The sequence below is a fragment of the Bradyrhizobium algeriense genome (genome assembly GCF_036924595.1).
Lineage (GTDB): Bacteria > Pseudomonadota > Alphaproteobacteria > Rhizobiales > Xanthobacteraceae > Bradyrhizobium > Bradyrhizobium algeriense.
The window spans coordinates 5561778-5677120 of record NZ_JAZHRV010000001.1 but is presented as its reverse complement, the minus strand read 5'-3'; the positions used below and the strand labels follow the sequence as shown (position 1 = coordinate 5677120).

Below are 115343 nucleotides of genomic sequence, written 5' to 3'. Positions count from 1 at the left end.
TTCAGCGAGAAGCTCTTCGAAAGCCGAGACGACCGCAGACCGCGAAACACCGAGCTGAACAGAGAGTTCGCGCGTCGACGGCAGCTTCGCTCCGGGACGAAGCATTCCTGAAAGGATTGCTGATCGCAGCTGCAGATAAATCTGGCGGAACACCGGCGTGTCTGCGGCGCGGTCCACCTCAAATGCATAAAGCTCTGCCCAGCTCTGTCTGCTCTTCACAAAAATCCTCTCGAAAACGACCGGCGGTCGGTTTGACCAAGTGGTATGCTTCATGGGTGTCGCGTGGCCCTTTGCGTAGGACCACCATTTTCCTATCCTGTTTCGCACAACATAGGAATTCGAAAATGCACGTTCGCCCGAATGGCGACGCGGAGTGCGCGTCCTCATGAGTTCACCGCAAGTCCGCCGCGCAGACAGAATGATGTCGGATGAACATGCGCTGGAAACGCTGGCACGCGGCTTCAGTGGCCGTCTTGCGAGCGTGAGCGAAGACGGTTTCCCCTATTGCATCCCGCTGCTCTATCTTTGGATGGACGGAGAATTGTACCTGCACACCACGAGTGCACGCGGACATCTGCGCGCAAACATCGAGAAGGAGCGGCGCGTTTGTTTCGAGGTCGATGAGCAGGAAGGCGTCTTTGATTATGGCCGATTTGAATGCGATTCAGGTCTGGCCTATCGAAGCGTGTGCCTCTTCGGCCGGATACGAGTCGTCGAAGACCGGGACATCAAGCAGCGGTTCTGCGAAGCGCTGATGGCAAAATACGGCAAGCCCGAGACTCTTCGACCCAAGGGCTTCTTCCCTCGGATCGATGTCATCACCGTGTATGCCATTATGGCTGAGCGCATCAGCGGCAAGGAAACGGCGTTGCCGCCTCTTTCCGAGCAGTGGCCTGCTAAAGACAGGACGAAGACGCCAAATGCTTCATTGTGCTCGGACGGTCTCTAATTGTCGGAACGGACGGACACGCATGACCGAGCGCCACAACGTTAGGAAAGCAATAGCGGAGGAATTGGTCACGTGAACGCGTTGCATTCGTCTGCACTTGGCCAGCCTCAGTGAGAGGCCCAAACTCAGCCATGCCTGACATCAAGACTGACGTGATCGTTCTTGGTGCCGGGATGGTCGGCGTTTCGGCGGCGCTGCACCTGCAGCAGCGCGGGCGCGATGTGGTGCTGATCGACCGCGGCGTCGCCGCTGGCGAGACATCCTACGGCAACGCGGGTCTGATCCAGCGCGATGGCGTTGTGCCGTATGCCTTCCCTCACGATCCCTGGAAGATCGGGCAATACGCACTCAACATGCTGCCCGAGGCGAACCTGCACTGGAGCGCGTTACCGAAGATGGCGCCCTGGTTGTTCCGCTACTGGCGGGCTTCGACGCCTGAGGGCATCGCGCGCATGTCAGCGGCCCTCAAGCCGCTGATCGAGCGATGCATCGCCGAGCATGACGCGCTTATGGGCGAAGCGGACATCGCGGCCACGATGCGGCGCACTGGCTATCTGCGGCTCTATCGCACCCAAGGAGCCTTTGATGTGGCAATCGCAAAAAAGAAGATCGATCGTGATCAGTTTGGTGTAAATTTTGATGTGGTTGACGGCGCCAAGGTCGCCGAGATGGAGCCGCACTTGCAGACGGGCCTCGCGGGCGCGCTGTTCATGACTCAGGCGGCGAGTGTGGCCAATCCGGGCATGGTCGGGCGCGCCTACGCCGACTTTTCGTGCGTCGCGGTGGTAAGTTCTTGCGCGGCGAAGCCCGCACACTTGAGGCCGCGACGAACAGCGACGGCTGGCAGGTGTGCGCTGCCAATGGTCTGATCGCGGGGCGCGAGGCGGTGGTCGCGCTCGGCCCCTGGGCGGGCGACGCAATGGCGGCGCTCGGTCGGCCGGTGCCGATGGGTGTCAAGCGTGGCTATCACATGCACTACAAGACGCGCGGCAACGCGGTGCTGAACCGACCGGTGATCGATAGCGAAATCGGCTACGCGCTCGCGCCCATGACCCAGGGCATTCGCTTGATGACGGGCGCCGAATTCGCCCTTCGCGATTCGGCGCCGACGCCGGTGCAACTCGACCGCGTTGAGCCCGCCGCACAGGGCCTGTTTCCGCTCGCCGAGCGCGCGAAGGCGGAACCCTGGCTCGGCCGCCGCCCGTGCATGCCGGACATGCTGCCAGTGATTGGACCTGTCGCAGGTTTGAAGGGACTGTGGGTCGATTTTGGTCACCATCATCTGGGCTTCACACTCGGTCCCGTGACTGGCCGTCTGCTCGCCGAAATGATGATCGGCGAAACACCGTTCACCGATCCAATGCCCTACCGCATCGAGCGGTTTTTGAGAGGAGGGCGGGGAAGCGGATACAGATCAGTGGGAATGGAGAAGAAAAACTTTTCTCTGATTAAATCTGCTCTGATCTGCTTTTTCACGTGGGCGGCGACAACCACCCAAATCATACGTGCCTGTGCACATCGCGAAATTCTGCTGCAATGCAAAACTCAGTCGCTATCGGCGATGGCGGACATCGAGCAAGCCGCGCTAGTCAGGTTCGATTTGATGAGTAAGCGCCCTAGTAATTTGCCGAGGATTGGTTAGCCTCTCATTCGTCGATGGCCCAAAGCCGAATGCGCTGCAGTGAATTTCGCTCGTGTCCCATCGATGATGGTAGCCTGATCGATCAAGTCACCTGCCGGGATGGCGAGAGCACGCAGTTTGCCCGCTGATCAGCCCACGCCGCCGTAATTCTTAATGAACCCTAATTTAAGGACGTCCTGGGGGATGCCTGTGCCCGCATCCGCATCCTGGTCTGCCACCAGTTCGACCCGAAGGCCGCCGATCATCGGAAGGCCTTGCAGGCGTCGCCGCTCTGGAACGTTCCGCTGGGGCAGGGGCGACCCTCGATCTTCGGATAGGCGCGCGGAGTGTTGCGGTCGAATGCCAGCGCCAGCGTCTAGTTGCCGAAGAAGCCGAAGCCACCGCTTCGTCGGGTCTTGTCGTACCAGCGCCGCATGTGGACCAGCAGACGGTCCGGCAGCGGCACGGTGGGCTGACGCTTGTTCGTAGCGCGCCGGCCGATCGCCAGACGGTGATAGAAGCCGCTCAAGAGGCACGTGATAGCTTGCCCGCAACCAATGCATCAAGTCCGGCAGCGGGCTCTGTCGGGAAACCAAGCAAAATCAGCGGTTCTTGATCGAGGTCATGCACGTTTGTACAGGTTTTGCCTGCAATCGCGCCGAAGAGCCTGCTGCTGGGTGGGGCCATGAGCGTTTAACGAATTGCGCGACGATGCAATAGTGCCGCTGATCTGCCGGACGTGTCAAAATGTTTTCGCGGGGTAAGGCATCCGTGCCAGCGACCACCTGCTACTTTGCATGGGGTTGTTTTCAATATTTTAGTTGGGAGCGCAGCGCGGTCCGCCCCTCGCCGCTCCAGTCCGTCTTCGCTTTCGCTTTGGTCAAGCTACGCCGGACACCACGCTTCACCCTTCGGCCCCGCGTGGCCGCGCCACGCGTAGCCCGCCGAATGTCGGGACCAACCAAAAGCGAGTCGCCGAACTCATTGAGTTCCCGTGGGCTGCCAAAAAATCGTGAGTCGAAAAAGCAAAGAATCTTGAGTCGATTTCCGCCAAAACCCAAAATTCGTGAGTCGGCTTGACAAGTGTACACGATGTTGCGGCTGCTCACAGCGCGATGGCGCGATGCACTAACTATCGAGGTTTCGTTTGTATGCGTTTGAGGGGCCCGTCGCCCTTGAGCCGGCCCATCAGCCATGTGGCGAAAATCCAACGCTACGTGCCACGGTGTTTTGATGCTGGATGGCCGCAACTCCGCACGGGGACCGGTGTGGTGCCAGGATCGACGGTGACCCGCGTCAAGCAGGTCCCGCCGTCGCCCTCGTAATCGCGGCATCCGCATCGGCCGTGCCCATCTTCGTGTGCGAAGCACGGACTCCTGAACCCGAAGCCGTCTTCAGGCAGTTCTACCCCTGCCCGCCGCAGCATCGCCGCCGCCTCTTTCCGTGCGCTAATGATCAAGAACGAGCCCTTTTCCAGGGCATCCGATTGTTCGCGGTTGAGATTTTCCAGAGATGGATACTTTGACACTCGTCACTCCTTGCTGGATTCGTCAAAAGCTATCGTTGTTGTTCACAAACCGGCCTGCAATCAACGAAACCATCGGGCCAGCCCTGACAATCCCATGGGCAGCTCCATACCGGATTGTCACCGAAGTCTGACAGTTTGTAGCGCGCGGAGGCCTTTGGATATTTCCTCAAGGTGTTTTCGAATTCTGTCACGAAGGCCTTGTGCTCTTCCAGGACCGGCCTTCTGACAGATCTATTGGTGTCCACAACTTTGCTGGCGTCCTGCGCAAGAGACGCCGTCACGACCGTCTGCATAACCAAGGCGAGGATCAAAGAACTGGCACGCATCAACGTGTCTCCTTCTGTTCCCACAACCAAGGATAAACTGCACGGGTGGGCGAAGCAAGGAGTAGTGGCGACTTCATTGACCAGTTTCCGCGGTGCCGCCCGACAGTCACCTGACGACATAAGGGTGGCCGGTTAAATGAGGCCATGCGTCATGCCGCGCGCTCGCGAATGCGAGCACAGCCCGTCGCCGGATCCAGTGACGGGCACCAATCAACAGCACAGCTCAACAGCGCCGTGGGCTACTGAGTGATTTGACCGTAAACCTGCGTGGGCCGACCCTCAATCCCCATGTACGCTATCGTAGAGCAAGGCGTTCCTAACGGAGCCGGCTGAGCCCATTGCCATCCTCCGCCTGGGATCGAGCAACGATTGCCAAATACAGCCGCGGGCGGGGGTTGAGTTGCAGCTGCCGGTGGAGGTTGAGTCGTAGCTGCGGTCCCGCTCTGTTGATTCCATGCCGCCACAAATCGCGCCTGCACTTCGTAAGCTGGGTTTTCGACGCTGTTCCAGCTTCTCATGTACTGGACGGCAAACGAGTGCACACCCCACTCAGCGTACTGCTGAATATGTTTCATCTCGTGAGCCCAGACCGCAAAGTTGGAAGCGGTCTCATTGTCCCTTAAATACTATGGTATCGATAAGCGTGATGGCTTCGGCCGTCCCGTATTTCAAGCTGGCATTTGCTAGATTGACGGCCCCACCGTCTCCGATTTTCCATCGCACGTCGTTGAACAACTCGTCGGGATACCATCCGCGCAGGACATCGCGTACTTCCTGTGGAACGGGTTGAGCGTTCCTCCGGGCCGTGTCGCGGGACTCCCGGATCCACTGCTCAAGTGCAGGTCCTGTGAAAACCTCGCTCTGGAACTTGAGGCGCAGTGCGTCGAAATCACGACCCATCTGAGTGATACGAGGATCGATACGATTTAATCCATTGCTAAGATCAGTCCTGGCCTGATTCCAGGTGCGTTCAGCGTTCTTTCCTGCCTGACCGAGTTTGTGGCCGGGCGCCTTAACCGTTTCACGTATCTCGCATCCAATATCCCACTTGCCGCACGCAACTGCTGCGCTGGACGATACGGCGATAAAGCTAACGGTTAAGGCGGCAATAAGTGGGCACGCATTGGAATAGGGCATTGGAGCCTCCAATCGATGACTGCACACGCCATTCAGTTAGTCCGATAGAGGATCAAAAAGTTCACGCTGCAGGATCTGCGACGAATTAACCGGCAGCATCGCTGACAAATAAACCACTCGGGCGCACGGGGGCTGCCCGGCCAACAGACCCCAAAGCCGCAAGGCGCACGCATAAGCCCATCGCGTCCCGACGACTGGTCACTTCGTCGCGTGAAGAAATCGGGCTGAGGAACGTCATTCATACGTCGGTGAGCGCGCGGGCGTGGACTGGTCTCCAAAGCCAAGCTCTGAGGGTTCGACTCCCTACACCGGTCCCAAACTCAAACGGGACTGAAACCATGTGGACTGCCATCATCGGCTTCCTCGGTGGGCCGGTAATTCGCGGTCTGCTGGATGCCTACAACGCCTAGCTCAAGGCTGGAAACGTCGATAACAAGATCGCGTCCGATCGGGCTGCTGGAGAGATCGTGGCTCAGACCGCGGAGATCCAGGCTCAGACGCAGTACCGAATCGCGTCCTTCGGCCACTGGTACGAACCCGACAAGCTGATGGGTTTCGCCGTCGCCATCTAAGCTGCTGATCTGGGGCAAGGTGAGGGGAGCGCATTGGTGCGAACGGAAAGCTGGAGGAAGCTGTCGAGGGTCTCGACCGGTTCTTGCCAAGCACACGAGCGGCCTGCGGATGCGACCTACTACCTGAGAAGGGGATTGTCGCTCTTACTTAGCAGGGCAGCTTCTGACCGACATCGTCAGCTGCCAAGCATCGGCGCGGCGCCATTTTCTCCAGGAGTCCGTTGAGGGCGGAATAAGGTCGAGATGTTTTCCTGAAACGCATCGCCCTCGTGCGTCCGCAACGCGCATGCGGAGATCGCGACGAATTCATAGTCGCCGATTCGACCCCGAACATTCAGAGTTTAGTCTAACAATTTCTCGGCGTGAAGGAGATGTCTAGGCCTTCAGTCCGGCACTCGCGCACAATATATTTCTACAAACATAACGATTGCTAGAATAAAACTTGGAATGAAAGAAGGTCGACAGGATTTGGGTCTCGCCTCAAACAAATACGCCGTTGCTTGCAACATACCAAAAGTTGATTATTCTATTCAATCAACTGAACATTGCTTTCAGCTTCTATGTATGGAAGTATGCTTCTCACTGACTATCGACAGTGCGTTGGACGCCCTGCTCAAACATAGGTCTGTAGTGTGGAGGCCGACGCGCATGCATCGTAGTGGCGCAACAACTGCGATCTCGCCTGACGTCAGTTTTAGCTATGAAGATCTATCCCCTTCAGTAGAAAACTTTTTGCGCGGCCAGGCAGATCGTATTCGCCGGCAATGCGCAAATTCGATTATTCAGATCGGTAAGGCGCTCACCGAATCGAAGCGGCACTTATCTCACGGGGTTTTTCTCCGGTGGGTGGAAGCTGAAATTGGCTTTCCCGCGCGCACAGCCCAGGCATATATGCGCGTGGCTCATTGGGCATCCGGCAAAAGCGCAGCAGTTGCGCATTTGCCGCCCTCGGCGCTGTATGTGCTTTCGTCCAGCGGCGTTCCTGAAGAATTTGTTCTTGAGGTGCTCGAGCGCGTTGAGGCCGGCGAGAAAATTGCAGCCTCAGCCGTGCGTCAAGAGCTGAGAACCCTCCAACAGAAGAGGGCTGCAAAATCCTCCGCGAATGACGTCGATGCGCAGCCGGTCCTTGATAAGACAACCGAGCAGCCGACCTACGATAGAGCCCTGTCTTGTCCCACGCCTATAGCTGAGCTTGCAGGGCTGCTGGCGCGAAAGCTGGCGGCGGTCGATTTTGCTAGGGTTTGCGAGATATTAACTAGCGAGATGCTCCTTTCCGATCCCGACCTAGCGGAAAATCTTGCACAACAGTTTCGTTGTGCGGCGGAAAGTTCCTTAGTATTTGCGTAGCATCGCAACCTTTTTCCCTCGCCTTGGTGAAGGCCACATTTGTCCCGTCGTTACGAGACGGCATTTCTGACACACATCAATTAGTTCGCCGCTGCGCCAGCGCATTCATGAGCGCGAACACGAGCACAACATCGCAACATCATCACCGGCTTTACAGCGGGCGCCTGATTCAATCCTCGCTCGGATATTCTTGCGCTAGATGTCGCGGCCGATTGATCGGGATAAACAAGTGACGCAAGAGTCAGAACATCATCACTGCCTCGTGTGCATTTCACGCCAGCAACTTCGACCAGGCGCTTTTCTGACATCGCTCGTGCGGGCCGTGCAAGATGCTGATCGTGATTGGCCTCGGGTCAACGCTATCGCGCACGGCGCCTCGGGCGTCTTGTTTCATCGAAATGAGTGGTCCTCGTTGGCGGCGGCACCGACAATCAGTGCCGCGTCGACACTCGACCGTTTTCGTGCTAAACGAAGCATGACACAATAACGCAACGTAAAGACGCGACGCTTGTGTTCTGATGATGAAATCGGTTCAATCGTGGGAGTGTACGGTGGGGTCTCAAACAATCTTTGAACAACACGAATCGCAAGTTCGCTCTTATTCTCGCGACATTCCTATCGTATTTCGGACTGCGTCGGGTCATTTGCTAACAGACGAAAACGGCCACTCTTATATCGACTTTCTTGCCGGTGCAGGCGCTCTCAATTATGGGCACAACAATCCCGCACTGAAACAGGCCGTTATCGAATATATGCAAGCGGATGGAGTCCTACATTCGCTAGATCTCTACACTGACGCGAAGCGGAATTTCATCCGCGAGTTTCAGGAGACGATTCTTGCGCCACGCGGCCTTGATTATCGCATGCAGTTCACTGGTCCGACCGGAACGAACGCCATCGAGGCGGCGCTCAAGCTCGCGCGGCGCGTAACCTCCCGAACCAATGTTGTCAGCTTCACCAATAGCTTTCACGGCATGTCGCTCGGCGCGCTCGCCGTTTCTAGCGCGCGACGCAAGCGGAGCGGCGCCGGCATGCCTTTCGTCGGGGTGGACAGATTTCCTTTCGATGGCTATCTCGGCCCGAGCGTCGACACGCTCGCCTACCTCGACCAAGCGCTGAATGATCCCGGCAGCGGTTTCGATGCGCCTGCCGCCTTTATCGTGGAAACGCTTCAGGCCGAGGGCGGGCTGAATGAAGCACGCGTCGAGTGGCTTCGTGGTTTGCAGGATCTTGCGCGGCGGCACAACGCGCTCTTGATCGTCGACGAAATTCAAACAGGTTGCGGACGAACCGGCCCCTTCTTCAGCTTCGAGCGAGCCGACCTATATCCCGACATCGTCTGCCTTGCTAAATCAATCGGCGGGTTGGGCCTCCCGATGGCTCTCGTGCTGATGCGTCCAGAACACGATGTCTGGGAGCCAGGACAACACAACGGAACGTTCCGTGGCAACAATCTAGCGTTTGTGGCGGGCGCGGAGGCTTTGTCCCAATGGCGCGATGCTTCGCTTGAGCAATCGATCGAGAGCAAGGGCAAGCTGATGTGCGAGCGGCTGCGAGAGATCGCGCAAGCGACGGGAGGTGCGGTTCGCGGCGTCGGGATGCTTCAGGGCGTCGCATGGCAGGATCGTAGCTTTGCCCGAGCCGTTGCGCGTCGGGCACTTGCTGCTGGTGTTATCGTCGAAACATGCGGTCCATGGGACGAAGTCTTGAAGATCATGCCCCCGCTGACGATACCGGAGCCAGCCCTTAGCGACGGCTTGGAGAGGGTCAGGTGCGCTGCATTGGATGAAATCGTTTCCACTCGACTCGAAGTCGCAGTCTGAAACGCTCGTTTTCTCAATTTCGTCTCCTGTCCGACGAAGCCCGTCGTCAGGCCCCAGCTTGCACTGAATAATCGTCGCCGGCCCGCCCGAGACGAGTAAATCCTCTCCTTCCGGCGGCCATCCCATGTCGCACGGTAACCAAGAGCTGAGTCAGCATCAATGACACAAGCTGCATTCGACATTGTCGGCATCGGATTCGGGCCCGCAAATATTGCTCTCTCGGCCGCGCTGGAGGAGCGTCGCACGCGTCGCTCGGTCGCATTTCTTGAAATGATGGACGCTCCTGCTTGGCAGCCCGCGATGTTGTTGAGCGGTTCGGACATTCAAAACAACCCGCTGCGGGATCTAGTCACGCCGCGCAACCCCCTGAGCCGATACTCGTTCACGAACTTCCTCCACAAGCATGGTCGCTTGTTCGAGTATCTCAATCTCGGAGTCGAGTTCCCGCTGCGCAAGGAGTATGCGCAATATGTGACATGGGTTGCGCGGCATTTCGACCGCTGGGTTCACTATGGCCGCACCGTGACTGACATCAAGATCGAGAGCAGATGCGGCGAAGCGCAATATGTGATCTCGACCTCAAGTGGCGAGGTCTATCGGGCGCGTAGCCTTGTCGTCGCGCCGGGGCGAACGCCGCTCGTGCCGCCAGCGTTCGAAGGGTTGGAAAGCGAGCGCGTATTTCATCTCACACGCTATCTTCCGGCGCTTGAAAAGTACCGGCGACATCATGGCGTGCCGGGAACCATTTGCGTTGTTGGCGGCAGCCAGAGTGCGGTGGAGTTGATCCTCGATCTATCGGCCCGATTCCCAGAAGCGGACATCGTCAGCGTTCAGCGTAGCTTTGGCTTTGCGCTCAAGGACACCAGCCCGTTCAGCGATCGTGTCTACTTCCCGGGCCATGTGGACTATTATTTCGAAGCGTCGCCCGCAAGCAAGGCCCTGATTGACGAGCAGCTGAAGCGGACTAACTATTCCTCGGCGGATAGTGACGTCATTCGAAAATTGTATCTTACGATCTACGAACAGAAGCTGGACGGCGTAGAGAGAGTTCGGATCCTGACTAATACCACGATCGTGTCGGCTGGTGACGTCATAAGTGGTTTGCGGCTTAGTCTTGAGGAGGTCCACCGGCATGAGCAGAGCGAGCTGCATGCCGACATCGTGATCCTTGCGACCGGCTTCCGCAATCTCGGACCGGGAGCGGCGCAAGAACGTTTTCCGCCCATCCTAGCCTCCCTTGCTGGCCGCCTGCTGACCGATCATGCCGGTGTGCTGCAGGTCGCGCGCGACTACCGACTGCACCCGAAGCGCTCCGATCCTCCGGTTCCTCCCGTCTTTCTCAACGGATTGTGCGAAACGAGCCACGGCATGGGTGACGCCGGCTCCTTCAGCCTTCTGTCGCTGCGAAGCGACTTGATTGCCGCGTCGCTCGAAGCCGCGCTAGAAAATCAATCATCGCTCCCGCAAGCCTCTTAGGGTCAGCCATGTATCACTATCCGAACTATCGCGAGGACGATCCTGAACGCGTGATCCCCGTTATTAAGGCATATCCGCTCGGGCTCATTGTCAGCCGTGCTGACGGGCAATTCCGCGCAAGCCATATTCCGTTCGTGGTCGAGCAAGGGGTTGGCGGAAGCTGGCGGCTGCGTGGTCACATGGACCGCAACAACCCCCAGCTTGCCGACCTCGACGGAGCTTCGGTCTACGTCGTCTTTCAGGCGCCCAACGCGTACATCTCTCCGAGCGTCTATGTGACGCGCCAGTTGCCGACCTGGAATTACGTCGCAGTGCATGTGGAGGGGCGCTGCCAAGTTGAGATACCAGGATTGGGCATCTTGGACGACATTGCGCGCCTAGCGCAGGAGTCGGAGCGCCACGAAGATGGCTGGGTGCTCGACAAGGAGGATTCGCGTGTTCGCACGCTTGCCCCTCTCATCGGCCGGATTCTCGTCGAGATCGAGCAAATGGAAGGTCGCTTCAAGCTCTCCCAAGAAAAGAGTCCTGCCGATCGCGACGCCGCCACGGCGCATCTGGTGGAGCGGGTAGGCCTTTCGGCGCGACCATTGGTGGAAGACTTGTCATTCGGCCGGAAGCCGAAGGTGGACGAAGCGCTGCCGCCCACGGCGTACGGGTCGGCGATGACCAGTACTGAGGACGTCGGTAGTACCAATCCCGACACCGCGGTGGCTGGATTCGACGTTTCACAAGGGCTCGATCGGTAGCATGCGTACGCGGCTGGGCCTCTGCGGAGTCGCGCCATACACGGGCAAGGGCTGTACTGAGCCGCTTTGGCAGACCGTGACGCCGGCGGGGGTCGATTTCCCGCAATTGGTCGGCACAATAAAGACTGATGTGCTTATCATAGGAGCTGGATTCACCGGGTTATCTGCCGCCATGATGCTGCGTCAGCAAGGCGTCGAGGCGACGATCCTAGAGGCCCAAGAACCTGGTGCAGGCGCCTCGGGCCGTAACAGTGGGCTCGTCATTCCGACGCTAACGCGACCTGATCCTGACGACATCATTCGTAACTATGGGGCGAGCGGTGAACGTTTCGTGGCCTTGTTGCGCGATTGTGCCGACGGCCTGTTCGAAATAGCCAGCACCTTCGGGCTCGACCGCCAAGCCGAGCAGAGCGGTTGGCTTCAGCCTGCGCACACTCCTGGCCGCATGGTCCTCATCGAGCGGCGCGCCGCGCAATGGCGAAAATGGGGTGCCCGGGTCGAGGTGTTGGACCGCGGGCAGACGAGGCATGCAATCGGATCGGAAATGTGGTTCGGCGGGCTTCTCAACAACAGCGGCGGTATCGTCAATCCGCTTGCGCTCGTGCGCGCGATGGCTAAAGCCACGTCAGATGCCGGCGGTCGCATATATGCGCAAACCCCGGCGTTGTCCCTCGACCGTGAGGCCGATTGCTGGCACGTGACAACAACTCGCGGGGAAGTTCGGGCGAAAAGCCTCATCGTCGCGACCAACGCCTACACCGATGCCATCTCAAAAACGCTGCTGCCGGACGTCGCACGCGAGATCGTTCCCGTGACTTCCTGGCTGGCCGCAACCGAGCCGCTGCCCGAAACGGTCCGCCGCTCCATTCTTCCCACCCGTCTGGCAATGTCAGACACTCGCGGGGACCTTCACTTCGCGAGATACGACGCGGACCACCGTTTGATCAGCGGCGGCGCGGTGGTCAACCCGGTCGACCGGCCGTCGCGCCTGAAACTGCTGATCTCGTCCCGGCTGGAAAGGATGTGGCCCCAGACGCGCGGACTGAAGATCGAGTTTGTCTGGAACGGCCGGATCGGAATGACTCCAGATCGCTTTCCGCGATTCCACTCGATCGGGCCCAACGCATTTGCCTGGGCCGGTTGCAATGGCCGGGCGGTGGCGCTTTCTATAGCCGTAGGCCGGGAACTGGCGAAGGCTTCGATCGGTGTGCCCCTTGAAAAGATCGCGTTGCCCTTCTCCTCGCCGGCTCCCCTTCTAGCCCAGACCTTCATTCGCTGGGTTTCACCTCTCGCCTTGCTGCATTACCGCCGGATCGACGCCAAGGAGTATGAGAGATCATCGTGAAGTCGCTTTTGCAAGAATGGTTGATTATGGCAATCTTACATGCTCTCGCTGTTGAGAAGCTGCTCAGTGTCCGGCTCGTCGGGCCGAGGCCAAGCCTCCACTTGCAACGTAGACACCGCCCGAAATCAAAAGTATCGCGATCCAGTCACTCGTTGCTGGCCATTCGCCGAGGAGCGGGATAGACACGATTGCCGTCATGGCCGGGCTCAGGGCCGCAAACGCCGAACCGCTCGACGCGCCAAGAATGCTGACCGCGCGTCCGTAAAGCCAGTACGAGATAATGGGCGTGAGAAATCCTTGAACAAGGGCTTGCAAAGCAATGTCGCGCCAGGGCGCGTTGAACAGACTGACCCCGGAAATGATGGCGTACGCTGGTACGAAAGTTATCAATGATCCGACCGCCGCAATAGCCGCAGCGTGAAGTCCTTCCAATCTCGCTTTCCGCATGGCGACGGTATAGCAGGCCCACAACATGGCTGCACTGATGAACAGGGCGTGGCCAATGTTCTGCGGCGATCCGATCGTGCCGCCTGCGCCACCGACGATGACAAAGGCACCAATAACGATCAAGGCAAGCCCTATCTGCTTTGCAACGGTGAAGCTCTCGCCAAGCACGACAGCGGCCAAGATTGCAACAAGTAGCGGTATGAGGGCGGTAAATAGCGATGCTGCGTGGGCCGCCGGCGCGAATTGTAGGCCCGCGTAGGAAACCAACACCATCGGTGCCCCGCCGCCCAGCACGATCGCCGCGAGCCCCAATCCTCCCAGTCGTCTAGCGGGAACGCCCACCTTAAGCAGAAACGGCAGCAAGATCAGGCCGGAGACGCCGCAACGAATGGCCGTGATGTCCCAGGCGGTGAGGCTTGTCCTGAGCCCCAGCCGTGCGGCCACGATCCATGATACCCAGATGCTCACGGTCGCAAGGCCGTACAGCGAGCCACGCACGTATTCGGAGGTTGATGGTGTCGACAAGGAATTGACTCTCTATGCCATGCGTCGCCAGGTTAGACCCGATAGACAATGGCGGCCACATGCGAGTTGCCACGGTTCGGGGTGAGGCACTGTCATCGTCAAGCAGGCTAATCATGGCATCGCGAAGCTCGAAAGAGGATACTTTGCAGCTTTGCCGGCGCGGGCAATCTGCAAATAATAATCTGGTCTATTCGGCCAATCTGTCCGCCTGCCCTGTAAACCTTATCCCGGCGTGTGGCTCGTAAGCGCTGCGTTGGGTCGAACTTGATCGCCGTCACGTGCAAAGTGAAGATCGCTCCGTATCTCAGAGATCGCGATCTGCGGTGTCATGACCTCGGTCGGACAAATTCAGGCAGCTTCCCAGTGGCGGCAAGCCATGAGCGGCCCGACTTCACTTGTTGGGTCAATACAAGATGCTGATCGTGAATGTCCTGTGGCTCAATTGCGATCAGGTACAGTGGTTGAAGCGCGTTTTCGGGCATCGAAATATTGACCTCACGTTGACTGCGCTCGCGACCACAAGGCCGCGTGGACTTTCCACCATTTTCGTGTTAAACGGTTTCTGACACAATACGGCAACTTAAGGATGCCACCCTTGTTTCGCTGATGAAGTTCGTCCAATCGATGGAGTGTGCAGTGGCATCCGAGTCATTTGTGAATGGTCCGACGACGACTGAGCCGACGCCGATCGCGCCTATGGCTGTACGACGCCGGATGATAGAAGAGCGCTCCCTCGGCGCAGGTAACTTCCTGGATTGGGCCGTTCGGCTCAACCCGAACCATAGTGTGCCGTTGATCTTCAAGCATAGCTTCGACGCACATGGCCACGTGATTCTGACGGCCTATAGTCTCGACGACCTTGTCGCGATACGCGACCGGTACGCGGCGTGGTATCACGCCAACGGCGTCGGGAAAGGCGACGTCGTCGGCATATATGTGAGCGAGGGCGTTGAACCAATGTTTCAGTTCCTCGCGCTTTCGGCCCTGGGCGCGATCGCCGCCTTAATCAACAATGGCATGGCAGTCGCCCCGGCGTGCGGCTATCTCCAACTCGTGGGCGCGGTCGGGCTTGTGTGTGACGACCCAACCGCCTTCAAAGCCACCTTCCGCAACAATCCAAATTATCGTCCTCGATTCATTTCGGCAGTGTCGGAGCTGCACGCCTATCAGGGCGGAGAAAGGGTGCTTCCGTCACCGTTTCCCGTGTCTCACGCGGACGATGATATCGTTGCACTCGTTCACTCGTCGGGGACCACGGGCATCCCGAAGCCAACCATGGCCGGGCACAAGCAGTTCTGGATCGGGAAGGAGCAGCGCCTGATCCGGTTGCCCGCCGAGCCCTACGATCGTCTTATGTCTGTGGTACCGCATACTCACGCGGGCGGTTTGAGCTACTTCCTGACCGCGGTGCTCATGGGACTGCCAATGATCGCCATGTCCGACTGGCGCCGTACGGTCGTTGAGCCCGTCATGAAGGTTTTCAAGCCGACGATGGTCCTGTCATTTCCTCGCACGTTCGTTGAGTTGTCGACTGATCCACTGCCGACCGAGGCCTGTTCATCAGTCCATACCTGGATCAATATGGGTGACAGCGCACACTACGGTCATATCCGTCGTCTCGTTACGATGGGGCGAAGGCCCTCCGGACTGATCAGGCCAGCCTTGCTGGCTGACGGCGAGGCTTCGGCAGCCGTGCAGCCGGGCTCGCAATTCATCGACGGCTTCGGCTCCTCTGAATTGGGGATGTCGCTCTTCGGTGGGTACTTCACCATGGAAACTGAGCGGAACGATCGATGTATCGGGTCGCCGATCGGCGTGGTCGAACATGCCATCATTGTCAACGAAGCGGGCGAAGAGCAGCCTGTCGGAACGCCAGGCTTGTTAGCACTCAAGGCGCCAACCATTACGCCTGGCTATTGGAACGACCCCGAGATGAGCAAGAGGTTCAGGCTCTCGGGCTACTGGTTGACGGGGGATGTAGCTCGGCGAGACGAGGACGGTCGCTTCTACCATCTTGATCGCACGGTAGATGTTATCGATGGCCCGTTCGGTGCGGTTTACAGCCTGCCGATCGAGGAAATGCTGCTGGCCGATTTCGCAGCGATCGTGCTCGACTGTTCTGTCGTAGGAGTGCCGAGCCACAATAGGTTTGGGCAAAGGCCGATTGCCATCATCCGTCCCCAGCGCGACGCGACGATCCCGACGGAAGGCCAATTGCTCACGCTCTTCAATGAGCACTTGTCGAAAGTCGGTCTTGAGCAGTTGGCGGCGGTGCAAGTGGCGCGGCGTCCGGAGGATTTCCCCGTGGGAGTCACTGGGAAGGTGCTCAAGCGCGAACTGCGCACTAGGTTCGCAACGCTGCTAGAGCCGGCTACGATCTGACATTTGCAAGGGTCCAAGTTGCCTCGCGCGATCTCGTGGATTCGAGGCGGGAAGAGGATTCAAGCCGAGGATGCCGCGCGAGTCGCGGCCGCCGCCGTACGTCGAAATCGGCCAGAGCAGGACCCGAAAGGTGCGAAGCGGCTTTCCGAAAAGATCATGCAAAGCGCGATGACGATTCATCCGAGCTTCATCGCGCGTTAGTGAATCAAGAATGCAATGGGGGCGCGGAGATGGCCAATAGGACAATCGAAGATCGAGTTCGGCTGACAGTCGCCGAAGCGCGCAACTGCTGTGAGGCGGCGCTGCGCGGCATTGGATATGACAATGATGATGCGCGTATCATGACGGACCACATGCTGGACGCCGCGCTGTGCGGTTACGAATATGCGGGCCTTCCGAAGGTCTTGAACGTCGTCGACGCGCCTCAATTCCGACAACCCCGGCGGCCCATCGCGGTGTCGCGGGAGACCCAGCTTACGGCGATGATCGACGGCGGCAACAATACTGGGATGCTCGTGGCCCACCGCGCCGCCGAGGACGCGATTGAGCGGGCGGAGGCAAATGGCCTCGCCATCATATGTTTCACCAATACCTGGATGACCGGGCGTAGCGCCTATTATTGCGAAATGATTGCCCGAGCTGGGTTCGTGGTGATTCACACGGTCTCCATACCGCCGCTCGTGGCTCCTTTCGGCGGCACGCGCGCGGCACTAGGCACGAACCCCATCGCCTTTGGCTTTCCAACCGCAAGCGATCCTCTTGTCATTGACATGGGCACCTCAGCGTTTATGTGGACCGACCTGCAGTTAAGGGGCCGTCTCGGCGCGACCATCCCGGAGGGGGTTGCCCTCGGGCCAAGTGGCCAGCCGACAACGGATGCCAATACTGCCCTACAAGGCACGCTGCTGCCGTTCGGCGGGCTTGAGGGAGGCTATAAGGGCTTTGGTCTCGCCTTGGCCATGGATGCGCTTGGTGCGCTGGCCGCGGCCACGAGGCCCGCAGACGACATTAGTGGCTTTATGTTCATCGTGTTCAAACCCGAAGTCTTTCTGCCTACCGAAGCCTACCGGCGAGAGGTGACCCGCCGGATCAACGTGATCAAAGCGACGCCGCGTCAAATGGGCGTGGAGGAAATCCGCATTCCGGGAGAGCGCAGCTACAGGACGCGCGCGCGTCTCGTCCAAGACGGGATCGAAATCGATCGCAAGGTACGCAGCGCTCTTGCCCGTCTTGCTGAGGGGGATCTCGATCACGGCGGTTGACCCCGTGGTGAGCAGTGTTGACGGCAGCCTGTTCGCGTCGGTGATGAGTCCGCGTGGTCACTCCGGTTGCGGGTCGCCCGGCATCGCATGCGCCATCACGAAGTCAGCCAAAGCGCGGTTGTCTGACAGCGGCACGCAAGGCACCGGCGCCGTCACCGGCCCCTCAGACGTAACCGCCAGTACCATCGGGTCATTCGGCGCCAACTGCGCTAAGCTCTGCCTGGATGGGACAACCTCGACCTTGGGAGAGCAGCTTCGCCGGAACCCATCCAGCAGCACGATATCAACCGGCGCCATCCGCGCCAGCAGGGTACCCAAATCGGGTTCCCGCGTATCCTTTGGCATCTCGCGCAGCAGCGCGAAGCGGCTGGCGCTGGCGATCATCACTTCTTCCGCCCCAGCGGCACGATGCTTCCAGGTTCCGCTGCCGGGCCGCTCGAGGTCCAAGGCGTCCGATACGCGCTTGATTGTGGACACACGCAGACCTCGTCCTGTCAGCTCCACGACCAGGCGCCGCACGAGCTCCGATTTCTCTCGGCGCTCACCGACCAAACTAAAGGCTCTCATGACCATCATCCTCTTCTTCGCCGCTGACGCCGCCGCTCAGCCGCGGCAGCAAACGCTCTGGCGGCGCCTGCATCCACAAAGTGCATCAGCGCGAAATCGGAGTAAGCCCGGCGGCGGCAGGAAAACGTCATCTACAGTGTCTGTCAGACGACACGAACGCTACGAATGGATATGAGCCGGACCGTTCGTTACGAAATGCTTGAGCGTCCAACCGGTCAACGCATCCCTAGATGTGGAGTCTTCAGATCTCAGCGACATGAAGAGGACAAGAACAACGGAGCCACATGTCTATCGTATCAACGAGACCCATCAATCTCGTGATTAAGTTTCGCCGCGCCGTAGCTCGAGATGGGACCGTCAGGCCTTCGCTTTTGCGCCCGCGACCGTTTGAACCGGAAGGCCCTTGCCGTGACCTGTAGTTGCTTTTATCTTCCGACACGTGAAAGGGCTTACCGTCCGTCGACACATTGCGCTTGAGCGGCAAACGTGATCGGTGCCGTGTCTCGACGACCGTCAACAGGAGGCGTCTGCGTATCGCTAATCCAACTATGCTCGCGGCTCAACAAAATGTTGTCCGACCTCGTCGAGCGCGGTGCTCTGCTTTCGAAATTTGCATGCAAGAGGAACGTCCAGTGATGGCCCACACTATTCGGGATTACGCCGCACCGCTCATTGGGAAGCACAGAATAGACTGCGGGCCCATTTCGGTTGAGGTCATTGAACGCTATCTTTCGAAAGAAAGATCTAAATTGCAATTTCGGTCGCCCCAACATGCGCTGTTCGTCGAGTTGACGGGTGGCTGTTCTTACGAGCGAAGTGTCAATGGTGGGCCGGCATTGCAGGTGCACACGTTGCCAAAAATGATTTCTTTCCGACCTGCGAATATAGAAGTTTCCGGTTGGTCCGAAGGCGTGGGAAAGGTGAATTACGCAGCACTGCTATTCGATCCGGAAACGTTGGCCGATCTCTGGAAGATGCATGAATTACCGCGCCAATGGTCGTCACCAACATGCATTCACGATACTGAACTGTGGGCGGAAGTTGAGCCGTTACTACGGCTTTGCCAGGAGCCAGAAATGTATCGTCATCCAATATCCGATTTTTACATTCAGGGGCGAACGTTAGCACTGTTCGCTATGATCCTGGAGAGGTACGGACGAGAATGCCATATACCGCCGGCCAATTCGACCGACCAAAGACTTAAGCGCGTGCTGCAATTTCTCAAGGAGAATCCTTTCGGCAACTATACTCTAAGCGATTTGGCGGCCATGGCTTGCGTAAGCCCGCCACATCTCGTGCGCTTGTTCAAGAAGATGCACGGAATTACGCCGATGGCATATGCGAACTGGCGGCGCATATCTGAGGCGCGCCGCCTGTTGATTGAGAGCGATACTCCCATCGCCGAACTCGCCGCTCAATTCGGATATAACGATCAAAGTCACTTCACGCGACACTTCAAGACCGTGGTCGGCTTCACGCCAGCTCGTTTCCGCGTGAATTCCGGTCGGTCCAAGGCTTGCTATGCATTTGGGCGTAACTTGAAACAGCGGGTATCCGGTCGATCGACAGCGGTTACTGCCATAGGAAGTACATATGACGATTAGCGTTGGAACATGGTTGATCACCGGTGCGGCACGCGGTCTCGGTTTCGAGATAGCGAGGGAAGTGCTGCGGCGCGGCGGCCGTGTCGCAGGCGCTGTGCGAAATCCCATGGCGAGCGATGCACTTAAAGGGGTAGCGCGCGGTCCTGATCAGCTGTTCGTGGTCCCGCTCTCGAGCACGAATAGCGCCGTCGAGCGCGCAAGAGCGCATTTTGGCGGTTTGGATGTCCTCGTCAACAATGCCGGCTACGGTTTTCTGGGCGCGGTTGAGGAAGCGGCCGATGAAGAAGTTGAGGCCGTATTCCGGGTCAATGTATTCGCCCACATCGGCCGGGAGCTTTCCGCACCGGTTTCCTGACCGACGGCTCAATGCGCCGGGCTCGGCTCACGATCGACCACTACGCGGCAACTGTGGGACGCACACGTACCGTCGCGGCGCAGCGCAACGGCCAGCAGCGCGGTGATCTGGTAGCCGCCGCTCGTGTGATCGTAGATGCAACTCTTTCGGCCGAACCTCCCCTCAGGTTGGTGCTGGGGGCTGACGCGATCGAACGCGTCGAGACCAAATTGGAGAGCGTCCGGCGTGACGTCGAGGCTTGGCGGACGCGATCGATTGCGACGGGTTACCCGAGCTAATGTCGTCTTCCCCATTTTTGTTCGAAGCGTCTGGTCTCCCGCCTGTCGCAAGACGCTCTCGCGTGGAATGATGGGAAGTCGTGAGCACATATGAGGGCGAACTGCGGGACAAGTTTGGCGGCAACGGCGATCGGTGCGATCAGCCGGCGGGCTTCCGGTTCCAGGGCAGGCGCGCATTGATCCGGATGGCCGGCGAACCGGCCGAACAGGTAGGCCTCCGGGTCAGCCGCCAAAGACAAACCAAGTTAGCGCGGACATCATGCCGACGCGCAAAGCAGTACGCCAAGGAGCTGGAACGAGCCGCCTCACGTGGCCATCGGCGGCAGGGTGGCGCGGTGGCGATTACATCGGAACAAGCTCCGCTACGTGCTCGAAGAAATCGATCGGCCAAATCCGCAGCTGCCGCCCGACAATGGTTTACGAAGGGACTAGGACTCCGCTTCTACTTTTTCCACTTTAACTGGCCCGCAATTAACCGCCGAGTGGCAGGCGGCCACAATGCTCAAAATGCAGAGGCCGAACATTGTCGCCATGCTCCAGAACGGCTCTGACGCTTCGTTCATCCGTGACAAAACAACCGTAAGTACCATGGTGCTTAACGCTTGCAGCAAGCCGATTGTCGCTGAGGCCGTCCCCGCGATGCTGCGAAATTCTGCCATGATCTTGGCGGAGCCGATCGCCAGGGTAATTCCGTTCCCAATCACAACGAGGCAGAATCCGAATATGAGAGTTGCAGCTGTCTGCGTGGCCCTGGCCACGCAAAACAAGACAATGATCGTTCCGCCTGCTGCAAACAAGCAAGTGCCGAGTATCAGTAGATATTCCGATGATCGGCTTTCGCGCAGGTTCCTCGCAAGCCGGCTTCCTGCGAAGAAGCCTGCCGCTACGGGAATGTAGAACAATGAGAAGACCTCGGGTCGGAAGCCGAGCGCCGTAAACAGCAATGGAGATTGTGCGATATAGAGAAAGTAAGCCGAGTAGGCCGTGCAGACCAGCCAGATCAGCCGCCAGAAGGATGGCGAGAGGGCGAGCCTTTGGTATGATGATCGAACTTTCGCGAGAATATGTTCCCGCACTTTGTGCTGGAGGCTTTCATCAAAAGTCAACAGCGTGACAAAGAGAGCGCCAACTGAAATAGCCGCGAGTACACCGAAGATGCTCCGCCAACCGAAACTCACCAGTAGAAAGCCACCAAGAACCGGCGCGATTGCCGGCGATACGACAATCGCGGGAAGCACAGTCGCGATCATTCGAAACGCTGCCGGCTCGTCCAGCAAATCGAAGGCAATGGACCTCCAGAGAACGATCGCGACACCACAGCCAACTCCTTGAACAAACCGACCCAGCAGCATCATCGAAAATGTCGGCGCTACCGCAGCGATCAGCGCTCCTACCGACATTAAGATGAGCGCCCCAACCAGCACTGGACGTCGTCCATAGTGATCCGAAAGAGGTCCACAACAAAACTGTGCCACCGCAACACCGATGAAATAGGCGGGAAACACTTCCTGTATTCTGGCCGCCGGGAGGCCAAAGGCATCGGCCATTGCTGGCACAGCCGGAAGGAAGATATCGATCGGCACCATCCCAAGTACGCTGATGAGGATAAGATAGGCGGTCAGACCGCTTCGTTCCCTGCTACCTCCACCATCATCTCCCGGCATCGACTTATTCTCGCTAACGGATTGGGAAAAACTCAGAGGCGACTGCGTTCAAACTGTGCCCTGGTGCGAGACGCAGGGGAGCCGGTCCTGGCTTTACGGGGGCGTACTTGCCGGCACGAGGGTAGAGCTATTGGGCGACATGACGTCGAACCTATGCGACGACGCCGAACCGACGCCGACGTTTTTCTGAGATTCAACGATAACGCCGGCTCTGTCCTTCGCAATTCGTATGGCGCTCATTAAACCGTCAGGATCTTCCGCCAGAATCAGCTGGCGCCAGTCACCAAGGACTTCTTCAAATCTGCCAAGCCATTTAAGAAGTTCCTCCTTGTTGTCTCGAAAAATGTCTTTCCACATAACCGGATGAGCGTGTCCGATCCGAATGGTATCGACCAACCCTTTGCCGACGAAGGGAGTCAGGGCAGTTGATAGTCCGACTTCCGCGCCGACGACCTCACTAAGTGCAAAAACGAGCAGATGCGGCAGGTGGGAGGTGAGACCGACTATCCGGTCGTGAGCTGTGGCGGAAATCAGGTGTGTCTCCGCCCCAATGCTTCGCCAAAACGAGGAAGCCGCCGCAATAGCTCTTTGGGGAGCTGAAGGCGCTGGCGTCAGGAGGCAGGGCCGCCCCTCAAACAGCAGGGCGTTGCTGCTGCCAGGCCCCGACCTCTCGGATCCCGCCATCGGGTGACCCGGAATAAACGGAAAATCTTGCCGAACGACACTAAAGACGTCAGCAACTATTTGACCTTTCGTAGAGGCCACATCTGTGATGATTGAATCGGTCGAGATAACGCCCGCAAGCCCGACGACAATCCGGGCGACATCACGTGGGGGGGCGCAAACCACAATGAGGTCGGCCGAAGCCATTTCGTCGATCTGAGTGCATATGCGGCTGGCCCAGCCATTCTCCCGGACAACTGCGAGAGCTTGTTCGTCTGTATCGAAGGCAATGGTGGTCCATCCCAGAGATCTTGTTTCGACCGCCCGTAGAATCGATGCGCCAATGAGACCGGTGCCAACCACGCCCAGTGTTTTCCCCTCCATCTCCCAAGCTCCATCAACCGGCATCGACACGGAGGGAATGAGTGGCCTATTCGCGCCACAAGACTGGAAAGAATTCCGGATCCTGATAGTCTGGATCGCCGTTCGGCTGCTTGGCGCACAATTGGGCAGTGTGGTGACCTGCCAGCTTGCCCGATTCCAAGACGTGACGCCGATATTGGTTCGTTGCATCCTGGAAGTGTAACGAGATCGTCTGTCGCGGCCGGCTATTCTGTGTAGGAAGGCTGCCGTGATAGGTGAGGCTGTTATGAAAGCTAATCTGTCCCTTCTTGAGCCGTATAGGAACCTTCCTGACAACAGCGTTGTTGGCCGCGGCTTCGCTGTGCAGGCGGCGCTCTAGATCATCAACATCGCGCTGAGCGAAATGGAGGGCCGTGGTGTCGTCGGCGCGCGCCGCTTCACGCCAGTTGTTGCTTCCATCGATCATGATAATCGTTCCGTCTTCCTCGAAACAGTCATGCAATGGGATGAAGGCTGTAAGCATGGCATCGGACGTGAACATCTGCCAATAGTGCCGATCAATATGCCAGCCGATTGTCGTTTCCTTCGCTTGGCCTTGCGCCTTATAGCGAAGAACATCGATGAACAATCGTGTTTCTCGTGTCTCAGCAAGTCGGGCAGCGATGGCACCAATCAGCGGCTTCAGCAGAATAGAGCGCATCACATTCGATTCATAAGTGATGTAGTTGCTTTGTCGAAGTTTCGTTTTGCTTTCGGGCGTCCAGTAGGTGGCCCCGGCGGGAACGAACGGAAGGCGCCGATCTCGATGACCCGCATAGTAGGCGTTCGCAGCCTCGAGGAGATGATCGATCTCTTGCTCCGAGAGGACGGTGCCGGAAACGTAGTAGCCATGTTCTTTGTAGAATAGAACATCTTCCGGCGTGGGCAGCAGTTTCAGCTCGTGCTGGTGGAGCGCGAACAACTTGGTACGATCGTCCATAACGAGGTCTCCGGATAACACGTTTCCTTTAGATTGTCTTACGCAAGAAGCTTCCGCGCATATTGGAGACCTTGAACCGCGTTTGGCATTTTGTAATCATTTTTGGGATTGCGGTCGACCACCCTGCGAGTTTCGGGAGCGAACGCTGCGCCTTTCGCTGATCCGCGATGGCGAATACAACGTTGCATATCCACACTGGGTCCGTAACCGCAAGTGATTGTTCATGTGCTGAACCGCGCCAAGCATAAAGCGTAACCATCAGGCGAGTACCGCGGGGCAATTGAACTTGCGATGTTCAAAAGGGATGGAACAATCCTTCGGTCGTTAGCGTGTCAATCGCTTAGGCGAGGGTAAGGCCGCGATTCAGGCAGAACCGTTCTCCGGTGTGGCGATGCCACTGGAGGTCGAAGCGGTTGCGGCTGACCCAGTCGAGACGGGCGAAGGGCGCGTCAAACTCTTCGCCGAGATTCTCCGGGAAACCGGAGCGGTAGCGTTGAATGAAGCGATACTTGGTGCCGTGCCACTTGCCGAGGATGTCGACGGGATAGTTGAACTGCGTCGGCCGGATGGTGGGGCTGGAAGCGGGGGCTTCAGGAAGTCGTCGATCAGGAGCTGGCAGGCGGCGGTCATGGCCGATTTTTCTGCTGCGGAAAAACCGCTCAATCTCATGTGTCCTCTTTGGCTCACGCCGCTTCGGCCAGGCTTGCGGGTCGACATCTGAGTTTGGCGGTCATGATTAAGGTCGCCATGACGGCAGCACGCTCGGCACCGCGATCTGATCCGGCGAACAGCCAGGACTTGCGGCCCAAAGCCGCGCAGGGCTCGTTCGGCTGCGTTGTTGGTCACGCAAATCCGGCCATCGTCGATGAAGCGGGCGAACCGGTCCCAACGCTTGAGCATATAGTCGATCGGCTCGGCGACCGAGGCCGAGCGCGATAGGCGGCCATGCTGCTCGCGCAGGCTTCCAGAGCCTCCAGTAGCGTCGCGCTTTGCTCCTTACGGATGCGCGTCAGCTCAGCAGCAGCAACGCCGTTGATGCCGCGCTCGATCTCGAACAGGACGTCAATACGCCCGACCGCCTCCAGCGCGATCGGCGAGATCGCTCCCGCATTCTTGCCTCGCCTTGCATTGGCGGCGATGCCCGCCAGTTCGAAGAACTGCCGCCTGGCACGGGCCCAACACAACGCCGACGTGATCGGCCGCTCCGCGCGCGAGAGATCGTACAACTCGTTGTAGCCGTTGTAGGCATCGGCCTGCAGGATGCCGCTGAAGGCCTTCAGATGCTGCACGGGATGCTCGTGCCGCCTGTCGCGTCAGGCGTAATACAACCGCCGCAAAGTGCACCTCGTCCTCCTGCCGGGGCGCCTGCCCGGCGCCCAAAGCACCCGTTCGGGCTGCCGCCGCCAAACCGTCAGCATTGGGATGCACGTCATGCCGGTGTGCCACTTCGATAACGCTGGTCTCCGGCAAGGGCCAAGTTAATTTTCTACCAAATACTGCAAACGTTATCCAAGAGTGTTAGCGCAGGCCGTCCTATTTTCCCGGAGGATCATTGACTGAAACGGCCAAGTCGTCGGCGTAGCGATTGGTATGTAGGTTTCCTGATCGCATGGATGGTCTTCGATGAATGGGGCAGAACTTCTCGTGCGTGCATGGCTTGCCGGCGGTGTCGATACGTGTTTGGCCAAGCCGGCCACATCCGAGATGCACTTTGCGGCGGCACTCAATCACCTCCCAAGCATGCGGTGCGTACTTGGTCTTTTTAAAGGTATCGTGACGGGTACAGCAGATGGCTACGGCCGATGCAGGCAGAAGCGCTTTATCCCGGGGCTACTGCTGTTTGGGCTTGGCACGGTCTGCTTGTGGTGCCGCTTTTCAACATCATGCTCGCTGACATTCGGACCGGCATCGGACATGCGGTCAGTAGAAGGCGCCTTCAGTGTCGCTCTGATCTGCATCCTGTTTGCGACGGTGCTTAATCCATGCCGGGGAAGCCTGCTCCTATGCCCGTACCTTCGCAGAGGTCAGCGGCTACACTGGATTAATGGGTTTGGTTATCCTTGCGCCCCCTTAAGCCTATAGGCTGGATGCAGGCGCATAGCGCGAGTCATAGCGAGAACAAGTAAATGTCGTCGTTGCCGCATACCTATGTAGTTGTCGGGCACAGCCCATCGCAATTGTTGCTGTACAGGTTGCCAAACATCACGCCCTGTCGGAGCTCCATATGGGAAAACTGACCGTCTCCACCGCTCCGGCGAATCAGGCTCGGTTGTGGCTTAACCTTTCCGTGGTGTTGGTTGGCCCCTTCATGACCGTGATGGACATGATGATTGTGAATGTCGCCATACCCGATATTCGACGGGAGTTCGGGGCGACCTTTGGTGAAGCCCAACTGGTGGTCGCCGGTTATGGCTTGGCCTATGCCGTGATGCTGATTACAGGCGGCCGGGTAGGTGACCTGTTCGGTCGGCGGAGAATGTTTATTCTTGGGCTCGCCGGCTTCACCGTCACGTCGGCACTTTGCGGCCTGGCACCGACCACAATGACACTTATCTTGGCCCGATTGCTGCAAGGTCTCACCGCGGCGGTGTTATTCCCGCAGGCGCTGGCACTGATCAACATTGCGTTCACAGAGGCTGGCACACGTGCCAAAGCCTTTGCTGCGCTTGGGATGATATTAGGACTGGCTGCCGGGGTGGGCCTGGTGCTGGGTGGCATCTTGGTCAGCGCCGACTTTTGGGGGTTGGCTTGGCGACCGATCTTCCTTGTGAACATCCCGATAGGTCTGCTGGCGATCCTGGCAGCGCTCTGGCTAATCCCGGTGGATGCAGTGTCGACCGGCCAGCGGCTAGATGTCACCGGAGTTGTCTTGAGCTCTATCGGCCTCGGACTTTTGCTCTACCCGTTGGTCGAAGGGCCGGACACCGGGTGGCCGGTCTGGTCGTTGGCCATGCTTGGCGTTGCTGTCCCGATCCTGGCCGCTTTCGCTTGGCACCAACATGGCAAGTCGTCTCGGCAGGACTCGCCGCTGCTGCAGACTAACTTGTTCCGAAATCCATCTTTCACAATTGGTGTCGTATTAGCACTCGTCTACTATTCTACCCATAGTTCCTTCTTTCTTGCCTACGTCTTCTTGGTGCAAGATGGGCTTGGTCGATCGCCGTTGGCCGCTGCTGTGATTCTTTCCGTTGTACCCGCCGCCTTTATGATTGGCTCGATAATCGCCGGGCGAGCAGCAGCCGAGAAGCGGAGAGAAGTGCTCGCGGCCGGTGCGGCCCTTGTCGTGATCGGTAGTGGCACCGCCGCCGGTACGGCGCTGCTTGGGGCGCCAATGCAAGCAGAGGCGCTTATTCCTGGTCTGCTGCTGCTCGGATTTGGCCGGGGTCTGCTTGTGACGCCGCTTTTCAACACCATTCTCGCCGATATCCCTCATGGCAACATCGGATCGGCATCGGGTATGCTCAGTACCACACAGCAAGTGGGGGGCACCTTCGGCGTAGCTCTGGTCGGCATCCTGTTTACGACGGTGCTCATCCATGCCCGTGCGGCCGGCGCCGCCGACGCGGAAGCCTATGGCCGCGCCTTCGCCGCGGCCAGTGGTTACGCCGCGTTGATGGGTCTGTTCGTCCTCGCGCTGCTCTTTTGCCTCCCGCCCAGCCACGCAGCTGGCTCGGGTGCATCCCGGGCTGCCGCGCAATGGCAGAAACGCTGGCGCCCGGCATCAGCGTCGCCGGAATCGGCTGCCCCTTCTCCATCGTCGTCCAGTGCGGAGGATCAATGTCAATAATATTGGGAACTGCGGTAACCGGAGCTAAGTTTACGCCACACAACCATCTCCAAACTGGGGATCCGATATTCGATCGTATTTGTCGAGGCGATGACATCCCTGTTAGCGAGAACGATCTTACCCAAGAAGCATGCTCGCTCTACTTCGCTGGATGCCGCTATTTCCATTATCACGCTCGCAATTTTGAGACACGAGAGCAAACCACTCGCAATTCAGTCTATTCTCGTATCAGTAACTTAGTCCGCCTCATGTGCCCCGATATGCTGATTAGCTTTGGTGCCAGCCGTAATGGAGCTGAGGTTTTACACAACATCGCAAACCGGGGCGAGTGGGAAAGGGTTAGTCAGGCAGAGCTACCTCTCCAGTACGGGGGAGCCCACTTCGTAACAACCCAGGCGGCCATCGAATTACAAGTCATTTGCCAACTAGAGCGCAAGCTTGGCCGCAAGATTGATTCAGAATATGCAAAAAGCGCCGAGTTTCTAGCTAACATCCATGCCTATTATCCATCGACACATGTGGAGAAAGCGGCGTTGGAAACAAATTCCACTGCCAACGGCGGCAACTATGGTTCGTCCTCTCCAGCTGCGCAGATCGAGGTTTATTCCCGCGCGATAAATGCGCGAAATATCCAAAATTTGCTGCACGAAGTCGAGTGGGTACAATTTGACCGTAGTCTTGCGATGACAAGAATGGCTATCGAGCGGCCGGAGATAAGGCTTGGGGGCAACGGACGCCTGAATATCACGATCCTGTTTGGTTTCTCACCGCGGTTGCGGTTTCCCGAGACGTATGAGGAGTTCAAGGGTGTTGTTGACGCTGCAAGGAGCCTTGAGCGTGACTTGGTCACGGGCGAGAAGCACCGCACTATAACGATCTCAGTCGGTGCTGCAGTTCTACCGCAGCACGCCGCCCAACATGTGCAAGAACTTGATGTCGGCCGTTTCCGAGGTCAGAAGGCGTGCGCATTGAGGCGTCTCGCAGCCTGGGCAGCACAACCGGACAGCGGCGTGGACATCCTGCGCAGCGGTATGGAGGACACTCCATATGAACTGGACCTGGAAAAAGGCATCTCGCCCACAAGCAATGTTCGCCTATGCGAGATTGCCGCGCGGGAGATCCTTCGGCAGGGCACCAAAATTGAGACCGACAAGCACGCAATCAGCGTCCGCCTCGGAAATATTGATCATATGGCAACATCCTCCTCAAGAGGATTGTCTACCCCATACCGGAATGTAACGCCTGCAAGGAAGATCTCCTGCGACTACTACCGAAATATCCAGGCAAGAACCGCCACTAGGTGAATATCGCACTTCATCGCGGTAGACGTTGCCGGAGTAGACCGAATTGCTCACACGAGAAGGAAGCAGCCATGATAGTTGGTGAGAAACTGTTTGACGGGCAGGCGCATGTTGTCAGTCACGCGGATGCATCGCCCTTTGTTTCAGGGGGACTGCGCTCTTGCTTTGAATATCGTCACTTCGGTGTCAAGGATGCGACGCAAGGTAAATACGAGGCGTTCGTTCAACGCGCTGTTCCAGGAAGTAAAAGGGACGACGGTTGGCATTATCACGAACTCGAATTCCACCTTCTGTATATTCTCTCAGGCTGGATTACGTTCGAATATGAGGATGTCGGCTTTACAACGTTGCGGATGGGATCTTGCGTTCTCCAGCCGCCAGGCCTCCGACATCGAGCTATCAAGCATTCCGACGACTTTTCAATGTTCGAGGTATGCTCGCCAGCCCAAATCGGAACGGTCCCGGTAGAATATAGCCAAGGGGGGGACTAGTGGACACTTGCGACCCCCGCCGGCCGTCAGATTCCGTTGTGGTAGAGGTTGATCGCCTCCTCCGCCTTGTTTTTCAAATTTTTAAGGCCGCCGGTTGCGCGCCGGACGAGGCGCGGGCTGTGAGTGAGGGTCTTGTAGACGCAAGTTGCGCTGGACATCACAGCCACGGCGTAGTGCGTGTAATGCGGTATCTTGACTGGATGGGCGAGGGCAAGCTGAAGCCCAACCAAGTCCCAACAATTGAAGTCGATGCAGGCGCAATCGCAGTTGTCGATGGACATCAGGGCTTCGGTCAGACGGTGGCACCCTTCGCTGTCGATGTTGGTATTGAGAAGGCCCGTAAATTAGGGGTGGCCGTAATCGGAGTGAAGAGGTCCGGCCATCTTGGCAGGCTCGGCGACTGGGCCGAACGGGCGGCCGTAGCAGAGCTTTGTTCAATACATTTTGCAAACGTCAACGGACATGTGCTGGTGGCTCCATTTGGAGGCACACAGCGACGGTTTTCCACCGCACCTTTCTCGATTGGCATTCCACGTGTCGGGCTGGATCCCGTCGTAGTTGACTTTGCGACATCCACCGTGGCCGAGGGCAAGGTGCTGATGGCGGCAAGAGGCGGCAAGCCAGTTCCGGATGATGCGCTCATAATGCCAGACGGATCGGTCAGCGGTGACCCTTCGGTGCTCTATGGCGATACGCCAGACGGCCAGCTTCCACATCCACGGCGTGGTACAGGCGCCATCCGTGCCTTCGGCGAGCACAAGGGCTCCGGCCTTGCCTTCATGTGCGAAGTGTTAGCTGGGTTACTGACGGGATCCGGCACTACCGGTGTCAATCCAAAGGAAGGGCGCCTTTGGAGTGGGATGCTTGGCATCTACATCGATCCTACGCGGTTTGGAGAGGGCGAGGCCCTCAGTCGTTCGCTGAGCGACTTTGTCGATTATGTACATGAGACCCGACCCGCTGATGTAAATGCGGGAGTTCTGGTGCCGGGGGAAGTCGAGACAAATATGCGCAGAGTTGCGCATTTAAATGGCGTGTCGCTGCCACTGCCTGTTTGGGCCGATCTTCAAAGGATGGCGGGACGCTTTGGTGTGACGTGCTGATTGAGAAGGAACTGATGTCACCAGGTATCAACCTTGTTCAGCACCAAAACCCCGAAGTTCCAGGGTTGATGTTCCTTAGAGGTTCTCTGAACCTCGTGCTCGGACATCTCCAGGATCGCAACAATCCACAAATTCCGATTCGTGCGGAGACAGCGACTGTAAAAGAAATCCACTCCGTCCTGTACCGAGAGAGGTCTGACAAGGCCGGGCTCAGTGATGTTCGCCCTTCTTGCGAAGAGATGCTTGATATATGTCGCCAGATTATGGATTGGAGTCCCCGAACCGCACATCCACACTTTGTAAGTCAGATTTACAGCCGCGCTGACCTGTATGGTATCGGAGCGGAGGTAATCGTCGCAGCGTTAAATAATAACGTTCACGTTTTCCAGCTCTCGCCTGCCCTGACTGTGATTGAGAAGGTCACGGTGGAATATTTGTCGGACGTGTTCGGGTTTGGCGCAGTGGGTGGAGCAGGTTACGCAGAAGGCGCGTTTGTGCCCGGCGGGAGTCTCGGTAACCTGCATGCCCTCTATGTTGCGCTTCACAAATTCAACCCGGCCCTTCGAGAGGATGGGTTGCCCGTTAACGGTAAACAGCTTGTCGCCTTCTGCGGCGAGGGTGCGCACTACTCAATCGAGAAAGCCGCGATGGCTCTGGGTATTGGGCGTTCAAACATGCGCAAAGTACCCACTGATACGGATGGCCGTATGCGAGTTGATCTCCTCGAAGCAGCCATAATCGAGTCCGTCGCGCACGGTGAAACCCCCTTTTGCGTGTGCGCTACTGCGGGTACGACTGTTCTGTGCGCCTTTGATCAATTAGTTCCAATTTCCGAAGTCGTGCGCAGATACGGTCTGTGGCTGCACGTGGATGCAGCTTGGGGGGGCGCCGCAGCGTTCTCGCCTCGACACGAGCACTTACTCAACGGTTTGGACCAAGCGGATTCACTAACTTTCAGTGCGCACAAAATGCTTGGCGCTCCGATCCAGTGCGTGGCGTTCCTGGTGCACGCTCGTCATCCAGGGCTCTTGCAACGTGCGATGTCTTTGGATGCGCCTTATCTATATCAAAATTCCACAGGCAATCGGAATGCGGAGCCAGACCTTAGCAGGATGACCCTGCAATGTGGCCGCCGCGGAGATGCCTTGAAGCTCTGGCTAATGCGTGAGGCACTGGGCGATGCAGGCTTGTCGAGGCGGATAGATGACTGCGTAGCCTGGGCTGAGGGCTTCCGCTCTGAAATCCAGCTTCGCGAAAGCAAAGGAAGTGGATTCATACTCTATAAATGCTCATTCTCGACAGTTTGCTTTTGGTACGTTCCTCGGGCGATGTTGCCTGTACGTGTCATGGATTTGGAGCATGGAACCGCGGATTGGAATGTAGTTGACGAGATTCCAGACAAGGTTCGCAACGAAATGATCGAGAGCAATGATTGTATGCTGGTCAGCTATGGCTCCACTACAGGACTTCCGAGGTTCTTCCGCCTTGGGCTCTCGAGCGCGCCGGGAACCCAGGCACAATGTAGCAGTAGTATAGAGATCATCCTAAACCACATCGAGAATATCGCGGAGAGAGTGTTTGCAGTTCGGTGATCAGGTTCATTTTGCACAACCCAGTCGTTGTCAATGAGCCCCAGTCGACAGCGAGACGAGAGCTTTGTCGCGACGTTACTGGAGGAAGAGGCAAGAAACTAGCATTCACTAGTCTTCTCTCCTGCACGAAAAAAGGAGCAAATGATGACGGCAGGCCGCAATGAGTGGATCAAGCCAACTACGCTGGTAGGACGCAACGTACGGCTCGTGCCGTTGTCACAGGACCACCGCGAAGGTTTAGTTGAGGCTGTTCGTGACGGTGCGCTATGGCGCCTTTGGTACACGAGTGCGCCTGCGCCCGAGGACATGGAAGCAGAGATCAATCGTCGGCTTGGACTTCAGGCAGCCGGCGCAATGCTGCCATTTACCGTTATGCATGAGCCAAGTGGTCGTATTGTCGGAATGACGACTTATGCGAATCTGGATCCAACAGGCCCACGTGTCGAGATTGGATATACATGGTATTCACTTAGCACCCAAAGAACTGGGCTAAACACAGAAGCAAAACTTATTCTGCTAGCGCATGCATTTGATGAAATTGGCTGCGTTGCCGTGGAGTTTCGCACGCATTTCCTGAATCATCAAAGTCGCCAAGCAATAGAGCGGCTCGGAGCAAAACTCGACGGAGTTCTCCGTTCCCACCAACGAGCAAAAGATGGCACAATGCGGGATAGCTGTATTTATAGCATAGTTATGCATGAATGGCCATCGGTACGCTCGCATCTTACTTGGCAGCTTGATAAGCCTCGTAAGAATCGGGATGAGTGATGACGTAAGTGTCGTTGCTTCCACTCTTGATCGACGTATCTGGCTGCTGGCTTTTGGAACATTCGCAATAGGTACTGACGTATTTGTGGTTGCAGGCATCCTGCCGAACATCGCATCCGATCTTAACATCAGTCTGGAGGCGGCCGGCCAAGTGGTATCGGCCTACGCACTGACCTACGCACTTGGCTCACCGGTTCTCGCTGCAGCCACTGCGCGGATGCGGCGAGATCGGTTGGTATTTGGTGCGTTACTTGGCTTCGCGGCGGCCAATGTACTTTGTGCGTTGTCATCTACCTATATCGCCCTACTGGCCGCACGGGTGGCGGTTGCAGTGGCTGCCGCGCTCTACACACCAACAGCCTATGCACTCGCAACCGCTGCGGCGGCCCCTGGTCGGAAAGGGGCCGCATTGTCCGCGGTGGCACTTGGACTAACTTCTTCCTTCGTAGCGGGTGTACCGCTCGGGGTTGTGGTCGGACAAACTTTTGGCTGGCATGCAACGTTTTGGCTCGTTGCAACTCTCTCCATCGTAGCAGCGGGCGCACTCGCCTGGGGACAACCGTCGCCTTCTCAGGTCGAGGCGGAGCCGCAACCCAGCTTGCTTGCCCGCTTGGCGCCGCTCGGCCGCCGACGTGTTTTGCTTATATTGGGACCGGGTCTGCTGTGGTCCACCGCGTCGTCCATCGTCTACACCTACGTGGCGTCGTTCCTGGCCCACTATGGCTACGGTACGGTAGCAATTGCCAGCCTTCTGTCCGTTTTCGGACTTGGAGCACTTGCCGGGAGTCAGCTTGGTGGACGGTTGGCTGATCGATTTGGTCCTGAGCGACCTATTGCCACCTGCCTTGGTATAGCATGCTTGAACCAGGCGCTCCTGCCATGGACGATGGAAGCTGTACCAGCGGCCGGGGCTTCTATGTTTATCTGGTCGTTTTGTGCATGGGCAACTTGGGCCCCACAGCAGAGTAGGCTTATCGCCGTCGAACCAGAAGGCAAGAGCGTAGTCATAGCGCTGTCTAGCTCGATAGTTTATCTAGCCTCGGCTTTGGGCGCAACCTTGGGGGGATTGCTTCTACCGGTTCTTCTTACAACGCGGTTGCCCTTCGTCGGAGCCGTGCTCTACGCATTGGCGTGGTTGCTATTTCTGGTAAGCTGTCGACTGGCTCACCCGCCACCTGTCAAGGGCAACCATGATCCTCCCCCGAAAAAATGGACAGGGTAAAGCTGCTTTTAGCTCCATCGATCGGGCTGATGTAGCCGATGGCCGACTAGCGACGCGTTCGATTGTAGCAGCCTTCGATTTCGCTCCTTCCTGTGCACGTTCGCTTCGGGCAATCGCGTCGGTTTGGTCGCACACGGCGACTTCCGGTCTACCCGGCCAGCGGACATTCTCAGGATAGGCGGGCATATCTTAAAGGTGCAATTGCGCATGCCAAGCGAGGCTTCTGGGGGGGTGCCTCATGCTCGTCCTATATGGTGCCCTGGCGTATTTGGCAGCGTCGCCTTAAGTCGACGCGCCACCACGTAGCAAGTGATAATAACCGTACTCCGTCATCCATTTGGCGCGCGACAAATGGCTCTCGAGCGCCTGCCGTGCCCGATCAGGTTCATGTTCTGGATCAAGATGCAGCACCACTCGTGCGATTTCGCACCAGTCCGCACCTTTTGCATCTGCGTCGAGCAAGCGCAGATACGTCATGAGGTGCTCCTCGTCGTAAGACGTCAATGGCGCTCTCTCCAGCGCCAGCGAAAGCCTCGCATTGTCAGCTATTGTTGAGCTCGCCGTTCACCTCAAGGGTGGATGAGCCATCGGACGATCCTGCCGTCACATTACGACCAGATCCATGAGGCGCGAAAATTCTTGATCAGGACATTGCTGCGACGCTTTCAGTTGGTGAACTCGCTCGCCGCGTCGGAAGCACGGGCGGTCACGATCGTGCGCTACGCCCCGTGGGTTTTCCGGCCCGGAGGCGTAGCCGTACGGCGCCTTGGCGAGTGCATATGATCACGACGCCTCCGAGCCTGGTCGGCACTCGCGATGCGGAGCATTCGCTGGAAGGTCGAACATTCCATGTGGCTTCGGGCCGGGCACTCAGCCGCATGGAGCAGCCCGTCCCGGAGGGCGATGAGCTTCCGGATTGTTCGATCGCGTTCACTCGCTTTGGCAGCCAGTTTCGTGCGATCGATCCGAGGGCGGCCGTCCGGACCGAACATGTTGCCAATCTCTTCGAGCGAGAAACCTGCGTTCCTTCCAAGCGCGATTAGAGACAGCCTCTCAAGCACACCGAGGTCGAACAACCGGCGAATCCCTTGCCGTCCGACTGATTGGATCAGCCCCTTCTCGTCATAGAACCGCAAAGTCGAAGCAGGAACGCCGGACCTCCGCGCAACTTCGGCGATATCAATCAATTTCATGCTTGACCTCAAGTTCACTTGAACTGGTAGTATCGCGCCCATCACTGGCCAAGGCAAGGTGCGATGATCGCTGCAGCGGGTCGCGTCCGACCGCAAGCCGGGATTTGTCCTGTTGGGAGAACGCTGTGTCCAACCAAAAAGCAACCGCATTCACAGCCGCCGAACGGACCGCGGATAGTCGGGCCGCTTTTGTTGTGTTTCGATTACGTCGTTTCGGGTGCGAAACTGGTGCGCTGCTAAGGAAACTGGGATCAAGACTAGATGGATGCCCTTGCACTGCTGCATCTTAATCAGCGGGTCCCAGGTTCGAGCTCTTGGTGCGCCCACCAAGCCTTATCAATCGCTCGCAGCAGTTGCGGATCAGAACGGGCCTTTTCAGTTTGAAGTCGCGGCTACTTTTTTCCACGAAGTACTACGCCGGTCTGTGATTTACTGCGACTTGATAGTCGCATTTGAACAACTCACGATCTACAGGTCGTCCCGCGGCTGATCGCAAAGCATGACAACACGAGAGTCGGGGGCGAGTCGCTCGCCGCTACCAAATCGAGCGTACTTTATCATCCGCTCACCGTCGTCCGTTCCGCCGGTGCGGGAGGCTGCGCCGTCGGGCCGGCGCGCACCACACTGCCGCGCTCTAGAACGACGATCTGTTGACAGGCCTGGATATGGGCCGCGATATGAGGGGCCCAAATGACCGTTGTCTTGCCGCGAATGGAATCGAGATAACGCAGGATGCGCGTGTCCCACTCTGGGGTGCCGGCGATGCCATCGCCGTCGAGTAGCAGAACTGCCGGCTGGTTCAGTGTCGCCGCGACAAAGGCCATGAGGTAGCGGAACTGCAGTTCGGCCATGTCGTCGGAGAACGGGTTTAGCTCTCGATCCAGGACTTTGTCGGCGCTGCGACCGAACAGTGGAAGTTCCCGCCAGTCGGCGCCGATCACCCGATCGAGCGCGGCAAAGGCCTCCTCATCGGTCAGTGTCGGCGCGCGCAGGCGAAAATAGTCGCGGACGGTCAGGGGCAATGCCGGGACAAATTGCGGCACATAGCCTATCCAGGCGCGATACTCCGTGGTGTCGAACTGCCGGATGTCCCGTCCACCGATCAGAACGCGGCCGGAGTGAGGACGTCGCAAATCGGCCAGGCACTCCAGCAGCACCGTCTTTCCGCCGGCGCTGGGGCCGACAATGGCGGTCCGCTCTCCGGCCCGCACATTGAAGGATACGCCGTTCAGCGCGGCATCGTAGTCGGCGTCCGGTCGATAATAGATGCGGTCGGCGGTGAGCATGACATTGGCGAGGCCCACCGGACTGGTGAATTCGGAGCCCGAGCTTTCCGCTGGTGTCGCCATCAGCCGGTCGATTTGCTGCACGGACCTCTGCACCTGGCGAAGACGGACCACGGAGCTGAACGCCTGCTGCGCGGGCGTCGTGATCCGCCAGATCAGCATCATGGTCGCCACCAATCCGCCAGCATGCATCGTGCCGCCGAGGACCAGAACAATGCCGACGCACAACGTCGCCAGCACCGTCAGCGAGCTCAACATCTGTCCAATCGCCTGGGCGCGGGCGACAGCAATCGCGTAGTCACGGTTACGTACCGCCGATTCCCGCGCGAATTGAGCAAGCCGGCTAAGCCACTGGCTGTCCGCGCCAGCCTGATGGAAAGCGTTCATGCCATGAAAGGCGGACACCGCATGCTCCTCGAGACGACCCGAAGCAACGCCCGCCGCAGTCGATTTGCTTGACACGTAGTCGGACATCGGCAAGGCCAGCGCGGTGTAGGCGAAGAGAGCAACGATCGGCACAAAGACAAGCCAACCGCCCAGCAGGGCCACCACCACCAGAAAGATCACGAGGAACGGGTAATCGATCAGATTGAGGCCGCCGGCGCCGCTCAGGAAGGAGCGCGCGTTCTCGAAGCCGCGCATGCGAACCATGTTGTTCTGGACGCCGAGCCGCGTCGTCATTTCGGCGGGAAGCGCCAGCATCTTGCGCATGGTCACGGCCCCGATGCGCGTACCCACCCATGCTCCCATCCATGAACTGACGACCTGACGGCCAATGCTGAGCCCCCAGCCGCCTATCGCGGCGACGCTTGCCACCAGCATCACGCCCCAAATCGCAGACGTCGCGCCCGAGGGGATCACGATGCTGTAGACCAGCATGGTGTACAGCGACACGGACAGTGCCAGCAGGTTGATGACGAAACTCATCGCGAAGAGCTTGAAAAGCTCATCGCGTATCTGTTCGAAGAGACCGCGAAACCAGTTTGGCCGGGCCTCATTGACCGGGTGGAAGTCGATGTCAGTCTCGACTGCGAGGATCGTGTCATCTTTGCCAAGCGCAAGGCGGCAGTAGCTGTCCCTGGCGAGCCAGAGATCCTCGCCGTCGGGCCGGCCGAGATAGACTCCGACATCTCCGGCGCGTGTCTGGACGAGACTGCCGGCGGGCAGCTTGTTGGTGTCCGACGGCGTACCCGTCGCCGGCAAGCGATGGGTGCGGAACCCGATGACGGGAAGAATCTGCTCGAGATGATCCAGCGTCATCGGCACGTCGGCAGCAGGCAGCAAGGCCGCCAAGCTTCGCGCCGTGCCGAGCCAGCTGAGCGCCACAAGCATCGCGGGCAAGGCATCCGCAACCGCTGACGCCGCGCGCCGATCGGGTCCGACGGCTGCTTCCAGGCGCTCCAGCCACACCGTCTCGGTCCACGTTGGCGGCCTCTTCGGCGCCCCGGCCGTCGCACTTGGGGGGGCACTTGAGGGGGCACTTGGGGCGCTCGGCAAGGCAGAGGGAATGGATGCGTCCGTCATGTCGATGTCTTTCTGCGATCGACGCGTATTTTCATATCCGCGAGCTCGGTAAGGGCAGGCCTGCTCGATACGAGGAACACCGTCGTATGGCCCTCCATCCCTTTCAGAATTTCACGGAGTCTCGCCACGCCGTCGAGATCGAGCGACCCGTCGGCATTGTCGAGGCACAGGACGAGCGGCTGTCGCACCAGTGCCCGGATCAGGCCGATGCGGGCGGCGATGCCGGGACTTATGATCTCCACTTCACCGGGGCCGACCGGCGTCATGAAGCCCTGGCGCAAGCCATCGACGAACGTACTCAGGCCAAGCAGCTCCGAAAGCTGGATCGCCGCCGCTTCGAAGTTAGGGCTGAACAGAGTGAGATTTTCGAGAAGGGTGCCGCGGATCAGTTCGCCGCGCGAACCTGCTTCCGCCACGCCTTGCCGAAAGCTCTGCGGGTCATAGCCGCTGTTCGGTAACCCGTCAAAGGTGATCGAAAGATCGAGCGAGTCCTCCAGCCGCATCACCGTTCTGAGCGTCATCGTGGCGACCGGAGCATTCGGTGCGTCGATATGAACGAAGGTGCCCTGCGGGATGGAGACGGAACCGCCCACCCTGTGCAAGGCAGGGCCCGACAAGACGATGGTGCCACCGGTAAAGGGGCGCGTCTCACCAACGGTGGTCCATACCGGCGCCCGCGGCAGCGACAGGACTTTGCTTATTCGCCCTTCGGCCTCGCCCCGCTGATTGCGACGGCTGAGATAGCCGAAGGCGCCCATCGCCGGCCCCACCGAGCGCCCTGCCAGCAGCGTGCATGCAGCGAGGCCGCCTGTCGTCAATTCTCCGCCGACCACCATGAAGGCGCCGGCGGTGACGATGCCAATCGTCGAGAGCTGCGCCATCAGCTTGCCATTCTCGCTGATCAGCGCCATCCGGTTCTCCAGTTGCGCCGCCGTATCCATGACGCGCCCGACAGCATCGCGATAGCGTCGCGTCAGCAGCGTCTCGGCGGCCATGGCCTTTGCCTCGAGCAGGCCCAGGAAGATTCCCCAGCCAAGCTTCTGGCGCTGCACCTGCGCTTCCTGGGCTTCGCGCTGGACAATGGCTGCCGACCGAATGACTACCAGCGCCGCAAGCAGTGCGAGGGCTGTAAAGGCAAGAGGAATCAACGCAAGCCACGAGCCCAGATACGCGATCAAGGCGATGTAGATCACGGCGAACGGCAATTCGTGCAAACCCACGGCGGCATTGCCGGACCAGAAGTCGCGGACCTCTCCCGTGGCGCGCATCGCATCCGACAGGTCCGGGACACTGAGTTGATGGAGAGCCTTGCTGTTGGCGTGCATCACATGATCGACCACGCGGACGGTCATTTCCGACTCGAATGCCGATCCCACATAGGCGAACAACACTGAACGGGAATATCGCAGCATGGCCTCCAGCAGAATGGCCACGGTGACACCGACGGCGAGCACGAAGGTCGTGCCATAGGCTTGGTTCGGCAGGATGCGATCGTAGGTCTGCAGCAGCGCGAGCGGAAGGGCGAGGGCCAGCGTGTGGCTTGCGAGCGATGCGGCCACACTGAGTGAGACCGCTCCTGGAGGCTTGGCTGCGTCGAAGGTTGCCATGGCTCACCATCCTTCCGCACGCACGTTCGGAGGAGCTATTTCCGGCAAATATTCTATCCCTGGTGACGCCTCTTACCAAGAGGCGATCAACCCTCCGTTGTTTGGAGGCGACTTCTCTCCTCTGGTCGTTGGCGCTATTCTTGAGATGCGACAGCGCAAGTTCTATCAAGTTCGATTCAAGTTCATCAGTTCCATTCTGTTGATGGCGGGGATGCGACGTTCATTCGGGGCTCGGAAGCGAGGTTCACATGGCGGACAAGTCCAATCCACTCCAGCAATTCGTTGATGGAATCGCGGCCAGTGTTGCGATTGTGGGGCGTGGTCAAGGAGGTGAGCTGATCGTCTCCGCCTGTAACGACGGCTTCTTCGACATGACCGGCGGGCGGCGTGGCGGGCTCCGCGGTTCATCCGTGCTGCTCGACGCGCAGATGCCGAGCTATGCGCGGCACGAGTTCCGCAAGAAGCTTCTGGAGTGCTTCAACACCGGGATCGCCCAGGAACTGGAGCAGGCCTACGACTTCAAGGGAGGAACGCGCTGGTGGCGTCTTTCGCTCAAGCCGTTCCGGCACGCGGGCGGGAATTCCAGCGTGCTCGAGATTCTTGTCACGGGTCTCGACATCACGCCGAAAATGATCCTGACGCATGAGCTGGAGGTGAGTACGTCGCGCTTTCGGTCCGTCGTGGATGCCGCCTACGATGCGATCATAACGGTCGATCAGGAGCACAACATTACCCTGTTCAATCGGGCCGCGGAGAATCTGTTCGGATATGACGCATCCGAGGTGATCGGCCATCCCCTCGTAAACCTCCTGCCGGAGAAGTTTCGCTCACATCATTCCGCCTACATCCACCAGTTTTCCCGTTCGCCCGTCAATTCGCGGCAAATGGACGAGCGCAATCGGATTTGGGGGCAGCATCGTGATGGAACGCTGCTGCCGGTCGAAATCGCGATATCCAAGATCAACGTTGGCGGATTGCTGGAATTCACGGCCGTCATCAGGGATATCACGGACCGCGTCCGACTGATGGACCTGCTTCAGAAGCAGGCCGTGACGGACGAATTGACCGGCCTTCCAAACCGCAGGGAATTCCTCGAGGTCATGGAGAAAGTTCTGGAATCGGACGAGCAGCTGGCGGTGCTGATGCTCGACATCGATTACTTCAAGAAGGTCAACGATACATATGGCCACGACGCGGGCGACGAGGTGCTTCGCGTTCTGTCCAAGATCGGGATGGCGGCCAGCCGCAAGATGGATGTGTTCGCCAGATGGGGCGGCGAGGAATTCGTGGCGGCGCTGCCGGGGTTGGACGCCGAGCACGCGCGCGCGACTGCAGAGAAGCTGAGAACGACATTCGAGAAGCGGGATTTCCAGCATGACTGGAGCATCGGTCGTGCCATTCCCTTCACCGTCAGTATCGGTGTGGCGACGCGGGCCGACGGAGAGAATGATCTGGACGCGATCATGAAGCGCGCGGACGAGGCTCTGTACCAGGCAAAGGAAAACGGACGAAACCGGGTGGAGGTCGGATAGGATTTCAAGGCTCCGGCACCGTCCGACCAGCGAGGTCGCCGCCGGAATAGTCGGCCCGATCGGCTCCCAGCCCCGCATGCCGTACGCGAGCCTGTCAAGGAACGCCTCGATGCGGCCGGGCTTGTCGACTTGCAGGACGCCGAACCGCGCGGCCGAGAAACTGTAGAGCCGGGCCCTTGTCGGCAAGCGCGCGCTGATCGAGGCGGCCATGGCATCGCCGAACAAATCGGCGGCGGCCGTTCCCATGGTACGTGTGAGTTCGTCGTACTGGTCTGGTGTAGCAGCATCGATGACAACGACCGCAATCTGCCCGTCGACACGCTGGAGATCACCGATCAAGATGTCGATGTCGTTCATAAATCGGGCTCGATCCGGACCGCGCGCCGAATAAGGATGCTCCACCGCCTGGCGTGCCCGAAGGTTCGAACCGCCGGCCGTGACGCTAGTGCCCGCCATGGCCCTGATCCTGCTCCGCGGGCATCGGCTCCGGGGGCGTAGCCGCGGCGGCGAGGCTCGCATCATCGTGGACGGCGTCCGCGTGCGGGTCGTGAAGGCCGGCCCCGGAGTCGTGGCTGTGGTCGATCTGGGCGTCGGCAAAGAGATGATCGGGCGGCGGCGGTTCGTGCGCTCCCTGATCGGCTCCCGTGACCATGTGGAGATAATCGGCGGCGCCCGCCGCCGGTTGCTGGTCGGCCGCTTGTGCCATTGACGCGTGATCGATGCTCGGCGACTCGACGAAATCCAGATAGGCGCCTGCCGTCGAAGGGGTCGTGGCTGCTTGATCCGGAGTGACAGGACCTAGGCCCGCCTGCGCTGCGCCGCCCAGCGCGTCATGATCCTGTCCGATGAGCAGTCCGATGTCTCCGTGGTCATCGTGGGCCGCCGGGTCCTCGCCAAGATGGAGTCCCCTGTCGTCATGGTCGTCATGGCCGGCAGGATCCTGGCCAAGGTACAGTCCTCCGTCGCCGTGATCGTCGTGGCTGGCAGGGTCCTGACCAAGATGCAGTCCCATGTCCTCATGGCCATGGCCCTGACCGTGATGCGCCCCGTGATCGGCGCTCGCCCCTACATCCGACTCGGCGCGTGTCGTCACGTCCGCGGCACCGCTTCCGGCCACCGCCTGATGCTCATCGCCGACACTCGTGACCGAAGTATCGCGATCGGCCGCACCCGCATCGGCTACCGATGCATGGCCGGTTTGCGCATCTGCTGTCGTCTGGCGCTGATCGGCGCCCTGGCCATCGCTTGCAGCAGCAGCGGCACCGGCATGTGCCGCAGCCTCTTCCGTCACAACGGTGGCCGGCTGCGGTTGAGCGTCGCCTGCAGCACTGCCTGTATGAGGGGAATCGTGCGCGACTTGTTCGCCGGCGCCAACCTCCGCCGGCACGAACGCCGTTTGCACATCGGCGGCATCTGAAGATGTACCGGCATCTGGCGCTGTTGCTGCGACGCCTGTGCCGGTACTCGCAGTCGTCGATGCGGGCACGGGATCGAGGTCCTGGAACGAGAACGAGAGGTCGTTCCTGTCGAAGCCGGCGTTCTGCACCTGGATGGAGAACTGGATGGTGTCGCCTGCATGCAGCTCGGGCTGGTAATCCTGTCCGGCGTTGCTGAACGTGCCTGTCGTGGGATCGAAGGAGACCGTGCCATTGAAGCCGTCAAGCCAGCCAGTCGAGACGGCCGCGTTCGGGTTGTTGACGCCGATCTGCAGGCTCCATCCCTCGAGGCTGCCGCCCTGCAACATGTCGTCCGTCAGGGTGAGCTGGAAGGTCGCGTTATAACCGCCGCCCCAGCTCGGATTGTACCAGTCGTTGACGCTCACCAGCGTGATGTGTCCGCCTGCATCGACCGGAGGCGCAACTTCGCTGACGCTGTCATGCGCAGCCGGCGCGGAGGCTGCATCGCCACTCGCTGCAGGTCTGCCGGAATCAGGTGCCGATGACAAGGCATCCGATGGTGACGCCGCCTGCTGAGCAGCATCCTGTGTGCTCGGCCGCTGGCCAGGCTCGCTCGCGCCTGACGACGCAACCGTGTCTGCTTGCGAACTGGTATCCGCAGATGCAGTCGCATCATGCTGGTCACCGCCGACTGCTGCGGCGCCGCTGTCGGTATGAGTTGCATCCGTCGCAGGCGCATCGCCGGCGTTCGCAGCAACAGTCGGCTCCACATGAGCGATATCCTCTCCAGGCGCAGCGCTTGGCTGCTGCGCGTCCGACGGGGCCGGCGGCTCGGCTGCCGGCTGCGCGGCGGCCGCGGTCCCTGTTGCATCGCTCGACGCCGGGGCAGTGGCCTCCTGTCCATCCGTGGCCGCGACCGTCTGGTCGGCTGGATGGGTGGCAGGCCCGGATGCATCGCTGGTGCCGGCTGTCGTCGTATCTGCCAGATGATCGGATGGAGCCTGATCGCTGGTTTGCGCTGTCGTCGCGTGTGTGCTGTCCGTCGATGGCGACGCGTCGTGATCCAGTGCGACTGCGGTCGCCGCGGCATTCGCGGCCGATGCCGCGGCATCCGAAGATGTATCGATATCCGGCGCTGTTGCCGCGACGACGGCGCTGAATTTCGCCGTTGCTGTGGGCGCAAGATCGGCGTCCTGGAACGAGAACGAGATATCATCCCTGTTGTAACCGGTGCCCTGCACCTCGATGGTGAACTGGATGGTATCGCCCGCATGCAACTCGGGCTGATAACCCTGGCCTACGTTGCTGAACTTGCCCGTGGCGGGGTCGAAGGAGACCGTGCCATCGAAGCCGTTGAGCCAGCCGCCCGAGATGACCGCGTTCGGATTGTTGACGACGACCTGCAGAATCCATGCCTCGAGGCTGCCGCCCTGCAGCATGTCGTCGGTCAGGGTAAGCTCGAAAGTCGCGTTATAGCCGCCGCCCCAGGCCGGATTGTACCAGTCGTTGACATTGACCAGCGTGATGTCTCCCCCCGCATCAACCGGAGGAGGAGGCTCGTCAGCGGTACCGGTCACGTTGACCGTCACGACCTGCGTTGTCGTCGCGCCGGACTGGTCCGTTGCCTGAACAGTGAAGCTGTCGTGGACAACCTGTCCTGGCTGCAGCGACTGTGCGGCATCGTTGTTCAGGGTATAGACCCAGTGGCCGCTCTCGGGGTCGACGGTAAGCGAGCCGTAGTCCGACGTCGCCGATCCATCCACCGACCAGGTTACAGTGTCGCCGACATCGACGTCCTTCGCGACGAGATCGCCGCTCGTCACCAGCGTCACGTCCTCCTGCGTCTCGCCTGTGAATGCGCCAGAGATTACCGGCGCATCGTTGGTGCCGGCTACAGTCACCGTCACCTGATGCTCGCTGGTCGCGCCCGAGCTGTCGGTCACCTTGACCGTGAAGATCTCCTGAGCGTTCTGGCCATCTCGCAATCCCTGCGCGGAGTCGTTGTCCAGCACGTAGCTCCAGTGACCATCCTGGTCGACCGTGATATCGCCATAAGTGCCGCGACCATCGTTCACCACGCTCCAGGTCACGGTGTCGCCGACGTCGGCATCACTCGCCGTCAGCGCGCCCTGGGCCGTCAGCGTGCCGTCCTCGGCGACCGTGCTGGTGGCGGTGCCGGAGATAACGGGCACATCGTTGGTGCCGGTCACCGTCACCGTTACCTGTTGGGTAACCTCGGCGCCGGCGGAGTCGGTGGCCTTGACCGTAAAGATCTCGTGCGCGGTCTTGCCGGCCTTCAAACCTTGCGCTGCATCGTTGTCGAGCGCATAGGACCACGAGCCATCGGTGTTGAGCGTCAGCTCGCCGTACTGGCCGGTGTCGTTGCCGACCACGCTCCAGGTCGCGGTATCGCCGACATCGGCGTCAGTGGTTGTGAGCGCACCCTGCGCCGTCAGCGTACCGTCCTCGGCGACCGCGCTGGTGGCGGAGCCGGAGATCACGGGCACGTCGTTGGTGCCGGTGACTGTCACCGTCACCTGCTGAGTGACCGAAGCACCTTCTGAGTCCGTCGCCTTGACGGTGAAGATCTCCTGCACGGTCTCGCCGGCCTTCAGCCCCTGCGCCGCATCATTGTCGAGCGCATAGGACCACGAGCCATCGGTGTTGAGTGTCAAATCGCCGTACTGGCCGGTGTCGTTACCGACCACGCTCCAGGTCGCGGTATCGCCGACATCGGCGTCAGTGGTCGTCAGCGCGCCTTGTGCCGTCAGCGTGCCGTCCTCGCCGACTGCGCCGGTGGTGGTACCCGAGATCACCGGCACATCGTTGGTGCCGGTCACCGTGATGGTGACCTGTTGGGTAACTTCGGCGCCGGCGGAGTCGGTGGCCTTGACCGTGAAGATCTCCTGCACGGTCTCGCCGGCCTTCAGGCCTTGTGCCGCATCGTTGTCCAGCGCGTAGGACCAGCTGCCGTCGGGATTGAGCGTCAGTGCACCATAGGTACTGTCGCTATCGCCGACTACCGACCATGTCGCGGTATCGCCGACATCGGCGTCACTCGCCGTTAGCGCGCCCTGTGCCGTCAGCGGGCCGTCCTCGCCGACTGCGCCGGTAGTGGTACCCGAGATCACCGGCACATCGTTGGTGCCGGTCACCGTCACCGTGACCTGTTGCGTGACCTCGGCGCCGGCGGAGTCCGTCGCCTTGACCGTGAAGATCTCTTGCGCGCTCTGACCGGCCTTCAACCCCTGCGCCGCATCATTGTCCAGCGCGTAAGACCAGGAGCCATCGGCATTGAGCGTCAGCTCGCCATAGTGGCCCGTATCGTCGCTGACCAGCGACCACGTCGCCGTATCGCCGATGTCGGCATCGGAGGAGGTGAGCGTCCCCTGCGCGGTCAGCGTGCCGTCCTCTCTCACCGCACCGGTGGTGGTGCCGGAGATCACGGGCACGTCGTTGGTGCCTACGATTGTAACCGTCACCGTGTGGTCGGTGCTGGCGCCGGAAGCGTCGGTTACCCGCACCGTAAATATCTCTTGGACGGTCTCGCCTTCCCTCAGGCCCTGGGCGGCCTTGTTATCGAGCCCATAATGCCAACCAGCGTCATTGCCGCGGGAGTCGAGGCTGAGGCTGCCGTACTGGCTGTCGCCGTCACCGACGAGTTGCCAGGTGAGGCGTCCGCCCTCGTTGTCCGTGGCGGTAAGGACCCCCTTGGCGGTTCTGTCGCCGTCCTCTTCGACCGTCCCTGTCCCTGTCCCCGAAATCAACGGTGCGTCGTTGGTGCCGGTGACCGTGATCGTCACCTGCTGCGTCACAGTCGCCCCAGACGAGTCGGTCACCCCGACGGTGAAGATGTCTTGCGCAGTGTCGCCGTTCGCAAGCCCCTGCACATTGGCCGCGTCATTGTCGAGCGCGTAGGACCAGCTGCCATCGGGGTTGAGCGTCAGCGAGCCGTACTGGCCCGTGTCGTCGCCGACCAGCGACCACGTCGCCCTGTCGCCGATGTCCGCATCCGAGGAAGTCAGCGATCCTTGCGCCGTCAGCGTGCCATCTTCGGCCACTAAGCCCGTCTCCGTGCCGGAGATCACGGGGACGTCGTTGGTGCCGGTGACCGTGACGGTCACCTGCTGAGTGACCGAGGCGCCAGCCGAGTCCATCGCCTTGACGGTGAAGATTTCCTGCACGGTCTCGCCGGCCTTCAGGCCCTGCGCTGCATCGTTGTCGAGCGCATAGGACCACGAGCCATCGGTGTTGAGTGTCAACTCGCCGTACTGGCCGGTGTCGTTGCCGACCACGCTCCAGGTTGCAGTATCGCCGACATCGATATCAGTGGTCGTCAGCGCGCCCTGTGCCGTCAGCGTGCGGTCCTCGGCGACTGCGCCGGTGGTGGTCCCTGAGATCACCGGGACGTCGTTGGTGCCGGTGACCGTGACGGTGATCTGCTGCGTGACCTCGGCGCCGGCGGAATCCGTCGCCTTGACCGCGAAGATCTCCTGCACGGTCTCGCCGGCCTTCAAGCCCTGCGCGGCATCGTTGTCGAGCGCGTACGACCACGAGCCATCGGCATTGAGCGTCAGCTCGCCGTATTGGCCCGCGTCGTTGCCGACCACGGACCAAGTCGCGGTGTCGCCGATATCGGCGTCACTGGTCGTGAGCGCACCCTGCGCCGTCAGCGCGCCATCTTCGCCGACCGCGCCGGTGGCCGTACCGGAGATCACCGGCACATCGTTGGTGCCGGTCACCGTCACCGTCACCTGTTGCGTAACCGCAGCGCCTTCAGAGTCCGTCGCCTTGACCGTGAAGATTTCCTGCACGGTCTCGCCGGCCTTCAAACCCTGTGCCGCATCGTTGTCGAGCACATAGGACCAGGAGCCATCGGAATTGAGCGTCAGTGCGCCATAGGTACTGTCGCTGTCGCCGACCACGGACCACGTCGCGGTATCGCCGACATCGGCGTCGCCCGCCGTCAGCGCACCCTGCGCCGTCAAGGTGCCGTCCTCGGCGACCGTGCCGGTGGCCGTACCGGAGATCACCGGGACATCGTTGGTGCCGGCGACCGTCACCGTCACCTGTTGCGTGACCGAAGCGCCTTCAGAGTCCGTCGCCTTGACCGTGAAGATTTCCTGCACGGTCTCGCCGGCCTTCAGACCCTGTGCCGCATCGTTGTCGAGCGCATAGGACCAGGAGCCATCCGGATTGAGGGTCAGCTCGCCGTACTTGCCCGCATCGCTGCCGACCACGCTCCAGCTCGCGGTGTCGCCGACATCGGCGTCACTGGTCGTGAGCACGCCCTGCGCGGTCAGGCTGCCATCCTCGTCCACCGCGCCGGTGGCGGTGCCGGAAATGACCGGGACATCGTTGGTGCCGGTGACCGTCACCGTCACCTGTTGCGTGACCTCGGCGCCGGCGGAATCCGTTGCCTTGATCGTGAAGATCTCCTGCACGGTCTCGCCGGCCTTCAGACCCTGCGCCGCATCGTTGTCCAGCGCGTAGGACCAGGAGCCGTCGGGATTGAGGGTGAGCACGCCATAGGTGCCGTCGCTATCGCCGACCATAGACCAGGTCGCGGTGTCGCCGACGTCGACATCGGTGGTCGTCAGCGTGCCACCGGCTTCGAGGGCTGTGTCTTCAGTAACCTCGCCCGTGTGGGTGCCGCTGATCACAGGCAGATCGTTGGTTCCCTTGATCGTAATGGTGATTTGCTGGTCGACGACTTCACCAGCGCTATCCGTGACGCGCACCGTGTAGATCTCCTGTACGGTGTCGCTGGCTTTCAGCCCCTGCACAGCGGGGCTGTCGTTGTCCATGGTATAGGTCCAGCGTCCGTCCGCATCGATGGTCAGACTGCCATAGGCGCCGGTGCCGCCTTGCACGCTCCAGCTGATGGAACCTGGCGCCTCATCGGTCGCGATGAGCTGGCCGCTGGAGGTGAGAATCGTGTCTTCAGTAACCTCGCTCTCGTGCCCGCCGCTGACGATGGGCGGCGCGTTCGGGCTAACGGTGCCGGGAGTGTCGTCCTCCTGCTGACCCGGGTAGCTTTCCTCCGGCTGGCCACGATCATCACCGCTGGAGCCCCCGCCGCCGCCACCTGCCGGTGGTGCGGGCGCCGGCCGTGAATCGCCGCCAGGATCGACTGGCCGCAGCACGGGCGCTGCGGCATCGAGCGAACCGCTCCCCCGGGCATGCAGCGCCGGCCCTGAGATGCGGCCGTCCTCTCCCGCAACGTCATCGACGCCGGCTATGGCTGCCGAGCCGGCATCGGACGCAACAGGTGCAGCACCGCCGGTCCCGTCCGGCAGATTTTCGTCGCCTTGACGGGCGCTCGACTGGTCTGTCCCAGAAGGAGGAGCCGCGTCCGCCGGCGCGCCTTCATCGGGGACGGGGATGATCGGCGGCTGGTGGCCATCCGGGCCGAAGTCCCAACCGATCGGCGCTTCCTCGCGCGCTTTGTCGGGTGCACCGATGGGCCTGTCGATGGCCTTGCTCAGCTTGCTGTCCGACTCCGTGCCGGATTTGCGACTGGAGGGGGCGGCAGACCTTGTCTTGTCCCTGGGCTGGCCTGACTTTGCCATCCTACGCTCCTTCACCGTTCGCGCAGGGCCGAATCCAAAGTGACGTAGATTGGCTTCAGCAGATACTGGAAGATCGTCTTGTCGCCGGTGAGGATGCTCACCTCGCCGGTCATCCCCGGAGTCACGACATGGGCCCGGTCAACGCCGACATGATCGCGGTCGAGTTCTATCTCTGCCACGAAAAACGGTTCCTGCCCTTGTGGCGTCTTCTCGCTCGAGGGCGAGATGCGGGCCACCTTGCCCCCGATCGCGCCAAAGCGGCCGTATTCGAAAGCGTCGGCTTTCACGAGCGCCTTCTGACCGACATGCACGAAACCGATATCGCGCGGCGTGACCCGTGACTGCATCAGCACCCCGCCATCGGTCGGCACGATCTCGCATACCGTTCCGCCGGCCGGTATCACCGTTCCGACCGGCGTCTCCGACACCTTGTGCACGATGCCGTTGACAGGTGCCGTAACCTCGATGCCTTGCGAGCGGGTGCGGAGCGCTGCGAGCGTGACATTGGCCTCGTTCAACTGCGCAATGCGGTCGGCGCGCTCATTGCGCGCATCGCTCGCCGCCTTGGCCGTCATCGAGGCCTGCTCGGCCTCGATGCTCCTGATGCGTGACTTGAGCTCGTCGAGCGACGATACGAGCTCGACATAGGTCCGCTCGGATTGTGCCGCCTGTTCCTCGACCCCGGCCAGGCGATTGCGCGCGATCACCTCGAGGCGCACGCCTTCGCGCGTGCGCTCGAGCAGTTCCTGGGTGGACTTGAGGCTCGCTCTCGCCGCCGGGATCTTTTGTTCCGCGGATGCAATCGCGGTCTTTACCTCGCTGATGGTATGATCCTTCTGTTCGAGGTCACGTTGCAACCGCAGCACCTGCTGCTTGTGAAGCGCGAGGGCTTCATCGACCATCTGCGGATGCTGGGCTCGGTACTTTTCCAGGTCGGGGTCCCGTCCGTTGGCAAAGGCGTCGAGCCGCTCGGCCTCGATCTGGAGCCGGCCGATGCGCACATCGGTCAGATCGATATCTCGTAACAGGTCGGTGGCGCGGAACTTGGCGAGGACCTGATCCTTTGCAACGCGATCGTCATTGCGCACGAGGATTGCCTCGAGCAGGCCGCCCTCGGCGGTCTGGATATTCTGGACGCGCGCTGCCGGAATGAATTCACCGCGAGCCCGGGCGACTTCCTCGATCTTCACGAATAGCGACAGGAGAACGAGGAGTACCACCAGTGCGATGACGGCGATGAGAAGATTCCGGACACCGCGCGTCACTCTCAGGTAGCCGACGTCGCTGCCGATCTGCGGTGTCGCCCGACGGTCGCGGGCAATCGGCGTCGCGATTCCTTTGTAGTCCTGGCTCTTTGCTAGGCTGTCCACCTTCGTCTCCCGTCATTCTGACAACCGCTTGCGATGTCGTCGGGGTACGGTGCACCTCCCGCTCGAGAACGAGGTTTGCTTCGGGCAGGTCAGGCGATGGCCCTACTTTCCCGATTGCAGCCGGAGAGCGCAGCTCTCTGGCCGCAGCGCTATCCCGACTCGACGCGTGGGGTTCGCCGATCGAGCTCGTCGGTAATGCTACTACGATAGCACATCCTAGGATAGCAGCCGAAGTTTCACTCTCGGGTTTCATGACATGATGCGGAACTCTGGCGGACTCCCGACGTTGGGCAGCCTGCAGCAGGCCGACAAGTTACAAGTTGATTTAATATGATCAGCTTGCAACGCGATTCCTGTACTGCCAGACTTCCGCGCGATATCGACGCTGGACGAGTTGACCCAGGAGGCAGGGATGACCGACACGTTGAACAGCAGCAGGCGTGACTTTCTGGCTGGAGTGTCCGCTGGAGGAGCGACAGCAACGTTTGGCGCCCTGGCTTTCGGCGAGGCGCGAGCACAAGCGGCTGCTGTTCGCCTGGACAAGCCGCTGAAAGCTGCGTTCTCCAATGGCGGACTGCAATCGACATGGTGCGCTCAGGGCAAGGCCGCCGCTGAGTATTGGGGCAAACTGCGCAACGTCGATGTGACCTGGTTCGATGGCGAGCTCGACGCCAACAAGCAACGCGCGGCGATCGACAGAATGGCGTCGCAGAAATGGGACTTCGTTGCCATTCAGGCCCTTGGCACCGGCACGCTGATGGAGCCGGTGCAGAAAATGATCGACGCCAGCATCCCCGTGATCGAGATGGAAACCGTGATCGCGCCCGCCAGCGAGCTCAGCATCTACAGTCACCTGGGAGCCGACAACGAGACCATGGGCCGGGCTGTGACCCGCGCGCTGGTCGCCAAGCTCGACGGTCAGGGCAAGATCATCATGACCCAGGGGCCGCTCGACCACAGCGCCGCGCAGGAACGCGCCAGGGGTTTTGAGTCCGTGGTGAAACAGTTTCCCGGCATCGAGGTGCTCGACACCCAGGCGGCCGACTGGGACCTCGCAAAGGTGACACGGCTATGGGAAGCGCTCCTCGCCAAGCACGCGCGAATTGACGCGGCCTTCTTTCACAGCGACGACATGGCGCTCGCGGCCTACGACGTGATGAAGGCGCGCGGCCGCACCAGCATCCTCATCGGCGGCATCGACGCCATGCCGCCTGCCCTCGATGCCGTCTTTGAAGGACGCATGTTTGCCACCGTGCGCAATCCGTCCTGTCTCATTCATGGCGGAGCCATCCTCGCCGGTATCGCTGCGGTCACCGCGGGGAACAAGCCGGGGATCAACCTCCCCAGGCGCGTCATTACGGATGGTCCTGTCGTAACCTTCGAAAATGCCGCCGGCGTACGCTGGTTGCAGGATCAATTCTTGATCTAATCTGATGTGGCTAGCGTTTGTTGCGGACCAGTGAGGTCGTTTCTGGTGCGAAACTGGCGCGGTGCGGCAATGCGGAGGGTCTGAAAGCCATCGACTTGCGTCATTTGTGATTTTTCTTGCGAGACGTCAGGCGTTCACCGTGAAGTTGGCTTTGAGGTTCACCAGCTCGTGGATCGGATCCGCCCAACTCTTGTCGAAAACGGATACAGAATGGCGGTAGCTCGATCTCGGGATCGCTCGAGCTTGCCAGCTCTGTCGGGCCGGATCGAGAAGCAGCCTCCGCAGCTTGTGCAGCCCTAACGGAGTTGCTCGCGAGCGCACTCAGTACCAACTGTGGTTCTGCTCTTCCTGAAGCTCCGCGATGAGCCTTTGTTGGAGTAGTAAAATGATCCATCCATTGCGCACATATCAGCCGGAATACGATTCGATCGCGAATAAATCACGCATGGGCATAGCGCGCCTCGCCGCGCTCGCGCTTGGGACGCTCCCGTCGATCGCGTTCGCCGCCGATAAGCCGGCGTTGAGCCCGGATGCAGCAACGCCGCTCGTAACGACTTCGCGCATCTCTGCGACGGTCGAGTTCGGGCTGCCGGCCCTGGCCGCGGCGATCGAGCGGGATATTCCAAAGCGGCTTGCCACCATCGACGAGCGCGTCAACTGCGTTCATCGTCGTGTTTTCATCTTCCGCGTCAACGCCAATTGCGACGTCTGGGGTCACGTCGACCGGACCAGCCCCGTCTCGCTCTATGGGCGGGGCGACAGCGTCTTCGGAGCCGTCTCCATCTATGGCGCGGCCGAAGGCCAGGGAGCCAATCGTTTCACGGCGCGCATTCGCGGCGAGACCGAGGCGCGCGCCACGATCGAGGTTGAAGCGCGCCCGGCGCTGCGCAGGGACGGGTCGCTCCAGCTGAACATCAGCGACTCCTTCCACTGGAGCGAACATCCCTACCTTCACGTGCTCGGCCGCGAGTTTGACCTTGCGCCGTATGTCGAGCCCAACATCCGGACGCAGCTGGGCCGCATCCGGTCGCGGGCGCTGGCGGCTGCGCGCGCACTCGACCTGCACGGCAAGGCCGAGACGGCCTGGCGTCACGCGTTTGAACCCATCAAACTCGCGGAGAATCCGCCGGTCTGGCTGCAGCTGACGCCGCAGAGCGCGGCTTTCGCGGGAGTCCACGCCAATGCCAAGGTATTGTGGGGATCACTTGAGCTTGCTGGCTCCGCCGAAACCGTGATCGGGCAGCAACCGCCGGCTGTCACCGTGACAGTCCTGCCGCCGCTCGGCACCGCCGTGGCCGAGCCGGGTACCTTTGATGTCATTCTTCCCGTCCGCATCAGCTACGAGACGCTTAAGGACAAGATAGGCCAGGCGATCGCAGCCGCGCCGGCACAGGACATATCCGTGCGCGAGATTCAGGTTTATCCGTCTTCGGGCAAACTCGTGATCGGCCTGCGCCTCGCAAAGAGCTCGGACACTGATTCCAGCGCAGGCCAATGGACCTATCTCTCCGCCACGCCAAAAGTCGATACCAACGCAAAGACCTTCACCTTCGGTGAAATCGGCCTGACAACTTCATCAGATGACGACCAAATTCGATCTGCCGTGCAACACCTCGCGGCGCAATTGAAGAATGTCGCGAATCTCGACTACGGCATCTCCTACCAGAACCTGCTCAACGCGGCGAACGAACGCCTGACGCGTCCGCTGAAAGATGGCTTTCGCATGGAAGGCCGCCTCGACTCGGCAAGCCTCGAAAAATTGCAGTTGCTGGGTGATGGCATCACGATCGCCGTTCGTGCCAGCGGCGGTCTGAAGATACTTTACGGTCTGTAAGCGCATGAGCTGGACCATGCGATACTTCACCACCAATCGCGTTCGCCGCTGGCGGCGCAGATGGATGCCGAAGGCGTTCGTCGCGGTCGCAGCTATCGTTTGCTTGGCGCGAATAGCGCCGGCCCAGACGGCATTTTATGCTGCGCCGGAATCATTGCTCGCCGGTGCTCCGGGAAGCCTGGTGCGGCAGGAGCCGATGGACGGCGCGCCGCTCGGCGCCTCCACCTATCGCGTGCTCTATCGCTCGACGGGGCTGAATGGCCGGCCCATCTTCGTATCCGGCGTCGTCATTGTTCCGCAAGGCGCGCCTCCGCCCGGCGGCCGTCCGATCGTTGCCTGGGCACATCCTACCTCGGGCATCGTTCCGCGCTGCGCGCCGTCGCTCGCCATTTTTCTGTTTCAGCAGATCCAGGGCCTTCGTTCGATGATCGCCCGTGGCTTCGTCGTGGCGGCGACCGATTATCCAGGTCTCGGCACGCCGGGCCCGCATCCTTATCTGGTGGGTGAGAGCGAAGGTCGCGCCGTCTTAGATATCGTGCGTGCGGCACGCTCCCTTCTCCGCGCAGGCGAGGGAAAGGACTTCACGGTGTGGGGACATTCGCAGGGCGGGCAAGCCGCGCTGTTCGCCGGGATGTTGGCAAGCGCGTACGCTCCTGAGCTGAGGCTTCTCGGCGTCGCTGCGGCGGCGCCGGCAACGGACCTCGCGAAGCTGATGAGCGACGATATCAACTCGATCGGCGGCAAGAACATCACGGCGATGACCTTATGGTCGTGGCACCGGGTCTACGGAGCGGCCATCGACAACATGGTCGATCCGCGCGCGATGGCGGCGATCGACAGGCTCGCGCAAGAATGCATCGAAGGCCCTTTCGATTTGATCGTCAGGCAGAGAACAGGGCGGCCGCTCGAGCAATATTTCCTGACGGTGCAAGATCCGACCAAGGCCGAACCTTGGCGCTCGCTTCTCGAACAGAACAGCACCGGCGTGCTCTCCCCTGAGATCCCCATCTTTCTAGCGCAGGGAACCAACGACCAGATCATCCAGCCCGTGGTTACCCGGGCCTACATGGACAAGCTGTGCAAGGCTGGCAGCAAGGTCAGGATGGTCATGCTGCCCGGTATCGGCCACGGACGCGCCGCGCAAGCGAGCACGATGGCGGCGGTGAACTGGCTGACTGATCGTTTTGCCGGGAAAACACCTCCGGACGACTGCGTCAGATAGAGTTTGGCCAGAGAGCTACGAAGGAGTCGGCTATCTGCTCGATGCGTAGAGACAATTTCGACTTCACGTGTGACGTTCGCCTCACCGCAACAGCTGCCCTCAGCATTTTGGCGAGGTCGTTTCTGGTGCGAAACTGGTGCGGGGTGTCGGCTATGTGCGTCACGGTGCCAGCAAACGCCGCAGCGTGCGGCGCGCTGTGTTGAGCGGCTTGGGGCCGCGCTCGACCTTTGCTGAAAGCACAGCGCCTTCCCAAAGTGCCAGAACCGTGCGCGCGAGCTCGGTGACAGGCAGGTCGGTTCGCACGCTGCCGTCGCGCTGCCCATCCGCCAGGCACTCGGAGAGCGCATCCGTCCACTGACGCCACAGGCGCGACAAATCTTGGCGGAAGGCGTCGAGTTGCGCGAGTTCGGCCGTGAAGTTGCCGATCAGGCAGCCGTCTTCGCTATAGCCGAGCGCCGCGAAGTATCGGTCAATCCGTTCTAGCCCGGGAAGGCTCGCGTCCCGCAGCATGGCACGCGCCTTGGCGCGGTCCTCCCAGTAGCGCGCGAGCGCTGCCAGGCCGAGGGCGTCCTTGCTTTCGAAATGGCTGTAGAAGGAACCCTTCGGCACACCAGCCGACGAGACGATCTCCTGAACACCGGTCGCGTGATAGCCGCGGCGATGAAACGCCGCGAGGCCCGCGTCGAGGAGTGCTTCCTTATGATTAGGTTTCGGCATGGTCAGTTCAGGGTCCAGTTCTCAGCGAAAGGCCGGATGATGTGATCGAACGACCAGGTTGAGGGGTGTTGATGCGCGATGTGGTAAACCTCGTCGGCAATCGCATCGGGATGCGCGAAATAGTCGCCCGGCTTATCTTGCCAATCCGGGAGCGGCGAGGTGTTCCTCCTCCACGGCGCGTCGATCGCGGAATCGATGGTGATGTATCCAACATGCACGCGCTTCGGGCCCAAATCCTTTGCGAGGGACTGGGCGAGGATGCGCTGGGCGGCCTTGGTCGGCGCGAAGGCCGGGCGCAGCGGGATGCCCCGGAACGACGACGTGTTTCCGGTGACCATGATGGCTCCCTCGCCGCGGTCGATCATCGCCGGCGCGAGCTTCTGCACCAGAAAGAACAGGGAAGTAGTGTTCACCTGAAAATTTCGCTCGAGATCCTCGACCGATGCATCGAGGATCTTGGCGAATGTCGCCGCCACGGCGTTATGGATGAGCACATGGGGTGCCCCTAGCTCGGTCCGCACTTGCTCGACAATTTCGCCGAGCAGGTTAAGGTTGGCTACGTCGCAAGGATAGCCGTGCGCACCAGGTATCTGGGCCTCGAGCTCCGCGAGCCGTTCGGCGTTGCGGGCGATCATCGCCACACGATACCCGCCCTGCGCGAAGCGCCGCGAGAGCGCGGCGCCGGTGGCGCCGCCCACACCTGCGATAAGAGCAATCCGATCAGTCATGCTTTCCTCCATGCGCCTCAAGCCGTTGCCCTTGTCAGCGCGAAGGGCGGTGCGTCGCGATACTCGGCCGCAAGCGCGGCCAGGGCGGGGATTGCGGGAAGGGCGTCCAAATCCGGATTCGTCCGCGCGAGGTATTCCACCGCTACGATGGCGGTGATCGCTGCCGCGTCCATTGGCGTCGCCCTGAGCGGTCCGCCGTCGCGCGCGGCCTCGTCGAGCGCGCGCAAGCCTCCGAGGATCTGCGCCTTCCAGCGCCTGGCCTCGGTCTCAGGTACCTCGCGTCCGCGGAACGAGAGGCTGGCGGCCTGTTCATAGACGCCGTAACCAATGGCCGCGAGCTTGAGCGTCGTCCGGCGCGCTCTCGACCCGGCTGGAATCAGCGGCGTCGAAGGCGTCAGTTCATTGAGGTAGTCGAGGATGGCCGTGCTGTCGATCAGGACCTCGCCATCGTCGAGCACGAGCGAAGGTACCTTCGCCACGGGATTATACCGGCTGGCGATCTCGAACTCTCGGTAGCCGTTCACGGCCTCATGCTCGAAAGGCATACCGCGAGAGATCAGGGCCGCTGCGACCCGCCTCGCATAGGGCGACAGATAGGTGCCAATCAGCTTCATACAGCTCTCCTTACAAGGGCATTTCGGAACGCGCCTGTCAAGACGACCGGTCGTATTTAACATACGACCGGTCGTCTATAAAGTCAATGGCAATATCCCAATGATGATCGACGCCAACAAAAGTGTGGTTCTGCAGAATGTGACTCTAACCAGCTTGCCTCAGTCGGACTTTCACATTGTTTGATAAGGTGCCGGGGCCGCTGCCATGGCCGTCAAATGGAGGGGAGGAAGTGCGTGATCGCAGGACAATCCGACGCTCAATCGTCGGCCCGATGATGCAGTCTCCCCGCCGATTTGCCTGACATCTCAAATGCCGTCGGCGTGGCTCGAAGCGCCAGCCGGCGACGGCCATGCTACTTTGCATGGGTTGTTTTCGATATTTTTGCTTGGGAGCGGGACCTGCGCCGGTCTTGCGGCTGTCTTTCCCGGTGATGGTGTTTCCCGATGGTGATCGTAGGATGGCCTGCCGAACCATAGCTCGTGGTCCGCACAGCCCGCCTTCGCCGGAGGCTTCGGCGCGGCAGCCTTCACTCGCTTCGCGATGTGGGGACACTTTGAAAGCGACTCGGTTAAGTGCTTGAGTTTGCTGATTCCTGCATTTTAAAGACGACTCGATCTTGACCTTAAGAACGACTCGATCAGCGGTGCTTTCGTTTTGAAAACGACTTGATCCTGCAAGTCGTTCGAGACGCTGCGGAATTCGCCCCGTTTTTTGTGTCGGCGGGCGCTCGGTCCGGCAGCTTCGGCTCAGTCGCTGATAGTCCTGGTTCAGGACGAAGTTGAAAGCCGTATTCGCACGATGTTGCCGGCGATCGCTCGATCGAATTCGCTCCGGCTCGCCAGGGTCAACCGAAGGCGCGTCAGGGCTACTCGTAGATGCTGGCCGCATGCAGCAGTCGAGCAAGGACGGCGTAAGGCATGCTTTCCCGCTCATGCCCGTCCAGGAGGCGGCTTTGGCCAAGGGGGCTCGGCCCTTGATGGTCTCGCAGCACAGCTGCGAAAGCTTCGAGATATTGGTCCAGCGTAACCTGCTCCCATTCCTCCGGATGCGCCAGCAAGTGCTCGCGGAGACTCTCCACATAAGCGGAGAGCTCGGACGCATTCGAGGGAGCGGCATCGATAAGCCGGTGACTCATGTCAGCACCCATCTCTTCTGCGTACCCTGACCGATTGGCCAACTAACTAACTCTCTACTCTCCGAGACCAAGACCGCCGGCGAATACGCCCTCATCTGGTCCCGCTGACCGGCCAAAGACGCCCCCCTCCACCGGGCGGGGCGTCTCCCCTGCTAATCCCTGTCAGCTTGCCGGATTGCGCGCCATGACGATCCACGTCGCGCCGTCGATCGCCGCGTCCCGCGTCGCGCCCTCTCCGAACGGGACGGAAGCATCGAAGGGCGCGATAGCGATATCGGTGAAGCCGGCCGCCGTCAGGATCCGACCCACCCGCCCCCGATCGCCGAACGAGAATGGACCGGGCGCTTCGGGATCGGGCGGCGCCGTCGGCGGGACGATGCCTTTGATCGCGCCCATCGGCAGGCGCACCCAATCGTTCTCGGCCGCGCCGCGCCAGCAGACGAAAGCGACCCGCCCGCCCGGCTTGAGCGCACGGCGCATATGAGCGAACGCCGCCGTAGGATCGTCAAAGAACATCACTCCGAAGCGCGAGAACAGGATGTCGAACGCGCCCTCGGGCAGCTCGGCGCTGCTGGCGTCGGCCACCCGGAACTGGACCGGCGTATCCTGTGGCGCAAGCGCGCGCGCTCGGCCGATCAGCGGTTCGGATATGTCCACGCCCAGCACATGGCCCCCCGCGCCGACGCGGGCGGCCAGAGCCAGACTCGACGCGCCCGCGCCGCAGCCGATGTCCAGCACGCGTTCGCCCGTGGCGGGTGCTGCGGCTTCGATCGCGGCCTGGCCGAACACCGCCACCCTGGCATCGAGCCGGGCCTGGTGGGCGACCCAGCGCTCCCCGCTTTGGCCATTCCAGTCGGCGACCTGATAAGCTGATGGCGGCATCACACGAATGATCCGCGTTAGCTCACGATTGGTCCAGCCGCAGCTTCATCCAAACCGGCACGAGCTTGGATAGCGAGGCTTCGTTCTGCAGCCTGCGAGTCGAAGTATTCCTCAATCGAATAAACCTTGCCCCATCGCAACTTGAAGACGTGGACGCCCCTGTTCACATACGAGCTTTGGCCGTCAAGTAGCCTCGCGTTGGCCCGCCACTTGACGAACACTGTGGTATTCCATGGCCAACCCGTCACCTCGACCTGCTCAATATCTATGTGAAGCTTCGGGAAAACACGGCCCATGCGCTCGAACCACTGCTTCACCGATTGCTTTCCATGTCGCTCACCCCCCAACGCATGATCTCCGGCAACCCAGTGATACGCGTTTGGTGTTAGGCCCTTTGCAGCATCATCCCAACGCTGGTTGTTGACATGATCGAAGCTCCTGCGGATCTCTTTTTTGACAATTAGACTGTAGACCATTGATGCCCCCTGTTGTTGGATAGCCGACGGCTCTGCAAGACGGATGGATACTTTCCAGATACCGAAAGCTGCTCCGGGTAACGACGGCGATCTGTTGGGAAAGTGGCTGACGGCGCGGCCACGCAGACGGCAGCGGCGCAATAGTCAGAGCCAGCGGCGAACCTCGGCCTTGTAGCGGCGGTAGTCGTCGCCGAACTTCGTTTCGAGATAGCGCTCCTCGCGGGCGATCACCTGCGTCTGGATCGCGATCAGCACCAACGGGAGCAAGGCGAAGGCGATCGGCCCGTCGAAGCCGATCGCAAGGCCGGCATAGATAAGCGCCATGCCGAGATACATGGGATTGCGGGTCCACCGATAAGGACCGGTCGTTGCGATGAGGGTCGTTGGCTGCGACGGCGGAACGTTGGTGCCCAGCCGGCGGAACAGCCCCGCCGCCGCAAGCATCATCGCCGCGCCGGCAACGAACAGCAGCGCGCCCGTCGCGACCAGCAACCGCCAGTCGATGCCGAAAGAGCGCAGGGTGACGAACCGCTCCGCCGCCAGACCCAACAGCAGCGCGCCCAGATAGACGAAGGGCGGAGGGAAGCGCACACCCGCGCTGTCCCGTTCGACGGCCATGCTCATCTCCAATCTGTGCTCTCAAACCAGCATCGACTGCTGGGCGAAGATACTCGCCATCGCGCCCTGCGATGATGCCTGGGTGACCGAGGGCAAGAGGGGCGTGGTGAGGTCGCCGGCGGCGTAGATGCCGGGCATGCTGGTTTGGCGGCGCTCGTCGACCTTGAGAACGATGCCGAGGGGCGTATCCACCGTGGCGAGGCCGAGTGATTCATGCAGGCTTGCGGACGGCTTGGTGCGCGGATGGGCGAACAGGATGTCGACCGCGATAGTGCGGCCAGTATCGAGATTGACGGTGGCGATACGGCCCTTGTGATGGGCGATCTCGACGATCCGGCCATCGACGACAGGTATGTTGCGACGCGCCAGATCGGCCTTGATATCAGGCGGAATGTCGTGACCATCGGCAAAGACAGTCAACTTGTCGGTCCAATCGAGGAACAGTCTGACCTGATTGTGCGACTGCGGGCCGGACCAGACGAGGCCCCAATGCCGGCCGGCGACTTCAAAGCCGTCGCAATAGGGGCAGGGCACGATGGACGTGCCCCAGCTTTCGGCAAAGCCCGGAACATCAGGCATCTGGTCGGCGACGCCATAGCTCAGGATCACACGACGCGCCCTGAAGGTATCGCCATCGGAAGTGAGGACGTTGAAATCGTCGATGGCGCCGGAGACACCTTCGGCCCGGGCACTGACCAGCCTGATCGTGGGATAACGCGCCAGCTGCTGGCGCGCCTCTGCCAGGATGTCCAGCGGCGGCTTGTGATCGTGGCCGAGCAGACCATGCGAGTGACCGGCGAAGCGATTGCGCGGCAGGCCGGTATCGAGAACGGTGACCTTGCGGCGCGCGCGGCCGAGCTGCAGGGCGCCGGCGAGACCGGCAAAGCTGCCGCCGATGATGATGACGTCATCCATGATGATGGGCTCCGTTTGGAGGACAGGTCGAAACCTACCCATTGGCTTGCACATTTCAGACACTGCATGGTATCGTAATTCAAGAATTAGAATACTGTCAAGTACTGGAATTTTCGTGACCGAAAACAGACAGAGTCGGCGCGGCCGGCCCGCCAACGAGGCGCTTGGCCAAACGATCGTCGACGCCGCGCGCGAACTCTTTGTGGAATTGGGTTTTCAAGCGACGACATTGGACAAAGTCGCCCAGCGGGCGAAGATATCCAAGCTCAGCATCTATCGGCACTTCGAGAACAAGGAGGCGCTGTTCAGCGCGGCCATCGCGGCCGGCTGCCATCAGTTGTTTGCACCACAGGCCCTTCTTGAAGGCGTCGACGGTTCGGTCGAAGATCAGCTCATGGCGGTGGGATCATCACTGCTTCGCACGCTGTTGAGATCAGACGTCCGCAGTGTCGAAGCCATGGTAATGGCCGACAAGACGAATCAAAACTCGTTAAGCAAGCTCCATTACGAAGCCGGCCCCGCCCATGTCATCGCCCAAATCGAGGCCCTGTTGCGTCAGTTGCACGCGAAGGCGCTTCTGAACGTGCCCGATCCTCTCCGGTCCGCCCGCTTGTTTGCCGCGCTTTTCAAAGGATCCGATCTCCTGATTATCGCACGCTTCGATCAGGCGAGAGCAGAGGACGACAACGAAATCGAATCCTATTGCCGGTCGGCCGTCGCCATGTTCATCGCCGCGCACGGTGGCAACGACCATGTGGGCGGATATTTGCCTGCCCCAAGGTCAAAAGAGAAAATTTGAATCGCGCGTGACCGATGTTGCCAAAATAACCGACACCGGATTGAAAATCATGGAGGCTGAAGAGCTTTCGATTGGCGACAAGATCGCGGAAAAATACGCTTGTTGAACTATCGGTTGCGATACCAGTCCGCACGATGATTCCCGCGCGCCCACCCGCTCTTGTCAGTTGGGAAGAAAAGGGGCGTCCGGTCAATCGGCGGCACCCATCTTCCTTGGAGATGCAGCGGACAGCCCTCGACGAGAAAAGACCCCCCTCACTTTTTTCGGGTCGCAAATTCGGCGAAAAAATCGAGGAGAAATTTGACAGGCGCTTCAGGGAGATCTGAGATCGAGTCGTTTTCAAAACGAAATCGAGTCGTTCTTAAAGCGGAAATCGAGTCGTTTTCAAAGTGTCCGCATACGCGAGCGAAGGCTGGTGGGCCCGGCAGGACTCGAACCTGCAACCAGACCGTTATGAGCGGTCGGGATCAGCAGAACGCCCTTGGTTTCTCGGGGTTTTTTACGTCGACAATTTGCGATCTTCTGCGTTCGTTCACGTTCATGCGGGACCCAACCGGGACCCCGACAGGACCCGAAGAACAAAGGAGAACAGCTGATTCCGTCATATGAGATCAACCCGCCATGCCTATGCGTTACCGCCAATGCTCTGAATCTACTTCCGCCTTCGGCGGCATAGCGGACATGGCTGGACTTGCTATTGCCGCGACCCGGTCGCGATTGACCCAAAGCCGACACCCCCGAAAAGTCGATTTTTATCCTAAACTGGACTGCCCCCTGGCTGCGGACTTGCGGGCTGATATGCTCACTGATCAGTGCGCTTGTTCGCAACGGCGCTTGTTGCGGCATATCGGTCGGCGGTAAGTCGCCGAAGGACACCATGATGACTGTTTCGGATTGCGAAATTGCCCTCGCCACGACTGATGATATTCCCGGAATCGTAGCCCTTCAGAGCCTCAATCTGCGCAGCAATGGCGGGGCACTTTCCATCGAATTTTCCAGCGACTGGTTCGAACGCGTGCTTTCCGAGATGCCAATCATCGTCGCCCGGCGGGAAGGGCGTATCGTCGGGTATCTCGTCTCAAGTCCATTGTCAGCGGCAGCGAACATGCCAATTATCCAGGCGAAGCTCCGAGCTTATCCGGGGTCGAGCAATCCTTACAATCATGGTCCGGTATGCATCGCCGAGGATGAACGAAACCGCAGACTAATTTCTGCAATGTTTCAGGCATTACGGAAGCGATTGAGGGGTCGAGAAGGCATCGCGTTTGTCCGACGCGACAATGCCGCGTCGCTTTCGGCGCATGCAAAGCTTGGAATGCGGCAAGCTGCCGAATTCACACATGACGGCGAGGCCTATGTTGTCGTCGCCTATATTGCATGATCGATCGATGAGTCCAGGATTCTGACGACTAATGGACATAGTTGTGACCCCAAAAGAACGAAGCACAATTGATTTTTGATGAGGTAGTACGCCAGTCGGCTGAACTGCGGTGTTTTTTGTGGGTAGCTTATTTCCCTACGGAAATCGATCTTCCGATTGCTCTTGCTTCATTCAGGACCAGTTTTAGGGCCCCGGACGGCTGCCTGCCTTTCAGCGTCACCGCAGCCATTGGTCCTGCGATATCCCCGAGGTCGACCGGCAACGCCTTGATGCGACCCTTCCGGCCGGGGTGGTCCATCATGGCGCTGGTATCGACGGTCACGAAATACCCGCTCTGCAGCAGGTCCAGTCGCAACTGGATCGAAAGAGTAGTTACCATCGCTTTGGGCATCGGCAGCCCTTTGGCCTGAAAGGCCTCCAGCATCAGTTGGTAGAGGAATGAGTCAGGGGGGCCGATCACCCAGCGTTCGTCCAGCAAATCACGAAGGGCTATGTTTCGCCGGCGGGCCAGCGGGTGTGCAGCCGAGGTTACCACTGTGACCCGATCGTGGAAAAGGACCTCCGTGTCGAGGTCCGGTTGGGATCGCGCAAGCACGGCGCGCGAAATTACCACGTCAACTGTCCGGTTACGTAGCGCCGTGAAAAGCGTGTCGCTGTCGCCGAACACGACTTTGTAGATAATCTTCGGATAACGGCGTGATGTTCGCTCCACGACTATAGAAATATACGCCGACCAAGCATCGACAGCACCGACGCGGACCTCGCCGACGGTCGGATCGGAAAGGTTCTCGATCTCCTGCAAGCCCTGTTGCAGTTCATCGAGCATCGCGCGGCCGCGCCGCAGCAAAATATATCCGCTCGGCGTCAGCTCGGCGCCGCGCGAACTGCGGTCGAACAATGCCACGCCGAGATCACGCTCGAGATCCGCGATCGCCTTCGAAATGGTTGGTTGAGAGATTGCCAGCTGCTCCGCAGCGCGGGCCATGCTGCCAGCGGCCGATACGGCCTCGAGCATGTGCAAATCCCTCAGTTTGAGGCGCCGGCTCATGAAATTGACCGAGACCACCGCTATGCCTTTTTCTGATAGGAGGTTCCGCTATTTCTATTGGTTTTTTTATAGGACAGCGGCGCACTATGCCAATGTAATTGAATTTGAGGCCGTCGATCTATGTTGCAGCGCAGACACCGATATTTTCTTGTCCTGCTCTCCTTGCTCGCCGTTGCGCTTTCCGCGAACCCATGCGCTGTGTCGGCTCAGGCATTTCCGGCCCAACCGGTTTACATCGTCGTTCCGTTTGCTGCTGGCGGCGTACTGGATTCGCTTACGCGCCTGATCGCCGAACAGTTGCAGGCGAAGTGGCGGCAGGCCGTTATCGTAGAAAATCGTGTTGGCGCCTCCGGCAATGTCGGTGCGGCCTATGTCGGACAATCGAGGGCGGATGGCTATACGCTGCTTGCAAGTCCTCCGCCGCCGCTTGCGGTCAACCAGTTCTTGTTCAGGTCGCTGACTTTCAAGCCGTCCGACTTTGCCGTTGCGACCGTTCTAGCCAGGTCTCCCAATGTGCTGGTTGCCAATCCGAAGCTCAAGGCTTCGAACCTGCCGGAATTGATTGCGCTCGCTAAGGCGTCACCGGGTAAGCTCAACTATGCATCAACCGGCCGGGGCGGCACGCCGCATCTGACCATGGAATGGCTTAAACTCGAAACCGGGATCGATCTGGTTCATGTTCCCTATGCCAGGGGCTATCCTCAGGCGCTGACCGATCTCGTTGGGGGCCAGGTCGACCTCATGTTCGTCAACCTATCTGATGCCAAGCAGCTGATTCAGAGCGGTCAGCTTAAGGCGATCGCGGTGGCGGATGCCAACCCGATCAAGGGTCTCACCGATGTATCGCCGATCTCCAGGCAGATACCCGGTTTCACATCCCTGACCTGGTTCGCGATCGCAGCGCCGCGTGCGACGCCACGCCCGATCGTGGAACAGATATCGGCCGATGTTGTCTCCGCCATGAAGTCGCCCATGGTCGCCGACCGCCTGAAGGCTCTTTCACTGACGCTTGTCGAAACGGCGCCTGCCGAGGCGAGCAGCTTTGTCGAGGAGGAAGCCGAGCGATGGCACAAGGTTATCAACCGGATCGGTCTTCAGCCCGAATGATTTGCCATTGGCGGACCGCCCGTTCTCAAGCGTCTCGACCTTGCGGCCCAAAGCAATCGCGAAATGTCGGAACGTCCGGCATGACGCGTCGCGATTTTGCGCGGGCAACGGTAGTAGCTTTAATCATTAGCGCAGCCTTGACCGTCATAGCTATGGCCGATGAAGTCAGACGCATTTCCGCCAACGGCACTGAGTTTTCTTATGTTGAAGTCGGCCAAGGCGAGCCGCTAATATTTGTTCACGGTGGCCTTCAAGACTACCGAATGTGGGCCGGACATCTGCCAAAGTTCGCTGGTCGTTATCGCGCAATAGCATACAGCCGCCGCAACAATTATCCGAACGATGTAAGTCCGGACGGTATGCCGGATGGGGCTGCTGATGCGCACGGTGAAGACCTTGCTGCGTTCGTGCGGGCTCTAGGCTTATCGAAAGTTCGGGTTGTTGCGCATTCCTCGGGCGCGCATGCCGCGCTGTTTTTTGCTGCCTCGCATCCAGAGATGGTCGTCAGCCTAGCACTCAATGAACCGCCGGCCACTGGCATTTTGGTCGGCGTTCCCGACGTCGCTGATATGTTGAAAGCGTGGGCCAATGGTCTTGCGCCAGCAAGGCAGGCACTCAAGGCTGGCGACGCGAAAGCCGGCATACCGCTATTCGTAAACGCCGTCGGTGGACAGGGCGCTTATGAGCGCCGCTCCGATGCCGACAAGATGATGAATTTGGACAACGTGGCGTCGTACCAAGCCGATGCCACGACAAAACGCCCGAGGCCGATTTTCACGTGCAAAATGGCCAAGGCGATCAACGCCCCTACGCTTCTGTCCAATGGCGAGCGAAGTCCCAAGTTCTTTCACCGGATTACAGACCAGCTAGAAGTGTGCTTGACAGCCCACGAGAGGATCGTCATTGCCGGAAGCTCACATACCGTACCCTCCGAAAGCCCTGACGCTTATGACCGGGCTGTACTCACATTTCTGGCCAAGCACTGATGCAATTAACGTTCGCGGGGCTCTATGAAGACGCCATTTCCGCTCCTGGCACATCGCGTCATTTCGCTGCGCTGCGGAATTTGGTCGCTATCCGGGCATAGCGGACTTTGGCAAGCCGTCCGCCCGGCAGATTTATAGTTTCATGGCCTAGATTGCTCGAATGCTGCGAGTGCGGACAGCTGGCTTGGTAGTCTGGGTGGTGCCAACCACGCGCTTGGTCGTCTCCCTCTTGCGAGTGATCGCCCCGGACGCTTCCTTCATGTAATCGGGATGGTGATGACCCTAGGTGTCGATTAGAACCTTCACCGACATGCCGAGATAACCAGCCGCTTCCCATGGGTCAGTGCCCAGCTGCATGAGCCAGGTTGCTGCCGTATGGCGTAGCGTGTGGGGAGTGACGTTTCCGTCCGAGAGGTCGAGCTTCGCCACCTCCACCGCCCGCGCGAAGCCGTTCTTCACCGACTTGACGCCAGCGCCCTGCCACTCGACGAAGTGGTTGGCGATGATCTTCTTGTCGTACCAGCGCCGCATGTGGACCAGCAGACGGTCCGGCAGCGGCACGGTGGGCTGACGCTTGTTCGTCGCGCGCCGCCGATCGCCAGACGGTGATAGAGGCCGCTCAAGAGGCACGTGACAGCTTGCCCGCAACCAATGTATCAAGCCCGGCAGCGGGCTCTGTCGGGAAACCAGGCAAAATCAGCGGTTCTTGATCGAGATCATGCACGTTTGGACAGGTTTTGCCTGCAATCGCGCCGAAGAGCCTGCTGTGGGTGGGGCCATGGACTTTAACGAATTGCGCGACGATGCAATCATGCTGCTGATTTGCCCGACGTGTCAAAATGCTTTCGCAGGATTCGCTCTAGGCATCCATGCCCGCGACCACCTGCTACTTTGCATGGGGTTGTTTTCGATATTTTAGTTGGGAGCGCAGCGCGGTCCGCCCTTCGCCGCTCCAGTCCGTCTTCGCTTTCGCTTTGCTCAAGCTACACCGGACACCACGCTTCACCCTTCGGCCCCGCGTGGCTGCGCCACGCGTAGCCCGAAGGGCGAAGCGTGGTGGGCCCGGCAGGACTCGAACCTGCAACCAGACCGTTATGAGCGGGAAGATATCGCACGCGATCGTTGATTTTCCTGCATTTTCGGCGGAGATTGATCCTGTTCATTGCGTTTTGGTCAGATCGTTTCTGGTGCGAAACTGGTGCGGTCCGCGCGGAACGTCTCTAGGACCATGGGTTTCTTCATGAGAGCGAACGCAAACGTTGAGCTCGACGCCGGCACCAAGACGTTTGCCTCGGGCCTCTTGCCGGATTTGATAGCTGCGCTCCGCCGAAGCCGTAAAGGCGATCTGGTGGCCGTGATCAGCGGCGATCCAAGCATCGGCCCCGAGCTCGAGGCATGGTGTCGTTTCACCCATAACAGTTTGGTCGACACAGCAGTCGAAAAAGGTCGCACCCGTTGGGTGCTCCGGTACGGAGAGGCTCCCGAGAATGTCGGAGAAGATCGGCGTGTCGGCTCTCGTCTGTGGCTTTATACCAACTTCGACTGCAACCTGAGCTGCGACTATTGTTGCGTACGCTCGTCACCCAAAGCCCCGCGGCGGGCTCTCGGTATCGAGCGGGTGCGACAGATCGCTACCGAGGCAGCGGAACTCGGCGTAGGTGAAATCTTTGTGACCGGCGGCGAGCCATTCATGCTGCTGAATATTGGCGAGATCCTTGCCGCGTGCGCTGCGGCGGCGCCGACGACAGTTCTCACCAACGGCATGCTGTTTGCCGGAAGTCGGCTCGCAACGCTGCGCTCGCTGCCGCGCGAGCGCGTAACCTTCCAGATTAGCCTCGATAGTCCCACGCCGGAGCGCCACGACAGCCATCGTGGGAAGGGGACATGGGCACGCGCCTGGAAGGGAATCGAACGGGCCCGCGCTGAGGGATTCCGGGTGCGTTTGGCGGCTACAGTGTCGACTGACGCGGAGGCCGATGAATTCCGCAGCTTCCTTGACGCTCATGATATCAGCGAGGAGAACCGGGTGATCAGGCGGATTGCGCTGCGAGGCTCCGCCACGCATGGCATCGCTTTGGCAAGGGCGGATCTGGTTCCCGAGATAACGATTACGGCGGAGGGCGTGTTTTGGCACCCGGTTGGAGCCGAGGATGACGACCTGCTGGTCAGCCGTGAAATCTTTCCGCTCGCCGAATCGTTCGCAGCCGTGCGCCGCGCCTTCGATCGCGAATCCGAGCATCAGCGCAGGTTGGCGATGATTTTCAATTGCGCCTGACAAAGGCGCGGCGCGCTCAACGCCGGATCGGGGCTTGGCCTCGGCTGCTAGGCCAAAGGCCGCGTTAGGAAACCCTGCTGCGTCGACGCTTCCCGTAACTGCGCATACGCATCAAGCTGCGGTGCTATCCATTGGCGCAACCCTTCCGCTTCGAGCACAGGACGATGGGCCGGGTTATCGTAGCTCATCCCAAATAATGCTTTGGCAAACTGCTGCTCCAACGCGGGGTCCAGATCGGACCGAGCAGTGAACATGCAGTGGTTATAGGGCTGCGAGGTCCAGATCTCGGTCAGCGCACCTTGCGGCACCAGACGCTCGGTACGCACCGCGTTCCAGAATGGGCTGCCGATTGCGCCGGCATCGGCACGGCCGTCGAGAACCGCGCGAACGACTTCGGACTCGCTTGTACCCGTGTCACCGTGCTTGCCAAGGTCGGTGTTGAAGCGCAGCGTTTGGTAGTCCCTCCCCTCAACCAGTCCCTCGCGGTGCAGAAAATAAACCGGGAGGATTGCCGCATGGCCGCTGTCGCGGCTGCCGAGAGCGAGGGTGCGGCTCTTAAGATCGGCAAGCGTGGCGACCGGCCCCCCGGTTACCGCAACGATCTTGGTCATCCAGCCCACATCCGTATCGCGCATCGCGATCGGTCGGCAGCGATGGTCGCTCCAGGCATCGGCCTGGATATAGGCGAGGTTCGTATTCCATCCGATGTCGATGCGCGGCAGCCGTTCGCTCGGCGAGGCCAGGAGGGCAGCGACCTGCGCCTCGTAACTTTGAAACAGTACCACCTCAACGGCGAGGCCCGCTTCCTCGTGAAAGTAGCGTCGCATGCCCTCCCAGATACCAACCACCTTCGGGTCATATGCGACGGCGCCTACCCAGATCGTCCGGCTCATGATTGCATCTCGCTTCCCGAGCTCAATATTTCAAATGCGATCACTATAGTTTGCCAGTGGTCCTTTGATCCTAACGCTCGCAAACGTGGTTCCGAATGGAATGCGAATGTTAGGATCGGACCACTAGAACAGCGGTATTCCCAAAACGGCTTTGCCGATGAACTCGCGCAGCACATCGCCCGTCGGCGCCATGACGGCGCCTGCATGTGCGTCGCGGAACAATCGCTCGATGGCCAGATGCTTGGAAAACGCAGCGCCTCCGCACGCCCGCATCGCCGCCGACGTGACGGCGATGGCAACATCACCCGCCGCCGCCTTGCTCTCCAGCACGCGCAGCATAGTGGTGTCTCGGGGGCGCTCAAGATGATCAACGAGATCGTCGATGCGCGCTGCAAGCCCATCGGTGTCGATCTGCATCGTTGCAAGCTGTGCGCGAAGCGTCGGCAGGCTCTCGCCGAGCGTCTGGCCCAAATGCTCGAAGCGAGCGCCGTTGAGATGTGCTGCCGTCCCCGACACCGCAGCCCGGCAAAGACCAAGCGCGACCGCCGATGTTCCGAGGTTGAATAGCGGAAGCACGACCTCCAGCATCGCCTTGAACCCGGCGCCGTCGTCCGTGAGTTGGAGATCGGCTTCAATCTTGCAATCATCTAGCATCATCGGCGCGGAAGCGTTGGCGCGCATCCCGAGACCATCCCACGGGCCGGCGACCGACAGTCCGGCCGTGTCACTGGCGACAAGATAAATGGTCGAATCCGTTGGGCTCTTGCCTTCAGGCGCGAGCGCCGAGACGACGTAGCTTTGTGCGTGACCGGCGCTCGTCACCCATGATTTCTTGGCCGTGAGGTGCACGTTGGCGGCGTTGCGCTTCGCTCGCGAAACGGGCGCCCAGAAGTGGCTACGCGATCCGGCTTCGCTGAATGCCAGGGTAGTTAGGTGTTTTCCGGCTGAAATATCCTTTAGCGTCTGCGCAACCGTGGCACCCGGACGGGCCGCCGCAATCGTTGCGGTAGCGCTCATGTGCATCAAATAAACCATCGCGGCGGACGCGTCCGCTTCTGCGAGCGCCGCAACGACGGCAGCGAACGTCCGCGGTCCCAGGGCCGAGCCGCCGACCTCGGCGGGAAGCATGACCCCCAGCAATCCGGCCGAACCGAGCGCCGCGATTGCCTCGGACGAAAATCGAGCTTCCTTGTCGTTTTGCCTGGCCGCCGGTGCGAGAATGCGATCGGCGATTTCTTTGGCATTCGAAACTGCGGTCTCGTGATTCATGGCGACCCTCGACGCTTAGGTGTTGCGTACCAAAGTTCGAAAATATCGCATCCGCTACCTTTGCGACCAATGCTACGCCACGCGCACCATCGGATCAACACGACTGGCTTAGGGCATGGCAAGCCCTTGCCATGCCGGCAGCGAGTACGGGCCACGGTTACTACGTTCTTCAGGGCCATCTTGTTACACCACCTGAAATCTTTTTTTTGACGTCGCCGAAACCTTGGCGGCGCTTGCCCGCTGTTGCGGAGAGCTTGCCCGTTGTCGGAGAGAACGCTACCAATGACCGGCAACCGGGTGACGAGGCTTGTCTGGTGATGGCAGTCAATGAGGGCGGGGTCCCGCCCATCCTCGCGCAAAAGCACTATGCGCAGCCGTCCGCCTTCACGCCGGAAAATCTGCTGCGCGAAGCGCGCAGGCAAAAGCGGATTACGGACGCCGGCATCCCGAACATCTGCATCCTCGATCCGGACGGCGACATCGTGCGCAGCCTGCTCGCCCGTGGCGAGGCCCGGCTTGAAGCGGGATGGGCCTGCTATCACACGCAGCTCTACAGCTTCAGTCGCGACGGGATTGAGTTCGGAATTGTCGGCTGCGCCGTCGGCGCCTCGTACGCGGTGCTGATCGCCGAGGAATTGTTCGCATCAGGCTGCAAGCTCCTGATCAGCGTCACGTCCTCGGGGCAGATCGTGCCGATGCGCCCGCCGCCTTATTTCATCATCATCGAACGCGCGCTGCGCGACGAAGGCACCAGCTATCACTACATGGCGCCGTCCGACTATTCGGATGCGGATGCCGGATTGATCGCGGCGCTCAACGGCGCATTCGGTGGATTTCCCGTGCCGGTGCTCACAGGCGCGACCTGGACAACCGACGCGCCGTTCCGCGAGACCCAGCCGGCGATCGACGCCATGGTCAAAAGGAATCTGATGGCAGTCGAAATGGAAGCAGCCGCGCTCTATGCGTTCGCACAAATCAGGCAAAAGCCCGTGCTGTGCTTTGCACATGTGACAAATCAAATGGGGCGCGTCGACGGGGATTTTGAAAAGGGCGAAGCAGACGGCAGCCATGACGCGCTGCAGTTGATCGCGATCGCCGCTGATCGCCTGCGGTCACGGCTGCCATGAGCGTCGCGGCGATCGGGATTGTATGCAAGGCGCCGCTGCCCGGCCGCTCAAAGACGCGACTTGCGACGGTCATTGGCGACGTTGCCGCTTCCGAGCTGTCCGCCTGCTTTCTGCGCGACGTGGCCGCGGCAATCGAGGCGGTCCCTGAGGCACTCGGCAGGCGCGGCTACGGCGTCTACGCGCCGGCGGGCACCGAAGACGTCATGCGGCAACTGCTTCCGGCAGGGTTCGGACTGTTGCTACAGGCTGGCGACGATTTGGGGCATGTGTTGTTGGGCGCGACGCGCGCGTTCCTGGACGCCGGACACGACTGTGTCCTGCTCGTCAATGGCGACAGCCCGACGCTGCCAATCCATTTGCTGGTACAGGCTATTGAAGCCATGCGCGAGTCCGGAGATCGGATGGTGCTTGGGCCAGCAAGCGACGGTGGCTACTATCTCATCGGCTTGAAGCATCCGCACAAGCACCTGTTTACGCAGATCGCATGGGGAACTGAAACCGTAGCTCGCAGGACGCGCGAGCGCGCTGCCGAAATCGGGCTTGCTACGATCCTGCTACCGGAATGGTACGATGTCGACGATATCGAAACCTTGCGCTGGCTGCAGGACGAGCTGGCCGGGCATTCGATCCGCTTTCGCGGCGGCGGATTTGCCGCGGCGAGCCGGGCCTTTTTGAAGGACGCGCCGCAGGTAAGCCAATGAAGCCCTTGCCAGGAGTGATCGCCGGTCAATTCGGTCGACTGGTGCGTTCCGACCACAAGATATCCCCACTTTGCCTGTTGGCCGGCATCGGAGTTGTCTTGTGCGGTCTTACCCTGGTGACTCCTTATGCCTTCGAGGCTGCCGGCGACAATGCCTTCATTGCGCTGAGCATCCTTGCAGGTCTGCTGACGATCGTAGCGACAAGTCTGGCGGAACGTTCGCCAACTGGTCGCGCACTATGGCTTATCGTTGGACTTGGGATCGTGCTGAGAGGTTATGTGCTGCTGTTCGATCCACTTCTGTCCAGTGACGTCTATCGCTACGTCTGGGATGGCAGGGTTCAGGCCGCCGGCATCAATCCTTATCGCTTCATGCCAGCCGATGAGTCGCTGGCGTTTCTGCGCGACGGGATGGTCTTTCCTCACATCAACCGCGCCGATACGGCCGTAACCATCTATCCTGCCGTGGCGCAATTCTTCTTCCTCATTGTCACGCGGATCGGCGAGAGCGCGACGACGATGCGTCTCGCGCTGCTGGGGTGCGAGTCCGTCACGGTCATACTGATCGTGGTCCTGTTGCGGCGTATGGACCGCCCGGTGACGCGCGTAGTTGCCTATCTCTGGCATCCGCTGCCTGTGTGGGAGATTGCCAACAACGGCCATGTCGACGCGCTGATGGTTGCACTGATGCTGCTCGGTCTGTGGATTGCCCTGACCGGCCGTGCGCTCCGCGGAGCCGTGGTGATCACTCTTTCAGTGCTGGTCAAGCCCTATGCGGCGCCGGTGCTGGCCGGGATCTGGCGCCCGTGGGACGTCAAGATGCCGCTCGTCGTGATCGCTACCGTCGCGCTTTGTTATCTTCCCTATCTGTCGGTCGGCTCGGGAGTTCTCGGATTCCTCACCAAAGGCTATCTGGCAGAACAGGGCATCAGTGGCGGCAACGATCTCTGGCTGTTGTCACTTTGGCGCCTTGTGTTTGGCTATCATGAAGGTGATGTTGCCGCCTACGTCGCACTGGCCGCGCTGGTTCTTTGGTTCACAGGGCTCTCCGTGGCCCGCAGCGCTCATCACAGCATCGCATCCCGTCTTGCCGACATCAACATGCTGTTACTTCTCACGCTCCTGTTGTTGTCGCCCAACTATCCCTGGCATTTTCTAGTTATAATGCCGTTTGTCGCCCTGTGTGGATCCGCGCCTACGTGGGCCGTTTCGATCGGAGCGCTGTTGCTGTCCGAACAGCTCGACTGGGATTTCTACATTCCGCGAATTGTGAGCAAATCAATTCTGTTCGGAGGTCTTTTCCTGGCTTGCGCCTTTACGGCGTGGAGAGCCCGCATGCAGCGAACTGCAGTTTCGGGGGCATCGCAATGAACGTTTTCGGCGAAGTGCAGGGCACTCGCGCGGCGTTCGATCCGCGCCGCTATCACGAGACGGTCACGGGCGAGCGCACCGAGGTCGCCCAGCGTCCGCCGGTCTGCGCTTATCTGGAAGTGACCAACCGCTGCAATCTGCTGTGCACCACCTGTCCTCGCACCTACGAGGAGCTCGAGCCGCCAGCAGACATGAGCTGGGGTTTGTTCACGTCGATCGTCGACCAGCTTCCCGATCTGGCGCGCGTGGTTCTGCACGGCGTTGGCGAGCCGATGCTGGTCCAGAACCTGCCGCGAATGGTCAAATACCTGAAAGAGCGCGGCGTTTACGTCCTGTTCAACACCAATGGAACGGTCCTCAGTGAGCGCAACGGCCGTGCGCTGATCGACGCCGGGCTTGATGAGCTGCGTGTATCGCTCGACGCGTCAAATCGCGAGAGCTTCAAGGCGATTCGTGGCAGGGACTATTTCGGTCGGATCGTCCGCAATGTTCGTGCATTTCGCGAGCTACAGGAGCGGGAGGGGTACGCAAGGCCGCAAGTTTCCGTTTGGCTCACCGGTCTGAAAGAGACTGTCGAGCAACTGCCTGCATTTGTGAAAGTTGCGGCGGAGATCGGTGTCAAAGAGGTTTATCTGCAACGGCTCGTGTTCTTCACTGAATCCGCCATTGGCATGGCGCAACCGGATCAGGCCCTGTTCGAGCGCCTGACGCAGGCAGAAGCGGCCTACTTGAAAGAGGCGGAGGATCTGGCGCATTCCCTCGGCGTGACCTTCAGCGCGTCGGGCGCGGCGAGCGAGCCGGGACTAAGCCTGAAGGGCAGTGGTGATGGTTCGCCGTGGTCGCTCTGCCGACGGCCGTGGTCGTTGATGTATTTCACGGCCAATGGCCGCGCCTTGCCATGCTGCATCGCGCCATTTTCGCAACATGGCTACGAGAACTACACGCTTGGCCATGCAGGTCAGCAGTCCTTACACGACATCTGGAACGGGTCCGCGTATCGGGAGTTTCGTGCGGCCCTTCTATCGGACAAGCCGCCTAAGAGCTGCGCCAATTGCGGCCTGCGCTGGAGCCTATGAACGAGGTGACCCACGGGATCGGCGGGAAGCGGCCCGTGTTTTGCCAACCGCCGGTCGTTTCGGCGATCATTCCATGCCTCGACGAGGAAACGGCAATCGGCCAGGTCGTAGCTGCAGCGCTGGCACAGAACGTGAGTGAGGTCGTCGTTGTCGATGGCGGTTCGCGGGACCGCACGGCCGAGCGGGCACGGGCCGCCGGAGCTCGCGTGATTGTCGAGCCGCGACAGGGCTACGGTCGCGCCATCCAGGCAGGCATCGCCGCTGCGCGCGGTGACGCCGACATTCTGGTCTTTCTCGACGGCGACGGCAGTGATCCTGCAGAGCGCATCTCTGATCTGGTATCGCCGATCGTAACTGGGCAGGCCGTCTTCGTTGTCGGCTCGCGCGTTCGCGGTTCACGCGAATCCGGCAGCCTGTCGCCGCAGCAGCTCCTCGCGGCCCATGTCGCCAGGCTGCTCCTGCGCCTCGTCTATGGCGCAGGCTTCACCGACCTGTCGCCGTTTCGCGCCATCCGGCGGGATGAGCTCAGACATCTCGGTATGAAGGAGGAGACATATGGCTGGAACCTGGAAATGCTGATGCGGGTTGCAGCCGCCCGCTTGCCGGCACTCGAGATCGCCGTGGGGCAGCGGCGCCGGATCGGTGGGGTATCGAAGGTCTCCGGCAATCTCATTGCCGGCATCAAGGCGGCTTGGTCGATTTCGACGACATTTGTTCGCCTCGCGATTGAGCTGCGACACCAAAGGGGTCCGGGAGAGAGGCGCGGCTAGATCAGCGAGTGCCGGCACCCCGACAAGCAACGATGTCCCGGGGGGCTTTTCGATCCCCTGGCTCCGGTGGCGAAAACACCGCCAGGTATCCGCCGTCGCCTGCGAGCTGATGTGTGGCGACCTCGCGATAGCCAATGGCGGTCAGTTCGCAACGCAACAGCTCGATTGGCGTGCCATGCTCCGACGTCGGACGCTCGAGGTCGACAATTCCGACCCGCGCGCCCGACCTCAAGGCGGGCGTCAGATTGTAGAGGAAGGCGTAGGGCTGAGCTATTTCGTGATACATGTGCACGAGGATGGCAGCGTCGAGCGAGGAGCCGGGAAGGCGCGGGTCGTGTGGTTTGCCCAGCGCGAACGTGACATTTGTCAGCCTCAGGCGTTGCGTTCGCCTGGCAAGCGCGATGAGATAACTCCGCGTGACGTCCTGGGCGATGACGGCGCCGGTGGGACCGACGAGACCGGAGAGGCGCACCGTGTGGTAGCCGCTGCCGGCACCAATGTCGGCGACGGTCATGCCTGGCTTGAGTTCAAGAAGGCGGGCGATCTCACCGGCCTCATTCAGGGAATCGCGGTGCTGCTCGGAGGCACGGCCTGGGCTGACGATCTGCGCAACCGGGCGCTGAGGCGCGGGAAACTCCTTTGCAGGGACACCCGGCGGAGCAAGATAGCCAATGTCAGCGGCGTGTCCGCAACTTGCGCCTAGGCCTAGGCCCACAAGAAGCGTCACCGCGCGGGCCAGTGCTATCATGCTCGTCTCCCCACGTAGAACGACAACGACTAACCGGCGATGTTGAAGAACCAGCCAATAGGTCCCTTCCCATCGCGCACGGCCGGGATTTTGCGGCGCAACCAGGCATCAAGGCCGAGACTGCGGCCGGCGCCCTCGACCACAAACAGGAACATCAGCATGGCCAGGAACATGTACGACCACGGCCACTCGGCCGGATCGCCCGGCCGATAAATGCCGAGCCAGAGTTGCAGCGTATAGGCGAGGGCCAGCACGCTCACGAACCGTACCGCAAGCCCGAGGATCATCGACGCGGCAAACACGAGCTCGGCAAGAAAAACAATCGGCCCAAAGAAATTCATGTTGGGCAGCACGATATCCTTCACGAACGTGCCGTGGAACTCGAACGCTGCGCGGGTCGTTTCCTGTTCGGTCCAGTATTGCAGGCCGCCGGACGCGGGTAGCGGGAGTTTCCACAACATGCCCTCGAACCACATGCAGCCGATCAGGACCCGGGCCAGCCAGATTCCAAGATGTCGCCCGCTACGTTGCGCCGAATCCTCCCGCCAATTCTGGAAGGCCACTGCAATGCCGGCGAGCAGCAGTGCCCAGAACAGCGCCAGGATCAGAAAGCGCCAGTTTCCGAGCTGAAGATAGTCGCCGGTAGTCGCGGTCAGGAACTGCCAGACATCGGTAAATGGATTCTTGGGCATAGGCGCGTGCTCCAATGAATTGAATAGCTGCTCTGCCTATCGGCCAGTTGGCGCGCCGCAGCGCGGGCGATCGAGGACACATACCAGGTTACTACGCAGTAGAACGCGTGGTTATTACGCAGAAGGCCCGTCAAAAAACTTAGATAGCGCCCGTATCTCGCCCGGGAAGGCTTCCTGGTCTTCCCCGCGTAAGAGACCGCGTTGTGCGATGGTTGCGAAACCAGCCTCAGCAAACCACTGATTTGATTGGTGGACCCGGCAGGACTCGAACCTGCAACCAGGCCGTTATGTCCATCGGGATGTGCTTCTCATACCCGCTGACCATCGCCGTCGGGAGCGCCTCATTCATCAGCCGCAGGGTAGCCTGCAAACGGTCTATCGGAATAGCCGGCATATCGGCCGTCAAGCAAGCACCTGCGGTTTGGCAACCCGCAGGCGATCATTCGCTATAGCGAGCCGGTACAACTTCAATGTCGGAATTTTGGCCTGTAATCGCGCCGAGGCAACGCCATGGGCGGTTCTGCAAATTGCGCGATGATGGAATAGTGCCGGTGATTTGCCCGACGTGTCAAAATGTTTTCGAGGGATCGCTCAAACCATGCAGCGACCACCGGCTACTTTGCATGGGGTTGTTTTCGATATTTTTGGTCGGGAGCGCGGCCCGCCCTTCGCCGCTCCAGTCCGTCTTCGCTTTCGCTTTGCTCAAGCTACGCCGGACACCACGCTTCGCCCCTTCGGCCCCGCTTGGCTGCGCCACGCGTAGCCCGAAGGGCGAAGCGTGGTGGGCCCGGCAGGACTCGAACCTGCAACCAGACCGTTATGAGCGGCCGGCTCTAACCATTGAGCTACAGGCCCCGCCGCGAACGGCCGCGGGGGCGGCCGGCAACGGTGCCGCCATCGTTTACAGGCATGACAGCGATACGGCAATGCCGGGTTGGCAGCCAAGAACAGGCTTTCATCGGGCCCCGCGCTTGCCTACAACCTCCGTTGCATCATTCGTCACCGAACGCTTGAGGCTAGAAATGAAACTCGCTGGGATCGTCTGGGCCGGCCTGCTCCTGTTCGCCGGCGCCGCTGCGGCGCAGGAGGGAGGTAGGGCCATTACCAAGACCACAATCAGCCTGGGGACCGCGACGCCGGGCGGCGGCTTCCCGGTTTATGGCAATGCATTCGCGGAAATCCTGAATGCAGCCGATCCTACGTTGTCGATCGAGCCGCGCAACACCAAGGGTTCCTACGAGAATATTCCAATGCTGGAATCCGACCAGCTCGACATCGCGCTGGTGGCCGGCGAGCCGTCCTACGAAGCCTTCATGGGCATCGGGCGGGCGGCAACAAAGCTGAAAATCCTGACCGCGATGTATTCCAGCCCCGGCATGTTCGTGGTGCGGGCGGACAGTCCCTACAAGACGATCAGGGATCTGGTCGGCCAGCCGGTTGCCTTCGGCGCCAAGGGCTCCGGCCTGCCGATCCTGTCGCGCTACATGCTCGACGGTATTGGGCTGAAGCAGGACGAGGATTTCAAATCGATCTATCTCGACCGCGCCGGCGACGGCCCCGCCATGGTGCAGGACGGTCGCGCCGCTGCGCTGTGGGGCGCGGGCATCGGCTGGCCGGGCTTTGCCGCGATGGCGCAAGCGCCCGGCGGCGCACGGTTCATCGCGCCCGACGCTTCCGAAATCGCGCGCATCCGCGCCAAGCATACGTTCCTGAAACCGCTGACGGTGCCGGCCGACAGCTATCCGAACCAGCCAACTGCGATCGATTCCGTCGGCTCATGGAGTTTTGTGCTCGCGCGCGAAAGCCTGCCTGACGACATCGCCTACCGGCTGGCGCGCACGCTGCACAGGGCTGAGGCTGCGCTCTGCAAGAAGCTGCCGCAGGCCTGCGAGACCACGGCCGCGAACACGGTCGCGGCCGCGCCGAATGCGGCGCTGATCCACCCCGGCGTGATGAAATATTTCCGCGAGGTGGGCGTGGTGAAATAGGGCGAATAGCGAATGGCGAGTAGCGAATGGAAGAACTCGCTGCCGACCATTCGCCACTCACTACTCGCCATTCGCTCGATTACTTCTTCGCCATCGCGCACGCCGGATCGGGCGGACCGAACGCTTCATCGCCGGGAATCTTGGTGAGGATCTGATAGTAGTCCCACGGATATTTCGATTCCTCCGGCTTCTTGACCTGCACCAGCCACAGGTCATGCACCATCAGATTGTCCTCGCGCAGTTTGCCGTTGCGGGAGAAGAAATCCTCGACCGGCTTTTCGCGCATCTTCGCCGCCACTTTCAGCGGCTCGTCGGTGCCGGCCTCCTTGATGGCGTTGAGATAGTGCATAACCGAGGAATAGACGCCGGCCTGCCACATCGTCGGCATCCGGTTCATCTTGGCGAAATAGCGTTTTGACCATTCACGCGTCTTGTCGTCCATGTCCCAGTAGAACGAGGTCGTCAGCAACAGGCCCTGGGCTGCCGGCAATCCCAGCGAATGGATGTCGGTGATCAGCGCGAGCAATGCCGCCATCTGCTGGCCGCCCTTCAATACACCGAACTCGGCGGCGGTCTTGATTTCGTTCATGTTGTTCGGCGGACCGGCGGCGATGCCGATGATCTTGGCTTTTGAGGCCTGCGCCTGCAGCACGAAGGACGACAGGTCGGGCGTTGCGAGTGGCGGGCGCACGGAACCCAGCACCTTGCCGCCATTGGCGGTGACGACGCTGGAAGCGTCGCGTTCCAGCGAGTGGCCGAACGCATAGTCGTCGGTGATGAAGAACCAGCTATCGCCGCCGCGCTTCACCACCGCCTGCGCGGTGCCTGCGGCGAGCGAACGGGTGTCGATCACCCACTGCATCGCGTAGGGCGTACAGAATTTGCCGTGGAAATCCGCGGCCAGGGTCGAATGCGTGATGAACAGCTTCTTCTTGTCATTGGCAATGTTCTGCACCGCAAGGCCGACCGCGGAGACCGGAACATCGACGATCAGGTCGACCTGATCGACGTCATACCAGCGCCGCGCAATCGCGCCGCCGATATCCGGCTTGAGCTGGTGGTCGCCGACGATGACGCTGATCGGCTTGCCCAGCACCTTGCCGCCGAAATCGTCGATCGCCATTTGCGCTGATGTGACCGAGCCCTGGCCGGTCGGCGTCGCCGCCGGCCCGTTCATGTCGGTGAGGACGCCGATCTTGACCACATCGTCTGAAACTTGCGCGAGCGCGGCGGTCGACGCCAGCACCGCGGCCGCAAGTATTCCCAGCCTGGATAGGTTCCTGGCGAACATCCTGTCTTCTCCTCCCTGGAATCGGCGCATTGGCCGCTGGTTTTGGCAGGCGGTTTGATCCGCCAATTGGTCTCATTTGCAACTATTTTCGGGCGGCGTCAACGTGGTTCCGTGGAGGGGTCCCGACGATAGGACTGCCCCCGGTTCTGTTTATTTCCGGCCCGATTCAGGGCATAGCCGGACCATGACCTCGCCCCAGCGCCTGCCGAACTCACTTACGCCGCTCGATACGGCGCTCGACGCGCTGCTGCAGGGCGTGGAACCGGTCGCGCCGGTGGAATTATCGCTCAAGGAAGCACTGCGCTGCATTGCCGCCGAAATGCCGCCGCTCGAGGCCCGTCCGTCACGCGACATCGCCGCCGTCGACGGTTACACCTTCCGCGCGCGCGATCTCGTCGGCGCATCCTCCTATTCGCCGTTGCCGTTATCGGCGCCGCCGGTTTGGGTCGAGGCCGGCGAGGCCATCCCGGAGGCCTGCGACTGCGTGCTCGATTCCGATTCCGTCGATTTGTCCGGGCCGATGCCGCAGGTGCTGGCGGAGGCGATTCCGGGGCAGGGCGTGCGCCGGGCCGGCGGCGATGTTGCGGCCGGCAGTCTCGTCGTGGAGGCCGGGCGGCGCGTGCTGCCGCGCGATCTCCTGCTGGCACGCGCTGCCGGAATAGAGCGATTGAACGTCCGCCGTCCGCGCCTGCGCATCGTCAATGTCCCCGGTGGCGGCGTGGCGGCGAATCTGATCGCAGAGAGCGCGCAAGCGACAGGTGCCGAAACCGTCTCCTTCACCGCTGCGGGCCGCGATGCCGGATCGATTGCGGCAGTACTCGATGACGGCGCGTGCGATCTGCTCCTGATCGTCGGCGGCTCCGGCGTCGGCCGCACCGATGCGGCGGTGACCGCATTGGCCGCGCGTGGCAAAATTCTTAGCCATGGCATTGCCCTGCAACCCGGCCGCACCTCGGCCGTCGGGCGCCTCGGCAAGACGCCCGTCGTGGTGCTGCCGGGCGCACCGGATCAGGCCCTCGCGGCATGGTGGACGCTGGCGCTTCCCGTGCTCGATCGCCTCGCGGGCCGGCGCCAGCGCAAAACAGTCAATTTGCCGCTGTCGCGCAAGATTGCATCCAGCGTCGGCATCGCCGAGATCGTGTTGCTGGAGCGGAAGCAGAATATGTGGGCCACGCTGGCGGTGGGCGAATTGTCGCTCGACGCGATCGCGCGTGCCGAAGCCTGGCTCGTGCTATCAGGCGGCTCGGAAGGCTTTGCGGCAGGCAGCCCGGTCGATGCCTATATGTTGCGGGAGTGATATGAGTTCGGGAATGACCAATACGCCTTCGCCAAGAGACCGCGACAATAGCGAGCAGGACCAGTTCCTGACGATCCTGTCGCGCGAGGATGCGCTGGCGCGTTTCGAGGCCGCCTTGTTCCCGCGTGCGGTGCCGGCAGAGAAGCGCCCGCTCGCCGACGCGCTCGGCTGTGCGCTTGCCGAGGATGTCGTGGCGCCGATCGACGTGCCGCCGTTCGACCGCTCCAATGTCGATGGTTTTGCGGTGCGTTCGGCCGATCTTGCTTCCGCCGGTGAGGCTTTACCGGTGCGCGTGATGCTGAACGACGAGGTGATCGCCTGCGGTACCGCGCCGACGCGGCCGGTATTGTCGGGGACGGCCACGCCGATCGCGACCGGCGGTCCGGTGCCGCGCGGGGCAGACGCCGTCGTGATGGTGGAGCATACGCAGCCATCCGGACCTCGCGCGATCGAAATCCGCCGCGCCGCTTCCCCGGGGCAATTCGTGTCCCATGCCGGTTCCGATATCGCCCGTGGCGAGGCGCTGCTGCGTGCCGGCACCATCGTCGGCTCGCGCGAGATCGGCATGCTGGCCGCCTGCGGCATCGCGGACGTCACCGTCGCGCGGCCTCCGCGCGTCGCCGTCATCTCCACCGGCGACGAACTCATGCAGCCCGGCCCGCCGTTGCGCCCGGCCGCGATCTACGACACCAACGGCGCCATCGTCACCGCGGCGATCTCCGAGAACGGCGGCGAGGCGGTGTTTCTGGGCGCGATTCCCGACGACGAGGAAGCACTCGAATCTGCCATGCGCCGGGCGCTCGAGACCAGCGACATGCTGGTGCTGTCGGGCGGCACGTCGAAGGGCGAGGGCGACGTGTCCCACCGCATCATCGGCCGGCTCGGCAAGCCCGGCATCATCGCGCATGGCGTTGCGCTGAAGCCCGGCAAGCCGCTGTGCCTTGCGGTATGCGACGGCAAGCCCGTGATCATCCTGCCGGGATTTCCGACCTCGGCCATGTTCACCTTCCACGACATGATCGTGCCGGTGCTGCGGCGGATGGCCGGCCTGCCGCCGCGTTCGGACGCCAAGGTGGCCGCACGCGTGCCGGTGCGGATCGCCTCCGAACTCGGCCGCACCGAATTCGTCATGGTGTCGCTGGTCGAAGGGGCGGACGGGTTGATCGCGTACCCGACAGGCAAAGGCTCCGGCGCCATCACATCATTCGCGCAGGCCGACGGCTTTCTGCGCATCGATGCGCTGGCCGACCAGATGCCCGCGGGCGTCGAGGCCGAGGTGACGCTGTTCACGCCGCATGTGCGGGTGCCAGATTTGGTCATCGTCGGCAGCCATTGCACCGGGCTCGATCTCGTCACCGCGCCGCTGGCGCATGCGGGACTTGTCGTGCGCTCGATCGCCGTCGGCAGTCTCGGGGGGCTCTCCGCCGCCAAGCGCGGCGAATGCGATTTTGCGCCGATCCATTTGTTCGACGAGAAGACCGAGACCTACAACACGCCCTATCTCAGCGACGGGCTCGAACTGGTGCCGGGATGGCGACGCATGCAGGGCATCGTATTCCGCAAGGTCGACCGGCGCTTCGAAGGGCTGTCGGCCGAAGACGCAGTTCGCGCCGCACTCGCCGATCCCGCCTGCATCATGGTCAATCGCAACCAGGGCGCGGGCACGCGCATCCTGATCGACCGGTTGCTCGGCGGCGCGCGCCCGGACGGTTACTGGAATCAGCCGCGCTCGCACAATGCGGTGGCGGCCGCGGTCGCGCAGCATCGCGCCGACTGGGGCATGACCATTGCGCCGGTCGCGCATGCGTCAAACCTGGGTTTCATTCCCTTTGCCGAAGAGCATTATGATTTTGCGCTGGTGAAGGCGCGCAAGCAACGGCCGGCGGTGCAGGCTTTTCTCGACGCACTGACATCGGACGAGGGGCGCGCGGCGCTGGAGCAGGCGGGTTTTCGGCCGGCCTGACGCGCGACATGTAAGAAGCCGTCAATAGAAACGGCTCGGGCAGGGACTGGGAATGGCAAGACCGCTATCGATTGCGATCATCGGCGCCGGCATGGGTGGTCTCGCGACCGCGGCTGCGCTGCGGCGGGTCGGCATCGAAATCACCGTTTACGAACAGGCGACGCAATTCGCGCGGCTGGGCGCCGGCATCCAGATCGGCTGCAATGCCATGAAGGTGCTGCGCGGGTTGGGGCTGGAGGCACGACTGCGCGGCCAGTCGTTCTATCCGCGCTCCTGGAACAACCGCGATTGGCGCACCGGCGAAGTCAAATTCGATATGATCTTCGGCGAGAGCGCCGAACAGAAGTTTGGTGCGCCCTATCTGCTGGCGCATCGCGGCGATCTTCATGCGGCGCTCGCCAGCGCCGTTCCAGATCAATGCGTCAAGCTCAATCACAAACTGGTCGGGCTGGAGGAAAGCGGCGAGGGTGTCCGGCTCGCCTTTGCCAACGGCGCGACCGCAGTTGCCGACGCAGTGATCGGCGCCGACGGCGTTCACTCGGTCGTGCGAGATATTTTGTTCGGCATCTCGCCGGTGAATTTCACCGGGCGGATCGCCTACCGCACCACCTATCCCGCCGCGCTGCTCGGCGGCAAAAAGATCGACGATTGCACCAAATGGTGGGGTGAGGACCGCCACATCGTCATCTATTACGTCAAGCCGGACCGCAGCGAGATCTACCTCGTTACCAGCCAGCCGGAGCCGGATTTCCGGATCGAGTCGTGGTCGGCGAAGGGCGACGTCAGGGAATTGCGCAAGGCGTTTGCTGGCTTCGACCGCCAGGTCGAGCAGGTGCTGGCCGCGTGCCCCGACGTACACAAATGGGCGATTGTCGATCGTAACTCGCTGGAGCGCTGGACGGATCGAAACGTGACGCTGCTTGGCGATGCCTGCCATCCGATGACGCCCTACATGGCGCAGGGTGCGGCGATGGCGATCGAGGACGCCGCGGTGCTGTCGCGCTGTCTCGACGGCGTTGAGCCGGATGGAATTGCAAATGCGTTTCGCCGCTTCGAGGCGACGCGCAAGGCGCGGACGGCGCGCATCCAGGAGACTTCGCGCGCCAATATCTGGCTCAGCGGAAAGACCGATACCGACTGGGTCTATGGCTACGACGCCTGGACCGTGCCGCTGGTCGCGTAGCCACTCCGCACCGCGGCTTCGCAGGCAGATTCTCATCTCTAAGAGGATGTGGCGCGCGCTCAAATATGGAGTGCTTTATTCCCAAGCTAAAGCGGCAATGTAAGCCCTTTGCTTATTGCAGAAATACCCTGACTCTCAGGCGGACAACTTGGCCTCGGTGGTTCTGGAAAAACCATCTCTCCGGGGTGCTCGCGACTCGGATATTTGAACAGTTTTGGGAGAAAATCGGAGGGTGGCACATATCGCTTCGCATCTTCCCCCCGGAGAACATTTAAAAGCAGACCGCCTCGTCCGAGAAACAGGATTCGATCGTCAGCTCTGAAGAAGCCGTCAATTCGCAGATGCGAATTTGATGTTCGAAGAAGCTGAAAAATGGGAACACGGTTTTCATCGACTACTTCGATAGCCCGCGTGCTGGCGTTTACATCCCAGTTAGGGGCAAGTTTTTTGAACGTCATTCCCTTCAAAGAAAAAGCAACATATTTCTGGTAAGGGGCAAAAAGATTAATGTCGGCCCATATCGCACCGTCTTTCATATACAGCGAAACTAGTGGAATCGGTTCCGCGCCTGCGCGTTGAGCGGACAGAAAGGGCGTCGGGTTTCCGCTATTGATCGACTCCAGGAGCTCTTTTATCGGCCTGAAGTTCATGCAACCTATCGAAAAAGTGACGGGCGTATCAGCGTCCTCGGAGAAACGATTTTGTTGAGGTCCGCTCGACGCTCCGTAAAAGTTGTTTATGATGCTCGCGACTTGGCCACCGGCGACTGGGCCCGTTACCACGTTGTCGTTACCCGTTACTCGTTGGTTAGTAGAAGTTGGCTTGGTCTTGCCCGCTGGCTTGGTTTCTTCAATGTTAGCTTGAGCTACCTTTTCCCTTGTCCGAAGCTCAGATAGAGCCCAGACGAGTCCGGCTGCGGCAATGCCAGCACAAATGAACGCAACGGTCATTCTGATCGTGAGAGATTGATCCTCTGAGTTGATGCCCCACACGGTGCCCATGCTCCCAAACGAAACTGCTCCAAGCCAGAACAAAATTCTTGCGACACGGTGGTTTGTTGGGACTAGCGCCATAACGGCTGCCCCTAGACCAATAGTGATGCCAGAAAATCCAAAAATGCCAGCGACGGTAAAATCAACAAGCTGCATATCTAGCTCTGTCTGAAACGTTACTCTATTCTTGGTAGCATTTCTATCCGACGTAACGCTGTCAACAGCCGCATTCACCGCGGATCACCCGCCGTCCAGCGCCGCCAGCCGCTCGGCCTCTGCGATGTCGTCCATGGTGTTGGCATTGAAGAACGGGTCGAGCGGCGTGATCGGCCACGTCACGGTGGCAAGCTTGTAGCGCGCGGTCCAGCGGTCGATCTTTCTGATGTCCTCGACGACAAGTGCGTGGCGAAGCTTTTCGCGCAAGCCGACGCTCCACAATCCGATCACCGGATGCGATTGTCCGTCGGAGGCAGCAACGGCCAGCTCGGCCTTCTCTGCTTCCAGCGCGCCGCATAGCCGCGACACCAGATCGCGCGGCAGGAACGGACTGTCGGCGGCGGCGCTGAGAACGAGTTTTGTGTCTGGCCGGTTGGCTGCGGCCCAGTCGAGTGCCGCGAGGATACCTGCGAGCGGGCCGGGAAAATCCGCGACGCCGTCGGGGATGACCGGCAGCCCGAACGCGGCAAAGCGCGCGGGGTCGCCATTGGCGTTGAGGATGAGGCCGTCGCATTGCGGCGCGAGCCGCGCGATCACGCGATCGAGAATGGTGCGGCCGGCGATCGTGCGCATCGGCTTGTCGCCGCCGCCCATCCGTCGCGCAAGGCCCCCGGCGAGCAGCACGCCGGGAATTTTGACGGTCCCCGTCGCATCAGTCATCGCTTTCGCCTTTGCGCTTGTGCCGTGCGGATTCTTCCGCGACATAGTCGAGGTTCTGGTCGAACACGATCCGCTCCTGTCCGGACAGCGCGATGAAGCGTTTTCCCCGCGTGCGCCCGACGAGTGTCAGTCCGACCTGCCGCGCCAGTTCGACACCCCAGGCCGTGAAGCCCGAGCGTGAGACGAGAATGGGAATTCCCATCCGCACCGTCTTGATCACCATCTCCGAGGTGAGGCGGCCGGTAGTGTAGAGGATCTTGTCGGCGGGATCGACGCCGTGGCGATAGATCCAGCCTGCGATCTTGTCGACGGCATTGTGGCGGCCGACGTCCTCGGTGTAGCACACCGGTGTGCCTTCCTTGCACAGCACGCAGCCATGGATCGCACCGGCTTCCAGATAGAGCGAGGGCATGGTGTTGATTGCATGCGTCATCTGGTAGAGCCAGGACGTGCGCAATTCCGCCTTCGGCAGCGCCACGCTTTCGACCGCTTCCAGCAGGTCGCCGAACGCGGTGCCCTGCGCGCAGCCTGACGTCTGCGTGCGCTTCTTCAGTTTTGCCTCGAAGTTGGTGTGGTGCTCGGTGCGCACCACCACGACCTGAAGGTCGTCGTCATATTCGACCTCGGTGACGACGTCGTCGTATTTCAGCATGTTCTGGTTCAGGAGATAGCCGAGCGCGAGGTATTCCGGATAGTCGCCGATCGTCATCATGGTGACGATCTCCTGGGCGTTCAGATACAGCGTCAGCGGCCGCTCCACCGGCACCCGGATTTCGACCGCAGCACCCGTCTGGTCGGTGCCGGCGACCCGCTCGGTCAGCCGCGGATCCTCGGGATTCGGCACGATCAGGGGGGCGGGGGCTTTTTCCATCTTCATCATAGCACGCAGGTTAGCATGACTTTGTCCCGGGGCTGATATAAGCACCGGAGTGAACAAGTCACGGTCTACCCGTCATGGCCGGGCTTGTCCCGGCCATCCACGTCTTCTTTCGGAGACGGTTCGAGACGTGGATGCCCGGGACAAGCCCGGGCATGACGGCGATACTGACGCCGGTGCCGGAGCATGAAATGAAAGTAATAGGCCTCGCGGGATGGAGCGGCGCCGGCAAGACCACCTTGCTGACGCGGGTGATCCCGCAATTGCACAAACAGGGCCTGCGCGTTTCCGTCATCAAGCACGCCCATCACGCCTTCGATGTCGACGTGCCCGGCAAGGATTCCTGGAAGCATCGGCAAGCCGGTGCGGCCGAAGTGCTGGTGTCGTCCAGCCAGCGCTGGGCCCTGATGCACGAGCTGCGTGGTGCCGCCGAGCCGCGGCTGCCGGAACTGCTGGCGAAGATGTCGCCGGTCGATCTCGTCGTCGTCGAGGGTTTCAAGCGCGAGCCGCACCGCAAGATCGAGGTCTATCGCGCCGCGAATGAAAAACCGCTGCTGTTCCCCGACGATCCCGGCATCGTCGGGGTAGCGACCGACACCCCGGTTGAAACCACGCTGCCGACCGCCCATCTCGATGATATCGAAGCGGTGGCGGCGATGATGCTGAAATCGGCGATATCGCTCGAGGACGTGCTGGCGAAATGCGAAACTGAGGGCTGATCAGGCACATGGCGCAATTGTCCGACGATTGCTTTGCCTTCGGCGGTCCGATGATGTCGGTCGATGAGGCGGTCGGTCTCATTGCGACGCGCGTGACGCCGGTCGTTGATGTCGAGACGGTTACGCTCGCGCGCGCCGATGGCCGCATTCTCGAGCACGATATTTTGGCGCCGCTGCCGCTGCCGCCCTTCACCAATTCCGCCGTCGACGGCTATGCGGTCTCCAGCCGCGACCTGCCGCAAAAGGAAGAACAGGCGTTTCCGGTGATCGGCCGCGTTCAGGCGGGCAGCGCCGCATCTGCGCCGCTCAAGCCGGGGCAGGCGACGCGCATCTTCACCGGCGCGCCGATGCCGGAAGGCGCCGATACCGTGTTCATGCAGGAAGACGTCCGCGTCGACGGCGACAAGGTCGTGGTTCCCGCGGGCCTCAAGCCCGGCGCCAATGTGCGGCCGGCGGGCGAAGATATCCCCTCAGGTTTTGCGGCACTGAAGGCCGGTCAGCGGCTGCGGCCGCAGGATGTCGCGCTCGCGGCAGCTTTCGGCCTGACAGGGCTCGATGTCGTCAGGCGTATTCGCGTCGCGGTGTTCTCCACCGGCAACGAACTGGCGTCGCCGGGCGAAGCACGCGCCGCGGCGCAATTGTTCGATTCCAACCGCTTCATGCTGGTGACGATGTTGTCGCGGCTCGGCTGCGAGGTCAGCGATCTCGGCATCCTCAGGGATGATCGCGCCGCGCTCGCGCGCGCCCTGCAGGAGGTGGCCGGCAGCCACGATCTGATCCTCACTACCGGCGGCGTTTCGACCGGGGAAGAGGATCACGTCAAGGCGAGCGTCGAAAGCGTAGGCCGCCTGGTGCTGTGGCGGATGGCGATCAAGCCGGGACGTCCCGTCGCGATGGGAATCATCGGCGGGACGCCCTTCATTGGCTTGCCCGGCAATCCCGTGGCGAGTTTTGTCACCTTCGTCCACGTGGTGAGGCCGACCATTCTCGCGCTGTCGGGTGCGCGGCCGGAGCCGCTGCTGCCGATGCCGGTTCGCGCCGCATTCAGCTACAAGAAGAAGATTGCCCGCCGCGAATATGTCCGCGTCACCCTGCGCAAGGCCGCCGATGGTGCGCTCGAAGCGGTGAAGTTTCCGCGCGAAGGCGCGGGCCTCTTGTCTTCGCTGGCGGATACTGACGGCCTGGTCGAACTAGGCGAAGAACTCACGCAGGTGACGCCTGGCCAGACGATCGGGTTCCTGTCCTATGCAAGCCTGATCAACTGATGTCCGTTGACGATGCAGGGCCCCTTCGCCATGGTCGGAGCATGACGACGACAAAACTCGATCTTGCCGGGCTGAAATGTCCCTTGCCGGCATTGAAGACGCGCAAGGCGCTGAAGACGTTGCCGCCCGGCGACAGGCTGGAAGTGCTCTGTACCGATCCGCTGTCGGTGATCGATATCCCGAACCTCATTCGCGAGACCGGCGACAAGGTCGAGATTACCGAGCGCAGCCAGGGCCGGATTGTTTTTTTGATAGAAAAAGCAATGGGTTCCGCGGAAAAGACAAATGCTTGAGCGGACCGGGCGGGGACAAGATCCTCGCTCGTCAATTAGACGACCGAGCGGTTGCCGGGTGCGACATTCGGCCCTACAAATCCCGGCATGAACCTCCCGACATCGAAGGCGAGCGCAGCGGCATCTCTTGCCATGGTCAATGAGCAGGCGGGGAAACTCGGCAGATCGGCCGGTGGGCCTGAGTTCAGCGCGCTGGCGCAGGCCTCGATCCTGATCGTCGATGATGAGCCCGGGATGCGCAATTTTCTCGTGCGCACGCTGGGGCCGCGCTGCAAGCATGTGGCGGAGGCGGCCGACACGGACGAAGCCTCGCGCATGCTCGACAAGAGCCGGTTCGACGTCGTCATCCTCGACAACATCATGCCGGGCAAGAATGGCGTCGACTGGCTCGCCGAGCAGCGGGCCGTCGGCTTCTTTGCCGATGCGATCCTGATCACGGCCTATGCCGATCTCGACACCGCGATTCAGGCGCTGCGCGCCGGCGCGGTCGATTTCGTGCTGAAACCGTTCCGCTCGAACCAGATCCTGAACGCGGTGGCGCGTTGTCTCGACCGGGTCCGGCTGCAGCGTGAGAATTATGTGCTGCGCTATGCGCTGCGCGCTTCCTCCGATCGCACCTTCCTGCGCGACAATCTGATCGGGGCGTCGCCGGCGACCCGCAGCGTGCGGGAAACCATTGCCCGCGTCGCCCGCCTGCCGACGTCGATCCTGCTGACCGGCGAATCCGGCACCGGCAAGGAAGTCGCGGCGCGCTCGATTCATTCGCTGTCCGACCGCGCCGACAAGCCTTTCGTGCCGGTCAACTGCGCAGCCATTCCGCCCGACATGATCGAGGCCGAACTGTTCGGCCACATCAAGGGAGCCTTCACCGGCGCAGACAGCGGGCGCGAGGGCCTGTTCCTTTATGCGCATGGCGGCACATTATTTCTGGATGAAATCGGCGAACTGCCGCTGCCGATGCAGAGCAAGCTGCTCCGCGTTCTGGAGGACCGCCGCGTCCGTCCCGTCGGCTCCGAGCGTGAAGTGCCGGTCGATCTCCGCTTCATCTTTGCGACCAATGCCGACCTGCCGAAGGAAGTGGAAAAGGGGCGCTTTCGAGCCGACCTCTACTACCGCCTGAACGTCATGCAGATTCACCTGCCGCTGTTGAAGGACCGCGGCGACGACGTGCAGGAGCTCGCCACCATCTTCATGAGCAAGCTCTCGACACAGCTCGGCATGCCGCCGGTTACGATCGACAGCGCGGTTCGTGCCGCATTGGCGAGTTACGACTGGCCGGGCAATGTGCGGGAGCTGCGCAATCTGATCGAACGCACGCTGATCCTCGGCGCGTTCCCGGACGATTTCGCCGGACCGCGGAACGACGGGCAGGTCGCCACCGCCGACAGTCTGGCGGACATGGAGCGTCGCCACATTCTTTCAGTGCTGAAGGAGACCGGCGGCAACCGTGAGGAAGCGGCGCGGCGGCTCGGGGTCTCGCGCAAGACCATCGATCGCAAGCTTGCGTTATGGAATGGCTGACCGGGCAGGCCGCACGGACGGACCGGTGCGCGGGCGATCCGTCCGCTTCCGGCTGCTCGCCATTGCATTGTTGCCCATGCTGGTCATCCTGCCGCTGCTGCTCGGAGTTGCCGTCTATCGCTGGAACGCGAGATTCGATGCGACGCTGATCTCGAAGGTGAATGGCGATCTCACCATCGCCCACCAATATCTGGCCCGCATTCTCGAAAAAACCGGCGTTCAGATCCGCGCGCTCGGCCTCTCGGCCCGCTTCCGCGATGTGGAAGAGCATGCTCCGCTGTCCGCCGTGGGCGACCTGCTCGAAAGCTCCCGCAAGGAGATAGGTCTCGACTTTCTCTACCTGGTAGACTCCAGCGGAAAGATCCTCGTCTCGTCACCCGCGTTTCCTGGACGGCCAAAGGGCGACTGGCCGATCATCACTTCGGCGTTGTCGGGGGAAGCCTCGTCAGCCGGCATCGACATCTTCACCAATGATGAGCTTGCGGCGATTTCGCCTGTTCTGGCCGAACGCGCGCGTCTCGACCTGGTGCCGACGCCGAACGCCGTGCCGACCGACCGCAGCACGGAAACGCACGGCATGGTCGTGCATGCGGCGAGCCGGGCAACGACTCCGGGGGGAGCGCCGGCTGCGTTGGTCGGCGGCATTCTGCTCAATCAAAACCTGGAATTCATCGATACGATCAACGACCTCGTCTATCGGGCGGCCAGCCTCCCTGAGGGCAGCCAGGGAACGGCGACGCTGTTCCTCGACGACGTGCGGATCTCCACCAACGTCCGGCTGTTTGAAGGGCGCCGCGCGCTCGGCACGCGCGTATCAGCGGCCGTGCGTTCTGCTGTCATGGACGAGGGACGCACCTGGCTCGATAGCGCGTTCGTGGTCAACGACTGGTACATTTCGGCCTATGAGCCGCTGGTCGACAGCTACGGCAAGCGTGTCGGCATGCTCTATGTCGGCTTCCTGCAAAAGCCGTTCAGTGACGCGAAGTTTGAGACGCTGCTGATCATCGCGCTCGCATTCATCGTGATCACGGCGGCAACCGTGCCGATCTTCCTGCGCTGGGCGCAGTCGATATTCATGCCGCTCGAGCGCGTTACGACGACGATCGGCGAAGTGGAGAGCGGCAATTTGTCCGCCCGCACCAAACTGCCGGCGTCGGGCGACGAGATCGGTCGCGTGGCGTTTCACCTCGATACCCTGCTCGACCAGATCCAGGAGCGCGACCGTCAGTTGCGGGAGTGGAACGAGGAGTTGAACACGCGGGTACGCGAGCGAACGCGGGATCTCGAGCACGCCAATCTGAAGCTGGAGGCGACCACCAAGCAGCTCATCATGTCCGAAAAGCTCGCCGCGATCGGCGAAATCACCGCCGGCGTCGGCCCATGAGATCAACAACCCGATCGCGGTGATGCAGGGCAATCTCGACGTCATCCGCAGCGTGATCGGCCCTGACGTCGAAAAGGCCAAGGTCGAATTCCGCCTGCTCGACGAGCAGATCCATCGCATCAGCCAGATCATCACCAAGCTCTTGCAGTTTGCCCGGCCGGAAGAGTATGCCGGCTATGTCGAGCGTCATGCGCCCGGAAGCGTCGTGGCGGATTGCCTGCCGCTGGTGCAGCATCTCCTGAACAAGACGGAAATCGACGTGGTGAGAGAGGATCGGGCCAGCCGCCTGGTCCTGATGAACCGCACCGAACTGCAGCAGGTCGTGATCAACCTGATCGTCAACGCGATCCATGCCATGCCGGACGGCGGGATGCTTGCGCTGCGGTCATTCGACGCCGAGCGGGACGGCAATCCGGGCATCGTCATCGAAGTGGCCGACACCGGTGTTGGCATGCCAGCGGATATGGTGGAGAAGGTGTTCGATCCCTTCTTCACGACGAAGCGCCGCGAGGGTACGGGCCTTGGTCTTTCCATAAGTCAGACATTGATCAAGCGCCAGCGCGGCCAGATCACGGTGGAAAGTGAAGTCGGCCGCGGAAGCATATTCCGCGTGTGGCTTCCGGAAGCCGACTGATCCCCGACGGATTGGACATTTTGTCCGGAGAGTCCGGACATTTTGTCTTGAGTCGCCGCGCGGTCACTCACAAGTCATTGATTTCTTGCATCGTGCGATTTGGCACACGGATTGCTCACTCCTCTTCAACAAGTTGAAAGGGGAGGAGCGATGACTAGCGGTGTGCAGTCGGGTTGAGCTGTCGGCCGCGCATCTCATGCCGGCAAAATCTCACCTCAATTGGCCGGCATGGCTGCGAGCACAATCAAAACATCAGGGTGGATTCTCGAATGCGCGTGGCGGTCCCCGCGCGTTCCGGAATTGCGTGGGACAGCAGGATGGGGCTGTTCCACTGCGTGGCTGAAGACGACGGGATCGAAGACGTCAAAAAACGCCCAATTCAACATGGGCTGCAGGGGAAAATAGCGATGACAACAATCAGCAGCGCCGGGAGTATACCCGGTGCCGGAACGGGATTCCTTGACAAAGAGCGGACGATTGCGACAGCCGGCTTCAATCGCTGGCTGGTGCCGCCGGCGGCGCTTTGCATTCATCTGTGCATCGGCATGGCCTATGGCTTCAGCGTGTTCTGGCTGCCGCTGTCGCGCGCGATCGGCGTGACCGCGCCGAAGGCATGCCCCGACATGACGCTGGTGCAGGAACTCTTCACCACCACCTGTGACTGGAAGGTCGCCAGCATGGGCTGGATGTACACGCTGTTTTTCGTGCTGCTCGGCGTTTCCGCCGCGATCTGGGGCGGCTGGCTGGAGCGCGTCGGACCGCGCAAGGCAGGCTTCGTGTCGGCGCTGTGCTGGTGCGGCGGTCTCGTGCTCGGCGCGATCGGCATCATCACCCATCAACTGTGGCTGCTGTGGCTCGGCTCCGGCGTCATCGGCGGCATCGGGCTCGGCCTCGGTTACATCTCGCCGGTGTCGACGCTGGTGAAATGGTTTCCGGACCGGCGCGGCATGGCGACCGGCATGGCCATCATGGGCTTTGGCGGCGGCGCCATGATCGGTGCGCCGCTGGCGAACCTGCTGATGAACTATTTCAAGTCGCCGACCTCGGTCGGCGCCTGGGAAACCTTCATCGCGATGGGCGCCATCTATTTCGTGTTCATGATGATCGGCGCCTTCCGCTACCGGATTCCGCCGGCGGGCTGGCGGCCCGAGGGCTGGACTCCGCCGACCAAAGCCAATGCGATGATCTCGCAGAATCATGTTCATCTGAAGGACGCGCATAAGACGCCGCAGTTCTGGCTGATCTGGTGGGTGCTCTGCCTGAACGTGTCGGCCGGTATCGGCGTGATCGGCATGGCTTCGCCGATGTTGCAGGAAATCTTCGCCGGCAAGCTGATCGGATTGCCCGACGTTGGCTTCAACCAGCTCGACGCGGCGCAGAAGGCGACGATTGCCGGCATCGCGGCCGGTTTCGCCGGCCTGCTCTCGCTGTTCAACATCGGCGGCCGCTTCTTTTGGGCGTCGCTGTCGGACAAGATGGGCCGCAAGAACACTTATTACACGTTCTTCATCCTGGGCATCGTGCTCTACGCGCTGGCGCCGACCTTCGCCGCAATGGGCTCGAAGCTTCTGTTCGTGCTCGGCTTCGGCATCATCCTGTCGATGTATGGCGGCGGCTTCGCCACGGTGCCGGCCTATCTCGCTGACATGTTCGGCACCCAGTTCGTCGGCGCCATCCACGGCCGGCTGCTGACGGCGTGGTCGACCGCCGGCATCATCGGTCCCGTGGTTGTGAACTACATCCGCGAGTTCCAGCTTGCCGCCGGCGTGCCGCGTGACCAGCTCTACAACACGACGATGTACATCCTGTGTGCCATGCTGATCGCGGGCCTGATCTGCAACTACCTGATCAAGCCGGTCGATAAAAAATGGCACATGAGCGATGCCGAGGTCGCCAAATTGCAGGCGGCGACGGCCAGCGCAGGCCAGTCGGGACCGTCGGGCTCCTACGGCATCGGGTTCGGCGGGCTCGACGCCAAGACCGCGCTGTTCTGGGCGTTTGTCGGCATCCCGCTCGCCTGGGGCGTGTGGAAGACGCTGGAAAGCGCCGTCAAGATATTCTGACGACGGAGACGTCGCGGGACCGCTATCATGGTTTCCCGCGGCGTCTTCCGACCTCGGTTCCGACCGGCCGATCGATAGGTGTTCGCAATCGCAGCATGCGATGGCTTTATTGATCTTGCGGTCATTTCGAGTACTCATCTTTCCAGCAGCCAAGGTGGCACCGGCGAGGAACGCTGAGGGCTCGAACGCCAAACCGCGCCACCGGTAGCAACTTAAACGCTTATCAAGACGCCACAATTCGCTTGGCATCTGGCATGCCACGAACTAAGCTTGCGCTAGACGATAAGCAGGGATGAGATTTTTCAATGGATCACGACGTACAGGACTTACAGAAAGTCCGCTCGTTCGAACATCCGGGCGCGGGACGGAAGCGGGCCAAGGCGACCCCCAAGGGCCGCCAGGTCGATCCCACCGCCGCCCACGAGATCGAGCTTCTACTCGGCGACCGGCCGCGGCGGCGTGATCTTCTGATCGAGCACCTGCACCTGATCCAGGACAAATATCACCAGATCTCGGCGGCGCATCTCGCGGCGCTGGCTGACGAGATGAAGCTGTCGTTTGCGGAAGTGTTCGAGACCGCGACCTTCTACGCCCATTTCGACGTGGTGAAGGAAGGCGAGCCTGACATCGCGCCTCTGACCATCCGCGTCTGCGATTCGCTTACCTGCGCCATGATGGGCGCGGAAAAGCTGCTGCATGAGTTGCAGGACAGTGCCGGCCCCGGAGTTCGCGTGGTGCGCGCGCCCTGCGTCGGCCGCTGCGACACCGCGCCTGCCGCCGAGGTCGGCCATCACTTCGTCGATCATGCGACGGTCACGAACGTGCTCGCCGCGGTGAAGGGCGGCGAGACGCATGCGCATCTGCCGAAATATGTCGACTACGACGCCTATGTCGCTGGCGGCGGCTACAAGCTGCTGAGTAGCCTGCGCTCCGGCGCGATGACAAAAGAAGATTTGCTGAAGTCGCTCGACGACGCCTCGCTGCGCGGGCTCGGCGGCGCGGGCTTCCCGACCGGACGAAAGTGGCGCGCGGTGCTCGGCGAACCCGGTCCGCGGCTGATGGCGATCAATGGCGACGAGGGCGAGCCCGGCACCTTCAAGGATCGCTTCTATCTCGAAACCGATCCGCATCGCTTCATCGAGGGCATGCTGATCGGCGCGCACGTGGTCGAGGCCACCGACGTCTACATCTACCTCCGCGACGAATATCCGGCCTCGCGCGAAATTCTCGAACGCGAAATCGCAAAGCTGCCGCCGGGCGGTCCCGTCCTGCATATGCGCCGCGGGGCAGGGGCCTATATCTGCGGCGAGGAATCCTCGCTGCTGGAGTCCATCGAGGGCAAGCGCGGCCTGCCACGGCACAAGCCGCCTTATCCGTTCCAGGTCGGGCTGTTCGGCCTGCCGACGCTGATCAACAACATCGAGACGCTGTGGTGGGTGCGCGACATCGTCGAGAAGGGCGCCGACTGGTGGAAGAGCCACGGCCGCAACGACCGTCATGGCCTGCGCAGCTATTCGGTCTCGGGCCGCGTGAAAAATCCGGGCATGAAGCTGGCGCCGGCTGGCGTCACCGTGCGCGAGTTGATCGACGAGTTCTGCGGCGGCATGGCTGACGGCCACACCTTCCACGCCTACCTTCCGGGCGGCGCATCGGGCGGCATCCTGCCGGCGTCGATGGACAACATCCCGCTCGATTTCGGCACGCTGGAAAAATACGGCTGCTTCATCGGCTCCGCCGCAATCGTCATCCTGTCCGAGCAGGACAGCGTGAAGGGCGCGGCCTTGAACCTGATGAAATTCTTCGAGGACGAGAGCTGTGGCCAGTGCACGCCGTGCCGGGTCGGCACCCAGAAGGCGGCGATTTTGATGGAGCGCCCGGTCTGGAACCGCGAGTTGCTCGACCAGTTGAGCCAGGCGATGCGCGATGCGTCGATCTGCGGGCTCGGCCAAGCCGCCTCGAATCCACTGACGTCAGTGATTAAATATTTTCCGGAAGAATTCGTGCCGAAAGAGGCCGCGGAATGACCAGGATCAAGTTCGAACTCGACGGCCGACAGGTCGAGGCCAACGCGGGCGAAACCATCTGGCAAGTGGCAAAACGCCACCAGAAGGAAATCCCGCATCTCTGCTATTCGCCGGAGCCGGACTACCGGCCTGACGGCAATTGCCGCGCCTGCATGGTGGAGATCGAGGGCGAGCGCGTGCTGGCCGCGTCCTGCAAGCGCACGCCGAGCGTCGGCATGAAGGTGAAGACCGAAAGCGCGCGCGCGGTCGCGGCGCAGAAGATGGTGATGGAATTGCTGGTCGCTGACCAGCCGGCGCGCGAAACCTCGCACGATCCCGATTCGAAATTCTGGCACTGGGCCGAAAAGGTCGAGGTCACCGAGAGCCGTTTTCCGGCCGCCGAGCGCTGGGCGGGCGATACCAGCCACCCTGCGATGAGCGTCAATCTCGATGCCTGCATCCAGTGCGGCCTCTGCGTGCGTGCCTGCCGCGAGGTTCAGGTCAACGACGTTATCGGCATGGCCTATCGCAGTCACGAAGCCAAGATCGTGTTCGACTTCGACGATCCGATGGGTGAATCGACCTGCGTTGCCTGCGGCGAATGCGTGCAGGCGTGCCCCACCGGCGCCTTGATGCCCTCGGTGATGCTGGACGAGAACCAGACCCGCGTGACCTACGCGGACAAGAAGGTGGATTCGCTATGCCCGTTCTGCGGCGTCGGCTGTCAGGTCACCTATCAGGTCAAGGACGAGAAGGTCATCTATGCCGAAGGCCGCGACGGCCCGGCCAACCACAACCGCCTCTGCGTCAAGGGCCGCTTCGGCTTCGACTACATCCATCACCCGCATCGCCTGACAAAACCGCTGGTGCGGCTGCCGAATGCGAAGAAGGATGCCAACGACCAGGTCGATCCGGCCAATCCGTTCACGCATTTCCGCGAAGCCTCGTGGGAAGAGGCGCTTGATATCGCGGCCAAGGGGCTCGTGAAAATCCGCGATGAGAAGGGCGTCAAGGCGCTGGCCGGCTTCGGTTCGGCCAAAGGCTCGAACGAGGAAGCGTACCTGTTCCAAAAACTGGTGCGCACCGGCTTCGGCTCCAACAACGTCGACCACTGCACGCGGCTGTGCCACGCTTCATCGGTGGCGGCGCTGATGGAAGGGCTGAACTCGGGCGCGGTGTCGGCGCCGTTTTCGGCTGCGATGGACGCCGAAGTCATCATCGTGATCGGCGCCAATCCAACCGTGAACCACCCGGTTGCGGCGACCTACATCAAGAACGCTGCCAAGCGCGGCGCCAAGCTGATCGTGATGGATCCGCGGCGGCAGTCGCTGTCGCGCCACGCCTGGAAACATCTCGCCTTCAAGCCCGGCAGCGACGTCGCGATGCTGAACGCGATGCTCCACACCATTATCACCGAAGGGCTGACCGACCAGCAGTACATCGCGGGCTACACCGAAGGTTTTGACGAACTCGCCGAGCGCATCAAGGACTTCCCGCCGGAGAAGATGGAAGCGATCTGCGGCATTCCGGCCGAGACGCTGAAGGAAGTGGCGCGGGTCTATGCCCGCTCGCAGTCCTCGATCATCTTCTGGGGCATGGGCATCAGCCAGCACATCCACGGCACTGATAATGCGCGCTGCCTGATCGCGCTGGCGCTGACCACAGGTCAGGTCGGTCGTCCCGGCACCGGGCTGCATCCGCTGCGCGGCCAGAACAACGTGCAGGGCGCGTCCGACGCCGGCCTGATCCCGATGTTCCTGCCGGACTACCAGCCGGTCGGCCGCACTGATCTGCGCGAGCCCTTTGAGAAGCTCTGGCATCAGGACCTCGATCCCGTGCGCGGCTTGACGGTGGTCGAGATCATGAACGCGATCCACGCCGGCGAAATCACTGGCATGTATATCGAGGGCGAAAACCCCGCGATGTCGGATCCCGATCTGCAGCACGCGCGCGGAGCATTGGCGATGCTCGACCATCTGGTCGTGCAGGATCTCTTCGTCACCGAAACCGCGTTCCATGCCGACGTGATCCTGCCGGCATCCGCATTTGCCGAGAAGTCCGGCACCTTCACCAACACCGACCGCCGCGTGCAGCTCGCGCGCGAGGTGATCCGGCCGCCCGGCGATGCGCGGCAGGATCTCTGGATTATCCAGGAAATCGGCAAGCGGATGGGCCTGCCGTGGAACTATGACGGTCCGGCCGATGTCTTCACCGAGATGACGGAAGTGATGCCGTCATTGAAGAACATCACCTGGGACAGGCTGGTGCGCGAGGGCGCGGTGACCTATCCTGTCGACGATCCCAATAAGCCCGGCAACGAGATCATCTTCACCACGGGCTTCCCGACCGAAAGCGGCCGCGGCAAGATCGTTCCGGCGAAGGTGGTCGCACCCGACGAGGTGCCCGACACCGAATATCCGATGGTGCTGTCCACGGGGCGCGTGCTCGAACACTGGCATACCGGTTCGATGACCCGCCGCGCCAGCGTGCTCGACCAGATCGAGCCGGAGGCGGTGGCGTTCATGTCGCCAAAGGACATGCGGCGCTTAAGCGTCTGGCCCGGCGATTTCATTAAGCTGGAGACCCGCCGCGGCGCCGTCGAGGTCAAGGTGCGCTCCGACCGCGACGTGCCGGAGAACATGGTGTTCATGCCGTTCTGCTACGCGGAGGCGGCGGCCAACCTGTTGACCAACCCGGCGCTCGATCCGTTCGGCAAGATCCCCGAATTCAAGTTCTGCGCCGTGCGCGCCGAAAAGGTGGAATTGCAGTCGGCGGCGGAATAGGCGAGAGGCAATCGATAACAGCGATTAAGACCGCGTCATCGCGAAGATGGTGGCGCTTCACTTCGCCGGAACGACAAACACCTGCCCGGGATAAATCAGGTTGGGATTGCGGATCTGTTCCCGGTTCGCCTTGTAAATGACGGCATAGCGCGTGCCCGCGCCGTACGAGACCTGGCTGAGACGCCAGAGGCTATCTCCGCGTGAGACGGTAGTGGTTGCAATCTTCGGCACCACCACGGTGGACGGCGGCGAGCCGCTGTCCGGCAAAACGGTAGTCCCTGCGGCGGCCAGCCGCGGAGCTGCTATGTCCGCGCGCTTGGCCTGCGCCGTCACGGACGCGGTTGTGTCGGGAACGCTGAACGGCACCTCGGCGCGTGCACGCACCGTGCCGGAGCTCGACGCCTCGTCCAGCCTGACACGGTAGCTGCCCGCTGCGACCCCCTCATTGATGGTGACTGCAAAACGTCCATCCGTGCCGGCCGTTACCGACGTAATAAAACTATCGTTGAGGTAAAGCCTCAGCGCTACGCCGGGACGCGCCTGGCCGCTGACATGGAACTTGCCGCCCGGCTCGATCTCGACCGTTTCCACAACCACTGCGCCGGCCGCCGGTTTTGGCGCCGCTGGTTGCGACAACATGACCGTGGGTTTGTTCGGCGTGATCAGCGCCACGACCGGCCGGTCAGTCGCTTTCGGCTCAAGCGCCACCGTCACATTCTGTTTGGACGTGGTCTGCTTGCCGTCCGGCTGCCTGGAGCGCAGCGTCAGGTCATAGGTGCCTGACGGAAGCCGGGGCGGGACGATGACGAATTGTCCGGATTGATCCGCGACCGCGCGATCGTGCACCTCGCCGTTACGCAGCAGCTCCACCGCTGCGCCTGGCGCCGCCCGGCCGGCGATGACGGCCTCGCCTGTCGGCTCGATGCGGGCAATGTCGAACGTCGGCACGCCGTCGCTGTTCTCTGGCGGTGATCCGGCCAGCGCGTCCACGATGGCGTTGGCTTCCGCTTTCGCCGTTGCGAGCGGGGCGGGACTTTGCTCTCGCGCGTCCGATGCAGGCTTTGAGATCATCGGCGCTGTCGTTGCCGCCAGGCTGTCAGCCGGGGGGGCGCGGACGTGTTGAATGGCGAAGGCGAGCACCACGCCACAGGCGACAAACGCCAGGATGGGGATGATCGTTCGGCTCGCCGATATGGCAGTCATGATATTCACCCGTCTGCCGGATCGTTGGCTCGCCGATACTCTATATCGTCTCGGGCAGGGTGGGTACCGGTTTGCAACAAGAAAATGCGGCCTCTGGTGGGTCAGCTTACAAGCTTACAGCCAGCCGACGCGCCGGAACCGCCAGAACAAGCCTGTGCATACGAGCAGGATCGTGCTGATTACTCCAAAATAGCCATACTGCCACTCCAGCTCCGGCATATGCTTGAAGTTCATGCCGTAGATGCCGGCGATCGCCGTCGGGACTGCGATGATGGCGAGCCATGACGCCAGTTTCTTGGACACCGCGGTCTCCTGTGCCTGGCCGACCAGAAGGCTTGCCTCAAAGGCAAACGCCAGCACCTCGCGAAGCGAATCGATCTGCTCCTGCACCGTCCGGACGTGGTCCGTGACGTCGCGAAACAACGGCTGCATCGTGGATCGCACCATCGGCAGATTGTCGTGCTCGAGCCGGCGGCAGACTTCCACCAGGGGCCCAACCGCATTGCGCAGCCGCAGCAGGTCGCGCCGGAGCAAATAGAGGCGCTCGATCTGCGCCTGCGTCATGGCGCTTGCGAGCACTTGCGCCTCCATCGCCTCGACTTCCTCTTGAATGGTTTCGAGCACGGGGGAGTAGTTGTCGACGATGAAATCGAGGATGGCGTAGAGAATGTAGTCCTCACCCCGGGCCAGCGCCCGAGGGCAGCTTTCGCATCGTTCGCGCACCGGCTTGTAGGACGTCGAGGCACCGTGCCGGACCGACACGATATATCCTTCGCCGACGAACAGATGCGTCTCGCCGAATGCGATGCTGTCGCCGTCGAGCTGCGCGGTGCGCGCCACGATGAACAGCGCGTCGCCATATTGCTCGATCTTCGGTCGCTGATGCGCGTGGTCGGCATCCTCGATCGCAAGGTCATGCAGCTCGAACTGCCGCTGCACTCGGCGCAGTACGGCGATATCGGGTTCATGGAGTCCGATCCAGACCACGTGGTCGGGCTTGCTGCGCCAGCTCGAGGCTTCATCGATGGCGATGTTGGCGACACGCCGGCCTTCCACATAGACGCCGGCCGCGACCACGCCGCTTTCTGAAGGTACCGCTTCTGTCACGGGGGAGGGAGACGATGCTAGGTTCATGGCTTCCTCCATCGATCGCTGTGTTATGGCCCTCTTTTCTTTCAATGAAGCTAGCACCCGAGCAAGCGGCGTCAAATGGAATGTCCAGCCAGCCAGTCGATCGGGATAGGGCCGCTCGAGCTCAATCTCGCGCGACAATTCGATGATGGCCTCGGGATGATGCCCGTTCTCGAACAGCGCGTACTTGACGGCCTGGGTTCGATTGACGAACAGGCCACCGTAAAGCCCATTTTGCTGTAGGGCGACCCATTGGCCGCGCCGGTTTCGGCCAATGAATACGATGACTGGTGCAGTGCTGCACGAGGGAGGTTCGACAAGTTTCACGTTTGTAGTCCTTCACCTCGACCGCAAGGTTGCGGAGCGGGCGGGGCGCATGAATCCGCCAGCTCACGCGAAATTGTCGCTGCAAACCGGTTCAAAAATGGGATTTTCGTGCTGCGGCACGGCCGGAACACTGGTCCGGCGCGACGTTGAACTGATGCGTTGCGCTTCGACAAACGCGCTCAAGATCGCCAGCGCCAGATCGGCGTGGCGGGCTTCGACCGACTGATCGAGCCAGTCCGGCAGTTCGCGCTGCCGCGACAGTGCGCAATACCATTCATCGTCGTCGTAGGCGAGGCGGCGGATCCGCCATTGCGGTAGCTCCAGATCGATCAGCGCGAGCGTGGCGTCGGTCCATGCCTGCGACTGGATCAGGCGTTCGATGCGGACTGTCTTCCTGCTTTGACTGCTGGACGGAAAGCGGCGGCAGGTCTTCTTGATGAGATCTGACAGGAAATCGGCCGTGACGACATAGGTATTGCGAAGCTTGTCGCTGAGCTCAGTGCGAGTTTCAAGATCTGAAAGAAGTGACATGGCGTCATCTCGTTTTGGCGCGGCTGTCAGTGCAACCGCGCTTCCAAGGTGGCGAGATCGTCATTTGAAAACGAGAGGAGGCAAGGCGCGGAGATATAGGGATTTCATAGGAGGCCGGTCGTCCCTGCGAACGCAGGGACCCATACCGGGTTGCTCTCTCGATAGGGCACAGAGCCGTTGAGAACTTTCGCAAAATTGACTGCGGTGGCTATGGGGCCCTGCGTTCGCAGGGACGACCGAGGAACCTTTATGAGATTCCTATAACGTTGCCATTGCTCCCGTCTCGAAAACCTATGCGGCTGGTGGCACCTCAGCCAGGCAAACGCGAAACCGTCCATTCGGCTCGCGGGTCACGTCGCATAGGAGCTTCCCATGCTGGACATTGTCATGCTGGCGCTCGCCCTCGGCTTCTTCGTGGCAAGCGTTGGTTACGCCTATGCCTGCGAGCGGTTGTAGAGAGGAGAGCGCTATGACCTTCGATTACTCGCTTGCCGGCCTCGTCTCGCTCGGCCTGCTATTTTACCTGACCTACGCACTACTGCGGCCGGAACGATTCTGAGCGCGTCATGATCACGCTGGGTCGAGGTCGTTCTGGCATTTGCCGTTACCTCGGCGCTGCTGATCGCGCTCATTCACCTGCTGCTGCCTGCAAAGAGATCCTGAAGGAATCCCGAAAATGACTGTCATCGGCTGGATCCAAATTCTTTTGTACTGCGCCATCGTGGTTGCGCTGGTCAAACCGCTCGGCTGGTACATGACCCGCGTCTTCAACGGCGAGTCCACCTTTCTGTCCCCGGCGCTGCGCCCGGTCGAGCGCGGGCTGTACTGGATCGGCGGCGTCGACGAAAAACGCGAACAGCATTGGCTGACTTATACGGTCGCCATGCTGCTGTTTCATGTCGGCGGCTTCGTCATCATTTATGGGCTGATGCGGCTGCAGGCGCTGTTGCCGTTCAATCCGGCGGATCAATCTGCCGTCGCCCCGGACCTGTCCTTCAACACGGCGATCTCCTTCATCACCAATACCAACTGGCAGAACTACGGGGGCGAGAGCACGCTGTCGTATCTGGTGCAGATGCTCGGCCTGACGCACCAGAATTTCCTGTCGGCGGCGACCGGCATTGCGCTGGCAGTGGCGCTGATCCGCGGCTTCTCCCGCTCCTCGATGCGCACCATCGGCAATTTCTGGGTCGATGTGACGCGCTGCACCCTCTATGTCCTGCTGCCGATCTGCATCGTCTACGCGCTGTTCCTGGTCTGGCAGGGCATGCCGCAGACGCTCGGCGCTTATGTCCAAGCCACGACGCTGGAAGGCGCCAAGCAGACCATCGCGGTCGGGCCAGTCGCCTCGCAGGTCGCGATCAAGATGCTCGGCACCAATGGCGGCGGCTTCTTCAACGCCAACGCCGCGCACCCCTTCGAAAACCCCACCGCGCTGTCGAACTTCGTGCAGATGATCTCGATCTTCTCGCTCGGCGCGGCGCTGACTAATGTGTTCGGCCGCATGGTCGGCAACCAGCGCCAGGGCTGGGCGATCCTCGCCGTGATGGGCGTGCTGTTTCTTGCGGGCGTTGCCGTCACCTATTGGGCCGAAGCCAACGGCACCTCGACGCTCACCGCGCTTGGCCTCTCCGGCGGCAACATGGAGGGCAAGGAAGTCCGCTTCGGCATCGTTGCCTCCTCGCTCTTTGCGGTCATCACCACGGCGGCCTCGTGCGGCGCGGTCAACGCCATGCATGACAGCTTCACCGCGCTCGGCGGGATGATCCCGCTGATCAACATGCAGCTCGGCGAGATCATCGTCGGCGGCGTCGGTGCCGGGCTTTACGGCATGCTGCTGTTCGTCGTGCTGGCGATCTTCGTCGCCGGCCTGATGGTCGGCCGCACGCCGGAATATGTCGGCAAGAAGATCGAAGCGCGCGAAGTCAAGATGGCGATGCTTGCCATTCTGGTGCTGCCGCTGATGTATCTCGGCTGGACCGCGGTCGCCGTGGTGCTGCCGTCGGCGGTGGCGTCGATGGCCAATTCCGGGCCGCACGGGTTCACCGAGGTGCTGTATGCCTTCACGTCCGCGACCGGCAATAACGGCTCGGCGTTCGGCGGCCTGACCGGCAACACCTTCTTCTACAACCTGACGCTCGCCAGTTCGATGTTCGTCGGCCGCTTTTTCATGATCGTGCCGGCGATGGCGCTGGCGGGCTCGCTTGCCGCCAAGAAGTCGATCCCGCCGTCGGCCGGTACGCTGCCGACCACCGGTGGCCTGTTCGTCGGCCTTGTCGTCGGCGTAATCCTGATCATCGGCGGTCTCACCTTCTTCCCGGCGCTGGCGCTCGGGCCGATCGTCGAGCACCTCGCGATGAATGCCAACACCCTGTTCTGAGCGGCGCCTTTGGAGTCTACGGCTATGGAAACCATGAAACTGCAGAAAAAAGTGACTGCGTCGGCCATGCTCGATCCCAAAATCGTCGTGCCCGCGATCCGCGCGGCATTTGCAAAACTCGATCCGCGGCTGATGATCAAGAATCCTGTGATGTTCGTGGTCGAGATCGTCGCAGCCCTCACCACCGTGATCTTCCTGCGCAATCTGGTGACGGGCGGCGAGGGCCTCGCCTTCACCTTCCAGATCATCCTGTGGCTGTGGTTCACGGTGCTGTTCGCCAATTTCGCCGAAGCCGTCGCCGAAGGCCGCGGCAAGGCGCAGGCGGAATCGCTGAAGAAGACCCGCACCGAGAGCAAGGCGAAGCTGCTGGAAGGCTCCGACAAGTCCTATCGGCTGGTGTCCGGCACCAGCCTCAAGGTCGGCGATATCGTCCTGGTCGAGGCGGGCGACAACATCCCTTCCGACGGCGAGGTGATCGAAGGCGTGGCGTCCGTGAACGAGGCGGCCATCACCGGCGAATCCGCGCCCGTGATCCGCGAATCCGGCGGCGACCGCTCGGCGGTGACCGGCGGCACGCAGGTGCTGTCCGACTGGATCCGCGTCCGCATCACGGCGGCGCAAGGTTCGACGTTCATCGACCGCATGATCAAGCTGGTGGAGGGCGCCGAGCGGCAGAAGACGCCGAACGAGATCGCGCTCAATATTCTGCTTGCGGGCTTAACCATCATCTTCGTGTTTGCCACCGTCACGATCCCGAGCTACGCGGCCTATGCCGGCGGCTCGATTTCGGTGGTCGTGCTGGTGGCGCTGTTCGTCACGCTGATCCCGACCACCATTGGCGCGCTGCTGTCGGCGATCGGCATTGCCGGCATGGACCGTCTGGTGCGTTTCAACGTGCTGGCGATGTCCGGCCGCGCGGTCGAGGCGGCGGGCGATGTCGATACGCTATTGCTGGACAAGACCGGCACCATCACGCTCGGCAACCGTCAGGCGACGGAATTCCGCCCCGTGCGCGGCGTCACCGAGCAGGAACTGGCGGACGCGGCACAACTCGCGTCACTTGCCGACGAGACGCCGGAAGGCCGTTCGATTGTCGTGCTGGCAAAGGAGAAATACGGCATCCGTGGCCGCGACATGAAGGAGCTCAACGCCACCTTCATTCCCTTCACCGCGCAAACGCGCATGAGCGGCATCGATGCCGGAACATCCTCCGTCCGCAAGGGCGCCGTGGATGCGATCCTGAATTACGTCGATGGCGGCGGCGCGGTGCGCGTGGTCGCTGCTGGAAATACGGCGCGCGCTTTGCAGTCGGGCGCCATCTCGGAGGCAGCGCGCGAGATCCGGGCGATTTCCGATGAGATCGCCAAAGCCGGCGGCACGCCGCTGGCGGTCGCGCGCGACGGTAAATTGCTCGGCGTCGTGCACCTGAAGGACATCGTCAAGGGCGGCATTCGCGAACGCTTTGCCGAACTGCGCCGGATGGGCATCCGCACCGTGATGATCACGGGCGACAACCCGATGACGGCAGCTGCCATCGCCGCAGAAGCCGGAGTCGACGACTTTCTCGCCCAGGCAACACCGGAAGACAAGCTGAAGCTGATCCGCGACGAGCAGGCCAAGGGCAAGCTGGTTGCGATGTGCGGCGACGGCACCAACGACGCGCCTGCGCTGGCTCAGGCCGACGTCGGCGTCGCCATGAACACCGGCACGCAAGCCGCGCGGGAAGCCGGCAACATGGTCGATCTCGATTCCAATCCCACCAAGCTGATCGAGGTGGTCGAGATCGGCAAGCAACTCTTGATGACGCGTGGCGCGCTGACGACGTTCTCGATCGCCAACGACGTCGCAAAGTATTTCGCCATCATCCCGGCGATGTTCCTGGCGTTCTACCCGCAGCTCGAAGTGCTCAACATCATGCACCTCGCCAGTCCGCAAAGCGCGATCCTGTCGGCGATCATCTTCAATGCGCTCATTATCATCGCGTTGATCCCGCTGGCGCTGAAAGGCGTGGCGTACCGCGCCGTCGGCGCCGGCGCACTGCTGCGCCGTAACCTGCTGATCTACGGCCTCGGCGGCATCATCGTTCCCTTCATCGGCATCAAGGTAATCGACCTGGTGGTGGCTGCCTTGCACCTGGCCTGAACCCAACCGTCATTGCGAGCGCAGCGAAGCATCCATCTCACCACGTCAAGAAAGCTGGATTGCTTCGTCGCTTCGTTCCTCGCAATGACGCGATACACCTACGGAGGACCACAATGCTCAGAGAAATCCGTCCCGCTATCCTCATCCTGCTCCTGCTCACCGCCATCACGGGCGTCGCCTATCCCCTCGCCATGACCGCCATCGCCGGTGCGATCTTTCCGAAGCAGGCGCAAGGCAGCCTGGTCGAGAAGGACGGCAAGGTCGTCGGCTCCGCGCTGATCGGGCAGGAGTTCAAGACCGATAAATATTTCCACGGTCGCCCGTCCGCCACCACGGCCCCGGACCCGGCCGATTCCACCAAGACGGTCTCCGCCCCCTACAACGCCGCCAATTCCGGAGGCTCCAACCTCGGCCCGACCAGCAAGGCGCTGGCCGACCGGATCAAGGAAGACGTCGAGAAGTTGAAGGCCGAAAACCCGTCCGCCGCCGTGCCGGTCGACCTCGTCACGACGTCCGGCAGCGGGCTCGACCCTGATATCTCGCCGGAAGGCGCGCTGTTCCAGGTCCCCCGGGTGGCAAAGGCCCGTAACCTGCCGGAAGCCCGCGTTCGCGAACTGGTCGTGGAGCATACGCAGGGCCGCATGGCTGGATTGCTCGGCGAGCCCCACGTTAACGTGTTGGCGTTGAATCTGGCATTGGACGAGGCCTCAAAATGAGACCGGCTAGGCCGGCCCGGGCGTGAGGGCTATATTGCCGCATGGTCCAAACCCGCCGCGACCCTGAACAGCGTCCTTCGCCGGAAGCCCTCCTGGAGGCGGCCCGGCGCGAGGACAGCCGCGCGGGCCGGCTCAAGATCTTCGTCGGCGCCGCCCCCGGCGTCGGCAAGACCTACGAAATGCTGCAGAGCGCCCATGCCAGGAAGAAGGCCGGCGCCGATGTCGTTGTTGGCGTGGTCGAGACCCATGGCCGGGCGGAAACCGAAGCGTTGCTCAAAGGCCTTGAAGTGCTGCCGCGCAGGCGGCTCGCCTACAAGGAGCAGACGCTCGAGGAGATGGACCTCGACGCGCTGATTGCGCGGCGGCCGCAAATTGCGCTGGTCGACGAACTCGCCCATACCAACGCCCCGGGCAGCCGTCATCCCAAACGCTATCTCGACGTCGAGGAATTGCTGTCCCACGGCATTGACGTCTATACGGCGGTCAACATCCAGCACATCGAAAGCCTCAACGATGTGGTCGCGCAGATCACGCATGTGCGGGTGCGGGAGACCGTGCCGGACAAGGTGTTCGATCGTGCCGATGCCATCGAGCTGATCGACCTGACGCCCGACGATTTGATCCAGCGGCTGAAGGAGGGCAAGGTCTATGTCCCCAAGCAGGCCGAGCGCGCGCTGGAGCATTATTTCTCGCCGGGCAACCTGACCGCGCTGCGCGAACTGGCGCTGCGGCGTACCGCCGAGCGGGTCGACGAACAGTTGCTCACCCATATGCAGGCCAACGCCATCGACGGACCGTGGGCCGCCGGCGAGCGCATCCTGGTCTGCGTCAGCGAGGACCCGCGCGCGGCAGGGCTGGTGCGCTACACCAAGCGGCTGGCGGACCGGCTGCACGCGCAATGGACCGCGATCGGCATCGAGACGCGGCGCAGCCTGCAACTGACCGACGAGCAGCGCGACCGGCTGGCCGACACCATGCGGCTGGCGGAAGCGCTCGGCGGCGAGGCGCTGACCATTCCCGGCGTCGGTCGCCGCATCGCCGACGACGTCATTCATTTCGCGCATGCCAACAACGTCACGCAGATCATCATCGGCAAGTCGACGCGCTCGTGGTGGTTCGAATTGACGCGCGGTTCTGTCGTGCACGATCTGGTGCGGCGCGCCGGCAATATCAGCGTCCACGTCATAGCGGGCGACGAAGAGGGGGTGGCAAAGCCGGCGGTGCAGACTGCGGCGCGGCAGGAAGCTTTCAATCCGCGGCCTTACCTGATGGCGCTGCTGGTCGTCGCGATCGGTCTCGGTGCTGCAGAACTGATCCATCCGCTGTTCGGCATCGAGAACGTCGATCTGGTATTTCTCACCGCCGTGGTCAGCGTTGCCGCGCGGTTCGGCCTGTGGCCGTCGCTGCTGGCAAGCGTCGCGGCATCGCTATGCTACAATTTCTTCTTCATGCCGCCGGTCTATACCTTCACCATCGCCGACCCGACCAATATTGCGGCCTTTTTCCTCTTCATGTTGGTTGCGGTGTTGGTTTCCAATGTCGCGGCGAGGGTGCGCTCGCAGGCCGATACTGCGATCGGCCGGGTGCGTACCACCGAATTGCTCTACGCCTTCAGCCGCAAGCTGGCCGGCACTGCGACGCTGGATGACGTGCTATGGGCAACCGCCTATCAGACCGCGTTGATGCTGAAAGTGCGGGTGGTGTTGCTCTTGCCGGAGGAGGGCATGCTCACCGTGAAGTCGGGCTATCCGCCGGAAGACCAGCTCGACCAGGCCGATCTCGCCGCCGCCAACTGGGCGTGGAGCAACGACCGTCCGGCGGGGCGCGGCTCGGACACGCTGCCGGGGGCAAAGCGGCTGTTCCTGCCGATGCGGACCGGGCGCGGCGCGATCGGCGTCATCGGCATCGACGACGATCGCACGGGTCCCTTGCTGACGCCGGATCAGCGCCGCCTGCTGGATGCGCTGGTCGACCAGGGCGCGCTCGCGATCGAGCGGGTGTTGCTGGTCGAGGACATGGACCGGGTCAAGCGCACGGTGGAATCCGACCGCCTGCGCGGCGCGCTCCTGACCTCGATCTCGCACGACCTGAAGACGCCGCTGGCCTCGGTGCTCGGCGCCGCCAGTACCCTGCGCGATCTCGGCACCGGCCTCAACGACGCCCAGAAAAACGAACTGCTCGCCACCATGATCGACGAATCCGAGCGGCTCAACCGCTTCATCGCCAACCTGCTCGACATGACCAAGCTCGAATCCGGCGCCGTCGTTCCCAACACCGCGCGGCACGATATCGGCGAGATCGTCGGCAGCGCCTTACGCCGTGCCGGCAAGATCCTCGTGCATCACAAGGTGTCGCTGGAGCTCGGCCCCAATCTGCCGATGCTGGAGCTCGATGCCGTGTTGTTCGAACAGGTGCTGTTCAACCTGCTCGACAATGCCGCCAAATACGCACCACCCGGCACGACGATATCGATCCGGGGAGCGCGCGATCAGGGAAGGGTCTTGCTGCAGATCCTCGACGAGGGCAGCGGCATCCCGCCGGAAGAGCTGGAGAGCGTGTTCGACAAGTTCTATCGCGCGCAGAAGGGCGACCATGTCCGTCCGGGAACGGGTCTTGGCCTGGCGATCTCCCGTGGCTTTGTCGAGGCTATGCACGGCACGATCTCGGCCGCCAACCGCGCCGATCGCCGCGGCGCGGTAATAACCATTCGGCTGCCGATACCGGTCGCAAGTAACGCCCTGGATACCGCCGCATGAACGCCGCAGCGATCAAGGTCCTGGTCATCGACGACGAGCCGCCGATCCGCAAGCTGTTGCGGATGGGGCTGAGCACGCAGGGCTACGACATCCTCGAAGCCTCCAACGGCAAGATCGCGCTGGAGAAGCTGGCCGAGGGGCCGGCGCTGATCATCCTCGATCTGGGCCTGCCCGACATCCAGGGACATGACCTGCTGCGCATGATCCGCGGCCGCAACGAGAGCGTGCCGATCGTGGTGCTGTCGAGCCGTGGCGACGAGGCCGGCAAGGTGCAGGCGCTCGACCTCGGCGCCGATGATTACCTGACAAAGCCGTTCGGCATGGATGAACTGCTGGCACGGATGCGCGCGGCCTTGCGGCACCAGTTGCAGGTGCAGGGCGAGCGGCCGGTGTTTCGCGCCGGCGATCTCTCCGTCGATCTGGTCCGCCGCATCGTCAAGACCGGCGAGCGCGAGGTGAAACTCTCGCCGAAGGAATACGATCTGCTGCGCGTGCTGGTGCAGCACGCCGGCAAGGTGCTGACCCATCGCTTCCTGCTCAAAGAGCTCTGGGACGAACTAACGGACGCGCAATACCTGCGCGTCTATGTCCGCCAGCTCCGCCAGAAGATCGAGGCCGATCCGGAGCGTCCGCAATTCGTGCTGACCGAGACCGGCATCGGCTACCGGTTGCGCGCGCCGGATTGATCATGCCTCCGATGGCGGCGATCCCTGCACTTGACTTGTCATGCGGGTCGGCTTGCCGCATCCGGTGTTGCCATAAAGTGATATGCTCCCCGTAGGGATCTGTCCCGGGCTGACCACGCCCGCCGGGTGAAGCAGAGGAGGAAGTATGGCCATGGCTGAAAGCGTCATGTATCACGAAGGCAATCGGCAATTGCAGGATCAGTTCGACAGCCGCCGGATTTCGGACCGGCTGGAAGAGAAGCTGATGCGCAAGGAATTTTCGGCTGACGACAAGCAGTTCATCGAAGGCCTGCCGTATTTCTTCCTGGCGACGGCCGACACCGAGGGGCGGCCCGATTGCTCGTTCAAGGGCGGGGCGCCGGGCTTTGTGCGCATCACCGGACCTTCCGAGATCGCATTTCCCGACTATGACGGAAACGGCATGTTCAAGAGTCTCGGCAACATCGTCGCCAATGCCGATGTCGGCCTGCTGTTTATCGCCATGCACGACAAGCCGCGGCGCCTGCGGGTCAACGGCAGCGCACGCGTGAGTGACCGCGATCCGCTGCTTGCGGAGACCGTCGGCGCGCAGCTTGTCGTTCGTGTCACCGCGCGGGCGATCTTTCCGAATTGTCCGCGCTATATTCCGACGATGAGTTCGATCGAACCGTCGATGTACGTACCCGCCGCCGGACAGGACGCGCCGGAGCCGGCGTGGAAGGGCTTTGCGGACTTCAAGGACTGCATTCATCCACGGCAGCCGACATTCAAGGGTTAGCGGCGACCTAGATCGCCGCCATCTCACCTTTGCTCCAGGCTTCGCGCAGCTTGAACTTCTGGATCTTGCCTGATCCCGTCAGCGGGAACGCGTCCACGACAAACCAGTGCTTCGGCGTCTTGTGCGGGGCGAGCAAGGCGCGCATGTAGTCGATCAGTTCTTCCTTTTCGATTGTTGCGCCGGGCGCCGGGCGGATGAAGGCGGCAACCTCTTCACCCCACTTCTCGTGGGGAACGCCGATCACGGCGACTTCGCCGACCTTGGGATGCTTGAACAGAAGCTCCTCCAGTTCGCGCGGATAGATGTTCTCGCCGCCGCGGATGATCATGTCCTTGAGGCGGCCTTCCACCGTGCAATAGCCGCGGGCGTCCATCGCGCAGAGATCGCCGCTATGCAGCCAACCGTCGGCATCGATCGCGGCGGCGGTCGCATCAGGCATTTCGAAGTAGCCGAGCATCACGTGGTAGCCGCGGGTGCAGAACTCGCCGATCGTGCCCACCGGAACGGTCTCGCCGGTGTTGGGGTCGATGATCTTGTTTTCCATATTGGGAAGCGGCAGGCCGATCGTGTTGGCCTTGTCCTCGACGCTGTCGGTGGTGCGGGTTTGCGCCGCGACCGGGGAGCATTCGGTCTGGCCGAAAACAATCGTGAAGGGCGCGCCGAGCTTTTCCTCCAATAGCCGCACCAGCGCGGCCGGCACCGTGGAGCCGCCCGAGCAGATTGCCTTGACGGATGACAGATCGGTTGTCGGGAATGTCGGGTGCTCCAGCATCGCAACCAGCATGGTGGGAACGCCGAGCATCGCATTGCCGCGATAGGTCCCGAGCATTTCCAGCACCAACCCAGGTTCGAAAGCCTCGATCAGCACTTGCGTTGAGGCTTTCGATACCGCGCCGATCACGCAGCAGACGCAGCCGCCGGTATGAAACAGCGGCATTGTGGTGACGAAGACGTCGCCGGGATCGACGCCCATCCGGTCGGCGGTGTCGGCGCCGTTGTTGAGAAGTCCGCGATGGTGGAGCAGGGCGCCCTTCGGAAAGCCCGTGGTGCCCGAGGTGTATTGGATCATGACGGGATCGTCGGGACTCACCGCCGGCAGTATGACGCTCTCGTCGTCGCCTGCCGCGATGAACGCATCCCAATCATCGAAGCAGATGATCTCGCGCAGTTCGGGGCAGTTCGGCGCCACTGCCTGAACGGTCTCCAGCATCGGGTTGCCACGAAAACCGTTGACGACGAAGATGCCGGCCGAGCGCGACTGCTTCAGCACATACTCCACCTCGCGCGCGCGAAAGGCCGGGTTCACGGTGACGAGGATCATGCCCGCCATGCCGGCGCCGAATTCGAGCATCACCCATTCCGGGATGTTCTGCGCCCAGACGGCAATGCGCTCGCCCGGTTTGAAGCGCGACAGCAACGCGCGGGCGGTGCGCTCGGCCTCACGATAAAGCTGCGCGTAGGTCCATTGTCGCCGCAGTTTTGGATCGGGGACGCCCGCAATCAGGGCCAGGCGGTCGGGCGCCGCCTCAGCCGCCTTGCGCAAGAGATCGCCGAACGTCATCTCCCGTACCGCAGGCGTCTTTGGGCCTGCGACGTGCGACTTCGTCAATGTCATCAATTCCTCCCCGGTCCGGGGACGGCGCCGTTCTTGCTGCCGGCGTTTCAGTCGTTCCCCGGCAGCCAAAATGCCTTCCGTCGCCGGGCAATGCAAGCGGACTATGACGTGTGAGGAACTTTGCATGCCACTGGTGATTACTTTTTCGCCAAACGGAGGAAAGCCGGAGGAAAAGCGATGGCACCAAGATATTCGAAGACGGCGTCGACCGATGTCGGGCGCGCGATGAAGAAGCGCAAGGTAGGCACGCTGAAGAGCGGCCGCTCCGGCAGGACGGTCAAGAGCCGCAAACAGGCGATCGCGATCGGACTGTCGGAGGCGAGGGCCAAGGGCAAGAAGGTGCCGAAGAAAGCAGCCAAGAAGCGGAAGACGGCGAAGAAAACAGCGAAGAAGCGGAAGGCGAAGAAGCGGCGGTAGCACCGTCATTGCGAGCGAAGCGAAGCAATCCAG

The 115343-nt window shown here is 61.2% G+C and carries 89 protein-coding genes, 1 tRNA gene and 5 pseudogenes (1 of these 95 only partly in view); 54 read left to right on the top strand and 41 right to left on the bottom strand.

The features are described 5' to 3' along the window. A protein-coding gene (pdxR, locus tag V1286_RS27340; RefSeq protein WP_465249080.1) for a MocR-like pyridoxine biosynthesis transcription factor PdxR crosses the window boundary here: on the bottom strand, nucleotides 1-273 show its beginning. It extends 1251 nt beyond the left edge of the window; 273 of the gene's 1524 nt are visible here — the first part of the coding sequence; it begins with the start codon at nucleotides 271-273; its stop codon lies off the left edge, out of view. A gap of 112 nt (nucleotides 274-385) precedes the next feature. On the opposite strand from pdxR, the gene V1286_RS27335 reads away from it, so the two are divergent. Both V1286_RS27335 and V1286_RS39040 read left to right on the top strand, forming a co-directional pair. Further along, nucleotides 386-949, top strand: a complete 564-nt coding sequence (locus tag V1286_RS27335) for a pyridoxamine 5'-phosphate oxidase family protein (protein ID WP_334484869.1) — start codon at nucleotides 386-388, stop codon at nucleotides 947-949. A gap of 131 nt (nucleotides 950-1080) precedes the next feature. Continuing rightward, nucleotides 1081-2591: pseudogene (locus tag V1286_RS39040) on the top strand (NAD(P)/FAD-dependent oxidoreductase). 355 nt (nucleotides 2592-2946) lie between these two features. Here V1286_RS39040 and V1286_RS27320 read toward each other — a convergent pair. The 4 genes from V1286_RS27320 to V1286_RS27310 form a co-directional block, all read right to left on the bottom strand. Continuing rightward, nucleotides 2947-3099, bottom strand: coding sequence for a hypothetical protein (locus V1286_RS27320; protein ID WP_334484863.1), 153 nt, complete (start codon nucleotides 3097-3099; stop codon nucleotides 2947-2949). 684 nt (nucleotides 3100-3783) lie between these two features. After that, complete coding sequence (locus V1286_RS39035; RefSeq protein WP_417021188.1) at nucleotides 3784-4098, bottom strand: DUF6422 family protein; 315 nt, start codon at nucleotides 4096-4098, stop codon at nucleotides 3784-3786. A gap of 29 nt (nucleotides 4099-4127) precedes the next feature. Then, complete coding sequence (locus V1286_RS27315) at nucleotides 4128-4424, bottom strand: hypothetical protein (RefSeq protein WP_334484861.1); 297 nt, start codon at nucleotides 4422-4424, stop codon at nucleotides 4128-4130. 609 nt (nucleotides 4425-5033) lie between these two features. Further along, complete coding sequence (locus V1286_RS27310; RefSeq protein WP_334484859.1) at nucleotides 5034-5561, bottom strand: hypothetical protein; 528 nt, start codon at nucleotides 5559-5561, stop codon at nucleotides 5034-5036. Nucleotides 5562-6580: 1019 nt separating this feature from the next. On the opposite strand from V1286_RS27310, the gene V1286_RS27305 reads away from it, so the two are divergent. The 5 genes from V1286_RS27305 to V1286_RS27285 all read left to right on the top strand — a co-directional run bounded on the left by V1286_RS27305 (nucleotide 6581) and on the right by V1286_RS27285 (nucleotide 12870). Beyond that, nucleotides 6581-7480: a DUF3102 domain-containing protein gene (locus V1286_RS27305; protein ID WP_334484857.1), complete on the top strand. Its 900-nt coding sequence runs from the start codon at nucleotides 6581-6583 to the stop codon at nucleotides 7478-7480. A gap of 551 nt (nucleotides 7481-8031) precedes the next feature. Next, complete coding sequence (gene ectB / locus V1286_RS27300; protein ID WP_334484855.1) at nucleotides 8032-9303, top strand: diaminobutyrate--2-oxoglutarate transaminase; 1272 nt, start codon at nucleotides 8032-8034, stop codon at nucleotides 9301-9303. Nucleotides 9304-9462: 159 nt separating this feature from the next. Next, complete coding sequence (locus V1286_RS27295; protein ID WP_334484853.1) at nucleotides 9463-10779, top strand: SidA/IucD/PvdA family monooxygenase; 1317 nt, start codon at nucleotides 9463-9465, stop codon at nucleotides 10777-10779. An 8-nt stretch (nucleotides 10780-10787) separates the two neighbouring features. After that, nucleotides 10788-11525, top strand: coding sequence for an FMN-binding negative transcriptional regulator (locus V1286_RS27290; RefSeq protein ID WP_334484851.1), 738 nt, complete (start codon nucleotides 10788-10790; stop codon nucleotides 11523-11525). 1 nt (nucleotide 11526) lies between these two features. Then, nucleotides 11527-12870, top strand: a complete 1344-nt coding sequence (locus tag V1286_RS27285) for an NAD(P)/FAD-dependent oxidoreductase (RefSeq protein WP_334484849.1) — start codon at nucleotides 11527-11529, stop codon at nucleotides 12868-12870. 63 nt (nucleotides 12871-12933) lie between these two features. On the opposite strand, the gene V1286_RS27280 is transcribed toward V1286_RS27285, so the two are convergent. Then, the gene (locus V1286_RS27280) at nucleotides 12934-13842 is read right to left on the bottom strand and encodes a DMT family transporter (RefSeq protein WP_334484847.1); all 909 of its coding nucleotides are present in this window, start codon (nucleotides 13840-13842) and stop codon (nucleotides 12934-12936) included. A 714-nt stretch (nucleotides 13843-14556) separates the two neighbouring features. Between V1286_RS27280 and V1286_RS27275 the strand changes: the two genes are divergently transcribed. Both V1286_RS27275 and V1286_RS27270 read left to right on the top strand, forming a co-directional pair. Continuing rightward, nucleotides 14557-16224: a class I adenylate-forming enzyme family protein gene (locus tag V1286_RS27275; RefSeq protein WP_334484845.1), complete on the top strand. Its 1668-nt coding sequence runs from the start codon at nucleotides 14557-14559 to the stop codon at nucleotides 16222-16224. Between the two features lie 230 nt (nucleotides 16225-16454). Further along, the gene (locus V1286_RS27270) at nucleotides 16455-17486 is read left to right on the top strand and encodes an Ldh family oxidoreductase (protein WP_334484843.1); all 1032 of its coding nucleotides are present in this window, start codon (nucleotides 16455-16457) and stop codon (nucleotides 17484-17486) included. A 57-nt stretch (nucleotides 17487-17543) separates the two neighbouring features. Here V1286_RS27270 and mobB (V1286_RS27265) read toward each other — a convergent pair whose 3' ends face one another. Continuing rightward, nucleotides 17544-18053 (bottom strand): molybdopterin-guanine dinucleotide biosynthesis protein B, encoded by a 510-nt coding sequence (gene mobB, locus V1286_RS27265; protein WP_334484841.1) that lies wholly within the window; start codon nucleotides 18051-18053, stop codon nucleotides 17544-17546. A gap of 614 nt (nucleotides 18054-18667) precedes the next feature. On the opposite strand from mobB (V1286_RS27265), the gene V1286_RS27260 reads away from it, so the two are divergent. Together V1286_RS27260 and V1286_RS27255 are read left to right on the top strand one after the other, a co-directional pair. Further along, entirely contained in the window at nucleotides 18668-19657 is a 990-nt protein-coding gene (locus tag V1286_RS27260; RefSeq protein ID WP_334484839.1) for a helix-turn-helix domain-containing protein, read from the top strand. Further along, nucleotides 19647-20012: an SDR family NAD(P)-dependent oxidoreductase gene (locus tag V1286_RS27255; protein ID WP_334484837.1), complete on the top strand. Its 366-nt coding sequence runs from the start codon at nucleotides 19647-19649 to the stop codon at nucleotides 20010-20012. Before V1286_RS27260 ends, V1286_RS27255 begins: the two co-directional genes overlap by 11 nt. A 706-nt stretch (nucleotides 20013-20718) precedes the next feature. Here the strand turns inward: V1286_RS27255 and V1286_RS27250 are convergent. The 5 genes and pseudogenes from V1286_RS27250 to tnpC form a co-directional block, all read right to left on the bottom strand. Further along, the gene (locus tag V1286_RS27250) at nucleotides 20719-21954 is read right to left on the bottom strand and encodes a multidrug effflux MFS transporter (RefSeq protein WP_334484835.1); all 1236 of its coding nucleotides are present in this window, start codon (nucleotides 21952-21954) and stop codon (nucleotides 20719-20721) included. 93 nt (nucleotides 21955-22047) lie between these two features. Then, nucleotides 22048-23001 (bottom strand): prephenate dehydrogenase, encoded by a 954-nt coding sequence (locus V1286_RS27245; RefSeq protein ID WP_334484833.1) that lies wholly within the window; start codon nucleotides 22999-23001, stop codon nucleotides 22048-22050. A 46-nt stretch (nucleotides 23002-23047) separates the two neighbouring features. Continuing rightward, nucleotides 23048-23959, bottom strand: a complete 912-nt coding sequence (locus V1286_RS27240) for a phytanoyl-CoA dioxygenase family protein (protein WP_334484831.1) — start codon at nucleotides 23957-23959, stop codon at nucleotides 23048-23050. Nucleotides 23960-24299: 340 nt separating this feature from the next. Beyond that, on the bottom strand, nucleotides 24300-24494 hold the full coding sequence (locus V1286_RS39155) for a DUF3024 domain-containing protein (RefSeq protein ID WP_465249084.1): 195 nt from the start codon (nucleotides 24492-24494) through the stop codon (nucleotides 24300-24302). A 162-nt stretch (nucleotides 24495-24656) separates the two neighbouring features. After that, nucleotides 24657-25272: pseudogene (gene tnpC, locus V1286_RS27235) on the bottom strand (IS66 family transposase); the annotation flags it as partial. 310 nt (nucleotides 25273-25582) lie between these two features. Here tnpC and V1286_RS27230 point away from each other — a divergent pair. The 8 genes and pseudogenes from V1286_RS27230 to V1286_RS27195 all read left to right on the top strand — a co-directional run. Next, a pseudogene (locus tag V1286_RS27230) lies at nucleotides 25583-25768 on the top strand (acetolactate synthase large subunit); the annotation flags it as partial. Nucleotides 25769-26183: 415 nt separating this feature from the next. Continuing rightward, nucleotides 26184-27746, top strand: a complete 1563-nt coding sequence (locus V1286_RS27225; RefSeq protein ID WP_334484829.1) for an MFS transporter — start codon at nucleotides 26184-26186, stop codon at nucleotides 27744-27746. Further along, complete coding sequence (locus V1286_RS27220) at nucleotides 27656-29050, top strand: 3-keto-5-aminohexanoate cleavage protein (protein ID WP_334484827.1); 1395 nt, start codon at nucleotides 27656-27658, stop codon at nucleotides 29048-29050. Before V1286_RS27225 ends, V1286_RS27220 begins: the two co-directional genes overlap by 91 nt. 68 nt (nucleotides 29051-29118) lie before the next feature. Beyond that, on the top strand, nucleotides 29119-29538 hold the full coding sequence (locus V1286_RS27215; protein ID WP_334484825.1) for a cupin domain-containing protein: 420 nt from the start codon (nucleotides 29119-29121) through the stop codon (nucleotides 29536-29538). Then, nucleotides 29538-30641, top strand: a complete 1104-nt coding sequence (locus V1286_RS27210) for an Ldh family oxidoreductase (protein WP_334484823.1) — start codon at nucleotides 29538-29540, stop codon at nucleotides 30639-30641. The genes V1286_RS27215 and V1286_RS27210 overlap by 1 nt, the downstream gene beginning before the upstream one ends. Continuing rightward, the gene (locus V1286_RS27205; RefSeq protein ID WP_334484821.1) at nucleotides 30635-32233 is read left to right on the top strand and encodes a pyridoxal phosphate-dependent decarboxylase family protein; all 1599 of its coding nucleotides are present in this window, start codon (nucleotides 30635-30637) and stop codon (nucleotides 32231-32233) included. Before V1286_RS27210 ends, V1286_RS27205 begins: the two co-directional genes overlap by 7 nt. A gap of 144 nt (nucleotides 32234-32377) precedes the next feature. Continuing rightward, nucleotides 32378-33001: a GNAT family N-acetyltransferase gene (locus V1286_RS27200; RefSeq protein ID WP_334484819.1), complete on the top strand. Its 624-nt coding sequence runs from the start codon at nucleotides 32378-32380 to the stop codon at nucleotides 32999-33001. Further along, nucleotides 32994-34223 carry an MFS transporter gene (locus tag V1286_RS27195; protein ID WP_334484818.1) on the top strand — a complete coding sequence of 410 codons (1230 nt, stop codon included), beginning with the start codon at nucleotides 32994-32996 and terminating at the stop codon, nucleotides 34221-34223. Before V1286_RS27200 ends, V1286_RS27195 begins: the two co-directional genes overlap by 8 nt. 282 nt (nucleotides 34224-34505) lie before the next feature. Here the strand turns inward: V1286_RS27195 and V1286_RS27190 are convergent, their stop codons facing one another. From V1286_RS27190 to V1286_RS27175, 4 genes are all read right to left on the bottom strand, one after another. Then, nucleotides 34506-34772, bottom strand: coding sequence for a DNA -binding domain-containing protein (locus V1286_RS27190; protein WP_334489937.1), 267 nt, complete (start codon nucleotides 34770-34772; stop codon nucleotides 34506-34508). A 170-nt stretch (nucleotides 34773-34942) separates the two neighbouring features. Continuing rightward, the gene (locus tag V1286_RS27185) at nucleotides 34943-35416 is read right to left on the bottom strand and encodes a helix-turn-helix domain-containing protein (RefSeq protein ID WP_334484817.1); all 474 of its coding nucleotides are present in this window, start codon (nucleotides 35414-35416) and stop codon (nucleotides 34943-34945) included. Nucleotides 35417-35973: 557 nt separating this feature from the next. Next, entirely contained in the window at nucleotides 35974-38112 is a 2139-nt protein-coding gene (locus V1286_RS27180; protein ID WP_334484815.1) for an ATP-binding cassette domain-containing protein, read from the bottom strand. 110 nt (nucleotides 38113-38222) lie between these two features. Further along, nucleotides 38223-39833, bottom strand: coding sequence for an ABC transporter transmembrane domain-containing protein (locus V1286_RS27175; protein WP_334484813.1), 1611 nt, complete (start codon nucleotides 39831-39833; stop codon nucleotides 38223-38225). Nucleotides 39834-40081: 248 nt separating this feature from the next. Between V1286_RS27175 and V1286_RS27170 the strand changes: the two genes are divergently transcribed. Then, a complete protein-coding gene (locus tag V1286_RS27170; RefSeq protein ID WP_334484811.1) occupies nucleotides 40082-41365 on the top strand; it encodes a sensor domain-containing diguanylate cyclase in 1284 nt (427 codons plus the stop codon). Nucleotides 41366-41807: 442 nt separating this feature from the next. On the opposite strand, the gene V1286_RS27165 is transcribed toward V1286_RS27170, so the two are convergent. Further along, nucleotides 41808-49334, bottom strand: coding sequence for a VCBS domain-containing protein (locus tag V1286_RS27165; protein WP_334484809.1), 7527 nt, complete (start codon nucleotides 49332-49334; stop codon nucleotides 41808-41810). Between the two features lie 11 nt (nucleotides 49335-49345). Next, nucleotides 49346-50704 carry an HlyD family type I secretion periplasmic adaptor subunit gene (locus tag V1286_RS27160; protein ID WP_334484807.1) on the bottom strand — a complete coding sequence of 453 codons (1359 nt, stop codon included), beginning with the start codon at nucleotides 50702-50704 and terminating at the stop codon, nucleotides 49346-49348. A 412-nt stretch (nucleotides 50705-51116) separates the two neighbouring features. Here V1286_RS27160 and V1286_RS27155 point away from each other — a divergent pair, with 412 nt between their 5' ends. The 3 genes from V1286_RS27155 to V1286_RS27145 all read left to right on the top strand — a co-directional run bounded on the left by V1286_RS27155 (nucleotide 51117) and on the right by V1286_RS27145 (nucleotide 55189). After that, nucleotides 51117-52133, top strand: a complete 1017-nt coding sequence (locus V1286_RS27155; protein ID WP_334484805.1) for a sugar ABC transporter substrate-binding protein — start codon at nucleotides 51117-51119, stop codon at nucleotides 52131-52133. Between the two features lie 385 nt (nucleotides 52134-52518). Further along, complete coding sequence (locus tag V1286_RS27150) at nucleotides 52519-53967, top strand: DUF4403 family protein (protein WP_334484803.1); 1449 nt, start codon at nucleotides 52519-52521, stop codon at nucleotides 53965-53967. A 196-nt stretch (nucleotides 53968-54163) separates the two neighbouring features. Further along, nucleotides 54164-55189 carry an alpha/beta fold hydrolase gene (locus tag V1286_RS27145; protein WP_334484801.1) on the top strand — a complete coding sequence of 342 codons (1026 nt, stop codon included), beginning with the start codon at nucleotides 54164-54166 and terminating at the stop codon, nucleotides 55187-55189. A gap of 159 nt (nucleotides 55190-55348) precedes the next feature. Here the strand turns inward: V1286_RS27145 and V1286_RS27140 are convergent, their stop codons facing one another. The 8 genes and pseudogenes from V1286_RS27140 to V1286_RS27105 all read right to left on the bottom strand — a co-directional run bounded on the left by V1286_RS27140 (nucleotide 55349) and on the right by V1286_RS27105 (nucleotide 61275). After that, the gene (locus V1286_RS27140; RefSeq protein ID WP_334484799.1) at nucleotides 55349-55906 is read right to left on the bottom strand and encodes a TetR/AcrR family transcriptional regulator; all 558 of its coding nucleotides are present in this window, start codon (nucleotides 55904-55906) and stop codon (nucleotides 55349-55351) included. A 2-nt stretch (nucleotides 55907-55908) separates the two neighbouring features. Further along, complete coding sequence (locus V1286_RS27135) at nucleotides 55909-56646, bottom strand: SDR family NAD(P)-dependent oxidoreductase (protein WP_334484797.1); 738 nt, start codon at nucleotides 56644-56646, stop codon at nucleotides 55909-55911. A gap of 5 nt (nucleotides 56647-56651) precedes the next feature. Beyond that, nucleotides 56652-57248, bottom strand: coding sequence for a glutathione S-transferase N-terminal domain-containing protein (locus tag V1286_RS27130; RefSeq protein WP_334484795.1), 597 nt, complete (start codon nucleotides 57246-57248; stop codon nucleotides 56652-56654). Nucleotides 57249-58114: 866 nt separating this feature from the next. Beyond that, complete coding sequence (locus V1286_RS27125) at nucleotides 58115-58384, bottom strand: DUF7660 family protein (protein WP_247383583.1); 270 nt, start codon at nucleotides 58382-58384, stop codon at nucleotides 58115-58117. 165 nt (nucleotides 58385-58549) lie between these two features. Next, nucleotides 58550-59266, bottom strand: a pseudogene (locus V1286_RS27120) (class I SAM-dependent methyltransferase); the annotation flags it as partial. Nucleotides 59267-59283: 17 nt separating this feature from the next. After that, nucleotides 59284-59742, bottom strand: coding sequence for a nuclear transport factor 2 family protein (locus tag V1286_RS27115; protein ID WP_135170401.1), 459 nt, complete (start codon nucleotides 59740-59742; stop codon nucleotides 59284-59286). Between the two features lie 144 nt (nucleotides 59743-59886). Beyond that, complete coding sequence (locus tag V1286_RS27110; RefSeq protein ID WP_334484788.1) at nucleotides 59887-60360, bottom strand: methyltransferase family protein; 474 nt, start codon at nucleotides 60358-60360, stop codon at nucleotides 59887-59889. Nucleotides 60361-60381: 21 nt separating this feature from the next. Beyond that, on the bottom strand, nucleotides 60382-61275 hold the full coding sequence (locus V1286_RS27105) for an NAD(P)/FAD-dependent oxidoreductase (RefSeq protein WP_334484786.1): 894 nt from the start codon (nucleotides 61273-61275) through the stop codon (nucleotides 60382-60384). 115 nt (nucleotides 61276-61390) lie between these two features. Here V1286_RS27105 and V1286_RS27100 point away from each other — a divergent pair, with 115 nt between their 5' ends. Both V1286_RS27100 and V1286_RS27095 read left to right on the top strand, forming a co-directional pair. Next, nucleotides 61391-62074 carry a TetR/AcrR family transcriptional regulator gene (locus V1286_RS27100; protein ID WP_334484784.1) on the top strand — a complete coding sequence of 228 codons (684 nt, stop codon included), beginning with the start codon at nucleotides 61391-61393 and terminating at the stop codon, nucleotides 62072-62074. 877 nt (nucleotides 62075-62951) lie between these two features. Continuing rightward, complete coding sequence (locus tag V1286_RS27095) at nucleotides 62952-63455, top strand: GNAT family N-acetyltransferase (protein WP_334484782.1); 504 nt, start codon at nucleotides 62952-62954, stop codon at nucleotides 63453-63455. A gap of 127 nt (nucleotides 63456-63582) precedes the next feature. Here the strand turns inward: V1286_RS27095 and V1286_RS27090 are convergent, their stop codons facing one another. Continuing rightward, nucleotides 63583-64503 carry a LysR family transcriptional regulator gene (locus V1286_RS27090; protein WP_334489935.1) on the bottom strand — a complete coding sequence of 307 codons (921 nt, stop codon included), beginning with the start codon at nucleotides 64501-64503 and terminating at the stop codon, nucleotides 63583-63585. Between the two features lie 198 nt (nucleotides 64504-64701). On the opposite strand from V1286_RS27090, the gene V1286_RS27085 reads away from it, so the two are divergent. Both V1286_RS27085 and V1286_RS27080 read left to right on the top strand, forming a co-directional pair. Continuing rightward, nucleotides 64702-65610, top strand: coding sequence for a Bug family tripartite tricarboxylate transporter substrate binding protein (locus V1286_RS27085; protein ID WP_334484780.1), 909 nt, complete (start codon nucleotides 64702-64704; stop codon nucleotides 65608-65610). 80 nt (nucleotides 65611-65690) lie between these two features. Continuing rightward, nucleotides 65691-66596 carry an alpha/beta fold hydrolase gene (locus tag V1286_RS27080; protein WP_334484778.1) on the top strand — a complete coding sequence of 302 codons (906 nt, stop codon included), beginning with the start codon at nucleotides 65691-65693 and terminating at the stop codon, nucleotides 66594-66596. A gap of 282 nt (nucleotides 66597-66878) precedes the next feature. Here the strand turns inward: V1286_RS27080 and V1286_RS27075 are convergent, their stop codons facing one another. Continuing rightward, nucleotides 66879-67157 carry a tyrosine-type recombinase/integrase gene (locus V1286_RS27075; protein WP_334484776.1) on the bottom strand — a complete coding sequence of 93 codons (279 nt, stop codon included), beginning with the start codon at nucleotides 67155-67157 and terminating at the stop codon, nucleotides 66879-66881. Nucleotides 67158-67302: 145 nt separating this feature from the next. Between V1286_RS27075 and V1286_RS27070 the strand changes: the two genes are divergently transcribed. Continuing rightward, a complete protein-coding gene (locus V1286_RS27070) occupies nucleotides 67303-67515 on the top strand; it encodes a hypothetical protein (protein ID WP_334484774.1) in 213 nt (70 codons plus the stop codon). A gap of 309 nt (nucleotides 67516-67824) precedes the next feature. Next, a complete protein-coding gene (locus V1286_RS27065; RefSeq protein WP_334484772.1) occupies nucleotides 67825-68871 on the top strand; it encodes an Rv1681 family radical SAM protein in 1047 nt (348 codons plus the stop codon). 47 nt (nucleotides 68872-68918) lie between these two features. Here the strand turns inward: V1286_RS27065 and V1286_RS27060 are convergent, their stop codons facing one another. Beyond that, entirely contained in the window at nucleotides 68919-69764 is an 846-nt protein-coding gene (locus V1286_RS27060) for a phosphate/phosphite/phosphonate ABC transporter substrate-binding protein (protein WP_334484770.1), read from the bottom strand. 123 nt (nucleotides 69765-69887) lie between these two features. Beyond that, nucleotides 69888-71033 carry an acyl-CoA dehydrogenase family protein gene (locus V1286_RS27055; RefSeq protein ID WP_334484768.1) on the bottom strand — a complete coding sequence of 382 codons (1146 nt, stop codon included), beginning with the start codon at nucleotides 71031-71033 and terminating at the stop codon, nucleotides 69888-69890. A gap of 317 nt (nucleotides 71034-71350) precedes the next feature. Here V1286_RS27055 and V1286_RS27050 point away from each other — a divergent pair, with 317 nt between their 5' ends. The 5 genes from V1286_RS27050 to V1286_RS27030 are packed head-to-tail and all read left to right on the top strand — an operon-like array spanning nucleotide 71351 to nucleotide 76077. Continuing rightward, nucleotides 71351-72160 carry a nucleoside phosphorylase gene (locus tag V1286_RS27050; protein WP_334489933.1) on the top strand — a complete coding sequence of 270 codons (810 nt, stop codon included), beginning with the start codon at nucleotides 71351-71353 and terminating at the stop codon, nucleotides 72158-72160. Continuing rightward, nucleotides 72157-72861, top strand: coding sequence for a TIGR04282 family arsenosugar biosynthesis glycosyltransferase (locus tag V1286_RS27045; protein WP_334484766.1), 705 nt, complete (start codon nucleotides 72157-72159; stop codon nucleotides 72859-72861). Before V1286_RS27050 ends, V1286_RS27045 begins: the two co-directional genes overlap by 4 nt. Beyond that, entirely contained in the window at nucleotides 72858-74231 is a 1374-nt protein-coding gene (locus V1286_RS27040) for an MptA/MptB family glycosyltransferase (protein ID WP_334484764.1), read from the top strand. The genes V1286_RS27045 and V1286_RS27040 overlap by 4 nt, the downstream gene beginning before the upstream one ends. After that, nucleotides 74228-75307, top strand: coding sequence for a radical SAM protein (locus V1286_RS27035; RefSeq protein WP_334484762.1), 1080 nt, complete (start codon nucleotides 74228-74230; stop codon nucleotides 75305-75307). Before V1286_RS27040 ends, V1286_RS27035 begins: the two co-directional genes overlap by 4 nt. Continuing rightward, nucleotides 75304-76077 carry a glycosyltransferase family 2 protein gene (locus V1286_RS27030; RefSeq protein ID WP_334484760.1) on the top strand — a complete coding sequence of 258 codons (774 nt, stop codon included), beginning with the start codon at nucleotides 75304-75306 and terminating at the stop codon, nucleotides 76075-76077. Before V1286_RS27035 ends, V1286_RS27030 begins: the two co-directional genes overlap by 4 nt. Before the next feature lies 1 nt (nucleotide 76078). On the opposite strand, the gene V1286_RS27025 is transcribed toward V1286_RS27030, so the two are convergent. The 3 genes from V1286_RS27025 to V1286_RS27015 form a co-directional block, all read right to left on the bottom strand. Then, nucleotides 76079-76825 carry a class I SAM-dependent methyltransferase gene (locus tag V1286_RS27025; protein WP_334484758.1) on the bottom strand — a complete coding sequence of 249 codons (747 nt, stop codon included), beginning with the start codon at nucleotides 76823-76825 and terminating at the stop codon, nucleotides 76079-76081. Between the two features lie 29 nt (nucleotides 76826-76854). Then, entirely contained in the window at nucleotides 76855-77517 is a 663-nt protein-coding gene (locus tag V1286_RS27020) for a DoxX family protein (RefSeq protein ID WP_334484756.1), read from the bottom strand. A gap of 779 nt (nucleotides 77518-78296) precedes the next feature. Continuing rightward, nucleotides 78297-78372 (bottom strand) — tRNA-Ile (locus tag V1286_RS27015). A 167-nt stretch (nucleotides 78373-78539) separates the two neighbouring features. Between V1286_RS27015 and V1286_RS27010 the strand changes: the two genes are divergently transcribed. Continuing rightward, the gene (locus V1286_RS27010) at nucleotides 78540-79505 is read left to right on the top strand and encodes a TAXI family TRAP transporter solute-binding subunit (RefSeq protein WP_334484754.1); all 966 of its coding nucleotides are present in this window, start codon (nucleotides 78540-78542) and stop codon (nucleotides 79503-79505) included. 79 nt (nucleotides 79506-79584) lie between these two features. On the opposite strand, the gene V1286_RS27005 is transcribed toward V1286_RS27010, so the two are convergent. Next, nucleotides 79585-80796 carry an ABC transporter substrate-binding protein gene (locus V1286_RS27005; protein ID WP_334484752.1) on the bottom strand — a complete coding sequence of 404 codons (1212 nt, stop codon included), beginning with the start codon at nucleotides 80794-80796 and terminating at the stop codon, nucleotides 79585-79587. A 184-nt stretch (nucleotides 80797-80980) separates the two neighbouring features. On the opposite strand from V1286_RS27005, the gene V1286_RS27000 reads away from it, so the two are divergent. From V1286_RS27000 to V1286_RS26990, 3 genes are read left to right on the top strand one after another with little or no spacing between them, the layout of a single operon-like run. Next, nucleotides 80981-82093 (top strand): molybdopterin-binding protein, encoded by a 1113-nt coding sequence (locus tag V1286_RS27000; protein WP_334484750.1) that lies wholly within the window; start codon nucleotides 80981-80983, stop codon nucleotides 82091-82093. A gap of 1 nt (nucleotide 82094) precedes the next feature. After that, on the top strand, nucleotides 82095-84056 hold the full coding sequence (locus V1286_RS26995) for a molybdopterin biosynthesis protein (protein WP_417021187.1): 1962 nt from the start codon (nucleotides 82095-82097) through the stop codon (nucleotides 84054-84056). A 52-nt stretch (nucleotides 84057-84108) separates the two neighbouring features. Continuing rightward, nucleotides 84109-85239 carry an FAD-dependent monooxygenase gene (locus tag V1286_RS26990; protein WP_334484746.1) on the top strand — a complete coding sequence of 377 codons (1131 nt, stop codon included), beginning with the start codon at nucleotides 84109-84111 and terminating at the stop codon, nucleotides 85237-85239. Between the two features lie 86 nt (nucleotides 85240-85325). On the opposite strand, the gene V1286_RS26985 is transcribed toward V1286_RS26990, so the two are convergent. The 3 genes from V1286_RS26985 to V1286_RS26975 form a co-directional block, all read right to left on the bottom strand. Beyond that, a complete protein-coding gene (locus V1286_RS26985) occupies nucleotides 85326-86387 on the bottom strand; it encodes a hypothetical protein (protein WP_334484744.1) in 1062 nt (353 codons plus the stop codon). Nucleotides 86388-86471: 84 nt separating this feature from the next. Then, entirely contained in the window at nucleotides 86472-87107 is a 636-nt protein-coding gene (gene mobA / locus V1286_RS26980; protein WP_334484742.1) for a molybdenum cofactor guanylyltransferase MobA, read from the bottom strand. Continuing rightward, nucleotides 87100-87987, bottom strand: a complete 888-nt coding sequence (locus tag V1286_RS26975; RefSeq protein WP_334484740.1) for a formate dehydrogenase accessory sulfurtransferase FdhD — start codon at nucleotides 87985-87987, stop codon at nucleotides 87100-87102. The genes mobA and V1286_RS26975 overlap by 8 nt, the downstream gene beginning before the upstream one ends. A gap of 188 nt (nucleotides 87988-88175) precedes the next feature. Here V1286_RS26975 and mobB (V1286_RS26970) point away from each other — a divergent pair, with 188 nt between their 5' ends. The 8 genes and pseudogenes from mobB (V1286_RS26970) (at nucleotide 88176) to fdhF (ending at nucleotide 100649) form a co-directional block, all read left to right on the top strand. Beyond that, complete coding sequence (gene mobB, locus V1286_RS26970; protein WP_334489931.1) at nucleotides 88176-88703, top strand: molybdopterin-guanine dinucleotide biosynthesis protein B; 528 nt, start codon at nucleotides 88176-88178, stop codon at nucleotides 88701-88703. Nucleotides 88704-88711: 8 nt separating this feature from the next. Continuing rightward, nucleotides 88712-89968 (top strand): molybdopterin molybdotransferase MoeA, encoded by a 1257-nt coding sequence (locus V1286_RS26965; protein ID WP_334484738.1) that lies wholly within the window; start codon nucleotides 88712-88714, stop codon nucleotides 89966-89968. 41 nt (nucleotides 89969-90009) lie between these two features. Then, nucleotides 90010-90261, top strand: coding sequence for a sulfurtransferase TusA family protein (locus tag V1286_RS26960; protein ID WP_334484736.1), 252 nt, complete (start codon nucleotides 90010-90012; stop codon nucleotides 90259-90261). A gap of 132 nt (nucleotides 90262-90393) precedes the next feature. Then, nucleotides 90394-91782, top strand: a complete 1389-nt coding sequence (locus V1286_RS26955) for a sigma-54-dependent transcriptional regulator (RefSeq protein WP_334489928.1) — start codon at nucleotides 90394-90396, stop codon at nucleotides 91780-91782. After that, nucleotides 91775-93800: pseudogene (locus tag V1286_RS26950) on the top strand (sensor histidine kinase). The gene V1286_RS26955 and the pseudogene V1286_RS26950 overlap by 8 nt, the downstream one beginning before the upstream one ends. A 407-nt stretch (nucleotides 93801-94207) precedes the next feature. Next, entirely contained in the window at nucleotides 94208-95863 is a 1656-nt protein-coding gene (locus V1286_RS26945) for an OFA family MFS transporter (RefSeq protein ID WP_334484734.1), read from the top strand. A 305-nt stretch (nucleotides 95864-96168) separates the two neighbouring features. Continuing rightward, a complete protein-coding gene (locus V1286_RS26940; protein WP_334484732.1) occupies nucleotides 96169-97887 on the top strand; it encodes an NADH-ubiquinone oxidoreductase-F iron-sulfur binding region domain-containing protein in 1719 nt (572 codons plus the stop codon). Further along, complete coding sequence (fdhF, locus tag V1286_RS26935; protein WP_334484730.1) at nucleotides 97884-100649, top strand: formate dehydrogenase subunit alpha; 2766 nt, start codon at nucleotides 97884-97886, stop codon at nucleotides 100647-100649. The genes V1286_RS26940 and fdhF overlap by 4 nt, the downstream gene beginning before the upstream one ends. A gap of 57 nt (nucleotides 100650-100706) precedes the next feature. On the opposite strand, the gene V1286_RS26930 is transcribed toward fdhF, so the two are convergent. The 3 genes from V1286_RS26930 to V1286_RS26920 all read right to left on the bottom strand — a co-directional run bounded on the left by V1286_RS26930 (nucleotide 100707) and on the right by V1286_RS26920 (nucleotide 103841). Beyond that, complete coding sequence (locus V1286_RS26930) at nucleotides 100707-101852, bottom strand: LysM peptidoglycan-binding domain-containing protein (RefSeq protein WP_334484728.1); 1146 nt, start codon at nucleotides 101850-101852, stop codon at nucleotides 100707-100709. Nucleotides 101853-101966: 114 nt separating this feature from the next. Continuing rightward, nucleotides 101967-102986 carry a magnesium and cobalt transport protein CorA gene (locus V1286_RS26925; RefSeq protein WP_334484726.1) on the bottom strand — a complete coding sequence of 340 codons (1020 nt, stop codon included), beginning with the start codon at nucleotides 102984-102986 and terminating at the stop codon, nucleotides 101967-101969. A gap of 387 nt (nucleotides 102987-103373) precedes the next feature. Continuing rightward, nucleotides 103374-103841, bottom strand: a complete 468-nt coding sequence (locus V1286_RS26920; RefSeq protein ID WP_334484724.1) for a hypothetical protein — start codon at nucleotides 103839-103841, stop codon at nucleotides 103374-103376. A 469-nt stretch (nucleotides 103842-104310) separates the two neighbouring features. On the opposite strand from V1286_RS26920, the gene V1286_RS26915 reads away from it, so the two are divergent. The 7 genes from V1286_RS26915 (at nucleotide 104311) to V1286_RS26885 (ending at nucleotide 113278) form a co-directional block, all read left to right on the top strand. Continuing rightward, nucleotides 104311-104400: a K(+)-transporting ATPase subunit F gene (locus tag V1286_RS26915; protein ID WP_324403868.1), complete on the top strand. Its 90-nt coding sequence runs from the start codon at nucleotides 104311-104313 to the stop codon at nucleotides 104398-104400. A gap of 117 nt (nucleotides 104401-104517) precedes the next feature. Next, the gene (gene kdpA, locus V1286_RS26910) at nucleotides 104518-106221 is read left to right on the top strand and encodes a potassium-transporting ATPase subunit KdpA (RefSeq protein WP_334484719.1); all 1704 of its coding nucleotides are present in this window, start codon (nucleotides 104518-104520) and stop codon (nucleotides 106219-106221) included. Between the two features lie 24 nt (nucleotides 106222-106245). Then, a complete protein-coding gene (gene kdpB / locus V1286_RS26905; protein ID WP_334484717.1) occupies nucleotides 106246-108363 on the top strand; it encodes a potassium-transporting ATPase subunit KdpB in 2118 nt (705 codons plus the stop codon). Nucleotides 108364-108476: 113 nt separating this feature from the next. After that, nucleotides 108477-109079: a K(+)-transporting ATPase subunit C gene (locus V1286_RS26900; protein WP_334484715.1), complete on the top strand. Its 603-nt coding sequence runs from the start codon at nucleotides 108477-108479 to the stop codon at nucleotides 109077-109079. A 41-nt stretch (nucleotides 109080-109120) separates the two neighbouring features. Next, nucleotides 109121-111835: a sensor histidine kinase KdpD gene (locus V1286_RS26895; protein ID WP_334484713.1), complete on the top strand. Its 2715-nt coding sequence runs from the start codon at nucleotides 109121-109123 to the stop codon at nucleotides 111833-111835. After that, nucleotides 111832-112521, top strand: coding sequence for a response regulator (locus tag V1286_RS26890; protein WP_108519043.1), 690 nt, complete (start codon nucleotides 111832-111834; stop codon nucleotides 112519-112521). Before V1286_RS26895 ends, V1286_RS26890 begins: the two co-directional genes overlap by 4 nt. A 151-nt stretch (nucleotides 112522-112672) precedes the next feature. Beyond that, the gene (locus V1286_RS26885) at nucleotides 112673-113278 is read left to right on the top strand and encodes a pyridoxamine 5'-phosphate oxidase family protein (RefSeq protein ID WP_334484710.1); all 606 of its coding nucleotides are present in this window, start codon (nucleotides 112673-112675) and stop codon (nucleotides 113276-113278) included. Nucleotides 113279-113285: 7 nt separating this feature from the next. Here V1286_RS26885 and V1286_RS26880 read toward each other — a convergent pair whose 3' ends face one another. Further along, entirely contained in the window at nucleotides 113286-114893 is a 1608-nt protein-coding gene (locus V1286_RS26880; RefSeq protein ID WP_334484708.1) for an AMP-binding protein, read from the bottom strand. A gap of 177 nt (nucleotides 114894-115070) precedes the next feature. Here V1286_RS26880 and V1286_RS26875 point away from each other — a divergent pair, with 177 nt between their 5' ends. After that, nucleotides 115071-115310: a DUF6496 domain-containing protein gene (locus V1286_RS26875; protein WP_334484706.1), complete on the top strand. Its 240-nt coding sequence runs from the start codon at nucleotides 115071-115073 to the stop codon at nucleotides 115308-115310. Nucleotides 115311-115343: the final 33 nt, after the last annotated feature.

What these genes read in the sequence shown, in the direction of transcription:
- kdpB (WP_334484717.1), top strand. Translation starts at nt 106,246, where the DNA reads ATGGAAACCATGAAACTGCAGAAAAAAGTGACTGCGTCGGCCATGCTC.
- V1286_RS27035 (WP_334484762.1), top strand. Translation starts at nt 74,228, where the DNA reads ATGAACGTTTTCGGCGAAGTGCAGGGCACTCGCGCGGCGTTCGATCCG.
- V1286_RS27105 (WP_334484786.1), bottom strand. Translation starts at nt 61,275, where the DNA reads ATGGATGACGTCATCATCATCGGCGGCAGCTTTGCCGGTCTCGCCGGC.
- V1286_RS26890 (WP_108519043.1), top strand. Translation starts at nt 111,832, where the DNA reads ATGAACGCCGCAGCGATCAAGGTCCTGGTCATCGACGACGAGCCGCCG.
- V1286_RS27255 (WP_334484837.1), top strand. Translation starts at nt 19,647, where the DNA reads ATGACGATTAGCGTTGGAACATGGTTGATCACCGGTGCGGCACGCGGT.
- V1286_RS27240 (WP_334484831.1), bottom strand. Translation starts at nt 23,959, where the DNA reads ATGGACGATCGTACCAAGTTGTTCGCGCTCCACCAGCACGAGCTGAAA.
- V1286_RS26925 (WP_334484726.1), bottom strand. Translation starts at nt 102,986, where the DNA reads ATGAACCTAGCATCGTCTCCCTCCCCCGTGACAGAAGCGGTACCTTCA.
- kdpA (WP_334484719.1), top strand. Translation starts at nt 104,518, where the DNA reads ATGACTGTCATCGGCTGGATCCAAATTCTTTTGTACTGCGCCATCGTG.
- V1286_RS27130 (WP_334484795.1), bottom strand. Translation starts at nt 57,248, where the DNA reads ATGAAGCTGATTGGCACCTATCTGTCGCCCTATGCGAGGCGGGTCGCA.
- V1286_RS27315 (WP_334484861.1), bottom strand. Translation starts at nt 4,424, where the DNA reads ATGCGTGCCAGTTCTTTGATCCTCGCCTTGGTTATGCAGACGGTCGTG.
- V1286_RS27000 (WP_334484750.1), top strand. Translation starts at nt 80,981, where the DNA reads ATGACCTCGCCCCAGCGCCTGCCGAACTCACTTACGCCGCTCGATACG.
- V1286_RS27185 (WP_334484817.1), bottom strand. Translation starts at nt 35,416, where the DNA reads ATGAAATTGATTGATATCGCCGAAGTTGCGCGGAGGTCCGGCGTTCCT.
- V1286_RS26945 (WP_334484734.1), top strand. Translation starts at nt 94,208, where the DNA reads ATGACAACAATCAGCAGCGCCGGGAGTATACCCGGTGCCGGAACGGGA.
- fdhF (WP_334484730.1), top strand. Translation starts at nt 97,884, where the DNA reads ATGACCAGGATCAAGTTCGAACTCGACGGCCGACAGGTCGAGGCCAAC.
- V1286_RS27040 (WP_334484764.1), top strand. Translation starts at nt 72,858, where the DNA reads ATGAAGCCCTTGCCAGGAGTGATCGCCGGTCAATTCGGTCGACTGGTG.
- V1286_RS27310 (WP_334484859.1), bottom strand. Translation starts at nt 5,561, where the DNA reads ATGCCCTATTCCAATGCGTGCCCACTTATTGCCGCCTTAACCGTTAGC.
- V1286_RS26875 (WP_334484706.1), top strand. Translation starts at nt 115,071, where the DNA reads ATGGCACCAAGATATTCGAAGACGGCGTCGACCGATGTCGGGCGCGCG.
- V1286_RS26920 (WP_334484724.1), bottom strand. Translation starts at nt 103,841, where the DNA reads ATGTCACTTCTTTCAGATCTTGAAACTCGCACTGAGCTCAGCGACAAG.
- V1286_RS27010 (WP_334484754.1), top strand. Translation starts at nt 78,540, where the DNA reads ATGAAACTCGCTGGGATCGTCTGGGCCGGCCTGCTCCTGTTCGCCGGC.
- V1286_RS26995 (WP_417021187.1), top strand. Translation starts at nt 82,095, where the DNA reads ATGAGTTCGGGAATGACCAATACGCCTTCGCCAAGAGACCGCGACAAT.
- V1286_RS27295 (WP_334484853.1), top strand. Translation starts at nt 9,463, where the DNA reads ATGACACAAGCTGCATTCGACATTGTCGGCATCGGATTCGGGCCCGCA.
- V1286_RS27025 (WP_334484758.1), bottom strand. Translation starts at nt 76,825, where the DNA reads ATGATAGCACTGGCCCGCGCGGTGACGCTTCTTGTGGGCCTAGGCCTA.
- V1286_RS27195 (WP_334484818.1), top strand. Translation starts at nt 32,994, where the DNA reads ATGAGTGATGACGTAAGTGTCGTTGCTTCCACTCTTGATCGACGTATC.
- V1286_RS27215 (WP_334484825.1), top strand. Translation starts at nt 29,119, where the DNA reads ATGATAGTTGGTGAGAAACTGTTTGACGGGCAGGCGCATGTTGTCAGT.
- V1286_RS27150 (WP_334484803.1), top strand. Translation starts at nt 52,519, where the DNA reads ATGATCCATCCATTGCGCACATATCAGCCGGAATACGATTCGATCGCG.
- V1286_RS27080 (WP_334484778.1), top strand. Translation starts at nt 65,691, where the DNA reads ATGACGCGTCGCGATTTTGCGCGGGCAACGGTAGTAGCTTTAATCATT.
- V1286_RS26930 (WP_334484728.1), bottom strand. Translation starts at nt 101,852, where the DNA reads ATGACTGCCATATCGGCGAGCCGAACGATCATCCCCATCCTGGCGTTT.
- V1286_RS27145 (WP_334484801.1), top strand. Translation starts at nt 54,164, where the DNA reads ATGGACGGCGCGCCGCTCGGCGCCTCCACCTATCGCGTGCTCTATCGC.
- V1286_RS27140 (WP_334484799.1), bottom strand. Translation starts at nt 55,906, where the DNA reads ATGCCGAAACCTAATCATAAGGAAGCACTCCTCGACGCGGGCCTCGCG.
- V1286_RS27090 (WP_334489935.1), bottom strand. Translation starts at nt 64,503, where the DNA reads ATGAGCCGGCGCCTCAAACTGAGGGATTTGCACATGCTCGAGGCCGTA.
- V1286_RS27170 (WP_334484811.1), top strand. Translation starts at nt 40,082, where the DNA reads ATGGCGGACAAGTCCAATCCACTCCAGCAATTCGTTGATGGAATCGCG.
- V1286_RS27260 (WP_334484839.1), top strand. Translation starts at nt 18,668, where the DNA reads ATGCAAGAGGAACGTCCAGTGATGGCCCACACTATTCGGGATTACGCC.
- V1286_RS27220 (WP_334484827.1), top strand. Translation starts at nt 27,656, where the DNA reads ATGGCAGAAACGCTGGCGCCCGGCATCAGCGTCGCCGGAATCGGCTGC.
- V1286_RS27050 (WP_334489933.1), top strand. Translation starts at nt 71,351, where the DNA reads ATGGCAGTCAATGAGGGCGGGGTCCCGCCCATCCTCGCGCAAAAGCAC.
- V1286_RS27250 (WP_334484835.1), bottom strand. Translation starts at nt 21,954, where the DNA reads ATGCCGGGAGATGATGGTGGAGGTAGCAGGGAACGAAGCGGTCTGACC.
- V1286_RS27045 (WP_334484766.1), top strand. Translation starts at nt 72,157, where the DNA reads ATGAGCGTCGCGGCGATCGGGATTGTATGCAAGGCGCCGCTGCCCGGC.
- V1286_RS26965 (WP_334484738.1), top strand. Translation starts at nt 88,712, where the DNA reads ATGGCGCAATTGTCCGACGATTGCTTTGCCTTCGGCGGTCCGATGATG.
- V1286_RS27135 (WP_334484797.1), bottom strand. Translation starts at nt 56,646, where the DNA reads ATGGAGGAAAGCATGACTGATCGGATTGCTCTTATCGCAGGTGTGGGC.
- V1286_RS26990 (WP_334484746.1), top strand. Translation starts at nt 84,109, where the DNA reads ATGGCAAGACCGCTATCGATTGCGATCATCGGCGCCGGCATGGGTGGT.
- V1286_RS27110 (WP_334484788.1), bottom strand. Translation starts at nt 60,360, where the DNA reads ATGGCCGTCGAACGGGACAGCGCGGGTGTGCGCTTCCCTCCGCCCTTC.
- V1286_RS27005 (WP_334484752.1), bottom strand. Translation starts at nt 80,796, where the DNA reads ATGTTCGCCAGGAACCTATCCAGGCTGGGAATACTTGCGGCCGCGGTG.
- V1286_RS27165 (WP_334484809.1), bottom strand. Translation starts at nt 49,334, where the DNA reads ATGGCAAAGTCAGGCCAGCCCAGGGACAAGACAAGGTCTGCCGCCCCC.
- V1286_RS27225 (WP_334484829.1), top strand. Translation starts at nt 26,184, where the DNA reads ATGGGAAAACTGACCGTCTCCACCGCTCCGGCGAATCAGGCTCGGTTG.
- V1286_RS26900 (WP_334484715.1), top strand. Translation starts at nt 108,477, where the DNA reads ATGCTCAGAGAAATCCGTCCCGCTATCCTCATCCTGCTCCTGCTCACC.
- mobB (WP_334484841.1), bottom strand. Translation starts at nt 18,053, where the DNA reads ATGAGAGCCTTTAGTTTGGTCGGTGAGCGCCGAGAGAAATCGGAGCTC.
- V1286_RS27155 (WP_334484805.1), top strand. Translation starts at nt 51,117, where the DNA reads ATGACCGACACGTTGAACAGCAGCAGGCGTGACTTTCTGGCTGGAGTG.
- V1286_RS26975 (WP_334484740.1), bottom strand. Translation starts at nt 87,987, where the DNA reads ATGATGAAGATGGAAAAAGCCCCCGCCCCCCTGATCGTGCCGAATCCC.
- V1286_RS27065 (WP_334484772.1), top strand. Translation starts at nt 67,825, where the DNA reads ATGGGTTTCTTCATGAGAGCGAACGCAAACGTTGAGCTCGACGCCGGC.
- V1286_RS27335 (WP_334484869.1), top strand. Translation starts at nt 386, where the DNA reads ATGAGTTCACCGCAAGTCCGCCGCGCAGACAGAATGATGTCGGATGAA.
- V1286_RS27060 (WP_334484770.1), bottom strand. Translation starts at nt 69,764, where the DNA reads ATGAGCCGGACGATCTGGGTAGGCGCCGTCGCATATGACCCGAAGGTG.
- V1286_RS27095 (WP_334484782.1), top strand. Translation starts at nt 62,952, where the DNA reads ATGATGACTGTTTCGGATTGCGAAATTGCCCTCGCCACGACTGATGAT.
- V1286_RS26960 (WP_334484736.1), top strand. Translation starts at nt 90,010, where the DNA reads ATGACGACGACAAAACTCGATCTTGCCGGGCTGAAATGTCCCTTGCCG.
- V1286_RS27245 (WP_334484833.1), bottom strand. Translation starts at nt 23,001, where the DNA reads ATGGAGGGGAAAACACTGGGCGTGGTTGGCACCGGTCTCATTGGCGCA.
- V1286_RS27055 (WP_334484768.1), bottom strand. Translation starts at nt 71,033, where the DNA reads ATGAATCACGAGACCGCAGTTTCGAATGCCAAAGAAATCGCCGATCGC.
- V1286_RS27290 (WP_334484851.1), top strand. Translation starts at nt 10,788, where the DNA reads ATGTATCACTATCCGAACTATCGCGAGGACGATCCTGAACGCGTGATC.
- V1286_RS26885 (WP_334484710.1), top strand. Translation starts at nt 112,673, where the DNA reads ATGGCTGAAAGCGTCATGTATCACGAAGGCAATCGGCAATTGCAGGAT.
- V1286_RS27285 (WP_334484849.1), top strand. Translation starts at nt 11,527, where the DNA reads ATGCGTACGCGGCTGGGCCTCTGCGGAGTCGCGCCATACACGGGCAAG.
- mobB (WP_334489931.1), top strand. Translation starts at nt 88,176, where the DNA reads ATGAAAGTAATAGGCCTCGCGGGATGGAGCGGCGCCGGCAAGACCACC.
- V1286_RS26880 (WP_334484708.1), bottom strand. Translation starts at nt 114,893, where the DNA reads ATGACATTGACGAAGTCGCACGTCGCAGGCCCAAAGACGCCTGCGGTA.
- V1286_RS27200 (WP_334484819.1), top strand. Translation starts at nt 32,378, where the DNA reads ATGACGGCAGGCCGCAATGAGTGGATCAAGCCAACTACGCTGGTAGGA.
- V1286_RS27125 (WP_247383583.1), bottom strand. Translation starts at nt 58,384, where the DNA reads ATGAGTCACCGGCTTATCGATGCCGCTCCCTCGAATGCGTCCGAGCTC.
- V1286_RS27175 (WP_334484813.1), bottom strand. Translation starts at nt 39,833, where the DNA reads ATGGCAACCTTCGACGCAGCCAAGCCTCCAGGAGCGGTCTCACTCAGT.
- V1286_RS27305 (WP_334484857.1), top strand. Translation starts at nt 6,581, where the DNA reads ATGAAAGAAGGTCGACAGGATTTGGGTCTCGCCTCAAACAAATACGCC.
- mobA (WP_334484742.1), bottom strand. Translation starts at nt 87,107, where the DNA reads ATGACTGATGCGACGGGGACCGTCAAAATTCCCGGCGTGCTGCTCGCC.
- V1286_RS26940 (WP_334484732.1), top strand. Translation starts at nt 96,169, where the DNA reads ATGGATCACGACGTACAGGACTTACAGAAAGTCCGCTCGTTCGAACAT.
- V1286_RS26985 (WP_334484744.1), bottom strand. Translation starts at nt 86,387, where the DNA reads ATGCAGCTTGTTGATTTTACCGTCGCTGGCATTTTTGGATTTTCTGGC.
- V1286_RS27030 (WP_334484760.1), top strand. Translation starts at nt 75,304, where the DNA reads ATGAACGAGGTGACCCACGGGATCGGCGGGAAGCGGCCCGTGTTTTGC.
- V1286_RS26955 (WP_334489928.1), top strand. Translation starts at nt 90,394, where the DNA reads ATGGTCAATGAGCAGGCGGGGAAACTCGGCAGATCGGCCGGTGGGCCT.
- V1286_RS27270 (WP_334484843.1), top strand. Translation starts at nt 16,455, where the DNA reads ATGGCCAATAGGACAATCGAAGATCGAGTTCGGCTGACAGTCGCCGAA.
- V1286_RS27275 (WP_334484845.1), top strand. Translation starts at nt 14,557, where the DNA reads ATGATAGAAGAGCGCTCCCTCGGCGCAGGTAACTTCCTGGATTGGGCC.
- V1286_RS26895 (WP_334484713.1), top strand. Translation starts at nt 109,121, where the DNA reads ATGGTCCAAACCCGCCGCGACCCTGAACAGCGTCCTTCGCCGGAAGCC.
- V1286_RS27115 (WP_135170401.1), bottom strand. Translation starts at nt 59,742, where the DNA reads ATGGTCTACAGTCTAATTGTCAAAAAAGAGATCCGCAGGAGCTTCGAT.
- V1286_RS27020 (WP_334484756.1), bottom strand. Translation starts at nt 77,517, where the DNA reads ATGCCCAAGAATCCATTTACCGATGTCTGGCAGTTCCTGACCGCGACT.
- V1286_RS26915 (WP_324403868.1), top strand. Translation starts at nt 104,311, where the DNA reads ATGACCTTCGATTACTCGCTTGCCGGCCTCGTCTCGCTCGGCCTGCTA.